At 60.7% G+C, this 112,556-nt stretch carries 111 protein-coding genes, 2 tRNA genes and 2 pseudogenes (1 of these 115 cut by a window edge); 62 read left to right on the forward strand and 53 right to left on the reverse strand.

The window, feature by feature from the left end:
- The 4 genes in view from rdgB to IEX27_RS04755 are tightly spaced (at most 16 nt apart) and all read left to right on the forward strand, a layout consistent with a single transcriptional unit that may run on beyond the window.
- On the forward strand, positions 1-473 hold the 3' portion of the coding sequence (rdgB, locus tag IEX27_RS04740) for an RdgB/HAM1 family non-canonical purine NTP pyrophosphatase (RefSeq protein ID WP_188719788.1). Its footprint begins 163 nt before the window's first position; only the last 473 of its 636 coding nucleotides appear in the window; its start codon lies off the left edge, out of view; it ends in the stop codon at positions 471-473.
- Positions 474-482: 9 nt separating this feature from the next.
- Positions 483-1,637 carry a radical SAM family heme chaperone HemW gene (hemW, locus tag IEX27_RS04745; RefSeq protein WP_188719789.1) on the forward strand — a complete coding sequence of 385 codons (1,155 nt, stop codon included), beginning with the start codon at positions 483-485 and terminating at the stop codon, positions 1,635-1,637.
- 16 nt (positions 1,638-1,653) lie between these two features.
- A complete protein-coding gene (rsmI, locus tag IEX27_RS04750; RefSeq protein WP_188719790.1) occupies positions 1,654-2,568 on the forward strand; it encodes a 16S rRNA (cytidine(1402)-2'-O)-methyltransferase in 915 nt (304 codons plus the stop codon).
- The gene (locus tag IEX27_RS04755) at positions 2,549-2,935 is read left to right on the forward strand and encodes a YraN family protein (protein ID WP_188719791.1); all 387 of its coding nucleotides are present in this window, start codon (positions 2,549-2,551) and stop codon (positions 2,933-2,935) included. The genes rsmI and IEX27_RS04755 overlap by 20 nt, the downstream gene beginning before the upstream one ends.
- On the opposite strand, the gene IEX27_RS04760 is transcribed toward IEX27_RS04755, so the two are convergent.
- Complete coding sequence (locus IEX27_RS04760) at positions 2,932-4,314, reverse strand: cytochrome P450 (protein ID WP_188719792.1); 1,383 nt, start codon at positions 4,312-4,314, stop codon at positions 2,932-2,934. The genes IEX27_RS04755 and IEX27_RS04760 overlap by 4 nt on opposite strands.
- Positions 4,315-4,533: 219 nt before the next feature.
- Here IEX27_RS04760 and IEX27_RS04765 point away from each other — a divergent pair, with 219 nt between their 5' ends.
- Positions 4,534-4,722 (forward strand): hypothetical protein, encoded by a 189-nt coding sequence (locus IEX27_RS04765; RefSeq protein ID WP_188719793.1) that lies wholly within the window; start codon positions 4,534-4,536, stop codon positions 4,720-4,722.
- Positions 4,723-4,892: 170 nt separating this feature from the next.
- Here IEX27_RS04765 and IEX27_RS04770 read toward each other — a convergent pair.
- Positions 4,893-4,968, reverse strand: a tRNA-Ala gene (locus IEX27_RS04770).
- 182 nt (positions 4,969-5,150) lie between these two features.
- Complete coding sequence (locus tag IEX27_RS04775; RefSeq protein WP_188719794.1) at positions 5,151-5,537, reverse strand: TIGR02300 family protein; 387 nt, start codon at positions 5,535-5,537, stop codon at positions 5,151-5,153.
- A 228-nt stretch (positions 5,538-5,765) separates the two neighbouring features.
- Between IEX27_RS04775 and aroA the strand changes: the two genes are divergently transcribed.
- The 4 genes from aroA to coaBC all read left to right on the forward strand — a co-directional run bounded on the left by aroA (position 5,766) and on the right by coaBC (position 11,039).
- Positions 5,766-7,127 carry a 3-phosphoshikimate 1-carboxyvinyltransferase gene (aroA, locus tag IEX27_RS04780; RefSeq protein ID WP_188719795.1) on the forward strand — a complete coding sequence of 454 codons (1,362 nt, stop codon included), beginning with the start codon at positions 5,766-5,768 and terminating at the stop codon, positions 7,125-7,127.
- Positions 7,124-7,765 carry a (d)CMP kinase gene (gene cmk, locus IEX27_RS04785; protein ID WP_188719796.1) on the forward strand — a complete coding sequence of 214 codons (642 nt, stop codon included), beginning with the start codon at positions 7,124-7,126 and terminating at the stop codon, positions 7,763-7,765. Before aroA ends, cmk begins: the two co-directional genes overlap by 4 nt.
- A 186-nt stretch (positions 7,766-7,951) precedes the next feature.
- The gene (gene rpsA, locus IEX27_RS04790) at positions 7,952-9,658 is read left to right on the forward strand and encodes a 30S ribosomal protein S1 (RefSeq protein ID WP_188719797.1); all 1,707 of its coding nucleotides are present in this window, start codon (positions 7,952-7,954) and stop codon (positions 9,656-9,658) included.
- Between the two features lie 163 nt (positions 9,659-9,821).
- Complete coding sequence (gene coaBC / locus IEX27_RS04795) at positions 9,822-11,039, forward strand: bifunctional phosphopantothenoylcysteine decarboxylase/phosphopantothenate--cysteine ligase CoaBC (RefSeq protein WP_188719798.1); 1,218 nt, start codon at positions 9,822-9,824, stop codon at positions 11,037-11,039.
- Between the two features lie 41 nt (positions 11,040-11,080).
- Here coaBC and rpe read toward each other — a convergent pair whose 3' ends face one another.
- Positions 11,081-11,758 (reverse strand): ribulose-phosphate 3-epimerase, encoded by a 678-nt coding sequence (gene rpe / locus IEX27_RS04800; RefSeq protein ID WP_188719799.1) that lies wholly within the window; start codon positions 11,756-11,758, stop codon positions 11,081-11,083.
- Between the two features lie 223 nt (positions 11,759-11,981).
- Here rpe and IEX27_RS04805 point away from each other — a divergent pair, with 223 nt between their 5' ends.
- The 4 genes from IEX27_RS04805 to IEX27_RS04820 all read left to right on the forward strand — a co-directional run bounded on the left by IEX27_RS04805 (position 11,982) and on the right by IEX27_RS04820 (position 14,728).
- A complete protein-coding gene (locus IEX27_RS04805) occupies positions 11,982-12,680 on the forward strand; it encodes a DUF1045 domain-containing protein (protein WP_188719800.1) in 699 nt (232 codons plus the stop codon).
- On the forward strand, positions 12,680-13,819 hold the full coding sequence (locus tag IEX27_RS04810) for an alpha-D-ribose 1-methylphosphonate 5-triphosphate diphosphatase (RefSeq protein ID WP_188719801.1): 1,140 nt from the start codon (positions 12,680-12,682) through the stop codon (positions 13,817-13,819). Before IEX27_RS04805 ends, IEX27_RS04810 begins: the two co-directional genes overlap by 1 nt.
- A gap of 8 nt (positions 13,820-13,827) precedes the next feature.
- A complete protein-coding gene (phnN, locus tag IEX27_RS04815; RefSeq protein ID WP_244630218.1) occupies positions 13,828-14,442 on the forward strand; it encodes a phosphonate metabolism protein/1,5-bisphosphokinase (PRPP-forming) PhnN in 615 nt (204 codons plus the stop codon).
- An 88-nt stretch (positions 14,443-14,530) separates the two neighbouring features.
- Positions 14,531-14,728 carry a CsbD family protein gene (locus tag IEX27_RS04820; protein ID WP_188719803.1) on the forward strand — a complete coding sequence of 66 codons (198 nt, stop codon included), beginning with the start codon at positions 14,531-14,533 and terminating at the stop codon, positions 14,726-14,728.
- A gap of 57 nt (positions 14,729-14,785) precedes the next feature.
- Here the strand turns inward: IEX27_RS04820 and znuA are convergent, their stop codons facing one another.
- Positions 14,786-15,718 carry a zinc ABC transporter substrate-binding protein ZnuA gene (gene znuA / locus IEX27_RS04825; protein WP_188719804.1) on the reverse strand — a complete coding sequence of 311 codons (933 nt, stop codon included), beginning with the start codon at positions 15,716-15,718 and terminating at the stop codon, positions 14,786-14,788.
- A gap of 86 nt (positions 15,719-15,804) precedes the next feature.
- On the opposite strand from znuA, the gene IEX27_RS04830 reads away from it, so the two are divergent.
- From IEX27_RS04830 to IEX27_RS04840, 3 genes are read left to right on the forward strand one after another with little or no spacing between them, the layout of a single operon-like run.
- Positions 15,805-16,662, forward strand: a complete 858-nt coding sequence (locus tag IEX27_RS04830; RefSeq protein ID WP_188719805.1) for an ATP-binding cassette domain-containing protein — start codon at positions 15,805-15,807, stop codon at positions 16,660-16,662.
- Entirely contained in the window at positions 16,662-17,468 is an 807-nt protein-coding gene (locus IEX27_RS04835) for a metal ABC transporter permease (RefSeq protein ID WP_188719806.1), read from the forward strand. The genes IEX27_RS04830 and IEX27_RS04835 overlap by 1 nt, the downstream gene beginning before the upstream one ends.
- 10 nt (positions 17,469-17,478) lie before the next feature.
- Entirely contained in the window at positions 17,479-17,880 is a 402-nt protein-coding gene (locus IEX27_RS04840; protein WP_280516462.1) for a Fur family transcriptional regulator, read from the forward strand.
- Positions 17,881-17,922: 42 nt separating this feature from the next.
- Here IEX27_RS04840 and IEX27_RS04845 read toward each other — a convergent pair whose 3' ends face one another.
- Positions 17,923-18,891 carry a complex I NDUFA9 subunit family protein gene (locus IEX27_RS04845; protein ID WP_188719808.1) on the reverse strand — a complete coding sequence of 323 codons (969 nt, stop codon included), beginning with the start codon at positions 18,889-18,891 and terminating at the stop codon, positions 17,923-17,925.
- A 228-nt stretch (positions 18,892-19,119) separates the two neighbouring features.
- On the opposite strand from IEX27_RS04845, the gene gyrB reads away from it, so the two are divergent.
- Entirely contained in the window at positions 19,120-21,567 is a 2,448-nt protein-coding gene (gene gyrB, locus IEX27_RS04850) for a DNA topoisomerase (ATP-hydrolyzing) subunit B (RefSeq protein WP_188719809.1), read from the forward strand.
- A gap of 65 nt (positions 21,568-21,632) precedes the next feature.
- Here gyrB and IEX27_RS04855 read toward each other — a convergent pair whose 3' ends face one another.
- The 3 genes from IEX27_RS04855 to IEX27_RS04865 form a co-directional block, all read right to left on the reverse strand.
- Positions 21,633-23,090, reverse strand: a complete 1,458-nt coding sequence (locus tag IEX27_RS04855; protein ID WP_188719810.1) for a glutamine synthetase family protein — start codon at positions 23,088-23,090, stop codon at positions 21,633-21,635.
- Between the two features lie 63 nt (positions 23,091-23,153).
- A complete protein-coding gene (locus IEX27_RS04860) occupies positions 23,154-24,380 on the reverse strand; it encodes an NAD(P)/FAD-dependent oxidoreductase (protein WP_188719811.1) in 1,227 nt (408 codons plus the stop codon).
- Positions 24,377-24,706 carry a 2Fe-2S iron-sulfur cluster-binding family protein gene (locus IEX27_RS04865; protein ID WP_188719812.1) on the reverse strand — a complete coding sequence of 110 codons (330 nt, stop codon included), beginning with the start codon at positions 24,704-24,706 and terminating at the stop codon, positions 24,377-24,379. Before IEX27_RS04865 ends, IEX27_RS04860 begins: the two co-directional genes overlap by 4 nt.
- Before the next feature lie 292 nt (positions 24,707-24,998).
- Here IEX27_RS04865 and IEX27_RS04870 point away from each other — a divergent pair, with 292 nt between their 5' ends.
- Together IEX27_RS04870 and IEX27_RS04875 are read left to right on the forward strand one after the other, a co-directional pair.
- Complete coding sequence (locus IEX27_RS04870) at positions 24,999-26,357, forward strand: aromatic ring-hydroxylating dioxygenase subunit alpha (RefSeq protein ID WP_188719813.1); 1,359 nt, start codon at positions 24,999-25,001, stop codon at positions 26,355-26,357.
- Positions 26,358-26,511: 154 nt separating this feature from the next.
- Positions 26,512-27,550 (forward strand): annotated as a pseudogene (locus IEX27_RS04875) (glycerophosphodiester phosphodiesterase family protein).
- Here the strand turns inward: IEX27_RS04875 and IEX27_RS04880 are convergent.
- From IEX27_RS04880 to IEX27_RS04920, 9 genes are all read right to left on the reverse strand, one after another.
- Positions 27,476-28,351, reverse strand: a complete 876-nt coding sequence (locus IEX27_RS04880) for a bifunctional 5,10-methylenetetrahydrofolate dehydrogenase/5,10-methenyltetrahydrofolate cyclohydrolase (RefSeq protein WP_188719814.1) — start codon at positions 28,349-28,351, stop codon at positions 27,476-27,478. The pseudogene IEX27_RS04875 and the gene IEX27_RS04880 sit on opposite strands and share 75 nt — an antisense overlap.
- Positions 28,351-29,511, reverse strand: coding sequence for a hypothetical protein (locus IEX27_RS04885; protein WP_188719815.1), 1,161 nt, complete (start codon positions 29,509-29,511; stop codon positions 28,351-28,353). Before IEX27_RS04885 ends, IEX27_RS04880 begins: the two co-directional genes overlap by 1 nt.
- A gap of 80 nt (positions 29,512-29,591) precedes the next feature.
- Positions 29,592-30,443 (reverse strand): ABC transporter permease, encoded by an 852-nt coding sequence (locus IEX27_RS04890; protein ID WP_188719816.1) that lies wholly within the window; start codon positions 30,441-30,443, stop codon positions 29,592-29,594.
- Between the two features lie 4 nt (positions 30,444-30,447).
- Positions 30,448-31,248, reverse strand: a complete 801-nt coding sequence (locus IEX27_RS04895; RefSeq protein WP_210315499.1) for an ABC transporter ATP-binding protein — start codon at positions 31,246-31,248, stop codon at positions 30,448-30,450.
- Between the two features lie 46 nt (positions 31,249-31,294).
- Positions 31,295-32,542 (reverse strand): NAD(P)/FAD-dependent oxidoreductase, encoded by a 1,248-nt coding sequence (locus IEX27_RS04900; RefSeq protein WP_188719817.1) that lies wholly within the window; start codon positions 32,540-32,542, stop codon positions 31,295-31,297.
- A 21-nt stretch (positions 32,543-32,563) separates the two neighbouring features.
- Entirely contained in the window at positions 32,564-33,145 is a 582-nt protein-coding gene (locus IEX27_RS04905) for an NAD(P)H-dependent oxidoreductase (protein ID WP_188719818.1), read from the reverse strand.
- Positions 33,146-33,150: 5 nt separating this feature from the next.
- On the reverse strand, positions 33,151-34,542 hold the full coding sequence (locus IEX27_RS04910; protein ID WP_188719819.1) for an FAD-binding oxidoreductase: 1,392 nt from the start codon (positions 34,540-34,542) through the stop codon (positions 33,151-33,153).
- Positions 34,539-35,828 (reverse strand): cytosine deaminase, encoded by a 1,290-nt coding sequence (locus tag IEX27_RS04915; protein WP_188719820.1) that lies wholly within the window; start codon positions 35,826-35,828, stop codon positions 34,539-34,541. Before IEX27_RS04915 ends, IEX27_RS04910 begins: the two co-directional genes overlap by 4 nt.
- Complete coding sequence (locus IEX27_RS04920) at positions 35,829-36,620, reverse strand: creatininase family protein (RefSeq protein ID WP_188719821.1); 792 nt, start codon at positions 36,618-36,620, stop codon at positions 35,829-35,831. It abuts the gene before it with no gap.
- 193 nt (positions 36,621-36,813) lie between these two features.
- Between IEX27_RS04920 and IEX27_RS04925 the strand changes: the two genes are divergently transcribed.
- The 7 genes from IEX27_RS04925 (at position 36,814) to IEX27_RS04955 (ending at position 44,893) form a co-directional block, all read left to right on the forward strand.
- Positions 36,814-37,320, forward strand: coding sequence for an ureidoglycolate lyase (locus IEX27_RS04925; RefSeq protein WP_188719822.1), 507 nt, complete (start codon positions 36,814-36,816; stop codon positions 37,318-37,320).
- A complete protein-coding gene (locus IEX27_RS04930; protein ID WP_188719823.1) occupies positions 37,317-40,589 on the forward strand; it encodes a hydantoinase B/oxoprolinase family protein in 3,273 nt (1,090 codons plus the stop codon). Before IEX27_RS04925 ends, IEX27_RS04930 begins: the two co-directional genes overlap by 4 nt.
- A 48-nt stretch (positions 40,590-40,637) precedes the next feature.
- On the forward strand, positions 40,638-41,423 hold the full coding sequence (locus tag IEX27_RS04935) for an IclR family transcriptional regulator (RefSeq protein WP_188719824.1): 786 nt from the start codon (positions 40,638-40,640) through the stop codon (positions 41,421-41,423).
- A 17-nt stretch (positions 41,424-41,440) separates the two neighbouring features.
- Entirely contained in the window at positions 41,441-42,262 is an 822-nt protein-coding gene (locus IEX27_RS04940) for a bifunctional 5,10-methylenetetrahydrofolate dehydrogenase/5,10-methenyltetrahydrofolate cyclohydrolase (RefSeq protein WP_188719825.1), read from the forward strand.
- A gap of 309 nt (positions 42,263-42,571) precedes the next feature.
- Positions 42,572-43,501: a tonB-system energizer ExbB gene (gene exbB / locus IEX27_RS04945; protein WP_188719826.1), complete on the forward strand. Its 930-nt coding sequence runs from the start codon at positions 42,572-42,574 to the stop codon at positions 43,499-43,501.
- 4 nt (positions 43,502-43,505) lie between these two features.
- Positions 43,506-43,958 carry a TonB system transport protein ExbD gene (gene exbD / locus IEX27_RS04950; protein WP_188719827.1) on the forward strand — a complete coding sequence of 151 codons (453 nt, stop codon included), beginning with the start codon at positions 43,506-43,508 and terminating at the stop codon, positions 43,956-43,958.
- The gene (locus IEX27_RS04955; RefSeq protein WP_188719828.1) at positions 43,955-44,893 is read left to right on the forward strand and encodes an energy transducer TonB; all 939 of its coding nucleotides are present in this window, start codon (positions 43,955-43,957) and stop codon (positions 44,891-44,893) included. Before exbD ends, IEX27_RS04955 begins: the two co-directional genes overlap by 4 nt.
- Positions 44,894-44,953: 60 nt before the next feature.
- On the opposite strand, the gene ligM is transcribed toward IEX27_RS04955, so the two are convergent.
- Complete coding sequence (ligM, locus tag IEX27_RS04960) at positions 44,954-46,366, reverse strand: vanillate/3-O-methylgallate O-demethylase (protein WP_188719829.1); 1,413 nt, start codon at positions 46,364-46,366, stop codon at positions 44,954-44,956.
- Positions 46,367-46,915: 549 nt separating this feature from the next.
- Here ligM and IEX27_RS04965 point away from each other — a divergent pair.
- Positions 46,916-48,601, forward strand: a complete 1,686-nt coding sequence (locus tag IEX27_RS04965; RefSeq protein ID WP_188719830.1) for a sulfatase-like hydrolase/transferase — start codon at positions 46,916-46,918, stop codon at positions 48,599-48,601.
- Positions 48,602-48,607: 6 nt separating this feature from the next.
- On the opposite strand, the gene upp is transcribed toward IEX27_RS04965, so the two are convergent.
- Entirely contained in the window at positions 48,608-49,237 is a 630-nt protein-coding gene (gene upp / locus IEX27_RS04970) for a uracil phosphoribosyltransferase (RefSeq protein ID WP_188719831.1), read from the reverse strand.
- Between the two features lie 218 nt (positions 49,238-49,455).
- On the opposite strand from upp, the gene mbfA reads away from it, so the two are divergent.
- The 3 genes from mbfA (at position 49,456) to IEX27_RS04985 (ending at position 51,282) form a co-directional block, all read left to right on the forward strand.
- Positions 49,456-50,439: an iron exporter MbfA gene (gene mbfA, locus IEX27_RS04975; RefSeq protein WP_188719832.1), complete on the forward strand. Its 984-nt coding sequence runs from the start codon at positions 49,456-49,458 to the stop codon at positions 50,437-50,439.
- A gap of 85 nt (positions 50,440-50,524) precedes the next feature.
- Positions 50,525-50,848, forward strand: coding sequence for a hypothetical protein (locus IEX27_RS04980; protein ID WP_188719833.1), 324 nt, complete (start codon positions 50,525-50,527; stop codon positions 50,846-50,848).
- A 5-nt stretch (positions 50,849-50,853) separates the two neighbouring features.
- On the forward strand, positions 50,854-51,282 hold the full coding sequence (locus IEX27_RS04985) for a hypothetical protein (protein WP_188719834.1): 429 nt from the start codon (positions 50,854-50,856) through the stop codon (positions 51,280-51,282).
- A 223-nt stretch (positions 51,283-51,505) separates the two neighbouring features.
- Here the strand turns inward: IEX27_RS04985 and nth are convergent, their stop codons facing one another.
- Positions 51,506-52,300 (reverse strand): endonuclease III, encoded by a 795-nt coding sequence (nth, locus tag IEX27_RS04990; RefSeq protein ID WP_188719835.1) that lies wholly within the window; start codon positions 52,298-52,300, stop codon positions 51,506-51,508.
- A gap of 21 nt (positions 52,301-52,321) precedes the next feature.
- On the opposite strand from nth, the gene IEX27_RS04995 reads away from it, so the two are divergent.
- The 4 genes from IEX27_RS04995 to IEX27_RS05010 all read left to right on the forward strand — a co-directional run bounded on the left by IEX27_RS04995 (position 52,322) and on the right by IEX27_RS05010 (position 54,687).
- Complete coding sequence (locus IEX27_RS04995; RefSeq protein ID WP_188719836.1) at positions 52,322-52,807, forward strand: DUF2244 domain-containing protein; 486 nt, start codon at positions 52,322-52,324, stop codon at positions 52,805-52,807.
- Between the two features lie 72 nt (positions 52,808-52,879).
- On the forward strand, positions 52,880-53,764 hold the full coding sequence (locus IEX27_RS05000) for a methylated-DNA--[protein]-cysteine S-methyltransferase (RefSeq protein ID WP_188719837.1): 885 nt from the start codon (positions 52,880-52,882) through the stop codon (positions 53,762-53,764).
- Between the two features lie 146 nt (positions 53,765-53,910).
- Entirely contained in the window at positions 53,911-54,339 is a 429-nt protein-coding gene (locus tag IEX27_RS05005) for an Hsp20 family protein (protein ID WP_188719838.1), read from the forward strand.
- 90 nt (positions 54,340-54,429) lie between these two features.
- A complete protein-coding gene (locus tag IEX27_RS05010) occupies positions 54,430-54,687 on the forward strand; it encodes a BQ00720 family protein (RefSeq protein ID WP_188719839.1) in 258 nt (85 codons plus the stop codon).
- Between the two features lie 127 nt (positions 54,688-54,814).
- Here IEX27_RS05010 and ptsN read toward each other — a convergent pair whose 3' ends face one another.
- The 6 genes from ptsN to lptC form a co-directional block, all read right to left on the reverse strand.
- Complete coding sequence (ptsN, locus tag IEX27_RS05015; protein ID WP_188719840.1) at positions 54,815-55,279, reverse strand: PTS IIA-like nitrogen regulatory protein PtsN; 465 nt, start codon at positions 55,277-55,279, stop codon at positions 54,815-54,817.
- Positions 55,280-55,329: 50 nt separating this feature from the next.
- Positions 55,330-55,917: a ribosome hibernation-promoting factor, HPF/YfiA family gene (gene hpf / locus IEX27_RS05020; RefSeq protein ID WP_188719841.1), complete on the reverse strand. Its 588-nt coding sequence runs from the start codon at positions 55,915-55,917 to the stop codon at positions 55,330-55,332.
- Between the two features lie 212 nt (positions 55,918-56,129).
- Positions 56,130-57,602: an RNA polymerase factor sigma-54 gene (gene rpoN, locus IEX27_RS05025; protein WP_188719842.1), complete on the reverse strand. Its 1,473-nt coding sequence runs from the start codon at positions 57,600-57,602 to the stop codon at positions 56,130-56,132.
- Positions 57,603-57,721: 119 nt separating this feature from the next.
- Positions 57,722-58,525 carry an LPS export ABC transporter ATP-binding protein gene (gene lptB, locus IEX27_RS05030; protein WP_188719843.1) on the reverse strand — a complete coding sequence of 268 codons (804 nt, stop codon included), beginning with the start codon at positions 58,523-58,525 and terminating at the stop codon, positions 57,722-57,724.
- Positions 58,515-59,063, reverse strand: a complete 549-nt coding sequence (locus IEX27_RS05035) for an LptA/OstA family protein (protein ID WP_244630219.1) — start codon at positions 59,061-59,063, stop codon at positions 58,515-58,517. Before IEX27_RS05035 ends, lptB begins: the two co-directional genes overlap by 11 nt.
- Complete coding sequence (gene lptC, locus IEX27_RS05040; protein WP_188719845.1) at positions 59,056-59,766, reverse strand: LPS export ABC transporter periplasmic protein LptC; 711 nt, start codon at positions 59,764-59,766, stop codon at positions 59,056-59,058. The genes IEX27_RS05035 and lptC overlap by 8 nt, the downstream gene beginning before the upstream one ends.
- Before the next feature lie 270 nt (positions 59,767-60,036).
- Here lptC and sppA point away from each other — a divergent pair, with 270 nt between their 5' ends.
- The 12 genes and pseudogenes from sppA (at position 60,037) to IEX27_RS05095 (ending at position 69,366) form a co-directional block, all read left to right on the forward strand.
- Positions 60,037-60,999, forward strand: coding sequence for a signal peptide peptidase SppA (sppA, locus tag IEX27_RS05045; protein ID WP_188719846.1), 963 nt, complete (start codon positions 60,037-60,039; stop codon positions 60,997-60,999).
- 39 nt (positions 61,000-61,038) lie between these two features.
- Entirely contained in the window at positions 61,039-61,347 is a 309-nt protein-coding gene (locus IEX27_RS05050) for an integration host factor subunit beta (RefSeq protein WP_280516463.1), read from the forward strand.
- Positions 61,348-61,372: 25 nt separating this feature from the next.
- Positions 61,373-61,690 (forward strand): LapA family protein, encoded by a 318-nt coding sequence (locus IEX27_RS05055; protein ID WP_188719848.1) that lies wholly within the window; start codon positions 61,373-61,375, stop codon positions 61,688-61,690.
- 186 nt (positions 61,691-61,876) lie between these two features.
- Positions 61,877-62,878 (forward strand): RsmD family RNA methyltransferase, encoded by a 1,002-nt coding sequence (locus IEX27_RS05060; protein ID WP_188719849.1) that lies wholly within the window; start codon positions 61,877-61,879, stop codon positions 62,876-62,878.
- The gene (locus IEX27_RS05065; protein WP_188719850.1) at positions 62,875-63,729 is read left to right on the forward strand and encodes a TrmH family RNA methyltransferase; all 855 of its coding nucleotides are present in this window, start codon (positions 62,875-62,877) and stop codon (positions 63,727-63,729) included. The genes IEX27_RS05060 and IEX27_RS05065 overlap by 4 nt, the downstream gene beginning before the upstream one ends.
- On the forward strand, positions 63,729-64,223 hold the full coding sequence (lspA, locus tag IEX27_RS05070; protein ID WP_188719851.1) for a signal peptidase II: 495 nt from the start codon (positions 63,729-63,731) through the stop codon (positions 64,221-64,223). Before IEX27_RS05065 ends, lspA begins: the two co-directional genes overlap by 1 nt.
- Positions 64,224-64,392: 169 nt before the next feature.
- Positions 64,393-66,261 carry an ATP-binding protein gene (locus IEX27_RS05075; protein WP_188719852.1) on the forward strand — a complete coding sequence of 623 codons (1,869 nt, stop codon included), beginning with the start codon at positions 64,393-64,395 and terminating at the stop codon, positions 66,259-66,261.
- Between the two features lie 98 nt (positions 66,262-66,359).
- Positions 66,360-67,241: a l-ornithine N(alpha)-acyltransferase gene (gene olsB / locus IEX27_RS05080; protein ID WP_373869861.1), complete on the forward strand. Its 882-nt coding sequence runs from the start codon at positions 66,360-66,362 to the stop codon at positions 67,239-67,241.
- A gap of 255 nt (positions 67,242-67,496) precedes the next feature.
- Positions 67,497-67,634, forward strand: a pseudogene (locus tag IEX27_RS21545) (SH3 domain-containing protein); the annotation flags it as partial.
- Positions 67,635-67,767: 133 nt separating this feature from the next.
- Positions 67,768-68,046 carry a hypothetical protein gene (locus tag IEX27_RS21310; protein WP_244630249.1) on the forward strand — a complete coding sequence of 93 codons (279 nt, stop codon included), beginning with the start codon at positions 67,768-67,770 and terminating at the stop codon, positions 68,044-68,046.
- 414 nt (positions 68,047-68,460) lie between these two features.
- Positions 68,461-68,751: a hypothetical protein gene (locus IEX27_RS05090; protein ID WP_188719855.1), complete on the forward strand. Its 291-nt coding sequence runs from the start codon at positions 68,461-68,463 to the stop codon at positions 68,749-68,751.
- A gap of 279 nt (positions 68,752-69,030) precedes the next feature.
- On the forward strand, positions 69,031-69,366 hold the full coding sequence (locus IEX27_RS05095; RefSeq protein WP_188719856.1) for a hypothetical protein: 336 nt from the start codon (positions 69,031-69,033) through the stop codon (positions 69,364-69,366).
- 87 nt (positions 69,367-69,453) lie between these two features.
- On the opposite strand, the gene IEX27_RS05100 is transcribed toward IEX27_RS05095, so the two are convergent.
- The 4 genes from IEX27_RS05100 to IEX27_RS05115 form a co-directional block, all read right to left on the reverse strand.
- The gene (locus IEX27_RS05100; protein WP_188719857.1) at positions 69,454-69,819 is read right to left on the reverse strand and encodes a nuclear transport factor 2 family protein; all 366 of its coding nucleotides are present in this window, start codon (positions 69,817-69,819) and stop codon (positions 69,454-69,456) included.
- Positions 69,820-69,876: 57 nt separating this feature from the next.
- On the reverse strand, positions 69,877-70,365 hold the full coding sequence (locus IEX27_RS05105) for a carboxymuconolactone decarboxylase family protein (protein ID WP_210315500.1): 489 nt from the start codon (positions 70,363-70,365) through the stop codon (positions 69,877-69,879).
- 116 nt (positions 70,366-70,481) lie between these two features.
- Positions 70,482-72,008, reverse strand: a complete 1,527-nt coding sequence (locus IEX27_RS05110; protein ID WP_188719858.1) for an alpha/beta fold hydrolase — start codon at positions 72,006-72,008, stop codon at positions 70,482-70,484.
- Between the two features lie 192 nt (positions 72,009-72,200).
- Positions 72,201-72,285: transfer RNA gene (locus tag IEX27_RS05115), tRNA-Leu, on the reverse strand.
- A gap of 289 nt (positions 72,286-72,574) precedes the next feature.
- On the opposite strand from IEX27_RS05115, the gene ilvD reads away from it, so the two are divergent.
- A complete protein-coding gene (gene ilvD / locus IEX27_RS05120) occupies positions 72,575-74,416 on the forward strand; it encodes a dihydroxy-acid dehydratase (protein WP_188719859.1) in 1,842 nt (613 codons plus the stop codon).
- A 90-nt stretch (positions 74,417-74,506) separates the two neighbouring features.
- Here ilvD and IEX27_RS05125 read toward each other — a convergent pair whose 3' ends face one another.
- The 4 genes from IEX27_RS05125 to IEX27_RS05140 form a co-directional block, all read right to left on the reverse strand.
- Positions 74,507-74,974, reverse strand: coding sequence for a MarR family winged helix-turn-helix transcriptional regulator (locus IEX27_RS05125; RefSeq protein ID WP_244630220.1), 468 nt, complete (start codon positions 74,972-74,974; stop codon positions 74,507-74,509).
- A gap of 588 nt (positions 74,975-75,562) precedes the next feature.
- On the reverse strand, positions 75,563-78,505 hold the full coding sequence (gene polA / locus IEX27_RS05130; RefSeq protein ID WP_188719860.1) for a DNA polymerase I: 2,943 nt from the start codon (positions 78,503-78,505) through the stop codon (positions 75,563-75,565).
- Positions 78,506-78,820: 315 nt separating this feature from the next.
- Positions 78,821-80,260, reverse strand: coding sequence for an NADP-dependent phosphogluconate dehydrogenase (gene gnd, locus IEX27_RS05135; RefSeq protein ID WP_188719861.1), 1,440 nt, complete (start codon positions 80,258-80,260; stop codon positions 78,821-78,823).
- Positions 80,261-80,316: 56 nt separating this feature from the next.
- Positions 80,317-80,739 carry a Fur family transcriptional regulator gene (locus tag IEX27_RS05140; RefSeq protein WP_188719862.1) on the reverse strand — a complete coding sequence of 141 codons (423 nt, stop codon included), beginning with the start codon at positions 80,737-80,739 and terminating at the stop codon, positions 80,317-80,319.
- 212 nt (positions 80,740-80,951) lie between these two features.
- On the opposite strand from IEX27_RS05140, the gene IEX27_RS05145 reads away from it, so the two are divergent.
- The 3 genes from IEX27_RS05145 (at position 80,952) to IEX27_RS05155 (ending at position 82,437) form a co-directional block, all read left to right on the forward strand.
- On the forward strand, positions 80,952-81,188 hold the full coding sequence (locus IEX27_RS05145; RefSeq protein ID WP_188719863.1) for an Lrp/AsnC ligand binding domain-containing protein: 237 nt from the start codon (positions 80,952-80,954) through the stop codon (positions 81,186-81,188).
- 5 nt (positions 81,189-81,193) lie between these two features.
- On the forward strand, positions 81,194-81,811 hold the full coding sequence (locus IEX27_RS05150) for a nucleoside/nucleotide kinase family protein (RefSeq protein WP_188719864.1): 618 nt from the start codon (positions 81,194-81,196) through the stop codon (positions 81,809-81,811).
- An 83-nt stretch (positions 81,812-81,894) separates the two neighbouring features.
- Positions 81,895-82,437, forward strand: a complete 543-nt coding sequence (locus IEX27_RS05155; protein ID WP_188719865.1) for a hypothetical protein — start codon at positions 81,895-81,897, stop codon at positions 82,435-82,437.
- Here IEX27_RS05155 and IEX27_RS05160 read toward each other — a convergent pair.
- Together IEX27_RS05160 and IEX27_RS05165 are read right to left on the reverse strand one after the other, a co-directional pair.
- The gene (locus IEX27_RS05160) at positions 82,420-83,292 is read right to left on the reverse strand and encodes a C40 family peptidase (RefSeq protein WP_188719866.1); all 873 of its coding nucleotides are present in this window, start codon (positions 83,290-83,292) and stop codon (positions 82,420-82,422) included. The two genes, IEX27_RS05155 and IEX27_RS05160, sit on opposite strands and share 18 nt — an antisense overlap.
- A 6-nt stretch (positions 83,293-83,298) precedes the next feature.
- Positions 83,299-84,669, reverse strand: a complete 1,371-nt coding sequence (locus tag IEX27_RS05165) for a leucyl aminopeptidase family protein (protein ID WP_188719867.1) — start codon at positions 84,667-84,669, stop codon at positions 83,299-83,301.
- Between the two features lie 300 nt (positions 84,670-84,969).
- On the opposite strand from IEX27_RS05165, the gene IEX27_RS05170 reads away from it, so the two are divergent.
- Together IEX27_RS05170 and IEX27_RS05175 are read left to right on the forward strand one after the other, a co-directional pair.
- Positions 84,970-86,055, forward strand: coding sequence for an SGNH/GDSL hydrolase family protein (locus IEX27_RS05170; protein WP_188719868.1), 1,086 nt, complete (start codon positions 84,970-84,972; stop codon positions 86,053-86,055).
- A 97-nt stretch (positions 86,056-86,152) separates the two neighbouring features.
- Positions 86,153-86,992, forward strand: coding sequence for a tetratricopeptide repeat protein (locus IEX27_RS05175; protein WP_188719869.1), 840 nt, complete (start codon positions 86,153-86,155; stop codon positions 86,990-86,992).
- A 75-nt stretch (positions 86,993-87,067) separates the two neighbouring features.
- Here the strand turns inward: IEX27_RS05175 and IEX27_RS05180 are convergent, their stop codons facing one another.
- From IEX27_RS05180 to IEX27_RS05190, 4 genes are all read right to left on the reverse strand, one after another.
- Positions 87,068-87,589: a CAP domain-containing protein gene (locus IEX27_RS05180; protein ID WP_188719870.1), complete on the reverse strand. Its 522-nt coding sequence runs from the start codon at positions 87,587-87,589 to the stop codon at positions 87,068-87,070.
- Positions 87,590-87,711: 122 nt separating this feature from the next.
- The gene (locus IEX27_RS21605) at positions 87,712-87,936 is read right to left on the reverse strand and encodes a glutathione S-transferase family protein (protein ID WP_308642604.1); all 225 of its coding nucleotides are present in this window, start codon (positions 87,934-87,936) and stop codon (positions 87,712-87,714) included.
- Between the two features lie 12 nt (positions 87,937-87,948).
- Entirely contained in the window at positions 87,949-88,371 is a 423-nt protein-coding gene (locus tag IEX27_RS21610; protein ID WP_308642602.1) for a glutathione S-transferase family protein, read from the reverse strand.
- A gap of 51 nt (positions 88,372-88,422) precedes the next feature.
- A complete protein-coding gene (locus IEX27_RS05190; RefSeq protein WP_188719871.1) occupies positions 88,423-89,160 on the reverse strand; it encodes an SDR family oxidoreductase in 738 nt (245 codons plus the stop codon).
- Positions 89,161-89,443: 283 nt separating this feature from the next.
- Between IEX27_RS05190 and IEX27_RS05195 the strand changes: the two genes are divergently transcribed.
- The 3 genes from IEX27_RS05195 (at position 89,444) to IEX27_RS05205 (ending at position 93,140) form a co-directional block, all read left to right on the forward strand.
- Positions 89,444-90,535: a glycosyltransferase family 4 protein gene (locus tag IEX27_RS05195; protein WP_188719872.1), complete on the forward strand. Its 1,092-nt coding sequence runs from the start codon at positions 89,444-89,446 to the stop codon at positions 90,533-90,535.
- Positions 90,536-90,552: 17 nt separating this feature from the next.
- Complete coding sequence (locus IEX27_RS05200; RefSeq protein ID WP_188719873.1) at positions 90,553-92,760, forward strand: amylo-alpha-1,6-glucosidase; 2,208 nt, start codon at positions 90,553-90,555, stop codon at positions 92,758-92,760.
- A gap of 176 nt (positions 92,761-92,936) precedes the next feature.
- The gene (locus tag IEX27_RS05205; protein WP_188719874.1) at positions 92,937-93,140 is read left to right on the forward strand and encodes a SlyX family protein; all 204 of its coding nucleotides are present in this window, start codon (positions 92,937-92,939) and stop codon (positions 93,138-93,140) included.
- A gap of 21 nt (positions 93,141-93,161) precedes the next feature.
- On the opposite strand, the gene ubiB is transcribed toward IEX27_RS05205, so the two are convergent.
- From ubiB to IEX27_RS05225, 4 genes are all read right to left on the reverse strand, one after another.
- Positions 93,162-94,736: a 2-polyprenylphenol 6-hydroxylase gene (gene ubiB, locus IEX27_RS05210; RefSeq protein ID WP_188719875.1), complete on the reverse strand. Its 1,575-nt coding sequence runs from the start codon at positions 94,734-94,736 to the stop codon at positions 93,162-93,164.
- Positions 94,737-94,743: 7 nt separating this feature from the next.
- A complete protein-coding gene (gene ubiE, locus IEX27_RS05215) occupies positions 94,744-95,520 on the reverse strand; it encodes a bifunctional demethylmenaquinone methyltransferase/2-methoxy-6-polyprenyl-1,4-benzoquinol methylase UbiE (protein WP_188719876.1) in 777 nt (258 codons plus the stop codon).
- A gap of 161 nt (positions 95,521-95,681) precedes the next feature.
- Positions 95,682-96,341: a peroxiredoxin gene (locus IEX27_RS05220; protein WP_188719877.1), complete on the reverse strand. Its 660-nt coding sequence runs from the start codon at positions 96,339-96,341 to the stop codon at positions 95,682-95,684.
- A 174-nt stretch (positions 96,342-96,515) separates the two neighbouring features.
- Positions 96,516-98,105: a peptide chain release factor 3 gene (locus IEX27_RS05225; protein WP_188719878.1), complete on the reverse strand. Its 1,590-nt coding sequence runs from the start codon at positions 98,103-98,105 to the stop codon at positions 96,516-96,518.
- A 204-nt stretch (positions 98,106-98,309) separates the two neighbouring features.
- Between IEX27_RS05225 and dut the strand changes: the two genes are divergently transcribed.
- The 4 genes from dut to IEX27_RS05245 all read left to right on the forward strand — a co-directional run bounded on the left by dut (position 98,310) and on the right by IEX27_RS05245 (position 101,300).
- The gene (dut, locus tag IEX27_RS05230) at positions 98,310-98,792 is read left to right on the forward strand and encodes a dUTP diphosphatase (RefSeq protein ID WP_188719879.1); all 483 of its coding nucleotides are present in this window, start codon (positions 98,310-98,312) and stop codon (positions 98,790-98,792) included.
- A gap of 86 nt (positions 98,793-98,878) precedes the next feature.
- A complete protein-coding gene (locus IEX27_RS05235) occupies positions 98,879-99,718 on the forward strand; it encodes an isocitrate lyase/PEP mutase family protein (RefSeq protein ID WP_188719880.1) in 840 nt (279 codons plus the stop codon).
- Between the two features lie 418 nt (positions 99,719-100,136).
- Positions 100,137-100,643: a YciE/YciF ferroxidase family protein gene (locus tag IEX27_RS05240; protein WP_188719881.1), complete on the forward strand. Its 507-nt coding sequence runs from the start codon at positions 100,137-100,139 to the stop codon at positions 100,641-100,643.
- 150 nt (positions 100,644-100,793) lie between these two features.
- The gene (locus IEX27_RS05245; RefSeq protein WP_188719882.1) at positions 100,794-101,300 is read left to right on the forward strand and encodes a hypothetical protein; all 507 of its coding nucleotides are present in this window, start codon (positions 100,794-100,796) and stop codon (positions 101,298-101,300) included.
- Positions 101,301-101,313: 13 nt separating this feature from the next.
- Here the strand turns inward: IEX27_RS05245 and IEX27_RS05250 are convergent, their stop codons facing one another.
- From IEX27_RS05250 to IEX27_RS05280, 7 genes are all read right to left on the reverse strand, one after another.
- Positions 101,314-102,270, reverse strand: coding sequence for a lysylphosphatidylglycerol synthase transmembrane domain-containing protein (locus IEX27_RS05250; RefSeq protein WP_188719883.1), 957 nt, complete (start codon positions 102,268-102,270; stop codon positions 101,314-101,316).
- Positions 102,271-102,599: 329 nt separating this feature from the next.
- Positions 102,600-102,971, reverse strand: coding sequence for a monovalent cation/H(+) antiporter subunit G (gene mnhG / locus IEX27_RS05255; protein ID WP_188719884.1), 372 nt, complete (start codon positions 102,969-102,971; stop codon positions 102,600-102,602).
- Positions 102,968-103,249: a K+/H+ antiporter subunit F gene (locus IEX27_RS05260; protein ID WP_188719885.1), complete on the reverse strand. Its 282-nt coding sequence runs from the start codon at positions 103,247-103,249 to the stop codon at positions 102,968-102,970. Before IEX27_RS05260 ends, mnhG begins: the two co-directional genes overlap by 4 nt.
- Positions 103,246-103,731: a Na+/H+ antiporter subunit E gene (locus IEX27_RS05265; protein WP_188719886.1), complete on the reverse strand. Its 486-nt coding sequence runs from the start codon at positions 103,729-103,731 to the stop codon at positions 103,246-103,248. The genes IEX27_RS05260 and IEX27_RS05265 overlap by 4 nt, the downstream gene beginning before the upstream one ends.
- Entirely contained in the window at positions 103,728-105,362 is a 1,635-nt protein-coding gene (locus IEX27_RS05270) for a monovalent cation/H+ antiporter subunit D (RefSeq protein ID WP_188719887.1), read from the reverse strand. Before IEX27_RS05270 ends, IEX27_RS05265 begins: the two co-directional genes overlap by 4 nt.
- Positions 105,359-105,703: a Na+/H+ antiporter subunit C gene (locus tag IEX27_RS05275; RefSeq protein WP_188719888.1), complete on the reverse strand. Its 345-nt coding sequence runs from the start codon at positions 105,701-105,703 to the stop codon at positions 105,359-105,361. The genes IEX27_RS05270 and IEX27_RS05275 overlap by 4 nt, the downstream gene beginning before the upstream one ends.
- Positions 105,703-108,615 (reverse strand): monovalent cation/H+ antiporter subunit A, encoded by a 2,913-nt coding sequence (locus IEX27_RS05280; protein ID WP_188719889.1) that lies wholly within the window; start codon positions 108,613-108,615, stop codon positions 105,703-105,705. Before IEX27_RS05280 ends, IEX27_RS05275 begins: the two co-directional genes overlap by 1 nt.
- A gap of 769 nt (positions 108,616-109,384) precedes the next feature.
- Between IEX27_RS05280 and IEX27_RS05285 the strand changes: the two genes are divergently transcribed.
- The 3 genes from IEX27_RS05285 (at position 109,385) to IEX27_RS05295 (ending at position 111,886) form a co-directional block, all read left to right on the forward strand.
- A complete protein-coding gene (locus tag IEX27_RS05285) occupies positions 109,385-110,266 on the forward strand; it encodes a LysR family transcriptional regulator (protein ID WP_244630221.1) in 882 nt (293 codons plus the stop codon).
- A 144-nt stretch (positions 110,267-110,410) separates the two neighbouring features.
- Complete coding sequence (locus IEX27_RS05290) at positions 110,411-110,854, forward strand: DoxX family protein (protein ID WP_188719890.1); 444 nt, start codon at positions 110,411-110,413, stop codon at positions 110,852-110,854.
- A gap of 81 nt (positions 110,855-110,935) precedes the next feature.
- Complete coding sequence (locus IEX27_RS05295) at positions 110,936-111,886, forward strand: glutathione S-transferase family protein (protein ID WP_188719891.1); 951 nt, start codon at positions 110,936-110,938, stop codon at positions 111,884-111,886.
- Positions 111,887-112,000: 114 nt separating this feature from the next.
- Here IEX27_RS05295 and IEX27_RS05300 read toward each other — a convergent pair whose 3' ends face one another.
- Complete coding sequence (locus IEX27_RS05300; RefSeq protein WP_188719892.1) at positions 112,001-112,402, reverse strand: MerR family transcriptional regulator; 402 nt, start codon at positions 112,400-112,402, stop codon at positions 112,001-112,003.
- Between the last annotated feature and the right edge of the window lie 154 nt (positions 112,403-112,556).

Raw genomic sequence — 112,556 nt, forward strand, 5'->3', positions numbered from 1 at the left:
CCTACACCAAGGCATTTGCCGCTGCGAAAGCGACCGGGCTGCCTGCGCTTTCGGACGATTCCGGCCTTTGCGTGGAAGCGCTGGGTGGCGAGCCCGGTGTCTACACCGCTGACTGGGCGACCCAACCGGATGGTTCGCGCGATTTCTTGGCCGCGATGAAGAAGGTCGAGGACAAGCTGCAGGAGCGCGGTGCGACCACGCCCGAGCAGCGTCGCGGGTTCTTCGTCGCGGTGCTCTGCCTCTGCTTCCCGGACGGTGAAGCCGAATATTTCCGCGGTGAGGTGCACGGCCATCTGGTCTGGCCGCCACGTGGCGAGCTAGGCTTCGGCTATGATCCCGTGTTCCAGCCGGACGGCCACGAGCGCACCTTCGGTGAAATGACGGCGGACGAGAAGCACGGCTGGAAGCCGGGCGACGAACATGCGCTTTCGCATCGAGCGCGGGCTTTCCAGCTGCTCGCAGAACGCATCTGAGCCAGACCGATGATTGATGACGAGGCAGGCTTTGGAGTCTACGTGCATTGGCCGTTCTGCGCGGCCAAGTGTCCTTACTGCGACTTCAACAGCCATGTCCGTCACAAGCCTGTCGATCAGGCCCGCTTTGCCGCCGCGTTCCAACGCGAGATGGAGCAAATGCGCGAGCGCACCGGCCCGCGCGATGTTTCCAGCATCTTTCTAGGAGGCGGAACGCCTTCGCTCATGGAGCCCGCAACAGTCGGAGCGGTGCTCGACAGTGTCGCGAAGCTCTGGAACCTGTCGCCGGACGCCGAAATCACGCTGGAAGCAAACCCGTCCTCCGTCGAAGCGGATCGGTTCCGCGGCTATCGCGCCGCTGGCGTCAATCGCGTTTCGCTTGGTGTGCAGGCGCTGAACGACAAGGACCTGCGCTTCCTTGGCCGCCTGCACAATGTGGAAGAGGCGCTCTACGCCATCGGTCTCGCGCGCGACATCTTCCCGCGCATGTCGTTCGACCTGATCTATGCGCGTCCGGACCAGTCGCTTGAAAGTTGGGCGGATGAGCTGAAGCAGGCGATTGGCTATGCGGCCGATCACCTGTCGCTCTACCAGCTGACTATTGAGGAAGGGACTGCGTTCTACGGCCTGCACAAGGCGGGCAAGTTCGTGGTTCCCGATCCGGATCATGCGGCTGATCTCTATGACGTGACGCAGGAGGTGACAGCATCCCTCGGCTTGCCTGCCTATGAGGTGTCGAACCATGCGCGTCCGGGGGCGGAGAGCCGCCACAACCTCATCTATTGGCGTTATGGCCAGTACGTTGGGGTGGGGCCCGGGGCTCATGGCCGGTTTGTCGAGGATGGCACGCGCAACGTGACATTCACGGAGAAGGTGCCGGAAACCTGGCTGGAACTGGTCGAGCGCGAGGGAACCGGCATTGTCGGTGGTGAAGTGCTGACACGGGACGAAGAGGCCGACGAGTTTCTGCTCATGGGTCTGAGGCTGGTGGAGGGCATCGACCTTGCCCGTTACGAGCGGCTTGCAGGTCGCGGGCTTGATCAGCAACGTCTTGCCATGTTGCAGGAGGAAGGGCTGATTGAGTCCATCGGAAACTCGCGTCTGCGGGCGACGCCAGCGGGTATGGTCGTTCTGAACGCGCTCATCGCCGAGCTGGCTAGATAAGATTGAGGTTCACAAGGTGACAGCGGAACACGACGGACAGGCCCGGAGCTTTGTCATTGGCGGTACGGTCATTCCGGCCCGGCCGCTGGAGCCTGCGCTTTATCTCGTGGCGACGCCGATAGGAAACCTCGGAGACGTGACGATCCGGGCGCTCGAAACGCTTGCTGCGGCGGATTTCGTCGCCTGCGAGGATACGCGCGTTACGCGTGTTTTACTCGAACGTTACGGTATCAGGCGCCGGATGGTGGCGTATCACGAGCACAACGAAGCTGACGCCGCTGCAGGGCTCATCGCTGCCGTCGCGCAGGGTAAGAGCGTGGCGCTGGCGAGCGACGCCGGAACGCCGCTCGTTTCCGATCCTGGTTATCGGCTCGTGCAGGAGGCGATCAATCAGGGCGTGCGTGTCGTTCCTATTCCCGGGGCGTCGGCGGTGTTGTCGGCGCTGACGGCGTCGGGACTCCCCAACGATGCCTTCATGTTCGCCGGATTCCTGCCCGTGAAGGCCGGGCAAAAGAAAAGCCGCATGGAAGCCCTTGCCAATGTGCCGGCAACGCTGGTCTTCTACGAGTCGCCACGGCGGCTGGCGGACACGCTTGCGGCCATGGCCGAGGTTCTGGGTGACCGGCAGGCGGTTGTCGCGCGCGAGCTTACCAAGACCTTCGAGGAGTTACGGCGGGGTTCGTTGCCTGAGTTGGCTCAGCACTATGCGGAGGCTGGTGCGCCTAAGGGCGAGGTCGTCCTTTGCGTGGCGCCGCCTACAGAGAAGGCCGAAGCGAGCGAGGCGGACACGGACCAGATGCTGTTGGGACTGGCGGCTGAGATGCCAGCCGCGAAGGCTGCGGGGGAGGCGGCACGCATGACGGGACGCAAGAAATCCGAACTATACCAGCGGCTATTGGAGCTCAAAGCCAATGCCGGCGACGAGAGCTGAAGCCAGCCAACGTCGCCAGAAGGCCTATCGCAAGGGCCATTGGGGCGAGTGGCTCGCCGCTCTCGCGCTGACGCTCAAAGGTTATCGCATCGTGGCGCGGCGCCATCGCACGCCGCTCGGCGAGATCGATCTCATTGCCCGCAGGGGCGACATCGTTGCGATCGTCGAAGTAAAGGCCCGGCGTACGCTGGAGCAAGCGATGGATGCGGTCGCCTATGGCTCGCAGCGCCGGATCGATGGCGCTGCCACTCTCTGGCTGTCACGCCAGAAGGATTACGCCCGACTGACGCTACGCTACGATCTTGTCGCCATCCTGCCATGGCGGTGGCCGGTTCACGTCGAGAACCTTTACACCGGACGGGATTAGCGCCGCGTCACACGCATAGGCAGCCCGCCTTCTGGTTGTGTGGTGAGTTTCTGCACCGGCCAGGGCCTTGTCTCAGGCACCAGCTCGAACCGGTAGCGGGACATGAGAACCGCCAGCGCAATCATCGCCTCCTGCATGGCGAAGCTCGCGCCAATGCAGACGCGCGGGCCTGCACCGAAGGGCAGATACTGGAAGCGGCCGATCTCTTCGCGATTCTCGGGATAGAAGCGGGAGGGCCGGAAGGCTTCCGGATCATCCCAGAGCTTGCGGTGGCGGTGAACCGTCCAGGGCATGACCAGCACCTGCGTTCCGCGCTTGATCTTCAGGTCAGCGAAGGAATCATCCTCGATAGCCTCGCGGTTGATCGAAGGCGCCGGCGGATAGAGCCGCAGCGCTTCCTCGAACGAGGCTCGGGTGAGGGGCATCGCGTCCAGCCACTCGACCGGTGGGCGGTTGGAGGTCAGGACGCGGTCTATTTCCTGTTCGACCTTTTCACGCTCGGCAGGCAGGTTGGCGAGGCAGTAAAGTGTCCAGCCGAGTGCGCGGGCGGTGGTCTCGTGACCGGCGCCGATGAAGGTGATGATGTTGTCCTCGATCTCGGCGCGTGAAAGGCCATCCGGCCCCTGCGCACGAAGCAGGAGCGTCAGGAAATCTTCCGGGACCTCCGCTCCACTATCCAGCTTCTGTTGCCGCATCCGCATGGTTTCGGCGACGAGATTGCGGAAGTAGGCGAGCGACTTGCGTCCGAGGATACGTGTGAAGCGCGGCAGCCAGTCGGGTGCGCCGAGCAGATCAAGCGGATCAACGCGGCCCATGGTTTCGAAGAGCCTGTCGACCTGTGCGGAGAAATCTTCCGGGTCGCCCGCAATTTCACCAGAGAAAAGCGTGTCGGCCAGAATGTCGAAGGTGAGCATGGTCATGTCGCGGGAGATGTCCACGACTTCACCAACCTTGTCTTCATAGCGGTCGGCGAACAGTTCCGACTGTTGCAACATGGAGCCGGCAAAACCCGCGATATGGCGCGGGGTAAAGACCGGCGCCATGGCCTTGCGCGATCGCTTCCAGACTTCGCCTTCCGCCGTCAGCAGGCCGTCGTGAAGGATCGGGCGGAGGATCTTCTGGCGGACCCGCGCCATCTTGTAGTTGCGGGCGTTTTCCACCAGCACATAGCGGATCAATCCCGGATCATTGGCGATGATGAGAGGGCCTCCAACGCCACCGGTGATCGAGATCCAGGGCTCGTTGTAGGACGGTTCACCCCACAGTTCGAGCGGATTGCGGTAGACGATCCGGACCATCTGCAATGCCGAAGGAGGCGTCTGCCTCGGGCTCGGAGCGGGTGGACGGAACGAGTGAACAGTCGATGTCGGTATATCCATGAAGGTTACTTATGTGCGGCCAGGGGCACATACAACGCGCAGCACAGAATCCGGTTTCTATAGGTTAGCAAAGAAGCTTCATGAAACGGGTGAGGACAACCGAGAAAAAGTTAAAATGTGATCTATGTCATTTGCAACGGCGAGTAGCTCTGATGATATATCAGTGAAGGAACGAGTGTTTCTATCGAGACGACGCCAAACGGTGCCGGGAGGCATGCAATGAAGAGTGACTTTGCCGCAGCGAAGGTGCTTCTGGAACTGACGCGCGAAGAGCTCTGTGGCGATGATCCAACCAGCGAGAAGATGCGTGATGTGATCGACCTGGTCATTCAGGCGCTGACCAGAGCCCAGAAGCGCGGCAGGGAGGCGCAGGTCATCCCGTTTCCCACTCATACTGCAGCGAGTTGAACCTCAGGGGTGGGCGAAACTCCGGTGTTGCTCTGGCGAATCATGAATTCGTCGCGCGGAGCTGATTCTGAGCTATCATTGAAAGTCTGACTGCAATGCAGAAAGGCTCTTGTCGGTCGGGCTGAATTTCAAGGGAGGTTGGGAAACTTCAGGTCAGATACTGAAGGATTTGGTGGAGCCAAGCGGGATCGAACCGCTGACCTCTTGCATGCCATGCAAGCGCTCTCCCAGCTGAGCTATGGCCCCATCCGTCGGTCAGTCAGTGACGTCGTCGACGTGATGTGGGGGCTTCTAACGTTGGCTGACGGGATAATCAAGCCCCCAAATTCAATTTCCTGCGGGATAGTGAAACTCATTCCACAGGCCCTGCTGTTGTCCAGTCAGGGAGGCTGTTCCCAAAGTGCTATACTCCGGGAACAGCAAGGCAATCAGCGCTCGTCGTCCTCGTTGCTGACGCCGATGATTCCGGTCACGTCGTCCTCGTCTTCCTCATCTTCGAGGAAGGTGTCGTCGTCGTCGCCGAGATCAACGTCTTCGTCGTCGCCGAGATCGGGAAGAACATCGTCGTCTGAGGTGATGACGTCATCGTTCTCCGCATCCTCGAGGGATACGATCTCCGGTGCATCATCATCATCCAGCGGCTTCTGATCGACTTCCTCTTCCTCTTCCACCTGCGATTCCATCACGGTCTCGAAGTAGCTGCGAGGATAGGAATGACCGGTGTAAGGAGAAACGATCGGGTCCTTGTTCAGGTCATAGAATTTGCGGCCCGTTTCCGGGCAAATGCGTTTGGTGCCAAGTTCAGGTTTAGCCACCGTAATGCCTCTTGGGTTCGTTAGGCCACATCAGCCGCCAGTATGGGGCGGAGCGCGCCCAGCTGGATAGTCGCCATCGGTATTTTGCACCCCATACCCACAGATCTTGACGCTGTAAAGCCTTCTTGGCCGTGTAAACGGCAAGGCTCGCAACAGGTTGCAAGAAGGGGTGACCGGACAGCAGTGCCATGATAGACGCAGCAGCATTATGGCGCCCCGGAGAGTTCCATGAGCAGCAGTCAAAATCCTCACCCCGCGATCAGCCGCAGGTCGGAAGGCCTGAAGGGCCAGGTGCGGGTGCCAGGCGACAAGTCCATTTCGCACCGCGCGCTCCTTTTTGCGGGGCTGGCATCGGGCGAAAGCCGGATCACGGGCCTGCTTGAAGGAGAGGATGTGCTGCGCACCGGCGCCGCCATGCGGGCGATGGGCGCAAAGATCCGGCAGGATGGTGTCACCTGGACTGTTCAAGGCGTTGGCAACGGCTGCCTGCTTGAGCCTCGCGAAGACCTGGATTTCGGCAATGCCGGCACCGGGTCGCGACTCACCATGGGTCTGGTCGGGACCTATGACATGAAGACCCGCTTCGTTGGCGATGCTTCGCTCTCGAAGCGCCCAATGGCGCGCGTTCTAGATCCACTCCGCGAAATGGGAGCGCAGGTGCTGGAGGCGCAGCAGGGCGAACGGCTGCCGATCACGCTGCAGGGCCCCCGTCATGGAACGGCGATCACCTATCGTGTGCCGATGCCTTCCGCGCAGGTGAAGTCGGCCGTGCTGCTTGCCGGGCTCAATGTTGCCGGTATCACAACGGTTATCGAACCTGTCATGACCCGCGACCATACGGAAAAGATGCTGGCAGGCTTCGGTGCGGCGATCGAGGTCGAGACAGACGGGAACGGCGTCCGCCACATCCGATTGCAGGGCCAGGGCAGGCTCGTCGGACAGACGATCGACGTGCCCGGCGATCCTTCATCGGCGGCCTTCCCGCTGGTCGCCGCCCTGATCACGGAAGGTTCGGATGTCGTCATCGAGAACGTGCTTCTGAATCCCACCCGCACGGGGCTTATCCTCACGCTGCAGGAGATGGGCGGCGATATCGAGTTCCTGAACATCCGTTCGCAGGGCGGCGAGAAGGTAGCTGACCTGCGGGTGCGCTCGTCGAGCCTCAAGGGTGTCGAAGTGCCGGCTGATCGCGCACCTTCGATGATCGACGAATATCCGGTGCTCGCGATTGCAGCGAGCCTTGCGGAAGGCGAGACGCGGATGCCCGGCATCGGCGAGCTGCGCGTCAAGGAATCGGATCGTCTCTCGGCTGTGGCTGAAGGGCTAAGGGCGAATGGCGTCGAGTGCACTGAGGGGGAGGATTATCTCGTCGTGAAGGGATATCCCGGGGGCAAGGGGCTCGGGGACGGAACTGTCGCCACGCATCTGGATCACCGCATTGCGATGAGCTTCCTCGTGCTGGGTCTCGCAACGGAAAAGCCGGTGACGGTTGATGACGATGGGATGATCGCGACAAGCTTCCCGGAGTTTCATTCACTCATGAAAAGCATTGGCGCCAGGATCCAAGGCAAGGAAGAGGAACAGGTATGAGCGGGCTGGTGATTGCAATAGATGGTCCGGCGGCTTCCGGCAAGGGAACGCTGGCGCGGCGGATCGCGGCCCACTACCGCCTCAACCATCTCGACACGGGCCTCTCCTATCGTGCCGTCGCCAAGGCGCTGCTTGATGCAGGCCTGCCACTCGATGACGTGGAGCATGCCGAGGATGCGGCACACGGGGTGGATCTTGGTAAGATCGACCGAACCGTGCTGTCGGCCAATGAGGTGGGTGAAGCCGCATCGAAGGTTGCCGTCATCTCCTCGGTGCGGCGTATCCTCGTTGAAAAGCAGCGGGCGTTTGCGACAACGCCGCCCGGCGCGGTGCTCGATGGCCGGGACATCGGCACCGTCGTCTGCCCAAGCGCTGATGTGAAGATCTATCTCACCGCCGACCCGAGGGTGCGGGCAGAGCGTCGGTGGCGGGAGATCGAGGCCAAGGGTCTCAAGGCTGATTTCGAGGCGATCCTCGCCGATATCGAGCAGCGAGACGCACGCGACATGAACCGCGCCGACAGTCCTCTGAAGCCGGCAGAGGATGCGCACTTGCTAGACAGCAGTAAAATGGATATAGACTCCGCGTTTCTCGCGGCTTGCGGCATCATCGATAGCGTATTGGCGTCGAGGAAATAAGATAGCATGAACAGTTCCTGCCGATCCTGATGGGCCGGCAGCTATTGTTACAGGAACCCGGTTTGCCTGCATTTTTGCACCGGAACTGCCGCAATAGCGGCTAGACCCCGAGGGGTCGGATGCTGGCAAACCTGACGCAACACTAACCGCCCGGTGCCTGCCCCGAGGGGCGTTTCAGGAGTTTCAATGTCATCATTCAATCCGTCTCGCGACGATTTTGCGAGCCTTCTCGACGAATCCTTCGGCGCAGAAGCCGCTGTTGAAGGTTCCGTCGTAAAGGGCATCATTACGGCCATCGAAAAAGACATGGCCATCATTGATGTCGGTCTGAAAGTAGAAGGCCGCGTTCCGCTCAAGGAATTCGGCGCGAAGGCCAAGGACGGCCAGCTGAACGTCGGCGACGAAGTCGAGGTTTACGTCGAGCGCATCGAAAACGCGCTTGGCGAAGCGATGCTGAGCCGTGAAAAGGCTCGCCGCGAAGAGAGCTGGGTTCGCCTGGAAGAGAAGTTCAACAAGAACGAGCGCGTTGAAGGCGTCATCTTCAACCAGGTCAAGGGTGGCTTCACGGTCGACCTCGACGGCGCTGTTGCGTTCCTGCCGCGCAGCCAGGTGGACATCCGCCCGATCCGCGACGTTGGTCCGCTCATGCACACGCCGCAGCCGTTCGAAATCCTCAAGATGGACAAGCGCCGCGGCAACATCGTTGTTTCGCGCCGTACCGTTCTCGAAGAGAGCCGTGCCGAGCAGCGTTCCGAGATCGTCCAGAACCTCGAAGAGGGTCAGGTCGTTGAGGGCGTTGTCAAGAACATCACCGACTACGGTGCGTTCGTTGACCTCGGTGGCATCGACGGTCTGCTGCATGTCACCGACATGGCCTGGAGGCGCGTCAACCACCCGACCGAGATCCTCAACATCGGTCAGACGGTCAAGGTTCAGATCATCCGCATCAACCAGGAAACGCACCGCATTTCCCTTGGTATGAAGCAGCTTGAGGCTGATCCGTGGGATGGCATTGGCGCCAAGTACCCGCTCGGCAAGAAGGTTTCCGGTCGCGTGACGAACATCACCGACTACGGTGCATTCGTCGAGCTGGAGCCGGGCATCGAAGGCCTGATCCACGTTTCGGAAATGTCCTGGACCAAGAAGAACGTTCACCCCGGCAAGATCCTGTCCACGACGCAGGAAGTCGAGGTTGTTGTTCTCGAGGTGGATCCGGTCAAGCGCCGCATCTCGCTGGGCCTCAAGCAGACGCTCGAGAACCCATGGGAAGCTTTCGCTCGCAACCATCCGGTTGGTTCGGAAGTCGAAGGCGAAGTCAAGAACAAGACCGAGTTCGGCCTGTTCATTGGTCTCGATGGCGACGTGGACGGCATGGTTCACCTCTCCGACCTCGACTGGTCCCGTCCGGGCGAGCAGGTCATCGAAGAGTACAACCGTGGCGACGTGGTCAAGGCTCAGGTTCTCGATGTGGACATCGAGAAGGAGCGCATTTCGCTCGGCATCAAGCAGCTCGGCCGTGACACCATCGGTGAAGCTGCCGCTTCGGGCGAACTCCGCAAGGGCGCAATCGTCACCTGTGAAGTCATCGGTGTTAAGGACGGCGGCCTCGACGTTCGTCTCGTCGACCACGACATCGAGAGCTTCATCAAGCGTGCCGACCTGTCCCGTGACCGCGACGAGCAGCGCCCAGAGCGCTTCTCCGTTGGCCAGAAGGTTGACGCTCGCGTAACCGTCTTCGACAAGAAGACCCGCAAGCTCAGCGTTTCGATCAAGGCTCTGGAAATCGCGGAAGAGAAGGAAGCCGTTGCACAGTACGGATCTTCGGATTCGGGTGCTTCGCTCGGCGACATTCTCGGTGCGGCTCTGCGCAAGCAGCAGGAAGACCAGGACTAAGATCGCTTCCGATCTCTGATATCGAGCCCCGCGTGTCATGCACGCGGGGCTTTTTTGTTGGTGGAGGCTTGTCGAGCTTAAGCGCCATTCATCGCCCGGCTTCTTCCCAATAAGGCAGAAATCCGCCATACGAAGAGAAGGCATCTAAGGGGAACACAATCCCGTGGCAGGAAAACGCGTTCTTTTGATCATTGGCGGCGGCATTGCTGCCTACAAGTGTCTCGACCTCATCCGCCGGCTGCGCGAGCGCGGCTATGCGGTTCGCTGCGTCATGACGGAAGCCGCGCAGCAGTTCATCACGCCGCTCTCCGTTGGCGCGCTTTCAGCCGACCATGTCTTCCTCGACCTGTTTGATCGCGCGGACGAGCATGATGTCGGGCATATCCGGCTCTCACGTGAAGCTGACCTTATCGTCGTGGCGCCTGCAACCGCCGACCTGATGGCGAAGCTCGCCAATGGTCACGCCAACGATCTCGCATCCGCCGTGCTGATGGCTACGGACAAGCCTGTGCTGATGGCTCCTGCCATGAACCCGCGTATGTGGTCGCATCCCGCGACGCGCCGCAATCGCGTGACGCTGGAAGCGGATGGCGTCCGTTTCGTCGGCCCGAACAAGGGCGAGATGGCGGAAAGCGGCGAGGCAGGGGAAGGCCGAATGGCGGAGCCCCTCGAAATCGTGGCGGCGATCGAAGCGCTGCTCAATCCCAAGGATCAGCCCCTTGCCGGTAAGCGGATCGTCATGACGTCCGGTCCGACGCATGAGCCGATCGACCCGGTGCGCTATATCGCAAACCGTTCTTCCGGAAAGCAGGGGCACGCGCTGGCAGCTGCACTCGCGGCGTTAGGCGCTGACGTGCATCTAGTGTCAGGGCCGGTCACCATCCCTGACCCGGCTGGAGTGACGACCTATCACGTCGAGACGGCGCGCGAGATGCTGGCGCAGGTGGAAGGGCTTCTTCCGGCGGATGCGGGGATTTTTGTGGCGGCTGTCGCCGACTGGCGCACCGACAATGAAGCCTCGCAGAAGATGAAGAAGGAAAAGGGAAAGCCAGTGCCGTCACTGTCGCTGGTGGAAAATCCCGACATTCTTGCCACCATCGGACATCACGCGCAGCGTCCGGGACTGGTGGTCGGTTTTGCTGCCGAGACCAATGATGTGATCGACAATGCCAAGGGCAAGCTTGTTCGCAAGGGTGCGGACATGATCGTCGCCAATGACGTGTCACATGGCAGCGGCATCGGGCCGAGCGGGGTCATGGGTGGGGATCGCAACCGCGTCCACCTAGTCTCGGCGGATGGTGTCGAAAGCCTGGACGAGGCCAGCAAGGACGAGATCGCCCGGCAACTCGCTGCAAAGATTGCCGAGGCGCTGACGCGGTAGGCAGAAGGACCGGTGCGAAATCGAACCGGTCCTTTCACTTGTCAGGCTGCTTCCGCTGCTGCTCGGATAGCGGAGATGTTCGCGCGGTAAGTCTCTTCGCTGTTGCCCTTGAAAACGGCAGAACCGGCAACGAGGATGTTTGCGCCGGCGGCGGCAATTACCTGTGCGTTGGCTGGAGTCACGCCGCCATCCACTTCGATGTCGATCGGGCGGTCGCCCACAAGCGCTTTGACCTGGCGGATCTTTTCCAGCATGGCCGGGATGAAGGCCTGGCCACCGAAGCCAGGGTTCACGGTCATGACGAGGATGAGGTCGAGATCGTCCACCACATGCTCGATGGCGGAGACGGGCGTCGCAGGATTGAGCGAAACGCCAGCCTTGATGCCGAGGCCGCGGATCGCCTGCAGCGAACGGTGGAGGTGCGGGCCAGCCTCAGCGTGCACCGTCAGGATATCGCAGCCGGCGTCGGCAAAGGCCCCGAGATAGGGATCGGCGGGCGCGATCATCAGGTGGCAGTCGAATACCTTGTCCGTGCGATTGCGGATCGACTTCACGATGCCGGGGCCAAAGGTGATGTTCGGCACGAAATGGCCGTCCATCACATCGAGATGGATCCAGTCGGCTCCGGCCCGTGCGACGGTCTCCACTTCCTCGCCGAGGCGGGAGAAATCCGCTGAAAGAATGGAGGGCGCGATGGCGATGGGACGGTTGTTGCTCATGGCTGTTCCAGCTTGTTTGGCGTCGTCGTTCTGGATCGACTAGCGGCTCAGGTGCGGCTTGTCGAGGTGCAATCGTTTTGCAGCGGCATTGCGGCGCTCGTCCACAAACATGCGTTGCGGCTCATCAGCCGATCAGGCAAGCTCCGTGCCGCTTGCCATCTGATTTGTCCGCACCTGTTTGTCACAATAACCGTCTATGGAAGAGCGAGCGAGAGAAAACGCAATGCGCTTTGCCATCTACTACACCCCTCCAGCCGATCATCCACTGACCATGACTGCTGAACGATGGCTGCAGCGCAGCGCATTCCCGGGCAGGTCCGTGGAGCCTTTGATCGTGGAGGCGTTTTCTGGGGAAGAAATAACGGAGCTGACGGCAGAGCCGCGGCGCTACGGCTTCCATGCGACGATGAAGGCTCCGTTTCGGCTTGCTGATGGTGTGAGCCAGGCGGAGCTCAGGGCCGAACTGGAAACGCTGGCGCTTGCAAGAAAGCCCTTCGCCCAGAAGATGAAGGTTTCGCGGATCGGGCGGTTCTTTGCGATCGTGCCCGATGGGCCGTCACCCGAACTTAGCGAACTTGCGGATGAGGCGGTGAGGCGTTTCGAGCGGTTCCGCGCACCGCTGACGGACGCGGAATTCCAGCGACGGGAACCGGAGAAGCTTTCGGCATCAGAGCTGCAGAACCTGCGGACGTGGGGCTACCCGCATGTTTTCGCCGATTTCCGCTTCCATATGACACTCACGGGAAAAGTGCCGGAAGACAAAGCCGAGAAAGTGCAGTCAGTGCTCGAGACGATTTTCAATCCGCTGCTGGAGGAGCCGCTCGAAATCGGCGGGTTCGCCCTGTTCGCGCAGCCAGGTGCAGATCAGCCGTTCCATGTCGAAGTCATGAATGCCTTCGCGGCGAGAGAGGAAGTCGCCTGATGGCTGGTGAGCTGGTTCTGAGTAACGCGCGTATCGTTCTGCCTGACGAGGTCGTTCTGGGTAGCGTTGTCGTGCGCGATGGCAGGATTGCCGAAGTCAGCGAAGGTGTGGCGCGAACCGGCGAGGACATGAACGGCGACTTCATCATCCCCGGACTGGTGGAGCTGCACACCGATCACATCGAAACCCACTATGCGCCGCGTCCGGGTGTGCGCTGGAACCCCAAGGCAGCCGTGCAGGCGCATGATGCGCAGATCGCGGCTTCGGGCATCACCACTGTTTTTGACGCGCTCCGCTGCGGTATGGATGATTTTGCGGATCTGACTGGCGATGACATGGGCAAGCTCGCCGACGCGATTGTCCAGTCGAGTGCTGCGGGCACGTTGCGGGCGGAACATTTCATCCACCTGCGATGCGAGGTTTCGGCACCTGATTGCCTCGATACGTTCGAAGCGTTCCGCGAATTGCCTGCGATTCGCATGGCTTCGCTCATGGACCATGCGCCGGGTCAGCGGCAGTTCTCATCGCTGGAGAAATACGCCGAATACTACCAGAAGAAGCTGAACCTGAATGACGTGGAGTTCCGTCGCTTCTGCGCTGAGCGCGTGCGGCAGTCGGAGGAGAATTCCCGCTCCAACCGCCGGGCCATTGCCGCAGCCTCTAGCGGGCGGAATATTGTCCTCGCCAGCCACGACGATGCTACGCTTGCCCATGTCGAGGAAGCAATCGGTGATGGTGTGAGCGTGGCAGAGTTCCCAACGACTATTGAAGCGGCACTGGCCTCCCGCGAAGCCGGCATGGCTGTGCTGATGGGAGCGCCCAATCTTGTGCGCGGTGGGTCACACTCCGGCAATGTCTCTGCGCGGGAGCTGGCGGAGCGCGGCTGTCTCGACATTCTCTCTTCGGACTACATTCCGTTCAGTCTGCTGCAGGCGGGCTTCCTGGTGAGCGAACTCATCGATGGGGTGAGCCTGCCGCAAGGCATTGCCATGGTGACGCGCAATCCTGCCCGGGCGGCCGGGCTGACGGATCGTGGCGCGATCGAAGCGGGCATGCGCGCAGATCTGGTGCGCGTCGAGCTTGGAAATGGTATTCCCGTCGTTAGGTGTGTCTATCGGGAGGGGGTGCGCGTAGCGTGAATTTCATGATGTCTGAGCGAACCGATCCGCCAGAGGATTTGATCGGTGGCGGTGTCGTCGTAGCCGTTGTTGGCCCGTCGGGCGCAGGCAAGGATTCAGTGATGAACCATGCCCGCGAGCGGCTGGGCGACCTTGCGAAGGACGTTTCCTTCGTCCGCCGCGTCATCACGCGGGAAGCCAACCGCAACACGGAAGACCATGACAGCGTCGACGAGGAGAAGTTCCAGCGGATGGTGGCGGAAGGGGCATTCGCCGCGCACTGGTTCGCAAACGGTCTCTCCTACGGGCTTCCCGTTTCCATGGATCGGTTTGTCGAGGGTGGTGGTATCGTTGTGGCGAATGTTTCACGTGCGGCGATCGTTCAGCTGAGGCAGCGCTATGCGTATGTTCTTCCCGTTGTGATCACCGCGCCGGCCGACGTGCTGGCGGAGCGATTGCGCAAGCGGGGCCGCGAGGGGACCGAGGCCATTGCGGAGCGGTTGAAGCGTGCGGAAGCCAGCGAATTGGCCGTTGAAGGCGAGATGACCATCGTCAATGATGGTACTCTGGATGAAGCAAGCGAGAAGTTCATCGCGGCGCTGCGCAAAGCCCGCGCGTGGAGCGATGTCGCCGATTCACTCTGAGATCCTGTTCGAAGAAGATGTTCAAGGCTGGAACCATCGACTGTTAAACACGTTGGAATGACAACGATCACAGCAGAGGAACCAGATCATGAATTGGAACCAGGTCGAAGGTAATTGGGAAGAGTTCAAGGGCAAGGTGCAGAAGCAGTGGGGCAAGCTCACCAACGATGATCTTGATGTTATCAAGGGTAATCGCAAGGAGCTCTCCGGTAAACTGCAGAAGCACTATGGAAAGGCTCAGGAAGACGTAGAACGCGAGATCGACGACTGGTCGAGCCGGCTCTAAACTCTTGGTCTAGCTGATCAATGATGGCCTGCGGCTGAAGAAGCCGCAGGCCATTTTCTATTGCGCCATGCAATCCACGAAGGACGTGGCGAGGCTTTCGATCATGTTGAAATAGAGGTCGGGGCCGTCTTCCAGGTTCGCACCGAGCGGGTCGAGCTGGCCTGCCTTGGCATTCGTACCCTCGGTCACCACGGTGACGATCCTCGGCTCAAACTGCGGTTCGGCGAAGACGCAGGCTGCATTCGCTGACGCAATTTTCTCCTGGATTTCCTTGACGCGCTGGGCGCTTGGCGGCGCCTCCGGATTGACGCTGATGCTTCCGGCCGGCTGGAGCCCGAAACGGTCTTCAAAGTAGTGATAGGCGTCGTGGAAGACGATGAAGCGCTTTTCCTTCACGCTCGCAAGCCTGGCGTTCGTCTCCTCGATCAATGTTGCGAGACGCTGGTCCACCGCTTCTGCATTCTGCTCATACGTCGAAGCATTGGTAGGATCAGCCTCAGAGAGCGTCTTTGCCACTTGCTTCACGATCACCCGCGCATTTTCAGGATCAAGCCAGAGGTGCATGTCCTTGCTGCCGTGATCGTGATCGTGATCTTCATGCGCGTCATGATCATGGTCATGGTGCTCGAATGATCCGCCTTCGCGAACATCAAGCAGGGTCAGGCCTTGCGTTTCCGACAAGGTGACGACAGTAGCGTTCGCCGCGAGCGACTCGAGCGGTTTTGTAAGAAACGTCTCCAGTTCATCACCGACCCAGAAGACCACCTTCGCCCCTTCAAGCATCCGGGCTTCCGAGGGGCGGAGCGAATAGGTGTGTGGAGAACCGGCGCCCTTCACCAGTAGATCCGGCTTTCCGGTATCACCCATGACAGCGGCAACAAGCGAGTGGATCGGCTTGATGGAGGCTACGACGCCGTCCATCGCCATAGTGGAACTGGCAAGAAAGATGCTGGCGAATGCGGTGGCGGCGGTGAGCTTTAGGGTTTTCATCGTGCCTCTGTATGTAATAACATAACGTCCAGTTGTGTTATGCTATAACGTATGGCATAGGGTGCTGCAAGACAGCGGGAACAAAAATGCGCGCAGACCACGGCAAGTCAGAAACCCTGGTGGAACTTTCCAATGCGGGGCTCCATCGCGGCGGGCGCTGGCTCGTGCGCGGTGTGGATCTTGCGGTTCGCCGCGGCGAGATTGTCACGCTCATCGGCCCGAACGGGTCCGGCAAGAGCACCACGATCAAGATGGCGCTGGGCATCTGGAAACCCGATGAGGGCGCCGTGAAGTCCAAGCCGGCCCTGCGCGTCGGCTATGTACCGCAGAAGGTGGCGATCGACTGGACGCTGCCGCTGTCGGTCGAGCGGCTGATGACGCTCACCGGGCCGCTGCCAGAGTCGCGCATCCGGGAAGCCATGCAGGCGGCGGGTATAGAACATCGCGCCAAGGCTGAAGTGCAGACACTTTCTGGAGGTGAGTTTCAGCGCGCGCTGCTGGCGCGTGCGCTCGCCCGTGAGCCGGAGCTTCTCGTGCTGGACGAACCCGTTCAGGGCGTGGACTTTACCGGCGAGATCGCAATCTACCAGCTCATCCGCGAGATCCGCGATAGGATCGGTTGCGGCATTCTTCTGATCTCTCACGACCTCCATGTGGTAATGGCGGAGACGGATACGGTGGTTTGCCTGAATGGCCACGTCTGCTGTCGCGGTGCACCCGCGCAGGTGCTGGAAAGCCCGGAATATGTTCGCCTGTTTGGTGCTCGCGCTGCCGAGACACTGGCGATCTACCGGCATCATCACGACCATACGCATCTTGCCGATGGAACGGTGCGGCTGGCGGACGGAACAATTACCGACAGCTGTGGGCATGACGACCATCATCATCACCACCATCATGACCATGATCACTCGCATGGGCATCAGCACAAGGGAGACGCGTGATGCTGGATGATTTCTTCACGCGCGCGCTCATCGCCGGTGTCGGCATCGCGCTGGCGGCGGGGCCGCTCGGCTGCTTCGTCGTCTGGCGGCGGATGGCCTATTTCGGCGACACCATGGCCCATTCGGCACTGCTCGGCGTCGCGCTGGCGGTCATGTTCCAGATCAATGTCGTTGCAGGCGTTTTCGTGGTCGCGACTGTCGCCTCGCTCGCACTGCTGCTGCTGCAAAAGCAGGAAGCGCTCTCAACGGATGCGTTGCTCGGCATTCTGTCCCACTCCACGCTCGCCATCGGTCTCGTTATGGTTGCCTTCATGAGCACCGTCCGGTTCGACCTGATGGGCCTGCTGTTCGGCGATATTCTCGCCGTCTCGAAGCTTGACCTCGCGCTGATCTGGGGCGGCGGGGCTGCAGTGCTCGCCATCCTGGCGTGGCTCTGGAAGCCGCTGCTTGCCGCGACGGTCAATCCGGAGATCGCCGAAGCCGAGGGGCTTCGCCCGGAACGCGCACGGATCATCTTCATGCTGCTGATGGCGGCCGTGATCGCGATCGCGATGAAGGTCGTCGGCATCATGCTCATCACGTCGCTGCTGATCATTCCGGCGGCAACGGCGCGGCGGCTTTCCGCAACGCCCGAAATGATGGCTATCGTTGCGGCGCTGGCCGGAGCTGTAGCCGTGGTCGTGGGCCTAACCGGCTCCCTGCAGTTCGATACGCCGTCCGGTCCCTCGATCGTGGTGGCGGCGCTTTTGCTTTTCCTCCTCAGCATTGCCCGGCTCCCATGGCGGGGCCGGCGGGAGACCATCTGAAATGACAGCCCTGTCGCATCCTGATCTGACCCGGAACCAGGCCCTTGTGCTGAAGGCGCTAGACAGCGCCGAGGGACCGCTTGGCGCCTACGCCATTCTTGACGCGCTGCGAGACAAGGGTTTTCGGGCGCCGCTGCAGGTCTATCGCGCGCTCGACAAGCTGTTGGAGTTCGGTCTCGTACATCGCCTCGAGAGCATCAATGCGTTCGTCGCCTGCGCGCACCCGGAATGCCATGCGCATTCAACCATCGCCTTCGCGATCTGCGAGAAGTGCGGGAAGGTGTCGGAGTTCGGCGACAAGGAAGTGGAGGGACGGCTCGAAAGCTGGGCCAGGGCGCACAACTTCAAGGCCTCGAAGACGACGATCGAGATCCGCGGCCGCTGTGAAAAATGCGCCGAAGAGGCGGCTTGACCCGCAAATGAAAAGAGCGCCCCGAGAGGCGCCCTTAAAGTTTCAGGCCTGCGGCTGCGTGAACTGGCCGGTCGGACGGTAGGTCCAAAGATAGGTCGGCAGGATCGCGTGCAGCGAGTGGCGCTCGACACCCATGGCCTCCAGCGTGCGGCCTTCACCCTTGGCTGCATCAGAAACGACATTGTCGGTCTGCAGCATGTTCACCTGATCAACCGTCAGAAGCGGCTTCGGCAGCATGCCGAGGATGCTCGCCTGAAGGCGGGCGATCGACCACGGGATGGATACGAGCATCTTCTTGCGGCCGATGATCTCCAGCATGTCTTCCATGCACTCGCGGAACGTCAGGACGTGCGGTCCGCCGAGTTCGTAGGTGCCAGCGGCAAGCTCGCCGTCAGCCGCCTTCGCGTAGGCTTCGGCAACGTCAGCTGCATAGACCGGCTGGAATTTGGTGTGTCCGCCGCCGATCAGCGGAATGAAGGGCGACAAGCGGGCCATGTTGGCGAAGCGGTTGAAGAACTGGTCTTCCGGGCCGAACACGATGGATGGGCGCATGATGACGGCATCCGGCATGGCCTTCAGCACGGCCTGTTCGCCATGGGCCTTGCTGCGGGCGTAACCGGCAGAAGACTGGATGTCGGCACCGATTGCCGAAGTGTGGGTCAGTGTTGCGCCAGCAGCTGCGGCTGCTTCAGCAACGGCGCGGGCGCCTGCCACGTGGAGCGCGCCGTAGTTCTGGCGGCCCGACTCGTAGAGGATGCCGACGAGGTTGATGACGTGGTCCGCACCGGCGACAGCGCGATCCACCGACCAGCGGTAGCGCAAGTTCGCCTGGATCGGCTGCACCTGACCCATGTTGCCGAGGGTCTGGACCCAGATTGCCCTGTGCGGATCGCGACAGGCCACGCGAACACGATATCCCCGGCGCGCAAGCGCCTGTACGACGTAGCGGCCAAGGAAGCCGGTACCGCCGAAAACCGTTACAAGCTTGGGTTTATCGCTGATCATGACCATAGATGCCTCGAGGTGGGCTCAACATAAATCTTCAGGCCGCTTCATAATCCCCTTTGCTGCCAAACGCAAAGGGTAGAAGCACTTCGAAATTCCCCGATACCCCCAATTGATTCGGGGCTGAAACTTGGAAAAATGAGCTGAAAAGCCTATATGTTAGCTGTGCGAAGGCCCTCGATTCGTCGCGCTCCTGCGATGCCTTCAGAAAAGCCTCCATGACGAAAGCTGTTCATGAACGACACGCCAGAAACTAACCGCGGCGCTAACGCCGAATATGGTGCTGAATCAATCAGGGTGCTGAAGGGGCTCGATGCCGTCCGCAAGCGTCCCGGCATGTATATCGGTGACACGGATGACGGATCCGGCCTCCACCACATGGTGTATGAGGTGGTCGACAACGCGATCGACGAGGCCCTCGGGGGCTGGGCGACGCGCGTCACGGTTACTCTCAATCCCGATGGTTCCTGCACCGTTACCGACAACGGACGCGGCATTCCTACCGGCATCCATAAGGGCGAAGGGGTTTCCGCGGCTGAAGTGATCATGACGCAGCTGCACGCGGGCGGCAAGTTCGACCAGAACTCCTACAAGGTCTCTGGTGGTCTGCACGGCGTGGGCGTTTCGGTGGTGAATGCGCTGTCGATCTGGCTCAAGCTCAAGATTCGCCGTGACGGCAAGATCCATGAGATGAGCTTCACGCATGGTGTGGCGGATGCGCCGCTGGCCGTAACCGGCGCGTGCGGCGATGAAACCGGAACCGAAGTGACGTTCCTGCCGTCGCCCGAGACCTTCACCATGGTGGAGTTCAACTTCGAGACGCTGGAGCGGCGTCTGCGCGAGCTCGCGTTCCTGAATTCCGGCGTGCACATCGTGCTGACGGATGCGCGCCATGCGGATCCGAAGGTGCAGGAATTCGTCTACGAGGGCGGTATCGTCGAGTTCGTGAAGTACATCGACCGTGCCAAGAAGCCGCTGATCACCGAGCCGATCTCGATCGGAAACGAGAAGGACGGCATCACGGTAGAAGTGGCCATGTGGTGGAACGATTCCTACCACGAGACGGTGCTCGCCTTCACCAACAACATTCCTCAGCGTGACGGCGGTACGCACCTTGCCGGCTTCAGGGCGGCGCTTACGCGTCAGGTCACGTCCTATGGCGAGAGCTCCGGCCTCACCAAGAAGGAAAAGGTTTCGGTCACGGGTGACGACTGCCGCGAAGGCCTGACGGCCGTGCTGTCGGTCAAGGTTCCGGATCCCAAGTTCTCCTCCCAGACCAAGGACAAGCTGGTTTCGTCGGAAGTCCGTCCGGTCGTCGAAAGCCTCGTCAACGAGGCGCTTGCTACCTGGTTCGAAGAGCATCCGGCTGAGGCGAAGGTGCTGGTCGCAAAAGTGATCGAAGCAGCCGCAGCCCGCGAAGCCGCGCGCAAGGCGCGCGAGCTTACCCGCCGAAAGGGTGCGCTCGATATCGCATCACTGCCCGGCAAGCTCGCGGATTGTCAGGAGCGGGATCCGGCCAAGTCCGAAATCTTCATCGTCGAGGGTGACTCCGCAGGCGGCTCAGCGAAGAGCGGACGTTCGCGCAAGAACCAGGCGATCCTGCCGCTGCGCGGTAAGATCCTGAACGTCGAGCGCGCGCGTTTCGATCGCATGCTGTCGTCCGAGATGATCGGCACGCTGATCACGGCGCTTGGCACCGGCATTGGCAAGGACGAGTTCAACGCGGACAAGCTGCGCTACCACAAGATCATCATCATGAGCGATGCTGACGTGGACGGTGCACATATTCGTACGCTTCTGCTCACCTTCTTCTTCCGGCAGATGCCGGAGATCATCGAGCGCGGCCACCTCTATATCGCGCAGCCGCCGCTCTACAAGGTGACGCGCGGCAAGTCGTTCCAGTACATCAAGAACGAACTGGCCTTCGAAGAATTCCTGATCGATTCCGGTCTGCAGGATGCCAAGCTGGAGCTTGCCAATGGCGAGGTCCGTTTTGCTGGCGATCTGCGTGAGATCGTTGAGGAAGCCCGCAGCCTGCGCACCCTGGTGAACGGTTTGCACACCCGCTACAACCGTTCAATGGTCGAGCAGGCGGCAATTGCCGGTGCACTCAATGCCGACGTTCTGAAGGACCCGGAGAAGGCCGCGGCTGCTGCTGCCTATGTGGCGCGCCGCCTGGATCTGATTTCCGAAGAGACGGAGCGGGGCTGGGAAGGCCGCGTCAATCCTGACTACGAAGGCGTTGGCGGTTACCAGTTCGAGCGTACGGTGCGTGGCGTGCGTGACATCGTCGTGCTCGACGCTGCGCTGATCAATTCAGCCGACGCGCGGGCGATCGACCGTTATACGCCGAGGCTGCAGGATGTGTTCGCGAAGCCTCCGGTTCTGCGTCGCAATGACAAGACCGAGCCGGTGACAGGTCCTGTCTCGCTACTTGAGGCCGTGCTTGCAACGGGCCGCCGTGGCCTCACCGTCCAGCGATACAAGGGACTGGGCGAGATGAACGCGGAGCAGCTTTGGGAGACCACGCTCGATCCGAACGCGCGTTCGCTGCTGCAGGTGAAGGTCAACGATGCGACCGACGCCGATGCGCTCTTCGCACGGCTGATGGGTGACGAAGTCGAACCCCGCCGCGAGTTCATCCAGGACAATGCGCTTTCAGTGGCGAACCTGGATATCTGATCCTTCGCACAAGAAACAAAAAAGGCCGCCCGAGAGAGCGGCCTTTTTCTTGTCCTGCAGGAAAATCAGAACAGCGAGAAGTACTCGCGTTGCTCCCACTCCGAGACCGTCATCAGGTAGCGGCTCCATTCGGCGCGCTTGATGTGCGAGAAGTATGAGACGAAGTCTCCGCTGATAGCCGTCTTGTAGAACCCGTTGGCCTCAAAGGCCTCGATCGCTGCGATCAGGCTGGTGGGCAGAATGCGGGCATCGCTGTCATAGGGCGTTTCGACAGGCTCGGGCGCCTTGGCGTGACGCTCTATGCCATCGAGACCCGAGAGGATCTGCGAGGCGAAGTAGTAGTAAGGGTTGGCGGCCGGTTCAGCGATGCGGTTTTCGATGCGGCTCGCCTTGTCGCCGTGAGCGATGAGTGCGCGGATCATCGTTCCCTTGTTATCACGGCCCCACTGGATGCGGTCCGGCGCCAGCTGGAACGCCTGGTAACGCTTGTAGCCGTTGACGGTAGGCGTGGTCAGTATGCAGCTCTCGGCGGCATGGTCCAGAAGTCCGGCGATCCAGGCGCTGGCCGTCGGCGTCAGCAGTTCGTCGCCTTCGGGCATGAACAGGTTGCGGCGGGACTCCAGATCAACGATCGACTGGTGCAGGTGCCAGCCGCTGGCCATGCCGTTTTCCACCTTGGGGCGGCACATGAAGGTCGCGTGGAGGCCCATACGGGCACAGACCTGCTTCACCGTCGAGCGGAACAGCATCATCGTGTCCGCGTGGTTCATGGGTGAGTCCGGCTCGAAGGTGAACTCGCACTGGCTGGGGCCGAATTCCGCCTCCATGGAGCGGACCGGCATGCCGAGTTTCTGGCAGGCGCGGCGCAGTTCATCCATGACGAACTCGAGCGAGTCGTAACGGGCCTCGGTCAGGTACTGGTAGCCGTGGGAGATCAGGCTTGTCTCCGGCGGGTTGCCCGGCATGCCACCGTCGCCGTGTTCAAGGCGAGGGTCATCAAGGCGGAAGACGTAGAACTCGACCTCGAGGCCGCAAACCATGTCCATACCGCGCTGGTTGAGGCGGCTTACAGCATTGCGCAGGATGTGCCGCGAGCCAAACGGGAAGGGGCGACCGTCCTTGAAGTAGACGTCGCAAAGAAGCCAGCCGCTGTGGGATGACCAGGGAAGGACGCGGAAAGTGGCCGGATCGGGAACAAGCAGCACATCGCCCGCGCCGGTCAGCTCGCTGATGCCATGGCCCGCGTCCTTGCCCCAGACGGAGAAGACGGTGCGGTGCGAGGTGTCTTTTAGGAGGAGGGTGGAAGTGATCGGCACGCCGTTGCGGAAAATGCCCTCGACCTGACTGGCGACGATGGTCTTGCCGCGCACCACGCCGTGCTGGTCGGCGAAGGCAATTCGGATCGTCTCCAATCCCGACGCGCGAATCTGTTGCACGACCTCCTCGGCCTGCGCGAATTGCGCGGGCGACAACAGGCCACGCTCAGCGACAAAACCGTTGGTGAGCTCCACCTTGCTGTTCATAGTTCCCCCTCCGTCCGCCTCCTGCCTCTTTGCGGAGTCGTTTTCCTGCTGGTTGAGCTGCGGTTATGGTTTCGCCACCGCCTTCATCAAAGGCACACTCGCATCGGCAGCCAGGTTCATGTCGAGCGGTGCGCCCTCAGCGATCAGGCGGCGTGCGGCCATGTGGTCGGCCGCGCGGTTAATCGAGAACAGGGCGACCAGCCGCCCGTCCATGGTCTCAAGGACGGAGAAGGCATTGCCCTCGACGTCGCCGCGAATGGTCTGGACGGCGCCCGGCCGTGACAGGCCTGCCATCTGCACCTTCAGGTCGTACTGGTCGGTCCAGAACCACGGCACGACCGGCGCCGGAGCATCCTGGCCGAGCATGTGAGCAGCAACCGCCTTGGCCTGGTCTACTGCGTTCTGCACGGATTCGAGCCGCATTGGCTCGTTCACCAGCATGTTGGCGGAGGCAGCAACGTCGCCCAACGCGTAGACGTCCTCGATGGAGGTGCGGCCAAACTCGTCCACCTCGATGCCGCCGGCGATCATGTTGAGCCCAAGTGGCGCGAGAAGCGCGAGGTCTGCCTCGCCGCCGATTCCGACAAGGGCCATGTCAGCCTTGATGCGCGTGCCATCCGCCAGGCGGATGGCATGCAGCTTGCCGTCGGCGCCCTCAAACTCGGCGAAGTTGGCATTGAAGTGGAACTGGACATTGTGGCCCGCATGGTAGTCACGCAGGAAGTCGCCAACCGAAGCGGGAAGTGCACGCATGAGCAGCCTCTCGCGTGCTTCGATAACCGTCACGTTCTTGCCGAGCTTTGCGGCCGTCGAGGCGAATTCGAGGCCGATGAAGCCGCCGCCGATGATGACGATATCCCGCGCGTCCAGCATGGCCTGCTTCAGCCGCAGCACGTCGCCCAGCGAGCGCAGGGTGAAGATGTTCTGAAGATCCGAACCCGGGGCCTTCAGCTCACGCGCCTTGGAGCCGGTGGCAAGGATCAGTCTGCTGAAATTCTGAACGCCGGAACGAGCTGCAAGCCGCCTGGTGGTGAGATCGATCGAAGTTACGGGGTCGGAGAGCCTGAGGTCGATCCCGTGGTCCTCATAGAAGGCAGGGCCGCGCAGCAGGATCTGGTCCAGATCCTTTTCGCCGGACAGGAAGGCTTTCGAGAGCGGCGGGCGGTGATAGGGAAGAACATCCTCGGCGGAGTAGAGAATGATCTTGTCTTCGCACCCCAATTGCCGAAGCGATGCGGCAAGCTGTACGCCTCCGTGGGAGGCTCCGATGATTACGATGGGTGCGCTCAAAACTGGCTCTCCGGAATGATGAAGACCGTGTTCTCCAGCTCAGCCGTCACGCGGAGCTGGCAGGATAGCCTGCTTGTAGACCGCCGTTCGGCTGTGGCCATGTCCAGCATGTCATCCTCTTCTGATGACATAGGCTGTAGCAATTCTTGGGGCACTTTGTCAGTGTAAACATGGCAGGTTGCACAGATGCACGCGCCGCCACACTCAGCCTCGATGCCGCTGACGTTGTTCATGACGGCGGTTTCCATGACGCTGGCACCGATCTTCGCGCCGACCTCGCGGAGGCCCTGGGGCGTCTCAAAGAAAATCGTCACCGTGCCGCTCATGCACCCCTCATCGTCTTTGTGATCGATAATCGAACAACGTACGCTTTATCGAGCAGTATTTGTATTCAGGATTGTTTCTGCCTGTCAATCGCCGAAAGCCATGCATCGGCGCTTGCATTTTCGAAGCGATTTCACTTCAATGGTTCTGACAGATCGAAGCATATTCGGACAATAGTTCGATAATCGATCAAACAGGTGCCGCGGCGGTTGGATGACTTGACGTTTGGTCAGCGCGCACTTTGTCTTGAAAGAGATGCACTTCGGTGCGGAGGTTTGGGAAGGAGCAGCAGCCATGATGAGCCAAGAGCAGAACGACCTGATCACCCGGATCGGGCCAAATACTCCAGCGGGCAAGCTGATGCGCAAGTACTGGCAGCCGGCTGCCCTCGTCGACGAGCTGGAAGGGCCACGTCCGATCAGGCCTGTGCGGCTGCTGGGTGAAAACTTCGTGCTCTTCCGTGACGAGCAGGGCCGCTACGGTCTCATCGATCGCGATTGCCCGCACCGCGGCGCAGACCTTGCCTTCGGGCGGCTGGAGAATGGCGGCCTGCGCTGCTCGTTCCACGGCTGGCTGTTCGACGTGGACGGCAATTGCCTGGAAACCCCTGCGGAACCGGCCAATTCCAACCTCTGCAAGAACATCAAGCAGCGCGCCTATCCCGTGGTGGAGAAGAGCGGCATCCTCTGGGCCTATCTTGGCGAGGGTGAGCCGCCGGCGTTCCCGGAGATTGACTGCTTTGTCGCTCCGGACGCCTATACCTTCGCCTTCAAGGGCAAGATGGAGTGCAACTGGCTGCAGGCGCTGGAGGTTGGCATCGACCCTGCGCATGCATCGTTCCTGCATCGCTTCTTCCACGACGAGGATCCAAACGACGCCTACGGCAAGCAGTTCCGCGCGGCTTCTGCGGACAGCGACCTCCCGATGACCAAGATCCTGCGCGAGTATGATCGCCCGATCATCAATGTCGAGCGCACGGAATACGGTCTGCGCATCATCGCGCTGCGCCAGATCGATGAGGAGCGTACGCACGTGCGCGTGACGAACCAGCTGTTCCCGCATGGCTTTGTCATTCCGATGAGCGCGGACATGACCATCACCCAATGGCACGTGCCGATCGATGACGAGAACTGCTACTGGTACGCGATCTTCACGAGCTACGGCCAGCCGGTCGACAAGAAGAAGATGCGCGACCAGCGGCTGGAGCTCTACGAGCTGCCTGACTACGTATCGCGCAAGAACAAGTCCAACGACTACGGCTTCGATCCGCACGAGCAGGAGACCGAGACCTATACGGGCATGGGCGCGGACATCAACGTCCACGATCAGTGGGCGGTGGAGTCCATGGGCAAGATCCAGGACCGCACGCGCGAGCATCTTGGCACGTCTGACAAGGCGATCATCCAGTACCGCCGCATGCTGCGTCAGGAGATCGACAAGGCCGCCAATGGCGGGGAGCCGATGCTGTTCCTGGACGAGGGCTCCGCACGCAGCGTGCAGGGTCCTGCCACGATGGACGGCATCGGTCCGACACGCGGCTGGGAAATCTACTGGATGGAAGTGGACGTGAAGCGCCGCCGTGGTGCGCCGTGGGCGGCTCCTGTCCCTGAAGAGATTGCCGAGAAGGTTCCGCATATCTCGGCAGCGGAGTAAAACTTACGCTGAACTTACAGATGACCCGCAAGCAGCCTCGCTTGCGGGTTTCTTGTTGGCGAGCTCATTACGGTGGAAGCCGGTATAGTCAGCGGCGGCGCACGAATTTCGGCCTCATTTGCAACTACTCCTGAACCGCAAGATCAAGGAGGAGATGATCGTGCTCCGCAAGATACTGGCCGGAACGGGGGCATTCATCGTTGTCGTATGGCTGCTGAACACCTCATTGCTGGCGACGGCGCCGGAAGGGGCGAAGCCCAGGCTGATCGCCCACCGCGGTGTTCACCAGATCTTTAGCAGCGAGGATCTCGATAACGACACCTGCACGGCCGAGCGCATCTTTCCGCCGACCCATGAGTTCCTCGAAAATACGCTTCCCTCGATGCAGGCGGCCTTTGAAAAGGGCGCCGGGGTGGTGGAACTGGATATCCAGCTGACGCCTGACGGGGAATTTGCCGTGTTTCATGACTGGACACTCGACTGCCGCACCAACGGCAGCGGCGTGACCCATGAGACCGCGATGGCGAGGCTCAAGGAACTCGATATTGGCTATGGCTATACGGCGGATGGGGGCAAGACCTTTCCGTTCCGAGGCAAGGACACCGGCATGATGCCGACCCTCGAAGAGGTGTTTGGCGCGTTTCCGGATGGCAAGTTTCTGCTCAATTTCAAGAGCCAGAGGGTGGAGGAAGCCGCAGCCCTGGCCAGGATGCTCGAGCAAAGTCCCGTTTGGCAGGAGACGGTGATTGGCGTCTATGGCGGAAGCATCCCGACACGCGAAAGCATTCGCCTGATCCCAAACCTGCGAGGCTATGACAAGCAATCCGCTGTGTCCTGTCTTGCTCAGTATCTCGCCTTTGGGTGGACGGGTATCGTGCCGGGGGCCCTGCCGAAATGCGCTGGTGATCATACCGGCGAACTATGCCTGGCTGCTCTGGGGCTGGCCGCACCGCTTCACCGAGCGCATGCGCGAGGCGGGGAGCGAGGTCATCCTGCTCGGGCCGTATGGCGGGGGCGGATTTACATCGGGGATAGACGATCCTGAGCAGATCGGCCTGATCCCCGATGATTTTGACGGCTATGTCTGGACCAACCGCATTGAGACGATCGGGCCGATATTACGCCCCGAGGGGGGTGACGGACGCTTCAGCCAGCTGGAGGAGGTTGGCGAGGAGGAAGGCGCGGGTGAGTGACCCAACCGAGCCGTGGCGTGGCGTCTTCCATCCGGCAACGGATGCGACGTCGTCTGCGATGTCGGAGACCATCCGGCCCTCGCTGTCATAGGTGATGCCGACGCCAACAACCGCAGCGCCAGGGTTCACCATGTCCTTTGTCACCAGATCAGGCACACCAGCAGCGGAGATGATCACATCGGACTGAAGGGCGAGCTCGCCGATTTCCGGCGTTCTGCTGTGAGCGAGTGTAACGGTGGCGTCGATACCCTTCATCGAGAGCAGCATCGCAAGCGGACGACCAACAAGTGTGCCACGGCCGATGATCAGTACGCGCTTGCCTGCGATCGGTACGTCATAGGCGGTCAGCAGCTCCAGAACGCCAGCAGGCGTGCACGGCAGGACTGTGGGATTGCCGGTCAAAAGCCGTCCGAGGTTGAACGGGTGGAGACCGTCGATGTCTTTGGTCGGCAGGATGGATGAGGCCGCAATACCTTCATCCAGCCCTTCCGGTAGCGGAAACTGCACCAGGAAGCCGTGGACGGACGGATCCTTGTTGAGATGCCGGACCTCGGCCAGCAGGTCACGTTGGGAAGTCATCACAGGCAGAACGATTTCGCGGGACAGGATACCGACTTCACGGCAGTCCGCATGCTTACGCTCGACATAGGAACGGCTGGCGGAGTTGTCACCGACAAGAACGGTGGCGAGTGCTGGTTCTACGCCGGCACGCTTGAGGCGCTCGACCTGAGCAGCCAGCTCGCCGCGTTTGCGGCGAGCCAGTTCGTCACCATCGAGAACGATGGCTTGATGACGGGTCATCAGTTCTTGAACCCGATCGATGGGTCGATGAAGCGGTTGGTCACGACGTCCTCCGGCTTCACGTCCGGGTTCGCGCGCTCGTCCAGCCAGCCCTTGACGATCTCGTGCATCTTCGCAACGCGATCCATGTCGAACGCACCGACCGCACCATTGGTGCTGTTGGCGACAACGCCGGCTTCCTTCATTGTCTTGGAGCCGTATTCCATCATGCCCATCGGCGTCTTCCACCAGCTGGTGGCATTGCCGGCTTCATTGAACTCGAAGATCAGCTTGTTCACTTCAGCCGGATCGTTCACGTAGTCGATGGTGGCCTGCTGGATGATCGGAACCAGCTTCTCAAGGCACGGTGCCAGCTCTTCCAGGCGGTGCGAGGCAACGGCCAGCATGCCGGTGTAGTTGTCGTAGCCTAGCTCGCCAACCGTCACGGCGTCGATCGGCTTGTTCCAGTTCATGCCAGTCGAGAACTTGTAAGGCTCGCTGGTGATGAAGCCCTGGTTCAGCCAGGTGCCGTTGTTGGTGACGAAGTTTTCGCCGTCGCCACGGTAACCTTCCACGAAGACATCCTTGGAAACACCGGATTCAACCAGCCACAGACCGAAGGTGCGCTGGATCGTCGAGACGTAGATCATGCCCTTGCCGGATTCAGCGAAGGCCTTGAGGTCGTCGATGCTGTGGAAGCCTTCCGGATAGGTGCCGCGATCCCACCAGAGGCCCTGCGGAGCCTTCTCAAGCGGGGTGACGACGCCCACAACCGGGAAGCGCTTGGAGAAGATGAACGCGCCGTCCAGCTCCTGGAAGCCCATGTGCGGAACAACGCCAGCCTTGGAGTTGCCGTTATGAAGCGCTGAGTAGGCGGTCTCACCGTCACCGAGGCCAATGCCGCCGCCACCTTCCAGGATGGTGAGGTTGATGCCGGTGCTGCCCAGCGGGCCGGTGTACTGGCCGCTCGACATTTCGCCGCCGGTGCCGATCATCTGGTAAAGGCCGCCATGCTCAGCCTGAGCCAGCCAGTCCTTCTGGATGATGAACGGGTTCGGGCAGACGTCCGCGAGCGGCGTGGTGTAGTGTTCCTTGGCGAATGCGCCGGGCTCGGCCTGCTGTGCAAGAGCCGAGGACGCGATTGCCGCTGCGCCCAGCAATGCGAGAGTGAACTGCTTCATCGTGACCCCCTTGAGGTTATTATTGGTCCTAGTTCCAGCTTATTTTCTTGTTGGTTGCAGAGCGAGCCCCTTTGGAGGTGCTAGCCCTGTTTGCCTCCCGATTCATGCCACTCGGAGAAGAGGTAATTTCCGAGCCAGCTGAAGAAGAGATAGACGGAGACCGAGAGCACCGTCGAGGCGATCAGCGCCGCATACATCTGCTCGTACTTGAAGTCGATCTTCGAGTTGATGATCATCTGGCCGAGACCGCCCTTGCCGGCAAGGAAGAAGAGCTCCGACACGATGGCGCCTACCACGGCCATGCTTGCGGAGATGCGCAGCCCGGCAAAGAGCGACGGTGCAGCCGATGGCAGGGCGCACTTCCAGAGCGTGGTGAGCCAGCCTGCGTTCTGCAGCTTGAAGAGGTCGAGCGCACCGCGATCCACGCTCTTGAGGCCAAGGAGAAGCGTCGTCGGGATGGCAAAGAAGGTCATCTTCGCAACGATCAGCATCTTCGGCATGAAGCCGAAGCCCAATGCCGTCTGGATCAGCGGAATGATTGCCAGCATCGGGATCGCCTGAAGCGCCACGATGTTCGGCAGCAGACCACGCTCCAGGATGAAGTAGCGGTACATGATCAGGCCAAAGATCATGCCGAGGGGGATAGAGATGGCGAGGCCTGCGAGGGCGATGGAAATCGTCACCAGCGAGCGGCTGCCGAGGTCGGCCCAGACTTCCGGCTTGGAGAAGGCATTCTCCCAGAGCTCGTAGGCGCTCGGCATCAGGAACATGCGGTGCGGCTCAAGATTGGAGCGGATCCAGGCATAGAGAAGCAGCAGGAGGGCGGCGACGACCAGCGGCGGCAACACCTTAATGATGCCACGCACGAGGGCTCCCTGGGGCTTGGGAAGCGGAACCGGCTGGTAGAGCTGTGCGGAGGTGAGTTCTGACATGATACTAGCCCTCGATGGCCTGGCGCAGCGAAATGGAGATCTCTCCGCAAAGGGCGGAGAAATCGGCGTCATAGCGAAGTTCAGGAGCACGCGGATAGGCGAACGGTACGTCGAATACCTGCAGGATGCGACCCGGCCTGCGCGACATGACGATCACCTTGGATGACATGTAGACGGCCTCAGGGATCGAGTGCGTAATGAAGAGGCCGGTAAAGCCCTTTCGCATGTAAAGGTCGATCAACTCGTCGTTGAGGCGTTCACGCGTGATTTCGTCCAGCGCGCCGAACGGCTCGTCGAACATGAAGACGCTTGGGTTCAGCGCCAGCGAGCGAGCAAGGGACGCGCGCATCTTCATGCCGCCGGAGAGGCGCTTCGGATAGTGGTTCTCGAAGCCCGAAAGACCGACGAGATTGATCTGCTCCTGAGCAATGCGGCGGCGCTCCTCTGGGGAGTAGCCGCGCAGCTCCATCAACAGCTCGACATTGCCCAACACCTTGCGCCACGGCAGCAGCGTTGCGTCCTGGAAGGTGTAGCCGAGGTTGTTGCGGTCAACCGTGACAGTACCGGAGGTCTGGGGGATGAGGCCTGACGCGATCTTGAGCAGGGTGGACTTGCCGCAGCCGGACGGTCCCACAACCGATACAAACTCGCCCTGCTTGATATGCAGGGTCACGTCTTCGAGGGCCAGTGTTCCGTCAGGAAACTGCATTCCAACCCGGTCGAAAGCGAGCGCGTTTGCCTGACTGGCAGCGCCATCGACTTTCCGGTTTTCCTGCGCAGACAGCGTAGCCGGATGGTGTTCCATCTAAGCCTGTTCCCCTTTCTTATCGTTCGTTTCGGGCAACGCCATTTCAGAACCTCCCGATCGAAAATGGCGAAAGATCTATTGTAGCCGGTTTTCCTGCGACAAGCCGCGCAATCTGGCGGCCTGTTGGCGCGCCCGAGCAGATGCCTACGTGCTGGTGGCCAAAGGCAAGGAAGGTGTTCTTGTACCGGGGCGACCGGTCGATGACCGGAAGGCTGTCCGGCAGACAGGGCCGATGACCCATCCACTTCGACGGGGAAGCGGTGTTCAGATCCGGGAACATCTGCGTGGCGATCTCCATCAGGCGATCAGCGCGGGCATAGTTCGGTGCTGCATTGAGGCCGGCAAGCTCCACGGTTCCGGCAATGCGCAGCCCCGGCTGCATCGGATTGACGAAGACGCTGCGCTTGTTCCACATCACGGTGCGACGAACGTCGATCTGCGGATCGGCAAAGGTCACGTGATAGCCGCGCTGGGTCTCAAGGGGGGCAGAAGCACCGAGCTTCTTTGCGAGCTTGCCCGACCAAGCGCCTGCGGCCAGCACAAGCTTGTCGACCGTGCGGCGTCCGGCGCTGGTGATCAGCGCGGTCGGACCATCCGGCCCGATCTCGACGTCCTGCACTTCGGCCTCGATGATCTGGCCGCCGTTTTCGCGGACACGGTTCGCGATGGTGCGGACGAGCTGGTAGGGATCGATCGTGCGGCCGTTCTCCGGTGCAAATATGCCGAGTTTGAAGTGCCGGGAAAGGGCGGGCTCCAGCTGATAGATCTCGCTTTCGCTGATCTCGGCCATCTCCGCGCCAAGCTTGCGGCGAAGTTCGAGCGACCAGCCAGCGGCGTCCAGCTCCTGTCTGGATTCGTAGACGTAGAGGCAGCCGTCGCGGCGGATCAGGTTGTTGAACTCGCCGTGGTCGAGGATCGCCCCGTAGTCGTCAAAGACCGTCACCATCAGGTTGCGCATGGCCTTGGCGACGCGCTCCACTTCGCTGCGCGTTCCGTGCCTCAGGAAACGGAGGAGCCAGGGTGTGACGATCGGCAGATAGGACCAGCGGATGGTCAGTGGCCCGAGCGGGTCCATCAGCCAGGACGGCACCTTGGACATCATGCCGGGCATGGCTACGGGCAGGATGGCGCTCGGCGAGACCGATCCGGCATTGCCGAAGGAGGTGCCGCGGCCGGGCTCCTGTCGGTCGATGACGGTGACGGAAAAGCCTTCCTGCTGGAGAAAGGCAGCCGAGCAGATACCGACAATGCCAGCACCGATTACCGTCACATGCCCCTTGTTCTGCGTCATCTGCCTTGCCAATCAACCTGATCAGAAATTCGCCATCGCCTTGCGGACGCGGTCAAGGTAGTCCTCGACCATCTGCGGCGTGACGTTATTGATGTTGTAGAGAGCGTGATAGCTCACCTTCACTGTCGGATGACAGACCGCACGCAGGAAACGCGTTCCGTTCTTGCGCGGAGGATCACCGAGGACGAAGGCGCGCCAGCGCGGCGAGCCATAGGTGGTGACCGTCGCGAGCTTGCGGATGTTGGTGAGGCCCGGTGTCAGCACGCCATTGGTGAGCTTGAAGGAAACGTCCGGCAGGAATACCCGGTCAAAGTAGCCCTTGAGGATTGCCGGCCAGCCGAAGTTCCAGACCGGATGGCAAAGCACGACGCCTTCTGCCTTCTGCAGGCGCTGCACGTAAGAGCCGATACGCTTCTGGTTGATGGAGGTATCGTGATACTCCAGCCGATCCTCGGCCGAGAGGACCGGGTCAAAGCCTTCCGCATAGAGGTCGAGGTCATCGACCGTATGGCCCGCCTTCAAAAGCTCCTCGACGACGATGTCGTGAAGCTGGGAGGCAAGGCTGTCCTTCAATGGGTGGGCGTAAATCACATGGACGTGCATGGAGGCTATTCCGCAAACAGGTAGGTTTTGCCAGGGACGGGAACCCAATCCGGATTAACCCAAGCGATCATCTTGCCCGGGTTCATGAGACCCTTGGGATCGGTCTCCTTCTTGAAGGCAAGCTGGTCAGGGTTGGTCCGCTTCATGCCGCCTTCCTCCAGGGTGACACGATGGGGGTTGAATACGGGGAGGCCGAGCTCAGCCTCGAAAATCTGGATGATTTCCTCAAGCCGCTCGTTGGTCGTGTGGCGGATGAGGGGGATGCCGACGGGCGACACCACACCATCGAAGCGGGTGAACTCGAAGTGCAGGAGGACTTCGTCGCCGAAGGTCTTCTTCACTTCCGGGATCTTTTCGAGCATCACCGGGCGCGGCATCATCATCTGCACATAGGTGATGGTCGGATCGACGCGCAGGGCGCGCAGCGTGGTGTGATTCCAGGCGAGCTCGAAGGCTGCCGGAAGGCGCGCGCCCTCACCAAGTTCATCGTAGCGCAGGCGGATCTCAGCGCCTTCAAAGCCGGCGACGCGCGTTGCCAGAGCATCGAGCGTGTCGCGCGAGACCATGACTGCCAGAACAGCCTCGCCTTCCTTGAGGTATGGCCTGTGGCGCAGGAAGTAGGTGGTCGGGATCGGATCTTCGAAGGTGGAGATCATCCGCTTGAGGATCGCCTGATCCTCGCCCACCTCGATCGCGAGCTTGCAGGCGTTGGCGAAGGTGTCGACGCCGATCAGCACATCCACCCAGTCGACGGCGGGATCGGCGGGCATTTCCACCTCAACCAGCACGCCGTTCACGCCGTAGGCATGGGCAGCCTTGCTGATGTCGGGGCCCGTCAGGTCGATTACACGGGGGTTTTCCTCAAGGGTGATCAGGCGCAGACGGCGAAGGTTGGCAGGGTTGCGCAGACCGCCCCAGCGGATCGCGCCGACGCCGCTCGAACCGCCAGCGATGAAGCCGCCGATCGTGGCTGTAGCGACGGTCGAAGGGAACAGGCGGATCTCCTTGCCCTTTGCATGCAGCTCGTGATCGATCTGCTCGAGGATCGCACCCGCCTCGGCAACGAAGTAGTCGTCGCCGATCTCGAGAACGCGGTTCATGTGCTTCATGTGCAGGATGACGCCGCCGAACAGCGGCATCGCCTGTCCGTAATTGCCTGTGCCTGCGCCGCGCACCGTTACCGGGACATCGTATTTCCAGCAGGTCGCGAGGATCTCGATGATCTCTTCCTGATTGCGCGGGGCAACCACGAAGTCGCCGACCACGTTCTGCAGCTGCTCCTTCAGGATCGGGCTGTACCAGTAGAAGTCGCGGCTCTTCTGCTGAACCGTCTTGGGGTTGTCATCCAGATCAAGATGGGAAAGTGCCTCTTTGCACGCGGCCAGGTTTGGGGTCATGCGAAATCCAGTCCGAACAGATCCCGCAAATCCGAGCTGCGGGAAGACAAGTTTATCCCATTCCGGAAGACCATCCGGTTCGCATGCGACTGACCGAATAGGTCGTACCAGTCGGTCGCATCGAAGGCGATAAAATCAGCTTTGGCGCCGGCCGCGATCCGTCCAGCATCGGGAAGGTTCAGAGCGGCGGCAGCGTTGCGGTAAAGCTCGGGAACCCATGCGCCCACCGCTGTGTCCAGATGAGCGAAGCGGATGGAAGAACGCATCACCTCAAGCATGTCGAACTCCCCATAGGGGTAGAACGGATCCTGGACGTTGTCGGAGGCGAAGTGAACCGACACGCCTGCGGCGCGCAGTTCGTGTGCCAGCGTCAGGCCGCGCATGCGCGGGGTGCGTCCGGGTTGCCGGTCCTGAAGGTAGAGGTTCGAGTGCGGCAGCGAAATGACATAAATGCCGGCTTCCGCGACCTTGTCGATGAGCGCGGCGACCTCGGCTTCCGGGCGGACGGAGAGCGAGCAGCAGTGGCCTGCAACGACGCGGCCCTTGAAGCCGGTGCGCAGCACGCTTTCGGCGATCAGCTCCAGGCCGATCGCATTTGGATCAAGGGATTCATCGACGTGAAAGTCGACGTCGAGTCCGTAGTGTGCGGCGATTTCAAACAGCTTGTCGAGGCGGTGGGAGGTTGCCGAGCCCGTGGGAACGAAGGCGCCCACGACACCGCCGATTTCTGCGATCTGGCGGCAACGCTCGGGGAACTCGTCGGTGTCGACCCGCTCCAGCGCCATCAGAGCAACAGCCTGCAGCGTGATGCGGTCGCGCCATGTCTCGCGGAGCTCGGTGAAAACCTTCCAGGAGGCGCTTTCGACAGGCTGTTCCGGGGTGTCCAGATGGGTGCGCATGACCGACGTGCCGCGCGAGTAGGCAAAGGACAAGCCCTTTTCCATGCGCTCGGCGAGATCGTCGCGCGTGCGGTTGGGAATGTCCGCCGTTGCAAGGTGGATCGCGTCGAGCAGTCCGCCCTGCGGCACACCCGTGCGGCGGATGATGAACGCCTTGTCCAAGTGCACGTGGGAGTCGATGAAGCAGGGCAGCACCATGCGACCGCCCATGTCGACTGACGGAGCGTTGGCGGCCAGGGAGATCCGACCGTTTCCGTCTATAGCGAAATCAGTAACTGCCAGACCCGTTACAGGGTCGTGGTCGCGCAACTCCAGACCGCTTGCGAGGGCGGCTGGTACTTTGACATTTACCAGCGAAACCGGCCGATATGGAGTTTCGCCCGACATCTACGCCCCGGGACCGAACGGGATCTTGTGCACAGCCACTTCGCCCAGAAGGCGAGCGTAGCGCTCGGCGGCGTATTCCACGATCGCCTTGCCTGCCTCGACGGTGGCGAGATGGGCCTGGCCAGCCGCACCTTCCGGGTGCATGTCGTGCATCATCCAGCCAACGGAAACGGGGCCGGTCATGCGCAGGATCGCATTGTTTTCCGCAACTTCGCGCACAGCGGGGACGAAATCCTTGGCCTTGCTCATATCCACCAGGTCTTCGCGGAAGTAGAGCATCGCGGAGGTTTCGACGAAGCCGGCGTGAATGCCGTCGCGCGCTTCATTCTCGGGGAGCAGACCTTCGGGGGTGCCCATGGTCAGCCAGCCGGCGCAGACGACAAACATGTCGGCTTCGATGCGCAGCTGGCGGGCTGCAAGCTGCAACACCGGAACATTGCCCCCATGGGCGTTCATGAGAACGAGGCGACGCACGCCCGCGCGGGCAACGCTCTTGCCGATGTTGACGATGGTTCCCAGCAGCGTCTGCGCATCCAGCGTCACCACTCCGGGGTACTTCAGGTGCTCGTCGGACTTGCCGTAAGAGACGGTCGGAAGGACCAGGACATTCGCGTCGGTTACACGCTTTGCCGCTTCCAGCGCCATACCCGTTGCCAAAGTGGTATCAACCGACACGGGAAGGTGGGGCCCATGCTGCTCGATCGCGCCAACCGGCAGCAATGCGACCGTGGCATCGTCTACAAAGGAAGCGAACTCTGCTGATCTCAGATCAGCCCACATGCGAAAGGTCATGACATATACCGATTATCGAGCAGCCGTTCGCTTAGCGTCGCAATATTGCAAAATTCCGTCAAGCGATAATTCGCGCGTATACGCGCCCGGCGCGGCTTCCGAGCAAGAGGGTGATGGTCGTAATTGACAGCTTTATCCGCATAGGTGTTATGATATTTGAGCAAATGATCGATAAACGAACAGGATTTTTGCTGTGAAGCCGTTGTTGCGCCTGACCTCCGAGAACTTCAGCCCCTATGGATATGTCGGTCAGGTCGGTGAGGGTCTCGTCAAGACGATCCGCAACGGTGGCGCTATCCTCACGAAGTCGCCAGTGAGCTTCGAGCACGACGAGGCGGCGCCTGATCACGCACTTGAATTTTATCAGGTGAAGCCTGAAGGCGCCAGCCTGACGGCCGTGCAGGCCGAGCGTCACCCGCATTCCTCGCAGATGTTCATCCCGATGTCGGTCGAGAAGTATCTGGTTGTCGTGTGGCCGGATCATCCGGAGACGGGTTGCACTCCGGAAGCCTTCGTGGCCGGACCCCAAGACGTGGTGATCTACAGGCCGGGCGTCTGGCATCACGGCATTGTTGCCCTTGGCCGGGAAGGCACGTTCGCATCGACCATGTGGAAGACGCGCGGCGGCACGGATGCCGAGTTCCTGCAGCTGCCGTCACCCCAGATCATAGACCTTACTGGCTACGGGGATGTTGCATGAGCGCCATCGGGATCGATATCGGTTCCAGCTTTGTCGATCTGGCATGGACAGGCGAGGGGGCGGTCAAGACGGCCAAGGTTCCCTGTGGCGATCGCGCGGCGGCTGAGGCCATTCTTCATGCGCTGGATCAGGCGAGTGCCGAATGGGCGGTTGAGCTTTCCAAGGTCAATGAGATCCGCATTGGCTCGACGGGTGCTGTAAACATGCTGCTCACGCGGAGCGGCGCGCGCGTTGGGCTGATCACCACACGCGGGTTTCACGACACACTGGCGCTGGCACGGCAGAACCGCGCCGATCTCTACGACCCGGTGGCGCGTTCGCTCTCGCCGCGCTTTCTGGTTGCACCCGGTTGTATCGAAGAAGTTGGCGGCAGGCTTGATGCGAAGGGTAACGAGCTTGAGCCACTCTCCATCGATGACGTCAGGACGGCTGCGGCAAAGCTTGTGGCCGAAGGCGTTGAGGCAATAGCGATCTGCCTGCTCTTTTCCTACGTGAACGCCGCGCATGAGCGGGCGTGTGCCGAGATCATCAAAGAGGCTCATCCGGACCTGCATGTGGTGCTTTCGAGCGAGGTAGACGGCGCAGCGCGGGAATATGAGCGCACCGTGTCGGCCTGTCTTGAGGCGTGGCTGCGGCCATGGCACGTGCAGACGCTGAGCCAGATCGAAGCGGGTCTGAGGAGGCGCAAGTTCGGCGGCCGGCTCTCGTTCGGCGATTCGCGCGGGTTGCTTCTGAACCCTGCTGATGCAGCGGCGAAGGTCATCAATCAGGTTGCGAGCGGTCCGGCTGCGGCCGCAAATGCTGCGGCGCGCATTTGTCGCGAGCATGAAGCAAAGCTTGCGATCATGATGGACGTCGGCTCGGTGAGCACCGACATCGTGCTGATCGAGAATTTCGCACCTGCATCGACTGCTGGCGGGACCTTTGCGGGCGTTCCGATCCGTCAGCCGATGACAGACGTGGCGAGCATCGCGCTCGGCGGAAGGAGTAGCGTTACGGTAACAAATACCGTTATCGGGCTCATTTCCGGCGGGGCTGGCCCGAACCTCACCGATGCCCTCGCGGTGCTTGGCGCAATTCCGGAAGTTCTCGCCCCCGAAGCGAAGGAGCGGCTGAAATCGGTGGCGGAGCAGCTTGGGCTGGACTTGCCTACCGCTGCAGAGCACGTCCGGGATGCAGCTGCCGATGCGATCGCCGAGGCTATTCTGGGCTATGCGGTGGGCCGCGCTGTCGATCCGGCATCCGTGACGGTGGTGGCTTCCGGCGGGCTAGGCGGCGTTCTGGCGCCGGCGGTGGCCAATCGTCTGGGCGCGGAAAACATCATTGCGGGGCAAGCGGCGTCGGTCGCCGGAGCGCTGGGCCTGCTCAATGCGCGGCACGTGCAGGAGCAGGTGCTGCCGATAAACAAGTCTTTCGGTGCGCTTGGGCCAGAGGATCTTCCGCAGGAAGATGGAGAGGCCAGCTTCACGATGGAGGTGGCACCCGATCCATTCATGCATCCGGTGCGGCTGGTGATTGATGGAGCGCCGACAATCGACGCGCTGAAGTCGACCTATCGCGCTTACTATCTGAGGCGATTTGGGGCAGAGCCGCAGGCCGCAGGCCATCTGTTCTCGCTGGTGCGTCAGGTTTTCGAAGACGATGCGCAGGTACCGCTGTCGCTGACCGGCAGCAGTGTCATCAATCGTGGCAAGGGATCGGGCGAAGTTCGCCCACGCACCCTGCAGATGCGGCTCGACGCCATCGCGCAGGGCATGCAGGAGACGTTGTTCCGCACGGCTGTTTCTCCCGTGGTTCGCGAGGGTAATGATGCGGCGGCAGCGCTGCTAACGCCGGATGGCGAAATCATCGCGCTTTCGAACGCCATTCCCCTGCTGCTCGGCGCGCTGGGTGGATCGCTTGAAGCCATTCTGGACGTGTTTCCGGCCGATGAAATGCGGGAAGGCGACCTGTTCTTCATGAACGATCCGTTCCGCGGCGGAACGCATCTACCGGACATTACCGTGGCAATGCCAGTGTTTGCCCAGGGAAGGCTGGTCTGTTTCGCTGCGACCATGCTGCATCATCAGGACGTGGGCGGCATGCGCGCGGGGTCGGTTCCGCCTGACGCGGTGGACATTTTCCAGGAAGGCCTGCGACTGCCGCCAACAAGGCTTGGCAGTGGCCGCCGGATCGACGCCCGCGCGGAAGATCTGATCCGCTGCAATTCCCGTATGCCGGATACGGTGTTGGGCGATCTTGGCTCACAGATTGCAGCTGCGGTGCAGGCGGAAGATGCGTTGCACCGGCTGGTCGGAGAGATGAGCGCGGACGCTTTCGTGCAGGGTGTGGCGACGTGCCTTGACCTCGGAGAAGAGCAGGCGCGGCGTGTGATCTCGTCCATGCCATCCGGCCCTTTCTTCGCGCAGGAGATGCTGGACCCGACGCCGGGACTTCCCGACGTGGTGGTGAAGCTCAAAGTCGAATGCGATGGCTCAACCTTCCGCGCTGACTTTACGGGGTCGGTCGCACAGGTGACCGCACCCATCAACTGCGTACGGTCGGGGCCGTTCGCTGCGTCGTTCTACAGTTTGCTCAGCGCCCTGGGCGCAACGCCGTTTCGCAACGGTGGGGTGGTGCGCTGCCTCGACCTCGTGCTGCCTGAGGCGAGCGCCGTGAACGCTTCCATGCCGGCTGCGGTGAACGCGCGTACCGGCATCGTCCGGGCGATCACGTCAGCGCTGCTGCAGGCGATGGCGCAAGCGGCGCCGGAGCGTATGCCGGCCGCCAATTCCGGCATGTCTTACGTTCTCGCCTTCTCCGGGAAGCGCGATGACGGCAGGCCGTTCGTCTCAACGGAAATCATCGCTGGCGGCGCTGGTGGCGGTCCGAACGCCGACGGCGAGTCCGGCATTTCCACGGACGTCGGCAATGCCATGAACATGCCTGCGGAAGCGCTCGAGTCGCTCATTCCCGTCCGGCTGGTAAGTGCCGGGTTCAAGAATTCCGGGGGTGCTGGCCGCTACCGTGGAGGTGATGGCATCCGCCGCGTCTACGAGGCGCTGCAGGATGGAATCCAGGTTTCATTGCGTGGTGAGCGGTTCCATACGGTGCCTCCGGGTTTGCTCGGAGGTCAATCGCCCAAACCAGCTTTTGCAGCAGTCGAACGCGTTGACGGCACGACAGAAATATTGCCAACCCGGTCGACGCCGAAGCTCAACAAGGGTGACAGGCTGATTGTCGAAAGCTGCGGTGGCGCGGGTTACGGGCATGCGGGGGAGAAACGATGAAGAATTTGGCGAACGCGCCGGTGGCTGGCAAAGATGCGGGAGGTGAGCTTGCATAATCCTCCGCATGAGCTGCTCGACAAGGAAGACAAGGAACTCTCGCTGACCTTCGCCAAGGGGCTGTCGGTGCTGCTGGCGTTCCAGGGTAAGACCCGGGAGCTGACGATCACCGAGATTGCTGCGAAGACGGGGCTCAACCGCGCTGTGACGCGGCGGTTGATCCGTACGCTGGAGCAGCTTGGTTATGTCGCCAATGATCGTGGGCGCTATCGGCTGATGCCCCGCGTGCTGCGGCTGACAACGGGCTTCATGGAAGCTCGCAGCATTCCGCAGGTGGTGCAGCCGGTGCTGCGCGCGGCATCGCAGGAGATCGGCGAATCCGTCTCGCTCTCGATGCTCGACGGCGACGAGGCAATCTATGTGGCGCACGCCTTCGTCCCAAGCCGCTTTACGCTGAACATGGTGACGATCGGCAGCCGCGTTCCGCTGGCGCCCACCGCGATCGGGCGGGCCATGCTTGCCTTCCTCGACAAGCCGAAAAGGGATGCGCTGCTGGAGCAGCTGGGCCTCACCGCCTATACGCCGAGCACGGTCACCGACCGGAAGAATTTCATCGATCTTCTGAATCTCATCCGCATCAGCGGATTCTCGGTCACTTCATCGGAATATGTGGAGGGCGTGAGTTCGCTCGCCGTGCCGGTGCTGGCCAGCAATTCGGAAGTCGTGGGCGCGGTATCGATCATTTTCCCGCAGGGTCAGTACACGGAAGATGAGATCCAGGGCCGTCTCAAGGACCAGCTCACCCGCTGCGCGAACGATATTTCGAGCGTGTTCTGATATATCTGTGATCGATCATGACTGAGACAACCATATTCACCGGCTTCGATCTGGCCGAGCGCTTAAAGCAAAACATCAAGATGCGCATCGACGCTTTGGGGCGTCAGCCGCGCTGCAATCTGTTCCTTGACAGCCGCAATGCCGGGGCATCCGCCTATGCGCAGAGGCTCGCGGGTTCGGCCGCTTCCGTCGGCATCGACATGGTCATGCGTGAATATGCAGGAAGTGCCGGGGAGCTGCGCCGCCAGCTGCAGGAAGAAGCGGACGCGGTCATGACGCTTTTCCCCATGCCGGACTTCATCGACCGGAACGAAGTGGCGGCGCTCATCGGCGCTGAACGGGACGTCGACGGCCAGCATCCGCTCAATGCCGGAAAGCTGGCGCTCGGCATCGTAGGTTACCGGGCTGCGGCGACGGCCAGAGCCTGCGTCCTCGTGATGAGCGAGATCATGGGCTCCCTGAAAGGCCTTCGTGTCGTCGTGGTCGGTGCTTCACCGGTGGTGGGAAGGCCGCTTGCGCTGATGCTCCTGGAAAAAGAAGCGACTGTCACGGTCTGCCATGTGGCGACGGTCGATCTGGCCTCGCATACGCGGGAAGCGGACGTCATCATCTCGGCGACGGGCGTCGCGGGGCTGATCAGGGCCGATCATATCCGCGAAGGTGCGGTTCTCCTGGACGTCGGGATCGTCAGGACCGAGAAGGGGCTGGTAGGCGACATCGACCTCGACAGCGTGCAGGGGAAGGCCGCTGTTGTGACGCATGTGCCCGATGGGGTTGGGCCGGTTACGACTGCCTGCCTGCTTGAGAATATCGTCGCGGCTGCTGAGGCTCGCAGCTAAACCATTCCAGTTATTGGAAAAATGGATCGGAACGGCGCTGCAACAGGCAGCCGGCCGGGGCTTTTCTTTGTTTGGATAAGCACCAAATTTCGGCTTCCAATTTATTCATGATTAGAATAATCAAGTTTTAGAACGTTGCTTATGGGCAGCGGCCACCTACCGGTTGCCGATGAAATATTGGCCGATCCCGGCATTCCATGTCAGATTGGCGCTGGTCTGTGGCATCGAGAAATATCGCGGGCGTTCGCCACCTGAAGACCAAGACCGGAACCGAAGACAGCTTCGGTGCTGAGCAGACAGAGTAAGTTCATGACCATGACAGCTGCGCGATCCAAGCGTGTCCTTGACGTAGTTTCCCTCGTGCTCGCCGCGCTGATTGCAACGGCTGCTCCGGTTCTTGCTCAAACGCAGCCGCCGGTAACTCCCGCGCAGGAACAGACGCTGACGCCCGTGCCCGCTCAGCCTGCAGCGGAGCAGGTCACCGAGGTCACGGCACCTGCCGATGCCGAGGAGCGGGACGCGACGCTGCCGCATAATCTCTCGCCCTGGGGCATGTTCATGGCTGCCGACTGGGTGGTGAAGGGGGTCATGATCGGCCTCGCCTTCGCCTCGCTGGTCACCTGGACGGTCTGGGTGGCAAAGTCGCTTGAACTGGCAGGCGCCAATGCTCGGGCAAAGCGTGCTCTCAACGGCATCATCGAGGCCCGTTCGCTTCGTGAGGCAAGCGAGAAGCTCAGCGGTCGCAAGGGCCCCGCCGCGCTCATGGTTCAGGCTGCGGCACATGAGGTTTCGGCGTCCGACGGAACGCTCGATTTCGGTGGAGGCGATGGCCTGAAGGAGCGCGTTTCCTCACATCTCGGGCGCATCCAGGCTCAGGCAGCCCGTCGCATGACGCGGGGCACGGGCGTGCTCGCGACGATCGGCTCCACGGCACCTTTCGTCGGATTGTTCGGCACGGTCTGGGGCATCATGAACTCCTTCATCGGCATCTCGGAATCCCAGACGACCAACCTCGCAGTTGTGGCCCCGGGTATCGCCGAAGCTCTGCTAGCAACGGCAATCGGTCTCGTCGCCGCTATCCCGGCGGTGGTCATCTACAACGTCTTTGCGCGTTCCATCACCGGTTACCGCCTCGTGCTTGCGGATGCTTCAGCTGCCGTCGAACGTCTTGTCAGTCGCGACCTCGACTACCGGCTTACCGCACCAGCGCGCCGCAAGATCGCGGCTGCTGCGGAGTAAGACCATGGCTGGTGGGATCAACTCCAACACGGAAGATGACGATCTCGTTGAAAACCACGAGATCAACGTCACGCCTTTCATCGACGTAATGCTGGTGCTGCTCATCATCTTCATGGTGGCTGCGCCGCTCGCGACGGTCGATATCAACGTGGATCTGCCGAGGTCTGCAGCAACACCGCAGCCGCGTCCCGATGAGCCGCTCTATGTTACCGTGGACAAGGATCTCGGCGTCGCGGTTGGCAACGACAGGGTCGCTCAGGCGGAGCTTGGCAGCGTTCTCGACCGCGTCACGAAGGGCGACAAGGAAACGCGGGTCTTCCTCAGGGCGGACCAGGCGGTTTCCTACGGCGACCTCATGAATGTCATGAACCAGCTGCGTGTGGCCGGATATCTCAAGATCGCACTTGTCGGGCTTGAAGGTCCTTTGCCTGCTGCTTCGGGTGCTGCAGCTCCATGAGCGGAAGGCCTGACATAGCCTGGTCAAAGCATGTGGCCAAGGTTTCGCTCGGCCAGCTTCTCCTCTGGTCGAGCGCGGCTGCGCTGGCCGTGGCTGCCCACGCGAGTGCCGCCTGGTGGATCATGCAGCAGCCGCCTGCTCCTGCCGTCGATCTCGGTGCACCCGTTGCGATCATGATCGACCTCGCTCCCGTGCCGATGGCGCCAGCGTCCGATGAGGAAGAGGTTTCCGCCGATACGGTTGATTCCGCTGCTGCCGAGGAGACGCCGGTCCCGGAAGAGGCAGAGCCGGTCGAGACAGCAGAACCGGTCGAGACAGTTGAGCCGGAGGTGGCGGAAATCGAGGAGCCGGTCGAACCCGAAGAGGTCGTGCCGGAACCCGCCCCGGAAGTGGAAACGGCCGAACCGGTTGAGCCGGACGTGGAGCTTCCCGATGTCGCGGAGGTGCCGCTTCCGACCCCACGACCAACACCGAAGCCCAAGGTTGCCGAAAAGCCACGTGAGCCAGAGAAGCCCAAGCAGGTTGTGAAGCAGGTGAAGCAGGTGAAGCAGCAGGCTCCCGCTCCCTCGCGTGAAGCCAGGGCCGCAAAAATACAGGCGCAGCAGGAAGCGCCGCGCGCAGCCGCTCCGCAGTCTAATCGAGGGGCTTCGAGCATGTCGCCGCAAAGGTGGCAATCGCGGCTGCTGGCTCATCTTGAACGGCGCAAGCGTTATCCAGCCTCAGCAAAACGCAAGCGGCTTGAAGGTACCGCGCAGGTTCGGTTCACCATCGATGACAGCGGCAATGTTCAGTCTGTCGCGCTCGCCGGGTCCTCGGGGGTTCCCGAGTTCGATGAAGAAGTGGTGGCAATGGTGCGGCGTGCTTCGCCTGTTCCACCCCCACCGCCGGGGGTCGATCGAACCATCGTGGTGCCAGTCCGGTTCGATATCCGCTGATCATCACCAAAGAAAAATGGCGGGAAGAACCCCGCCATTTTCAATCTGTAATCGGTCGGGTTAGACCGACTGCTTCGTGCGCCAGCTGTCGGCGTAGTTTTCCCGGGCGTCGCGAGAGTAAGGCACCGGCGAGACCTTGACGCGGATCTCGAGCTGCTTGTGACGCTCGACCGTCGTCTTCTCCGAGCCGCCGTTCGGCTCCGGCTCACCCCACACGAGCGTCAGAACGTCGCCGATCTGGATGTCCGGGTCGACTGTCGCAAGCGATAGCATCGAGCGTTCGTTGAAGCTGTAGCCCGAGAACATCGACAGGCCGACAACCTTGCCGTCCTTCACGACAGCGTCGTAGTTTGCCGACGCGTAGTTCGACAGCGGCAGGTCGATGTACTTGTAGTTCTCGATGCCCGGTTCAAGCATGGAGCGGAACACCTTGGCCACGTCGTCCGCGTTCCAGGCGAGCGTCACCTTGCGGCGATGCGGCTTGTCCGCGATCTTCTCAAGCGCCTCGCGGCCGATGAAGTCGTGGTCGAACTTCACGAAGGTGCCGTAGCCGATTTCATATGGCGTGACGTAGTAGTCTTCGATCTTGTCGGAGACGAAGCTGCCGCCGATGGAGCCGGTTGCCTCGTAGCTGTCAGCGCCAAGCCATTCGCGATAGGCCTTCATCTCCGGGTCGGTGTAGACGGCCGGAAGCGGGGAGGGGATCCAGCCGGATTCCAGCGTGTTCGTCGCGTAGGCGCGGGAGCCCACCGGAACGATGCCGAATTCTTCGCCAGCCTCAAGGATCGCGCTGCGGATCTCTTCGCCTTCCTCGTAGGGTCCCCAGATTTCAAGGCCCGGTGCGCCGGACATGCCGTGACGCAGCGAGCGGACGGTGCGTCCGGCGATCTTGATCTCGCCCATGTTGAAGAACTTGATCTCCGGCAGCGGGCCGCCGTTCAGCTTCTCCAGGATAGCCCATGCGTTCGGACCCTGGATCTGGTAGCGATAGCGGCGGCGCACAACCGGCTTGCCCATCGGGCGCGAGGGCGAGCGGTCATCACGATCGATGCGCAGGTTCTGGTAACCGCCGGTTTCGGCGTGGAACTGCAGCCAGTTCACGGTCGGCGCGCGGCCAACGAAGAGGTACTGCTCTTCTTCCAGGCGGAACAGGATGCCGTCGCCGATGACATGGCCGCTATAGCTGACGGGGACGAACTGCTTGGCGCGGTTGACCGGGAAGTTCTCGACGGTGTTGATGCCGGTGCGCGCGAGAAGCTTGATGGCATCCGGGCCTTCCAGCATGATCTCCGCCATGTGATGCGACTGATCAAAGAGCACGGCAGAATTGCGCCAGGCTGCCTGTTCGTCACGCCAGTTGGTGAACTCCGACGGCACCACCGGATAGACATAGGCGCCAATTTTGGAGTTGCGGAGCATTTTGACGGTGTTGCCCGCCTCCTGCATTTTCTGTTCGAGGTTTTTTCCAGCCATAGTTTCCTCCTTAATGTCCTGGCTGCAGTTCACGGCATGACTGCATTACCGTCTGCGCCGTCTGCCAATCTGGCGACGGTTGCATGAACTGCTCTTATCTTGTGACGGGCTCTTCCCCTGAAGCTTTGGAACGCCTCCTTCGCGATCCGGCTGACGCTTCCCTCCAGAGAGCCTCACCTCATCCAAGTATACATTCACACTGATGGAACGGCTCTGTCAATGAGCAATCTTGCCCGGTCGGAACAAGCGGAAAGTGCAGGACTGGTCGCCCGCAGAACGCCAAAAGCAAGGAGAATCAGCCAGTTATTTTCTTATTGCGCCGGATCGCGTCCATTGTTGGTGTGCGGCTACCGAATTTTGGCGAAGTATACTTGATCGCGGATTAGCGGTGCAGGGAGCAGCTGGAATCGTGACGCGTCCGTTTTCCGATCCCTCCGGCTATCCTACGTTCAGGGAACTGGGGGTAACATTGGGTGTTTAGGCCCTGTTGCAGAACCACATAGTCATAGATCCCCAAGGGAGCTGCGATTGAACAGGTGAGTTGAGCCCATGTCGGTGGAACGGTCGTCATCGGACGAAGGTGCGCAAGGACGCATCACACGCAACAGGCGAACCCAGAAGGATCTTTGGGACGGCTCATGGCCGTTGCATCCCTTCTTCTTTGCTGCCGCTGCCGTTTTCACCCTGATGGGTAACAACCTGAACTACTCCGGCATGCGGGACGTGCTGCCGTCTCTGCTGGTGGCGCTGGCGATCGCGCTGACACTCTATCTGCTGGCGGTGCTGTTCCGGCGCAGGTTCGATTCCATTGCAGCGGTGCTTGCGACCATCTGGGTGGTTGGGGTTCTCTACTACTCCAATCTTTTTGGCGACCTTAACCGCTGGATCGACGGCGGTTTTTCCATGGTGCGGACGCTGCCGATCGCGGTGTTGATCCTCGCCGCCATCACTGTTCTCGCCTACAGGCTGAGGCGCTTTGCGCCCAAGGCGAATGGTGCGCTCAACATCATCGCCGTGGTGTTCCTGGTGGTGCCGCTGGGTAAGGTTGCCGAGTTTCAGTGGAACAACTGGGGTGCGCTCGACAGCTATGATGCGAAAGCTGCGCTGGCCGAACTTGAGCCCTACCTGAGCCAGGCGGCGAGCCCGGATCAGCCGCCGGACATCTATCACTTCATCTTCGACCGCTATGCTTCGGAAGAGGTGCTGAGTCAGTACTTTGATCTGGACAACAGTGAGATCGGGTATTTCCTGGAGCAGCAGGGCTTCTATCTGGCGCGTGGGAGCAACTCCAATTACCAGAAGACGGGACATTCGGTCTCTTCCACCTTCAATATGGACTATCTCCACACGCTGGAGAACGACCCTCGCGTGAAGGGCCGCAACTGGCGGCCCATCTTCAAGATCCTGGGCGATCACCGCGCGGGCCGCTTCCTGAAATCACGCGGCTATCGTTACGTGCAGTTCGGATCGTGGTGGGCCGGTACGTTCCGCAGCTCGCTTGCTGATGAAAACCGGCCGCACGGGTTCAGCGAATTCGCCATGCTTTACTGGCGGAACACGATGCTGAAGCCGATCTTCCATGTGTTGCCGGATACGCAGCTGACGATGCGGCTCGACTGGGACAACGGACAGTGCCAGCGCATTCGGCCGCAGCTGGAAGAGATCAAGAAGATCGGCGAGGAGACGGCGGAACCGCTCTATGTCTTCTCACATATCCTCATTCCGCATGGACCCGAAAATTTCACCACGACCGGCGAGTGCCTCAGTCTGCAGCAGGCCTCAAAGCGCGGTCAGGCGAAGGGTTATCTGGACCAGATCCAGTACGCGAACCAGATCATCCGCGACGTGGTGACCGAGCTGAAGAAGCCGGGGCGCAGGCCTGCCGTCATCATCATCCAGGCGGACGAAGGTCCGTCCCCGAAGCGGGACGGCAAGATTCCGTGGCAGAACGCGTCAGCAGACGAGCTTCGTATCAAGACGGGGATCCTGAACGCCTACTATTTCCCGGGAAAGGATTATAGCGGCCTTTGGCAGGACATTACGCCGGTGAACACCTACCGGGTGCTGTTCAACACCTATTTCGGAACGCGGCTGCCGCGTCTGGAAGACCGGATCTATGCCTTCCCCTTCGACAACAACCTCTATGAATTCCATGACGTGACGGCCAAGGTTCGCGGACCGGGCCCGATAGCGGGCACGGTGCATCAGGGCTCCGCGCCTGCTGCTCCCAACTGAAGCCGCTTACTTGGTGCCGTACATCCGGTCGCCGGCGTCGCCGAGACCAGGGATGATGTAGCCCTTCTCGTTCAGCCTCTCGTCAATCGATGCGGTGAAGACCGGCACGTCGGGATGTTCGCTGGTGAAATGCTGGATGCCTTCCGGGGCTGCCAGCAGGCAGACAAAGCGCAGGTTGGTCGCGCCACGATCCTTGAGCTTCTGGACTGCCGCAACTGCAGAGTTGGCCGTGGCGAGCATCGGATCAACGACAATCACCAGACGGTTTTCCAGGTCGCTCGGGGCCTTGAAGAAATATTCGACCGCTTCGAGCGTTTCGTGGTCGCGGTAGAGACCGACGTGGGCGACGCGGGCGGCTGGGACCAGGTCCAGCATGCCATCCAGCAGGCCGTTGCCGGCGCGTAGGACGGAGGCAAAAACCAGCTTCTTGCCTTCCAGAACCGGCGCTTCCATCTCCACCATCGGTGTCTCGATGGTGCGCGTCGTCATCTCGAGGTCTCGGGTGACTTCGTAGCAGAGCAAGAGCGAAATTTCGCGCAGCAGGCGGCGGAAGCTTGCCGTGGAGGTGTGCTTGTCGCGCATAATGCTGAGCTTGTGCTGGACAAGCGGATGGTCGACGACGGTCACGCCCTGCATTGGAAGTCTCCGTAAGAATAACGCGTTCGCTAGACATTAGCGATGGAACGACGCGACTCATACCCGCCAAGCACGATTGAGCAACAAAAATGTCGAGCTATGATGTCTCCGAGGGCGTTATTCCAACGCTCAATGGATGCTGAGGGCCCGCTGACGCGCTTGACCTGGGCCATCATAATCCTTAATTTAGAATAATTCTAAACAAGTGGATATTCATCATGTTTGGCCGTTTCGCCGGGGGTAACAGACGATCCTTCTCTTCCCTGTCCGAGCAGGAGATCCTCGGGTTGGCGATCTCCTCCGAAGAGGATGACGCGCGCATCTACCGTGCCTATGCGGAAGCGCTGGCGCCGGACTTTCCGCATTCTGCGGCAGTGTTCGAGGAAATGGCCGTCGAGGAGGATGGTCACAGGGCGGCGCTGATCGAGTTGCATCGCAAGCGATTTGGCGAGCGCATCCCGCTTATCCGGCGCGAGCATGTGCGCGGCTACTACAGCCGAAAGCCGGACTGGCTGGTGCGTCCGCTGGGCGTCGAGCACGTCCGCGCGCAGGTCAAGTCCATGGAAGAGGAGTCCTTCCGCTTCTATACGGAAGCCGCAAAGCGGACCGAGGACGCTGCGACGCGCAAGCTTCTGGGCGATCTCGCAGCCGCTGAGCAGGGGCATGAGAAGCTTGCGGGAGAGCTCGAGCAAAAGCATCTTTCTGCGGAGGCCAAAGAGGAAGAAACGGGCACCGAGCGACGGCAGTTCATCCTGACCTATGTGCAGCCGGGGCTCGCCGGCCTCATGGACGGTTCGGTTTCGACGCTGGCGCCGATCTTCGCCGCTGCGTTTGCAACGGGCGACACCTGGCAGACGTTCCTGGTGGGGCTTGCAGCATCTCTGGGTGCAGGCATTTCAATGGGCTTCACCGAAGTCGCCTCGGACGATGGCGTGATCTCCGGCCGTGGCTCACCCATCAAGCGTGGTCTCACGACCGGCATCATGACGGCGCTGGGCGGCCTTGGGCACGCGTTACCATACCTCATCCCGCATTTCTGGACGGCGACGATCACTGCCTTCGTGGTGGTGTTCATCGAGCTTTGGGCGATCGCCTTCATCCAGAACCGCTACATGGAAACACCCTGGAGCCGCGCGACCTTCCAGGTGGTGCTCGGCGGCGCACTGGTGTTTGCGACGGGCATGCTGATCGGAAGCGCTTGAGGCGGCAGGCGCGCCATTGCAATTTTAAAGACATATATTGCACCAGATTTCCCTTCAGGGTAGCATATATCTGAGGGGATGCTGAATGAGCAAGCAAGGAGAGAAAAGCCCGGAAGACCGCCTTGTTGAGCTGGAGGTCGAACGCCGCAAGAGGGAGATGGCAATCCAGCAAAAACAAGAGAGGGCCAAAGTCTGGGCGAACTACTGGACGGCCATCGCCGGAGCCATATTTGCGGGCGCTGTTCTTGGTCCGGTGCTGGGGATATTTCTCAGCGCCAGGAAGGAAGACATCGTTGCCCCGATCCTCATTGCTCTGGGTGGCGGAATTGTCGTCTTCTGCCTATATTTCCTTGTGGAGTACGGGGTGAGCGCGGCCCACGAGCATAGGGATGGCCAATCGGAAGGGTGATTGAGATGGAAGTTTCAGCATCAGGGGCGCTTGTAGCAGTCGAGATAGCGCTCATGCTTAGCGCAGTAGCTGCTGTCTATTTCACACGCCGACGCCTGTCGCCCGTCACAGAGGCGGATTTCGCTGCTCTGGACGATATCGAAAGGCAGCGGGTGAGCCTCCTCGCCGAGATCGAGGAACGTAAGCAGAAGAATTTGCTGAAGGTCTTCGAATCCATCAAGCCGGCGCCGGTCAAAAAGGCCCAACGCGCAACTCAGCACACACCACCACCTCGTCGGACAATGTCGATGGACCAACCGGTGTCGCACTTCGTAGAGGTTCACCACATTGAGGGCATCGCGACTGTAAGCCTTGAGCCTGATCCGAAGTCTGGTGGGTTCCATACCATCGAAGAGGCATTCGCGGCATTCACCGAGCAGGACAAAGAGCGGTAACGGCTGATCGGCAGATTGGTGGTGTTGCGGGCAAGTGCGGCCATGGAGCCGCTGCCGACGCTCCTTACCGGTGCAGGATCAATGAGCGTCTCTCATGTTGCGCCTCTCGAAGCATCAGGGTCCAGATGACACCGAGGCTCACCTGGTTCCTGATCACCCTTCGTCAAGCTTAGCGAGCTCACCGTGATGCTGGGAGGCGACCAGCGCCTCTCATGAATCGCAGCTACTTCGCAGGGAGCAAACCGGTCTCCTCCCAGCGGACGAGCGGGGCGGGGATGTCGTTGGTCTTCTCGGGAGCCTTGCAGATGTCGGCGATGACGCAGCGTTCGCACTCGGGCTTGCGCGCCTTGCATACGTAGCGACCATGCAGGATCAGCCAGTGGTGGGCGTGGAGCAGGTATTGCTCCGGCACCACCTTCAGCAGCGCTTCCTCGACTTCATCCACGTTCTTGCCGGGGGCAAGAAGGATGCGGTTGGCGATGCGGAAGATGTGTGTGTCCACCGCCATGGTCGGCTGACGGAAGAACATGTTCAGCACCACGTTTGCGGTCTTGCGGCCAACGCCCGGAAGCTTCGTCAACGCATCGCGGTCACCCGGGACCTCGCCGCCGTGATCCCGGATCAGGGCTTCCGAGAGCAGGATCACGTTCTTGGCCTTGTTGCGCCAGAGCCCGATCGTGCGGATGTATTCGCCGACCTTTTCCTCGCCGAGCGCCAGCATCTTCTGCGGCGTGTCGGCAATCTGGAACAGAGCGCGGGTTGCCTTGTTCACGCCCGCGTCGGTCGCCTGCGCGGAGAGCACCACCGCCACCAGCAGTGTGAAGACGTTGACGTGCTCCAGCTCGCCGGTAGGCTCCGGACGCTGCACCTCGAAGCGGCGGAACATCTCCATCCGCTCATCCAGGCTGTAAGCCGTCAATGCACGCTTGCGGCTGCGCGCAGCGGTCGCGCTTGACGTCCGGGGGGTGGTGGGAGCACTGTTGGACTTGGATCGGGATCTGGGTTTGGGCTTTTCCATAAACGCTCTATAATTCGAACCATGCTGCAAGAGAATGCCGCCGATACGCCTTTCTTCAAGGCGCTTCTTGTCCCATACCGTTCCCTCGGACGCACGGGATTTTACGTCCTGATGGGCTCGATGGTGGCTGCATGGGTGTTTGTGGTCATGGTCTTCTACAGCATGGGCGCCTGGCCGATCATCGGTTTCTTCGGGCTCGATGTGGCCGCACTCTATCTGGCCTTTCGTATCAACTACCGCGCCGCCAATGTTCGCGAGGAGATCGCGCTGTCGCGAACGAGCCTCAACATCCGCAAGGTGCCACCCTCTGGCCGAGTGGAAGAGCACAGCGTCAATCCGTTCTGGACGCGCTTCACGGTCCGGCGCGGACCGGAGAACATGATCACCGACATGAGCATTGAAGCGCGGGGAATGCGCATCTCAATCGGCTCGTTTCTCAATCCTGACGACCGGGAGAGCTTTGCCTCAGCCTTCGGGCAGGCACTCGCCACCGCCAAGCGCGCCTAATTTACTGCGTGCAAGAAACGGGTGGTGACGGCTGCTCGTGTCGCGCATAGTCGGGGCCAAGGAGAATTTGCCATGCGAACTGACAATGCTGTCCTCGAACGGGATGTAACGCCTTCCGGCGGTGACTACGAGCTGGTTCGCCTGATCATTGAAAAGATCAGCCTCGACTATCGTCAGCAGCCGACGTTGGAGCAGCTCGCAGACGAGCTGGGAGAGACGCCGACGGGCCTGCAGAAGCTGTTCACCCGCTGGGCGGGGCTGTCGCCGAAGGCATTCCTGCAGGCGGTCACGCTCGATCACGCGCGGCGGCTGCTGGATGACGGGATGCCGCTGCTGGAGGCTTCGCTTGAGCTCGGACTTTCAGGGCCGGGGCGGCTGCACGACCTGTTCATCACTCATGAAGCCATTTCGCCCGGCGAATACAAGCTGCGGGGCAAGGGGCTCACCATCCGCTACGGGTTCCATTCGTCCCCGTTCGGGAGCGCGCTGATCATGGCGACGGATCGCGGGCTGGCCGGCCTCGCGTTTGCCGATGCGGGCGAGGAACGGCAGGCATTCCAGGACATGTCCTCGCGCTGGCCGAATGCGACCTATGTGGAGGATATGCAGGCGACCGAAACCTATGCCCAGCGCATCTTCAATCCGGCGCGGTGGAACGATCCCGAGCCGATGCGCGTGGTGCTGATAGGCACGGATTTCCAGGTTAAGGTCTGGGAAGTGCTGCTGAAGATCCCCATGGGAAAGGCGCGGACCTATTCCGACATCGCGGCCGAAGTTTGCACGCCGAAGGCTTCGCGAGCGGTTGGCGCGGCGGTCGGCGCAAACCCGATCGCCTTTGTGGTTCCCTGTCATCGCGCACTGGGCAAGTCGGGGGCGCTCACAGGCTACCATTGGGGGCTGACGCGCAAGCGCGCCATCCTAGGCTGGGAAGCCGCACAGCTTGGCAAGCCTGAGTGACTGGCCCGCCTCAAGCGGTCACTGGAAGCTGATGCCGGCATAGCTCATCGCTCATCTTGAACTTCGTTTCGCGATAAACCATATCAGGAGGGCAAATTCGCCTGATGGGTCTTTGCTTCTACGTCGCTCAATGAGGACAAGAACAGATGACGCGTATGACGCCCTTTTCGAACCCGCTGCTACTCGGGTTCGAGACCATGGAGAAAACCCTGGAAAGGGTTGCCAAGTCCGGGGATAGCTACCCGCCGTATAACATCGAACGCGTTCGCAGCAACGGTGATAACCGGGGCGCACTCCTTCGGATCACGCTGGCAGTGGCAGGCTTTTCGGAGTCTGATCTCGATGTCTCGACCGAGGAGAACCAGCTGATCGTCCGCGGACGCCAGAGCGACGACACGGAACGCGAGTTCCTGCATCGCGGCATCGCTTCGCGACAGTTCCAGCGCGTGTTCATGCTGGCAGACGGCATGCGGGTGCTTGGGGCAGAACTACGCAACGGTCTGCTCTCCATCGATCTGGACCGGCCAGAGCCGGAGCGCCTTGTACAGAAGATCAATATTTCGGTGCGAGACTGACAGGGTTTGGCGAACCTGCATGTTCCAGAACGGAACGAATAGCTCTAGTGTGGGTTGGTCCAAATGGACGCCCGCCTTCAGGAGGCTGATATGGTAGACAACGGACACAGGATTACGGTTACTCAGCAGCAGCTGGCAGCACTTGGTGAAGGTGCGATCGCGTATGTGCGCGAGATGGATGTCGCTGATCTGCGGGGCAAATTCCCCGGAATGCCGGAACTCGAGGCAGGCACCAAGCTGTGGGCGCTGTTCGGCGCGAATGGTCAGCCGATCCTGCTTGCAGACGGACCGGAGGCGGCCTTGGCAGGCGCGTTTCAGAACGATCTGAAACCGGTAAGCCTTCACTAGCTCATCGGAGTGCTATCCGAGCGCAAAGCCGGTTGGCAAATTTCATCGGGATTCAGCAGAACGGAGCGGTCAGTGGCCGCTCCGTTTGATTTTTCAGCAGTCTTGATCGGGCCATAGCCCAAAGGTCTCAGCCGACGTTTGCAGCAGGGGCTTCCGCCAGAAAGGCGTGGATGGCTGTGGCATCGCGCGTTCCGCGGATCTTCGCCGTCGTCTCGTTGTCGCGCAGCACGCGGGCAATGCGGGACAGCGCCTTCAAGTGGTCCGCACCCGCGCCTTCCGGCGCGAGCAGCAGGAACACCAGATCCACCGGCTGATCATCAAGTGAGTCGAAATCAACAGGGGACTCGAGGCGGGCGAAGACACCAGTGATCTGCTTGATCCCCGGCAGCTTGCCGTGCGGGATGGCAATGCCATTGCCCACACCAGTCGAGCCGAGCCGTTCGCGCTGGAGAATCGTGTCGAAGACCTCACGCTCCGGAAGGCCGGTTATCGCCGCAGCCCTTTCAGCCAGGAGCTGCAGGAGCTGCTTCTTTGAGTTAGCCTTCAAGGCCGGCATGATTGCCGAAACCTCGATCAGATCACTCAGGTCCATATTTCGTATCCTCTGCTCAGCGGAATGGCTTTGCTGTTCATGGCTACTGCCTATTGAGTGGAGCTCGAAGATGGATCAATCCAACCGATATTTCCATCCGCGCGGCGATAGACAACATTAATTTCGTTATTGCTCGCGTTGCGGAAGACGAGGACAGGATCGTCCTTCAGGTCCAGCACCATCACCGCTGTAGCAACCGCCATAGTTTTGAGGGGGATGCGCAGCTCGGCAACAACTGCCGGTGCATGTCCTTCATCCTCGTTCTCTTCATCCTCATCCAGGCCTGTCATGACACGATACGACATGTCCATGCCATCGACCAAGCCATTCCCGGAAGTTGGATAGCTGCGCGACTTCAATCTGCGATTATAGCGGCGCAGCCGCTTCTCAAGCCTTTCGGAAGCGATGTCAAATGCAAGCTGGGGCTCCTGAGCCTGGCCGGTGGCCTGAAGTTCAGTGCCGCTGTCGAGGCGAACCATGCAATCGGCACTGAAGCCGCCGGCTCCCTTGATCATGTTAACATGACCATTATAGCCGCCATCGAAATACTTGGTTACTGCGTCGCCAATCTTGCTCTCGATGCGCGTGCGGAAGGCATCGCCGACATCCATGTGCTTACCAGAAATGCGGAGAGTCATAGTTATGGACCTTTTGGCCGGTTAGCGATCTAGGAGAGTTTATACTTGTAGGCGGCGCTTACAAGGTTAGGCAGCCACCAAATGTCAAACTGCCTGGAACGTGCTTGTCCTGTTTCGTTTCGCGGATCAAAAAATCCCGTCCAGCCTTCTGGTCTTGAGCGCGGGCTTCTAGTCGGTTCCCCCCGTAATGTCAATCCGATGGCGGAAATGGCCTATTTCTGGGCGATTCGGGCGCGTTTTTCGCGGCGCCGCTGCACCGAAGAAGGGATCGACATGGCTTCGCGATATTTAGCCACCGTACGGCGGGCGATATCGACGCCTTCCTCCTTGAGGATATCGACCAGAGCATCGTCCGAGAGGACATTTTCCGCCGTTTCCTGGTCGATCAGCTGCCGGATGCGGTTTCTCACCGCTTCAGCGGAATGGGCGTCGCCACCATCGGCGGCAGCGATTGCAGCGGTGAAGAAATAGCGCATCTCGAACACGCCGCGCGGGGTCATCATGAACTTGTTGGCCGTGATGCGGCTAACGGTGGATTCATGCATGCCGACGAGATCGGCGATGGTCTTCAGCTTCAGCGGCCGAAGGTGGTTCACGCCATGGACGAGGAATGCATCCTGCTGACGCACAATTTCGCTTGCCACCTTCAGTATGGACTTGGACCGCTGGTCCAGCGCCCGGACGAGCCAGTTGGCGTTCTGCAGGCATTCGGAAATGAAGGTCTGGTCCTGCTTGCCCGACTTAGCCGAAACCTTGGCGCAGTAGGACTGATCGACCAGCACCCGCGGAACCGCCTCTTCATTAAGCTCCACGCGCCAGGTGCCATCGGGCGCTGCCGAAACAATTACATCGGGTGTGATCGGTTCGGAGCCCTCTGAAAGAAACGCGGTGCCGGGCTTAGGATCCAGCATGCGGATTTCCGACAGCATGTCGACGAGATCACTTTCGTCGACGCCGCAGATCTTGCGGAGTGAGGCAAAGTCGCGGCGGGCGAGCAGGTCAAGGTTCTGCAGCAGCGCCTGCATGGCCGGATCGAGCCGCCCCTTGGCGCGAAGCTGGATCGCCAGGCATTCGGAGAGGTTGCGGGCAAACAAGCCTGCCGGCTCGATGTTCTGCTGCAGCTTAAAAAGCACCTTTTCCAGCTCGGCCCTGGAAGCGCCTGTACGCGCGGGGAGCTCATCAAAGTCGGTCAGATAGCCTGAATCCTCAAGCGAATCGGCCAGGTGCAGGGCGAGGAAGCGTTCGGCTGGCTCCTTGAAGATGAGCAGGATCTGTTCCTGCAGCACATCCCGAAGGGTCTGCGGCGTCGCCACGAAGGCTTCCGGATTCCAGTCACCGTCGCTGGACGTGGACGGACCGGCACCGCTGGCGGAACGCCACTGCGCGGAAAGGTCGGGACTGATCGGATCACGCCGACCGGGATCATCGGGAAAGAGATTCTCCAGCGACGTGTCGAGGCGTTCAGACATTGCCTCGGCATCGTTGCGGGGGCGGAGCTCGATCACGTTGCTCTCAGGCGCCGGCCCGTCGTCGCGGGTCAGCAGCGGATTGCGTTCGATCTCCGAGGAAATGTACTGGTCGAGCTCAACGTTGTTGAACTGCAGCAGCTTGATCGACTGCAACAGCTGCGGAGTCATGACGAGTGACTGGGTCTGCTGCAACCCGAATGCCGGCTTTAGCGCCATCTCTCGCCTTTCATCCTCGACGCAGCCAAATGTGACTGCGGCTGGATAAAACTGGCCTAGGACTTGCTTGTCAAGAAATTGGGCAGGAGGAGCCTAAATTTTTTGCAGTCGGTAACGTGTTACAAGGCGAAAGCTTCGCCGAGGTAGAGCCGGCGTACATCCGGATTACCGACGATGTCCTCCGGCTTGCCGTGCGTCAGAACCTGGCCCGCATGAATGATATAGGCCCGGTCAATGAGACCCAGGGTTTCACGAACGTTGTGATCGGTGATGAGGACGCCGATTCCGCGGGACGTCAGATGCTTCACAAGCTGCTGGATGTCGGTCACTGCGATGGGGTCGATCCCCGCGAAGGGCTCATCCAGGAGCATGAAGTTGGGTTTGCTCGCTAGGGCGCGGGCGATTTCGAGGCGGCGACGCTCACCACCCGAAAGCGAGATGGCTGGCGCCTTTCGCAGGTGGCTGATGTGGAATTCCTCAAGCAACGAGTCGAGCATCTTCTCGCGCTCCTTGCGGCTCTTCTCGACCACTTCGAGGATCGCGCGGATGTTGTTCTCCACGGAAAGACCGCGAAAAATCGACGATTCCTGCGGCAGGTATCCGATGCCGAGACGCGCACGGCGATACATGGGCATGGAGGTCACATCGTAGCCGTCGATGTGGATGTTGCCCTGATCCACGGGTACGAGGCCGGTGACCATGTAGAAGCACGTGGTCTTGCCGGCGCCGTTGGGCCCCAGCAAGCCCACAGCCTCGCCGGCCCGCACACCAAGCGAAACGCCATTGACCACCTGCCGTCCCTTGTACGCCTTGGTAAGGCCACGCGCGATCAGCGTGCCCTTGTAGCGCTCAAGTTCATCAAGGTTCGGTCCGGCGGAGTTTTCCTTTTGAAGCTTGCGCTTCCTGGCGGGTTTATTGAGCATTTCGGTCCGGAGGTGTGATGAGCATCTTCACGCGGCCGCCCGTCGCGTTGTTCTTGCAGCTTTCCAGTGTGGCCTGGCCATTGCGTCCGCGGATAACCAGCTTGCAGCCGACAATCACGTTCTCGCCCTCGGTCAGGACGACCTCCTTGCCGGAGAGCTCCAGAACCTCGGTGTTCATGTTGTAGGTACCGCGGTCACCGGTCGCGACCTGCTTCTCGGACTTCACATAGACGCCGCCTTCAACCTCGATCCGCTCGATGTTGTTGCCGGTGGTGGATTCCCGAGGATTGCTTCCGCTGGCGAAATAAACGGTCATCTTGGCCGAGCGGAGCAGGTTGGGACCCTGGACCACCGACACATTGCCTGTCAGCACGTTGACACGGCCCTCTTCCAAGACTTCAAGGCGATCGCCCTGGATCTCCAGAGGCTTGTCGCTCTGAAAGTTCAGGCTTTCCCGCGCCCTTTGCTGCGCCGTGGCCGCCAAGGGTACCGCAGCTATCAGCATGGCAGAACAAGTTATCTGCAACAGCCTACTCATCCGCTGCTTTCTGAACATCGGGTGCCCCTCTCTTGACCTCTGATGGTTGGACCTGAATGTGAACTCCACCGTCAAATATCAGCTTTTCTCCGCCATCGGCAGTCTCAAATTTCTGAGCCTCGATGCGCATCCCGCTCAGTTCGATCGTCACCGGTTTCTTGGACTCGACGGTCTTGGTCGAGAGATCAACTTCTGCTGATTCCAGCTTCGCCTTTATGCCGTTCGAGGTCTCAATCTCGATTTTCTGATCGAGGACAAGCCGGTTGCTCTGGCGGTCGAGATTCCCGCCGCCCGCAACTATTTTCGCATTGTCCTTGTCGCCAAATGGAATGGTGGCAGAGATCTCTTCCAGGGAGAATGCGCCGAGGGGTTCGCCCACGGGCTGGCGGGCCTTTCGCGCGGTAACCGAATAGGGCTGGTTGGTGCCGGTGAACCCTTCCAGCGTGGGATTGGACATCACCAGTTCGCCGCTTTCGACTGCGGTATCTATAACAGTTACATTACCGTCCGCACCACGCAGCGCTGGCAGATAGCTATACCCGAAGAACGCAACGAGCATGAGGACAGCCGCCAGCGGCAGCACGATCTTGAACAGGCGAACGTTGCGGGAGTGACGCGCAGCGCGAGCAAACGCCTCGGCGCCCCTTTCGTTGCGCCGAAAAGTGGTGCTCTCCTGGAAGTCGGACATCACTGCTTCACCCATGGTCATCCCGTCGTAGACTTTGATCCGAACCGCTGAAACAGCCTATCGAGCGGGCAGGGTCTTATGCCACACCACCAGAATAGCCAGCCTGATCTGAAATCGCTTTGCACTGAATATCCCATTACAATACGATTTGGCTATTTTTTGGTGAATCTAGCATGAACTATCATAATAGGTCCGGAACCGAACCCGATCTTACGGTTTGTCGCTAGCTCATATGCATTCGATCGTCTAAAAAACAACCCTTTATAGTTCCTGCAGAGGTGCTTCATGCCGTCCAGAGTTGACGAAATGATCGATCGCCGTCGTCTCCGGCGCAAGTTAACCTTCTGGCGGGTGGTTGCTTTAGTTATTGCGGCTGTGGCTATCATCGGCATCGCCCGGTTCTCGACGACGATCGGGGTTGGGTCGGATCACATTGCAAGGATCAAGATCGAAGGGACCATCACGGAAGATGAAGATCTCCTCGACACGATTGAAGAGGTCAGCAAGGCGGAGCGCGTCAAGGGCGTCATTCTAACCGTCGATTCCCCCGGGGGGACAACCGTTGGTGGCGAGGCGCTGTTCAACGCCGTCCGCAAGCTTGCCGAGGCAAAGCCGGTCGTTGCGCAGGTGGGAACACTGGCGGCTTCCGCAGGCTATATGGTCGCAAGTGCAGCCGATTTCATCGTCGCCCGGCATTCGTCAATCGTTGGTTCCATCGGCGTGATCGTGCAGGTGCCGAATGTCAGCGGACTGATGGAGAAGATCGGCGTGCAGGTGGACGAGATCAAGTCTGCCCCACTCAAGGCCGAGCCATCGCCCTTCAACCCCACGACCGACGCGGAGCGGCAGATGATCCAGTCAATGGTCTCTGACAGCTACGAGTGGTTCATCGACCTCGTGGAGGAGCGCCGTCCGCTGTCGCGCGACGAGATCCGCACGCTTGCCGATGGCGCGATTTTCACCGGACGTCAGGCGCTGCAGCGCAAGCTCATCGACGGGCTGGGCGGGGTGGATGAGGCCAAGGCGCAGCTGGTGGAAAAGGGCGTTTCTGCTGATCTCGAGATTGTTGAATGGAAGCCGCGCGGCGCCGACGACTCTTTCATTTTCGCGAAAGCCGCCTTGCCGTGGATGAAGGGCTTCTCGGGTGTCGAGATCGAAGCATTCCTGAAGCGCGTTGGCGGCGACCGCATGTTCCTTGACGGCCTCCTGTCGCTCTGGCAACCTGAAAGCAACTTGCGGGGTTATTGAAAAAGCCTGTAATTTCCGGCTAATAGCACTTTCAAACACATTCACAATCAGCGGAACCGAACCATGATCAAATCCGAACTCGTGCAGATCATCGCGAACCGCAACCCGCATTTGTTCCTGCGGGACGTCGAGAACATCGTTAACGCGATCTTCGACGAGATCGCCGATGCACTGGCGGAAGGGAACCGCGTCGAGCTCAGAGGTTTCGGGGCATTCTCGGTGAAGAACCGCCCGGCGCGCGTCGGCCGTAATCCCCGCACCGGTGAGTCCGTCGAGGTGGAAGAGAAGTGGGTCCCGTTCTTCAAGACCGGAAAGGAACTGCGCGAGCGGCTGAACATTGAAGCGTAATGTTTGAGCCAAAGCAGATATTTCCATGTTGAACCGCCTCATACTCGTCCTCATCCTGGTGCCGCTGGCCATCATCCTGATCGCGCTGGCGGTGGCGAACCGTGGCGCGGTTCTGTTCACGCTGGATCCGTTCAACCCGGGTAATCCCGCGCTCAGCGTGCAGCTGCCGCTGTTCGTCTACCTGCTGGTCTGCGTCATGATCGGCGTAATCATCGGAAGCACCATCACATGGTTCCGCCAGTCCCGGTACCGCCGTCTGGCCAAGCAATCGCAGGCAGCCGAACGGGCGCGTTCCGACAGCGAAGCGCGGGCGCAGACAACAGGTGCGCTCGTCCGCTCCTAGCCGAGAGCCTCTCTTGGCTGACTTGTCATTGCGCGATGGGGGCCGCTGTGGCAGAAGGCCGAAACAGTTGAGAGCAAGCGCCCTTGCGATCTCCCAGGCACAACAGGCGCACTCACTCTGCCGAAAGATCACCGTTTGCTGCGCCTCAGTTGATGAGGCTGCGCCTGCAATAGCTCGGAGCCCCCGTTGAAGCATCCGCGAGAAAGAACCCGTCAAAACAATCAAAATCGCGAGGATCGAGCTCCCAATGCGGCGCCTGCGCGGGAGCCAATCCCGAGGCGGACGGGCGCTTTGCCTGCAGAGCGGCTGCCAGTGGTGCTGGAAGTGCTGCCTTCGGACAATTACACGCTGATCGATTCCGGCGACGGACAGAAGCTCGAGCAATACGGGCCGTATCGCATCGTGCGGCCGGAAGGTCAGGCAATCTGGCGTCCGGCACTGGGCGAGGCGGAATGGCGCAAGGCGGATGCGATCTTCACCGGCGATACGGATGAGGAAGGCATGGGCCGCTGGCGGTTCCCGAAGACGCCGCTCGGAGAGACCTGGCCGATGCGCCACAAGGACGTGGACTATTACGGCCGGTTCACTTCGTTCCGCCACGTCGGGGTGTTTCCGGAGCAGGCGACGCATTGGTCTTTCATGCGTTCGCTCATTGAAAAGGAAAAGCGACCGGTAAAGGTGCTTAACCTATTCGGCTACACTGGGCTGGCATCGCTCGTTGCGGCGAAAGCCGGTGCGCAGGTTACCCATGTGGACGCCTCCAAGAAGGCAATCGGCTGGGCGCGCGAGAACCAGGAGATCGCGCGGCTGACGGACAAGCCGATCCGCTGGATCTGCGAAGATGCGATGAAGTTCGCCGAGCGTGAGCTTCGCCGCGGCAGCACCTACGACATCATCCTGCTCGATCCCCCGGCCTACGGACGCGGACCAAAGGGTGAGGTCTGGCAGCTCTTCGAACACCTGCCGGCGATGGTGGATGTGTGCCGGTCGATCCTTTCCGACAAGCCGCTCGCCGTGGTGCTGACCGCCTATTCGATCCGCGCATCCTTCTTTGCCATCCATACGCTGGTGCGCGACAGCTTTGCGGGCATGGGCGGCGCCGTCGAATCGGGCGAGCTGGTGATCCGCGAGCAGGCAGCGGGCAGGGCGCTTTCAACGTCACTCTTTTCGCGGTGGGTAGCTGAATGACCGAGATACACAACAAGCTGGCGCCGGGACGGGTGAAGGAAGTCACCAGTCTTTCCAATCCGCTGGTGAAGGACATCAAGGCGCTGGCGCTGAAGAAGTTTCGCGAGCGCGAGAATGCCTTTCTGGCCGAGGGGCTAAAGCTGGTGCTGGACGCGCTGGAAGCCGGCTGGACCATTAAGTTTTTCATCTTTGCGAAGTCCGGGCGCGGCAATGCGGTCGTCGAGAAGGCTGCAGCGCGAACAGTAGCCGCCGGCGGTACGGTGCTCGAGGTGAGCGAAAAGGTGCTCTCGGCGATTACCCGCAAGGACAACCCGCAGATGGTCGCCGGCGTCTTCGAACAGCGTTATCGGCCGCTGAAGGAGATCCGGCCTGCTGCCGGTGACGTTTATGTTGCACTCGATCGCGTTCGCGATCCGGGCAATCTCGGCACCATCATCCGGACTATCGATGCGGTTGGCGCCAAGGGCGTCATCCTGATTGGCGATTGCACCGATCCGTTCTCGCTCGAAACGGTACGCGCGACGATGGGTTCGCTCTTCGCCGTGCCGCTCTACCGCGCCGATGAGGAGGCTTTCCTCAGCTGGCGCAAGAACTTCGGCGGCCTTGTGGTGGGCACGCATCTGAAGGGCTCGGTCGACTATCGCACCGTCGACTATTCCACGGGCCCTGTCCTGCTGATGATGGGCAACGAGCAGAAGGGTTTGCCGGACAGTCTCGCCGAAGCCTGCGACAAGCTCGTGCGCATCCCGCAGGCGGGGCAGGCCGATTCGCTCAATCTGGCGGTGGCCACCGGCGTGATGCTCTATGAAATCCGCCGCAGCGCCTTCCCGATCACTGGAGAGATCGGCTGATGAAACGGAACGGCATTGCGCTTCTGGCCCTGATTGTCGCCGCCTCGATCATCCTCGACCAGCTCATCAAGATCTGGGTCGAAGCGAGCATGCCGCTCTACAGCAAGATCGACATCCTGCCGTTCCTTGCGCTTCTCCATGCGCAGAACACCGGCATTGCCTTCTCTTTCCTGTCCGGAATGGACGGAATGTGGCTAGGCGTCATTGCAATCGTCATTGTGATCTTCATCTCCATCCTGGCGGTGCGGACGGAGCCTTCGCAGCTTTATGCAAGAATTGGCTTCGCGCTTATCATCGGTGGCGCCGTCGGCAATCTCATTGACCGCTTCGTTCGCGGCTACGTGGTTGATTACGTTTACTTCCATACGCCGGTCTGGTCGTTTGCGATCTTCAATCTCGCGGACGCCTTCATCACCGTTGGCGCAGGGCTCGTGGTTCTGGAAGAGTTCTTGAGCTGGCGGAGAGCGAAGAAGGCGGGCCAGATGTCGGAGTAAGATCTGCAGCTATGCGCTGACCTCCGGTCGGTACAGCCAAGGATTGCAAGGGCATTGATTCCCCTTCGGGCTTAAATGCTCTATTGTTCCCACCATGAACCATGGGTGGGAAGCGCAACTCAATCAGCAAACCGCGGCAATCAAACCGCGCGGTACCGGCGTTCGGGCGATGCTGGAGACGCTTGCCGACGTCGTCATAGAGTATGACGACGAGGGCCGCATCCTTTGGTGCAATCAGCAGCTATGTACCCTGATGGAGTGCGAGGCTTCCGAGCTGATCGGCAAAGTCCTGCCGGAACTCGGGATCGATATTCCGCCTCCCTCCACTCTTCACCGCAATGGAAACCGCACGGAAAGCGTTGTTCACACCGCGCAGGGCCTGCGCTGGTTCATCTGGTCCGATGTCAATCATACCGGTGACGACGGGTTGATCCGCCATTTCGCCGTGGCGCGCGATATTACCGCCGTAAGGGAGCGCGAGGCCGCACTGATACAGGCACGGGAGCGGGCCGAACAGGCGAGCCTCGAAAAGTCGCGGCTGCTCGCCACCGTCAGCCACGAGATCCGCACGCCGATGAGCGGTGTGATCGGCATGGCGGGGCTGCTCTCGTTCACGCCGCTGACGCCCGAGCAGCAGACCTATATCCAGGCGATCAACACGTCGGCCGAGTCGCTGATCAAGCTGGTGAACGAGCTTCTGGATTTTTCGCGGATCGAGGCCGGACGGCTGCTCCTGGAGCCGCAACGCGTCAACATCCGCGAACTGATCGAAGGTGTGGTGGAGCTGCTGGCGGTCAACGCATTCGAAAAAGACCTCGGCATCGGGGCGCATATCTCGCCCGAAGTGCCCGACACCTTCATGGTGGATCCAGGGCGGCTTCGACAGATCCTGCTCAACCTGGTCGGCAATGCGATCAAGATGACCGACGAGGGCGGGGTACTGGTCACCGCAGGGTGCCACAAGGCGGACGAGATCGTCTTCACAGTGGAAGATACTGGTCCGGGGATGGACCAGAGCACCGTGTCGCGCCTGTTCCGCGAATTCGAGCAGTCGGAAGACCGCAGCAAGCGGCCGGAAGACGGAACGGGCCTCGGCCTTGCCATTACCCGTCGGCTCGTCGTCGCCATGGGCGGACAGGTGAGCGTCGCCACAGCGCCGGGGCAGGGTGCGATCTTTACTGTGCAGCTGCCGATTTCGGATGCCGAGCCCTCCAATGAAATACCGGGCACCTTCGACGGGCTCAGGGTTGCGATCCTGTCGCCCCGGAACATCGAGGCGCGGGCGCTTGCCATGTTCGTTGAGGCTCGTGGTGGAGCCGCGCGGATACTCGAAAGCGAGGCCGCTGCCGAGGCCATGCTGCAGGAGGGGCGCCGTGAATTCGATGTGCTCGTCGCGGACGCCTCGCTCGAGGCCCAGGGTGAGCAGATGCTGAGGCGGCTCAGTTCCAGTGGCCTGAAGGTGAGACGCGCGCTTACGCTGATTTCGCCAACGGATCGGGCCAGGCTGCCGAGGCTGCGCGCAAACGGTTATGACGCCTTTATCGCCAGGCCGCCGCGGGGGCGGACCGTTATCCGCCTGCTGAGCGGCGATCTGCCGACGAGCCCGATGCAGCCGACGGTCGACAGGACAGCGCTCCGCACGCTCGCCACCGGCCATCAGCTGAACGTGCTCCTTGCAGAGGACAACAAGATCAACGCACTGTTGACGGAGAAGGCGCTGCGCAATGCGGGCTGTTCAGTGACAACAGTCACAAACGGTACAGGCGCGCTCGAAGCCTTTGGTATGTTCACGTCCGTGCATGATCTGATGATCGTTGACCTGAACCTGCCCGATATGAGCGGCTTGGAAGTGATAGAGCGCATCCGGGCGCAGGAGCAGGCGCAATCCGGCCGACGGGTGCCGATCCTTGTCCTTTCAGCCGATGGACAGGAAAGCACCAGGGAGCAGGCGTTGCGCTGCGGAGCCACCGAATTCCTGCAGAAACCCCTCGATCCAGCTCTCCTATTGTCTCTCATTGCAAAATTTAGTGAATTCTAGTCGCTCTATGCTAATTTGAGCATCTCAGGTCCATGGTCCTGTCATGTTCCTGTCGTAGCGGACCCGTAATGGGGCATAGTGGCCGGGAGACTTTGACTGTGAGTAGCGTTCAACTGGACGGCAATACGCGGGGGCGGGATGCAGCTGTGGCGGCGGAATACCCCGTGGCCAGCGTTCCCACTGGAGCCGACGGGGTTCTGCTCGGACGGATCGGCAGCCTTGAAGTTCGCCTCGCCCAAAGCGCTGCAGATGTCGCTGCCGCCCAAGCCATTCGCTTCGATGTCTTCGTGCGCGAATTGGGAGCCTGCACCTCCCGCAGCTTCACAGAAGACCGGGACGCGGACGATTTCGATGAGATCTGCGATCATCTGCTCGTCGTGGACACCGCCGCGGGTGAGGGCGGTGCGATCGTCGGGACCTATCGTCTGCTGCCTCAGGAGAGGGCAACGCGCGGGTTCTATTCCGACAGCGAATTCGAACTTACCGAGCTGGTGGCGCGCCATCCCGGACGACGTTTCCTGGAGCTCGGCCGCTCGTGCGTTCTGCCCGACTACCGCTCAAAGCGTACGATCGAGCTTCTGTGGCAGGGCATCTGGTCCTATTGCCGCCGCAACAGCATCGACGTCATGGTGGGCTGCGCTTCCTTCCACGGGATCGAACCCGTCGAGCATGCGCAGGCGCTCTCGCTTCTCGCGCACAACTTCCAGACGGAGAATGAGTGGCATGTGCGCGCGCGATGCGATCGCTTTTCCGAGATGAAGCTCCTGCGGCAGGACGAGCTCGAACCGAAGGCGGCGCTCACAGCCATGCCGCCTCTGATCAAGGGCTACCTGCGGCTCGGTGCGAAGTTCGGTGAAGGTTGCGTTGTTGACACGGAGTTCGAAACCACAGACGTGCTCGTCGTCCTGCCGGTAGAGAACATCCCCTCGCGCTACATCGAATACTACACATCCGGTCCGGAGGCGGGCGAGATCCTTTGAGGCCTGCATTCTGGCGCCGCCATTGCGGTATTGATGAATTTAGCCGGAAAACTATTCTGTAGCGAATTCGTTCGCTGATGGTCTTATAAGCGCCGTAGTTGGAACCATTGATTTCCGACGCACGTTTATCCGAACGCAGTTCTCTACAGGAGATCGGACATGAATTTTCGCACGCTGCTCGCAGCGGCAGCATTTATGGGGTTGGCGACCGGCGCTGCGCTGGCTCAAAATGCCTACACCACAGCGAATGTGAACATGCGGGCCGGGCCCAGCACGCAGTACCCCGCCGTGACGACGCTCCCAGATGGAGCTGCTGTCGATGTGCATGGATGCACAACGGGCTGGAGCTGGTGCGACACCACCTGGCGCGGGATCAGAGGTTGGGTAAGCGGCCGTTACCTGCAGATGCTGTACAATGACCGGCGCGTCTATCTGCCCGATTATGCTCCACGCATCGGCATCCCGATCATCACCTTCCAATTTGGCAACTACTGGGACCGTTGGTATCGCGACCGCCCATGGTACCGTGAGCGGGACCGTTGGCGTCCAGTTCGCCCGGATTACGGGCCTCCACGTCCGCCGCGTCCAGGTGCTGGCGCTCCGCCTCCACCACCGCCGGGCTGGGATCGTCCGCGTCCGCCGCGTCCAGGCGCTGGCGCTCCGCCTCCACCACCGCCAGGCTGGGATCGTCCGCGTCCGCCGCGCCCAGGTGCGGGTGCCCCTCCGCCACCGCCGCAAGGCTGGGATCGTCCGCGTCCGCCACGTCCAGGCGCGGGTGCCCCTCCTCCTCCGCCGCCGGGTGTAGATCGTCCGCGTCCGCCGCGTCCGGGTGCTGGAGCTCCTCCGCCTCCGCCGCCAGGTGTAGATCGGCCGCGTCCACCCCGCCCGCAAGCTGAGGATGACAATCGCAGACGTACAGGGACAATCAGCCAGGGTGGTAATCGCACCCGGCAGCGGGGATGCCCGAACGGCGCCGGCCCCGACGGCTGCCTCTGACACGACGATCACTCACCTGTGATACAGGATCATTTCATCCCCGGCGAAAGCCGGGGATTTGTTTTTGTTCATATATTTTTCGTCTTCAAACGCCCGATCTTCTGACGCTTGGAGTTAGCGCGCGGATTGTTTCACCTATAGTCGAAGCGTGTCTGGAAACGAGCAAGGTTGAGGAGCAAGACGCTGACCTGCGGGAGGGCGATTGTACTCATGGAGTAGGACCATGAAACGCTTCGCAGCTTCCTTGCTGGCCTTCGGGTTAGCCATTCCGGTGTTGCCGCTTCAGGCACAAGAGACGACAACTCCGCCGCTGGTTGTGCCCGCTGACGCCTGCGCAGACGGCCGCATGAACGCCATTGGGCAGTGCGAGCAGCAGTCTGATGATAGTGGTGGCGGCACTTCTGATTTGGCGAGCGACCCGAATAAACCAAACTCCGAAGACAGTGTAATCGGAGACGATGATCCGGGCAGTGTGACAGAGGTTGGAGATGTGAATGCGGGGGGATCTGACTAGTCGGGTGCTGACGACCAGGCTTGCCGGTAAATCACCGCAACGCATCCGCAGCGTGGCAGGTACTCGGCCACGCCGCAGTTCAGAGCGGCGTGTTTCACAGGTTCGATATGGTGGGGCAGTGTGCTGTCACGATTGGGTAAACGCATATTCAGAGGAGGATGAATATACATCCTGGCCGTAAACGTAGGTGATGGCCGAATTTCTCTGGAACATATGGCGGCTCTGGAAGTCATGGAGGGTGTGAAAAGGGGGGCAGAACATCGAAACCGGAGAATTGCGATGAAACGAACCTATACGGCATCCATACTGGCCCTTGGCCTGATCCTCCCGGCGATCCCTGCCCAGGCACAGGACACCACCACTCCGCCACCACCGGTAGCAGCGCCTGGTCAGGGCGACTGTGAAAGCGGCGTATACAATACGCAGGGGCAATGCGAGGAACAGTCTGACACAGACGGATCAAACGTACGCCCTGGGGAAAATGATCCCAACAACCCCAGTACCCCTTCCAATCCCAACGATCCGAACAATCCGGGCGACGGTGATAATCAGGACGCGCCTGGTGATGGCGCCGGCGCCGACGACGGAGCAGGCGGAGCCGGGACTCCCAACTAAGCTCCTTGCAACGTTGATCTGATACATACAATCCACTTCCACAGATGAACGTGGCCGGTCACCGGTCACGTTCATCTGCTTCATGCTCTACTCATCCCAAGCCTGAACCACCGTCTGATTGGCGATCTTGCCGTTTTCCAGGTCAAGCACAGCGAGGCAGAAGACGCGAGCACCATCCGGATAGGTGCAGGCCTGGCTGAAAGCGAGCCGGTCGCCTTCTGCAATGCTGGTTTCAACCTTGTGAGTCATGGCACGGCTGCAGATGTCGTCCCAGAAGGTGGCGATGGCTGCTTTTCCATGCACTTCACGGGGTCGGCTAGGCGGGTTGTTGCGGTCGATCACCTTCAGGTGGGCATCGTCCGCATAGAAGCTTGCAAGCCGGCGTCCATCACGATTTTCGATTGCCTGCTTGATGGCGGCGCCGTTTACGCGTTCAACGGTTGTCGTGGGCATTTTCTTTTCTCCTCCTGGAGAGGCAGGTGCGGTGAGCTTAAAGTCTCCGCAAGCTGCTCACTTGGTTGTACTCATCGGTTCCTTTTCGGCGGCCCGGGCGAAGATCGCATCCATTTCCTGCTTGAAGGCTGCCTGATCGATCTGCATCCCGTTCAGTACCGTGGACCAGTGGCGGACGATCGCCGCCATCGCCACGGCCTCACGCACCTCTTCTTCTGTCGCGCCATTGGCAATGGCGGCCTTGGTGTGGAAATAGATGCAGTATTGGCAGGGGATTTGCGCGGCGACGGCAAGACCCATCAGCTCCTTGGTCTTGCCATCCAGAGCGCTCTGCGGGTTCAGCTGGATGGACTTGAACTCCGTCCATGCACCGGCAATGCCTGATTCCGGAAAGGCCTTGAAGAAGCTCGGGACTGATCCGAGCGTAGCCTCGATATCCTTGTAGGTGGCGTCAGCATCGGCATCGTCGGCGCTCACTGCTGGAACATGCGCCAGGGTGGCCGCAATAGCTACGGCTGCGGCAGTCGCGTATTGAGTCGTCATCATTTTTTCCTCCATGTGCTGCACGCCCTCTCAGGTGTACTGCAGCTGCGACTTTCCCACGTGCCGATGTGTGCCGCTTCCACCCAGCGCGCCATTCTGCATCTGGCCCTTTCGGGCCATCAGGCTTGTTGCTGTTTGGCGGCCAGTGCCGCTGCCGCAGCCCTGCTCGGGAGGTCGAGCTTGAGCAGGATGTTCGCCACGTGCCGCTTGACGGTGTGGTTGCTCAAGTGGAGCTCGGTGGCAATGGCCGGGTTGCTGAGGCCCTCGCTCACCAGCGTCAGCACCTGACGCTCGCGCGTCGTCAGAACCTCGATGGCGGGGTTTTCAAGTTTCAGCTGCGGTTCCAGATGCTCGGGCACCACTGCAAAGAGGCGGAGCGGCGGCTCGGATCGCTCACCCAGTCTTTCGCGCTCAACGAAGTGGAGGCCCGCGCCAGGGGAAAGGTCAGTGACGATGCTGCTCGCCAGGATCTCACCGGGTTTTGCCTTTGCGGCTATTTCACGGGCAACGCGTAGGGCATCTCCGGCAAAGCTCGTTCGGTGCACCTCTACTTCACCGATGTGGAGTCCGCAGCTGCATTTTATGCCGAGTTCGCAGGCTTCCCGGACCAGTTCAACTGCACATCGAACGGCCCGTGAAGGTCCATCGAAGTGCGCGAGGATCTCCGGCTCCACGCCTTCGGAGACATGGCCGCCATAGCGGCCGGCGATCCGTTCGGTAATGTTGTGGATGAGCTGCAGCAAATCACCGTTACCGCCGATCGCCTTTTGCGTGGCATGCTGGACAATGCGGGCGACCAGGAGTGTGGCAAGCAACTGGTGGTGATGGCGAACAGGGCGGGCTCCCGTCAGAAATTCCTCGACCGCATCGGCAACCTCGTCTGTGTCGCCGGTCCAAACCTGATGGTCACGGCCCGGAAGCGCCAGGAACCTTGCGCCAGGGATCCGTTGCGCGAGGTCGTGTCCCGCCTCCTGGGGAACGCTGACGTCGTTCGTGCGATGCAGGATGAGTGTCGATGCAACGACATGAGGCAGGGCGCTGCTGACATCGATTGCTGTACTCATCAGGGCGAGCGCCATGGCAGCGCGCGGGCTGGCGCTCAGCCGTTCGAACCGGCCCCACCACTCGCGAAAGCGCGGGTCGTTGAAACGCCCCGGCGAGAAATATTGAAGCGAGAAGCCATTGCCCCAGGACTTCTCGATGGTGGCCATGAATTCCGTCTGCGCAAGATACTCCATGGAGTTGGCGAAGCCGCCATAGAGTACAAGCGCCCGCACACGATCAGGGTAGTTGGCGGCGAACAGGAGGGATATCGCAGCCCCTTCGGCGCAACCGAAAAGCACCGCCTTGCCGCTGCCGGTTGCGTCCAGCACGGCACACAGGTCATCCATATGAGTCTGGAGCCCGGGGAGTTCTGTTGGGTCGCCGCGATCGCTCAGGCCTGTGCCGCGCTTGTCAAACAGGATGAGCCGCGAGAAGGCGGACAACCGATTGGCGAGATGGTTGAAGCCCGGATCTTCCCACTGCACTTCGAGATTGGAAATGAACCCGTCAACGAACACGAGGTCGAAGGAGCCTTGTCCCACGACCTGATAGGCGATGCGCCAATCGCCACTTCTCGCATATCGTACTTCAGGCGGTCTCACTCCTCATCCAGAGCCTCCGCTTGAGAACGCTTGATTATAGCACTCCAGCAGGCGAATGCCTTGCCTGAAATGAGTGGGTCGGTGGAGCGAGAGCAGTGAGATCCGCAATGAAAGCGATTTGCTTCCAGCCGTGCCGGAACTGGTACCGACACGCCGCAAGTCGCCGATGCGACTTCATAATCTTAATGCGGATGGTGCCCAGGAGAGGACTCGAACCTCCACGCCTCGCGGCACACGGACCTGAACCGTGCGCGTCTACCAATTCCGCCACCTGGGCTTGTTTTGATGAGCTGCCATCTAAGGGGTGGATCATGTCCTGTCAACGAGCTTTCGCAGACTTTTTCATTTTCCCGCAGCACGAATTAAAAAAAGACCGGAAAGCCTTGGGTTTCAATTTTACACCGCCGGCAAAATGGATGGGGAAAAGCGATCGCAGTCGCGAATCGCGACCGAATCGGAAGGCTCAACCCGAATCGAACCACCTCTCCGAGATTGGCGAATGCAGGGTGGTATTTCAGGCCATAGAGATATATAGGAGACACGACCTATTTATGTGGATCTTCAGTATGGCACCCTTACGCTCTCGCACTACCACTCACGGCAGAAACATGGCCGGCGCTCGTGGCCTTTGGCGCGCCACCGGCATGAAGGACAGCGACTTCGGCAAGCCCATTATTGCTGTGGTGAACTCCTTCACCCAGTTTGTGCCAGGGCACGTGCATCTGAAGGATCTCGGCCAGCTCGTTGCACGCGAGATCGAAGCGTGCGGCGGCGTGGCCAAGGAATTCAACACGATCGCCGTCGACGACGGTATCGCGATGGGCCACGATGGCATGCTCTACTCGCTGCCTTCGCGCGAACTCATCGCCGACTCCGTCGAGTACATGGTCAATGCCCATTGCGCCGACGCGATGGTCTGCATCTCGAACTGTGACAAGATCACGCCCGGCATGCTGATGGCCGCAATGCGGCTCAACATTCCGGTGATCTTCGTTTCCGGTGGCCCCATGGAGGCCGGCAAGGTCGTTCTGAACGGCAAGGAAACTGCGCTCGACCTGGTCGATGCGATGGTTGCCGCTGCCGACGAGCGTATCTCCGATGCCGACGTGCAGGCGATCGAGCGTTCTGCATGCCCGACCTGCGGCTCCTGCTCCGGCATGTTCACGGCAAACTCGATGAACTGTCTGACGGAGGCACTCGGCCTTTCGCTGCCCGGTAACGGTTCTGTCCTTGCAACGCATGCGGATCGCGAGCAGCTCTTCCTCGAAGCTGGCCGCAAAATCGTCGAGCTCTGCGAGCGTTACTACGGTCAGGACGACCAGAATGTCCTGCCACGCGCCATCGCGAACAAGCAGGCTTTCGAAAACGCAATGGCGCTGGACATTGCGATGGGCGGCTCGACCAATACCGTGTTGCACATCCTGGCAATCGCGCAGGAAGGTGAAGTCGACTTCACCATGGACGACATCGACCGCCTGTCGCGTCAGGTTCCGGTGCTCTGCAAGGTCGCTCCGGCCGTGGCGAATGTGCACATGGAAGACGTGCACCGCGCCGGCGGCATCATGGCGATCCTGGGTGAGCTCGACCGTGGCGGGCTGCTCAACCGCGAGTCGCCGACGGTTCACACCGCGTCGCTGGGCGAAGCGATCGCGAAGTGGGATATTCGCGTCTCCAATAGCGAGCAGGTTCATCAGCTGTTCCGCGCTGCCCCCGGTGGCGTGCCGACGCAGGTGGCGTTCAGCCAGAACCGCCGCTGGGCCGAAGTCGATCTCGATCGTGAAAAGGGCGTCATCCGCCGCGTCGAGAATGCCTTCTCCAAGGATGGTGGTCTGGCCGTTCTCAAGGGCAATATCGCGCTCGACGGCTGTATCGTTAAGACAGCCGGCGTGGATGAGTCGATCCTGAAGTTCTCCGGCCCTGCACGCGTTTACGAAAGCCAGGACGACGCGGTTCGCGGTATCCTGAGCAACGAAGTGAAGGCTGGCGAAGTGGTTGTCATCCGCTACGAGGGTCCGCGTGGTGGTCCCGGCATGCAGGAAATGCTCTACCCGACCAGCTACCTCAAGTCGAAGGGTCTGGGTGCGGCTTGCGCGCTCGTCACCGACGGCCGTTTCTCCGGTGGTACGTCCGGTCTGTCGATCGGCCACGTTTCGCCAGAGGCTGCCGAGGGTGGCGCGATCGGTCTCGTCCGCGATGGCGACATCGTCGAGATCGACATTCCGAACCGCACCATCAACCTCGCGATCGACGATGCAGAGATGGCGCGCCGCAGGGTCGAGCAGGATGCGCTCGGCTGGAAGCCAGCCAAGCCGCGCAAGCGCAAGATCACCGCTGCGCTGCGTGCCTATGCGCTGATGACCACCAGTGCTGCACTGGGTGCGGTCCGCAAGGTGCCTGATCTGGGCTAAACTACTGAGCATTGGCTCGGTATTTCCGGCTCAAGAATCATCCCCGTGATGCGATGCGCATCATGGGGATTTTCTTTTCCTGCAGCTCTTTTATTCGTCGGCGATGCGCCACAGAAGGGGCAGCAGCTGCTCGCGCCCATTCGGCCCAAGCTTCTCGATCAGGCGGGCTTCATGCTCAGTATGGAGATCACGGGCGCGGTTGAACACGGCGATTCCCTTGGGCGTCAGGTGCAGCGCGTGAGAGCGACGGTCGCGCTTGGCGGGCTGACGCACGATCAGGCCCTGCTTCTCAAGATTGTCGACCATCGTGACAAAATTGGTCCGCTGGATTCCGAGTGCAGTGCTGATCTCCGACTGGTTGAGCCCCGGATTCTCACTGATCACGTAGAGTACCGAGAAGTAGGCGGGGCGGAGATCGACTTCCTCCAAGGCGTGAATCAGATCCTCGAACGCGGAAAGCTGGGCTCGACGCAGAGCGTAGCCTATGGCTCCGCGGAGGGCATCCATGTTGGGGCGTTCGAGCTGGGTAAGGTCTGCGCAATGCTTATTTTCTATCATCAAGGGCACCCTGAAACTAATAAAAATACAACAAAGGTAAAGTTGCCAATGTAAAAGCATTGGCAAAGTATGGTCAAAAACAGATTTTTACAACCCTAAGTGTGAAGGGGTTGTATAAATGCAAAAGATTGTATCATGTGAAAACTGTTATGAGCGCTCCACTCTCCCATGTGGAGGTACCTGGTTTGGGCTACCAAGGAATAGTAGATTTATTCTGCGGTCGATGGGAAGTAGAGATTCAAAGTACTAACAGCTTAACAATTGTTAGTATCTTCTTCTGAGAACCTGAAGCGGGCTAGAAAATGTGGCCTGACCTGATGCAAGCCGTCTGGGGCTGAGCCAGGGCCAAATGATTTCCCCAGGCGTAGCTTAACACCTCGGTTTGTCGCGAGTTCGGGAAGCTTATGCATGATGAGGAGAGAGGAGGCTGAAGCGTCGTCCTGTGCAGGCGCGGAAGAATCGCCGCGCCTGCAGGGAGCGATTCGGCCTAGACCAGATCAGATTTTCACAGAAATTCTAAACTGCTCTATCTCTTTGCCTTCTCGCGGTTCCGGACGGAAAACCGTTTCCAATTTTCCTGGAACCGCTTTAGTGCGCCTCGTCCCAGTTGTCGGCAGCCCGCGCATCCACCTTGAGCGGCACGGAAAGGGCGCGAACGGGGCCGGCAGCCTGTTCCATGACATGGCGGATCAGCGGAATGGCCGTTTCTACCAGTTCTTCCGGAGCCTCGAAGAGAAGTTCGTCGTGGACCTGCAGAAGCATCTGGATCTCGGACAGGCCGGCGTCTGCCAGTGCTCCCTCGATCTGCACCATGGCGCGGCGGATGATATCGGCCGCGGACCCCTGGATCGGCGCATTGATCGCCGCGCGTTCGTTGAAGGCGCGAATCGATGGATTGGAAGCGCGGATGTCGGGGTAGTGCGCGCGACGGCCGAAGATCGTTTCGACATAGCCATGTTCGCGGCAGAAAGCCTTGGTGCTCTCCATGTAGTCGCGAATGCCTGGGAAGCGCTCGAAGTAGCGCTTGATGTAGGAGCCAGCCTCTTCACGCGGGATGCCAAGCTGGTTGGCGAGGCCGAAGGCGGAGATGCCGTAGATGATGCCGAAGTTGATGGCCTTGGCGCGGCGGCGAATCTCGGCCGGCATTCCCTCCACCGGCACCCCGAACATCTCGGAAGCCGTGAGGGCGTGAATGTCCAAACCATCGGCGAAGGCCTGTGTCAGCTGCGGGATTTCCGCCACGTGGGCCAGCACGCGCAATTCGATCTGGCTGTAGTCGGCCGAAATCAGCTTGCGTCCCTGGGGCGCGATGAAGGCGGTGCGGATCTTGCGGCCTTCCGCAGTACGAACAGGGATGTTCTGAAGGTTCGGCTCGGACGAGGAGAGGCGGCCTGTCGTGGTGGATGCCAGCGAATAGGACGTGTGCACTCTTTTCGTCGTCGGGTGGATGAAGCCCGGCAGCGCGTCCGTGTAGGTGGATTTCAGCTTCGTTACCTGGCGCCAGTCGACGATCTTGCGCGGCAGCGGAAGGCCTTCGGCTGCGAGCTCCTCCAGCACCTGAGCGGAGGTGGACCACTGGCCGGTCTTCGTCTTGGAGCCGCCCGGCAGCATCATTTTGCCGAAGAGGATGTCGCCAAGCTGCTTGGGTGAGCCGATGTTGAAGCGCTCGCCGGCAAGCTCGTAGATCTCGTCTTCCATCGCCGCTGCCTGCTGGGCGAAATCGCCCGACATGCGCGAGAGGATGTTGCGGTCGACGCAGATGCCCCGATGCTCCATGCGGGCAATCACGGGGATGAGCGGTCGTTCCAGGCGCTCGTAAACCGAAACGATGCGATCGGCGACGAGCTGTGGCTTCAGGATCTCCCAGAGGCGCAGCACGATGTCGGCATGTTCGGCCGCAAAGGAGGTGGAGTGCTCCAGATCGACCATGTCGAAGGTGATCTTCGCCTTGCCGCTGCCCACCAAGTCCTTGAACGACATGGGCGCATGGCTCAGCCACTTGTCTGCCAGCGACTCAAGATCGTGAGCATTTACCCCTGCTGCAAGTACGTAGGAGATGAGCATGATGTCATCGAAGGGGGCGACTTCGATGCCGCGGCGGTAAAGCGCCAGCCAGTCCTGCTTCAGATTGTGCGCTACCTTGATAACCGAGCGGTCCTCGAGAAGCGGGCGCAGCACCTCCAGTGCTTCCTTTTCGGCGATCTGGCCGTCCAGCCTTCCGCCGCCCCAGAGATCCTCCGCACGCTCCTTGTGGGCGAGCGGGATATAGGCCGCGCGGCCCGGAGCGATCGCGATCGAGATGCCGCAAAGCTCGGCCTGCATCGGATCGTTGGAGTTGAGCAGGGCGTTCAATGCAAGTGTGCCGGTTTCGCGCGCAAGGGCAACCCATTGCTGAAGCGTCGCGATATCGCGGATGCAGGTGTAGGCGGTGTGGTCGATCGGCAGCGACGAGATTTCGGCTGCGCGGCTTTTCGCCAGGTTTTCGGGCGTGTCGATCTCTTCACCGCGGACCGGTGTCACATCGCCGCCCGAGCTTGATTCGCCGGGAGCCGTGGCCGTAACCGTCACATCCATGTCGGGACCGTGAGCCTCTTCGGCTTTCTGCACCTCGACGTATGCGGCTTCCACAGCAGAGGCGTCCGTATCGGTCGCCTCGGCAACGCGGCGGGTGAGCGAGGCGAATTCCATCGCCTTGAGGAAGCCGATCAGCTTCGGCCCGTTGGTGGGCGTGAGAACCAGATCCTCCAGTCCTTCCTTAATCGGTACGTCCTTCTTCAGCGTCACCAGCTCGCGCGAGAGGCGGGCACTTTCAGCATGCGCGATCAGGTTTTCGCGACGCTTCTGCTGCTTGATCTCGTGGGCGCGTGAAAGCAGCGTGTCGAGGTCGCCGTATTCAGCCAGAAGCTGGGCGGCAGTCTTGGGGCCGATGCCGGGAACGCCAGGGACGTTGTCGATGGAGTCGCCGGTGAGCGCCTGCAGATCGATCATCTTTTCCGGCGGAACGCCCCATTTCTCGATAACTTCGGGGATGCGCGTTTCCTTGTCCTTCATCGGGTCGTAGAGGGACACGGTGTCATTGACGAGCTGCATCAGGTCCTTGTCGGAGGACACAATGGTGGTGTCGCCGCCAGCTTCGGTGGCAAGGCGCGCATAGGTGGCGATCAGGTCGTCCGCCTCGAAGCCTTCCATCTCGATGCAGGGCAGGCCGAAGGCCTGCGTCGCCTTACGGATGAGGCTAAACTGGGGGACCAAATCTTCCGGCGGGGCCGTACGGTTAGCCTTGTATTCCCCGTAGAGCTCGTTGCGGAAGGTCTTGGACGAATAATCGAAAATCACCGCAAAGTGAGTTGGCGTTACGCCGACATCGGTGTTGCGCGCATCCCGCAGGAGCTTCCACAACATGTTGCAGAATCCTGCGACCGCACCGATGGGGAGCCCATCGGACTTGCGGGTCAGCGGCGGCAGCGCATGATAAGCCCGGAAGATGTACCCAGAGCCATCGACGAGGAAAAGATGATCACCCTTTTTCATGGCTTCACGGGTAGCGGGATGGGTGGTTGTTGTCCATCACAAACAAGTGATCCTTGCAATTTCCAGTGGGCAAAAGAAGAACGGCAAACTTGTCCAGTATAAAATTATTACCGAATTGTAACTACGCTGCCCTTGAATTGCCTATTTGTCGCGCAACATATAGCGGTATCGGCAATATTCCGCCGAATGCCAGCCAAGGCCCGTCCCCCGCCTTTCTGGCAACTGCGCGACAGCCTATTCCCCTCTCCGGGTTGCGCGCGACTATGAAAAGACCGCCGTGGCTCCCCTCCGCCACGGCGGCACTTTTTTATAAGCCTATGATTCCGCTTCAGATCCGGCCAATGGCAGCCAGTTTCCGTGGTGCGTTCCGTCGCCATCAATCCGTTCAAAACCATGCGCGCCGAAGAAATCACGCTGCGCCTGGATGAGATTCGCGGTACCTGTGCCGCGCCGCAGCTGATCAAAATGTGCCAGTGCTGCGCCGAGCGACGGGACCGGCAGTCCGGCGAGCGCGCTTTCCGCCACCAGACGGCGCAAATGGGGATGAGACGTCTCGATATAGCCTGAGAACAGCTCGGTCAGCAGCAGGTTCTGGGTATCGGTGGCCACATCCAGCGCCTTGGCAATCTCTCCCAAAAATTGTGAGCGGATAATGCATCCGGCGCGCCAGATTCGGGCCACTGTGCCGAGCGGCGTGTTCCATCCGAACTCACGAGACGCCGCTGCCATGACGGCGAAGCCCTGCGTATAAGCGATGATCTTGCCGGCGAAGAGCGCCTGCTCCAGCATTTCCAGCTTTTCCGGCGAGAGCGGCGCCAATGTACCGCGCGCGGATGCGCCGAAGCGCTCTTCCGTCAGCTGCCGTTCCGTCTTCATGGCCGAAAGGCTTCTGGCTGCAACTGCCGACTCGATTGTCGTGGCGGGGACGCTCAGATGCTGGCTCTCGATGGCCGACCAGCGGCCGGTGCCCTTCTGGCCTGCGCGGTCGAGGATCATGTCCACCAGAGGCTCGCCCGAGACGCTGTCGGTGGCCGAAAGCACATGGGCGGTGATCTCGATCAGATAAGAGTTGAGACGGCCCCTGTTCCACTCGGCAAAGATTGGCGCGATCTCGCCCGCCGAAAGGCCGTAGCCATCGCGCAGGACGCCATAGATCTCGGCGATCATCTGCATGTCAGCATATTCAATGCCGTTGTGAATCGTCTTGACGAAATGGCCGGCGCCGTCCGGACCAACCCATGCCTGACAGGCCTCGCCCTTATAGCGGGCGGCAATGGCATCCAGAACCGGCTCAATGCGGCGGTAGGAGGCTTCCGGGCCGCCAACCATGATCGACGGACCGTGGCGGGCACCTTCCTCGCCGCCTGAAACGCCCATGCCGATGAACTGCAGGCCGGTTCCCGCAAGCTCATTCATGTGACGCCGCGTGTCGTGGAAGTTCGCGTTGCCCGCGTCGATGATAATGTCGTCCTGCTGGAGCAGGGGCTTCAGGCCTTCGATCTGCTGGTCGACCGCGGCACCGGCTGCCACCATCAGGATGATTGGCCGGGGCGGCTTGATTGCGTCGCGGAGCTCCTCAAGCGTCTCACAGGGGACGATCCTGTCTGCCAGGCTTCCTGCTGCCTCGACAAATTCGCGGGTGCGGGCCGTGGTGCGATTGTAAACGGCAATCCGAAAGCCCTTTTCGGCGATGTTCAGGGCCAGATTTGCGCCCATCACGCCAAGGCCGATCAGTCCGATATCCGCAGTGCTCATATTTTTCTGTCCCGTGTTCTTCGTGGTTTCCGGGGTTGTTCAATCTCGCCGATCGCCTAGCGGCACTTGCGGGCGTAGAGTTCCATACGGTGATGGACGATCTCGTAGCCAAGCTGACGGGCGATCTCCTCCTGCAGGGCTTCCAGCTTGCGCGAGTGGAACTCGATGACATCGCCGGTATCGACGTCGATCAGATGGTCGTGGTGGCCGGCGGCCTGTTCGAACCGAGCGCGTCCGCCCTCAAATGCGTGGCGCTGGATCGCGCCCTTTTCCTCCAGCAGCTTCATCGTGCGGTAGACCGTCGAGAGCGAAATGCTCGGATCGATGGCGGAAGCGCGCTGCAGAATCTCGAAGGCGTCGGGATGGTCTTCAGTTTCAGACAGGATTCTGAGAATCACCTGCCGCTGGCGGGTGATACGCACGCCCGCGGCCCGTAACTGATTTTCGTAATCGCGTCTGTTCTGAATCGTCTCAATCATGATCTGAATATGCGATATCTCGTCGGCGGTTGCAAAGCCTGCGCGGTATTACGCACGTCTTAGCACGGACAACTGAAAGCGACGGTGCTGTGGTCTGCACCACTGATCCCAGCAACTATCGCCGATAGGCACTTGTAAGGTATGATTGACAGAGGCAAAGGAAAGGCAAACCTTAAACCAATCCCTCTACGTGATTTCAACGGAAGGAAGCCATGAGACCCGTATTTGTTCAGCTGCGCTGCCAGCCCGGCAAGACCTACGAAGTGGCGAATGCGATCTATGAACGCGAGGTGGCTTCCGAGCTCTATTCCACGAGCGGCGATTTCGATCTGCTGCTGAAGGTCTACATCCCGGACGATCAGGACGTCGGCAAGTTCATCAACGAGAATATCGCCAATGTGCCTGGGATCGTGCGCTCTCTGACGACGCTCACCTTCAAGGCGTTCTGAGCTCGTTGACCCCTTCTCCTGAAGACACCGACAAGCTCGGCTCGGCCATCCTTGAGCGCGCGCAAGGTTCCAATCGCTTCATCGTCGCGATAGCCGGGCCACCTGCTGCGGGCAAGTCGACCCTTGCGCAGACGCTATACGAGAGGCTGTCGGAGCAGGGCGAGCGGGTTGCCGTGGTGGGCATGGACGGCTTCCACTTCGACAACGCGGTGCTACAGGAAAAAGGCCTTCTGGCGCGAAAGGGCGCTCCGGAAACGTTCGACTTCGACGGTTTCAGGGTGGCGCTGGAGCGGATTCGGGCGGCTGACCGGGATGTGGCGATCCCCGTATTTGACCGGTCGATGGAGCTTGCCCGCGCCGGTGCGGCTATTGTCAGAAAAGATACACGCGTTATCCTTGTCGAAGGTAATTATCTGCTCCTAGATGAGGATCCCTGGGCTACGCTCGATGGGCTTTTCGACTTCTCCATCTATCTGGATGTTCCGGATGACCAGATAAGAGAGCGGCTGCTCTCACGATGGGAGCATATCCCGCAAGGCGTGGAGAAGGTGGAGCACAACGATTTGCCGAACGCGGCGCGTGTCCGAGCGCGCCGGAGACCTGCGGACCTGGTGCTGAGGTAAGGCCGGATTCCGCTTCCTGATGGAACCAGTGGCCCCGCCAGGGATTGCCAAGGTTCCCCGTCCCAAACAGGGAGATATGCCTGATGAATTTTTCGATCGTGCATCCGCTTTCCGCCATCGGAAGGCAGATCGTTCCGGTCATTGCGGTTGCGCTCATCGCGATGAGCCTTGGCCGCTTCCCCGTGGTCGCTCAAGGATTGGAAAGCGAAGGAGCGATCGACGCCATCATTGGCTCCGACGTGAAGACGGATGAGGTGAGCAAGGAAGGCGACATCGATCGCGTGGCCAAAGCCATCGCGAATTCCCGCAAGAGTGCCGAATTTGCCCGCAAGGCCTACAATATAGACTCGCTGGAAATCGTGTTCGTACCTGAGGTCGACGAAAACCTGGCCAAGGTGCTGGAAGAGAATGAGGCGGATATCACGCTGCTGCGCGAGTCAATTGAAGGCAGCGCGATCTTCTATCACGCAATCGATTCGCGCTCCATCATGCTCACAAACATCATCGCAGCCGAGTTTGACGAGGGAAATGAAGTGGTCATCTTCGTCAAGGGAACGAGCGATACCGCCGACCGCAACATCGAGACTCCGGCGGTTGAGCCGGAAGGTTCAGGGCCGGCAGAATAGCGTGGGGCGTCCGTAGAGAGGCTCGATGCGGTTGATGGCCTCGTCCAAGGGCTCTCGGGAGACCTGCATGGTGTAACCATTCGCATGGATGATCTCATCGGCCGAAGTGCAGATCGCCACGTGGCCCTTCCAGAAGACGAGATCACCGCGCTGCAATGGAGTGCTTTCCGGATCGATCTGTGCGCCGATGCTTGAGACCTGCATATCCGTGTCGCGCAGAACCGGTCTCCCAGCCATCCGCATTGAAAGCTGGACAAGGCCGGAGCAGTCGATTCCCATGCCGCTTGCGCCACCCCAAAGATAAGGGGTGTGGATCAACTGCTCGGCTATGCTGACGTAGTCTGCGGACACTTCATTCAACGGCCGCAAGTGACGCAGGATCATCGCGCGATTGTCATCCAGAATGGCGTAGCGGGTACCACGCACCTCAAGCTCATCCACGACGTTCACCAGCGCACCCATGCTATGAGCGTGCAGCACAGGTCGCTTCAAGTCGGGCTCCGGGTAGACGAAGGTGCGCGGAACGCAGACGATGTGGGTGGCAGAAAAGCTCCCTTCCACGATGCTGCTTTCCGGCACATAGCCGACATAGGAATCGCGCTGGGCCTGCACCCAGGCCCAGCCGTTCCTGCGTTCGAAAACCTTCAGTTCCTCACCGTGGAGGAACTGCGTGTCCATGCCCGAAGCGGCGTCGGGCGCCATATGCACCCGGGCAACCGGAACGCCGACGGAAAAGGTTTCACCGTCGACGTATCGGTCGGCCTGCACCTGACCAGCCAGGCGGGCATCGGCAAGGTCGGGGCGGAAGGCGTTCAGTCGGCGATCTAGCTGTTTCTCGACCTTGCTCTCGGACATTGGTTCTTACTTTCCGAACCGGTTGCTCAGCGCATTATGCAATGCGCGGATCGCCTGCGCTTCACCGCCAATCGGGCAGGTGGGCTTCTCGACCGGCGTCCACGAGAAGATGTCGAAATGCGCCCAGGTGCCGGCCTTTTCAACGAAGCGCTGCAGGAAGAGCGCTGCTGTGACGGAGCCTGCAAAGCCGTCCGTCGTGACATTGTTGATGTCGGCGATGCGCGACTTCAGCTTGTCGGCATAGGGCTTCCAGAGCGGCATGCGCCAGAGCGGATCGGCCGTCTCGCCGGCAGCCTGCGCAACTGCGGAGGCGAAAGTTTCATCGTCCGTGTAGAAAGGCGGCAGGTCAGGGCCGAGCGCCACACGTGCAGCGCCAGTCAGCGTCGCCATGTCGAGCAGGATTTCGGGCGATTCCTCGTCCGCCAGCGACAGCGCGTCGGCAAGAACGAGGCGACCTTCTGCGTCGGTGTTGCCGATTTCGACCGTGATGCCCTTGCGGCTCGTCAGCACGTCGCCGGGGCGGAATGCGTTGGCGGAAATGGAGTTCTCGACAGCCGGGATGAGAACGCGCAGGCGGACCGGAAGCTTTGCCGCCATGATCATGTGGGCGAGGCCCAGAACATTGGCTGCACCGCCCATGTCCTTCTTCATCAGGAGCATGGAGCTCGGCGGCTTGATGTCGAGGCCGCCGGTATCGAAGCAGACGCCCTTGCCGACCAGCGTCACCTTCGGAGCATCAGCCTTGCCCCAGGTGAAATCGATCAGGCGCGGGGCAACGGCGGAAGCGCGGCCGACGGCGTGGATTAGCGGGAAGTTCTTCGCCAGCAGATCGTCACCGACAATGGAGGAAAACTCCGCCCCATGGCGTTCCGCCAGCTTACGAGCCGCCGCTTCGAGGTCGTCCGGGCCGAGGTCGTTCGTCGGGGTGTTGGCGAGGTCGCGGGCGAGGTATGCGCCTTCTGCGATGTAGTCGGCGGCCGCGCCATCAGCACCCCCAGGGATTGTGAAGGTGATCTCCGGCGTCGCTTTCGCACCGTAGCGGGTGAAGGCGTAGGCCCCAAGCTTCAATGCGAGTGCTGCGAGCGTCGGGTTGTCGGGCTGGGTCGCGAAGTGCCAGCTTCCCTGCGGAAGGGCACGCGCGAGTTTTCCGACAGCAAGCGGGTCCGAACCATTCTTTCCGAGGCCGAAGAAGGCGCCAGCCAGTTTGCCATTGACGCCAGGAATGGGCAGGAGCGCTCCGGCCGAGCCGTTGAAGCCGTTTGCCTCTCCCCAAGCGCACGCCGTTTCATCCGCGCCAGACTCCTGAAGGTTGCTGCCTCGCACCAGGTAGACGGGAAGCGAGTCGGCAGGTTTCTGGGCAACAAGTTCAAGCGGCATGGCTGATTCCTCACTGAATGATGCAGGCATGAAGTAGCACAACGGGCAGCCGGTAGGCTATCGCCGATGGCCAAGGAAGGCAGGACTGTGCCGCGCTCAATCGGGCAGAAATGTGAGCGAAACCAGCGTCGCAGCCGCCAATTTTATGCGCGGGGTATGATTGTTCACCAAGCCTGTGGTATGCGCCGTCACTCATTGTTCGGTGCGCTGATCTGTCTACCATGCGGACTTGCCTCGCTGGCCATGACGGGGCATTGGGGCGCAACGAAACTCGTCTCCATGCGATTCTGAGGCGGCACGATGGCGTATAAGGCCGGGTTGCCCCAGGGAAAGACCAAAGTCAGCACAATGCGCGCAATCTGGAAATGGGCCCTGATCTTCGTAGTGTTTGGGCTTTTGCTTTACATCGCTCTCCTGGCCTATGCCGATACGAAGATCCGAGAGACGGAAAAGGGCGAGCACAATCCCTTCTTCCAGATTGCAATGAATGCAGAACAGGGCAGTGACGTCGTCATCCTGGGCGCTTCGCATGCGATGCCGCTCGGCTTCGACGGCATCAAACCGCTGATCGAACAGACGTCAGGACGCAACCTCATGGTCATGGCGATCGAAGGTGGCGGCGTGGTGCCGAATGCGGTGATCCTTGACGCGCTTCTCAAGAAGTCGAAGCCCCGAACAGTGATCTATGTGCTCGACACCTTCGCATTTCTCTCGCCGCGGTGGAACGAAGAGCGCCTGAACGACAGCGAGTTTTACGCGCACACGCCATTCGACCGGGCAATCCTGGATACATTCCTTGCGGAAGGGATCGCCTGGCGCAATGTGGCGTCCTATCTGGCGGGCTTCGACAGGATCAATCGGCCCTCAAGCTCCGGAGTGGACCGGTCGGAAGCACTGGTTGCAAACTTCGACCAGACGTACAGCCCGGACGACAACATCGATGACCAGCGCGTTGCCGATCTCTTCTCCAACGGATCAGCAGCGCTGATGCAGGGTTATGTCGACCGCCTTGCCGCCATGGCGGCTGCCGCCAAGCAGGCCGGTAGCGAGTTCATCCTGCTGCAGATGCCCGTGCCGCCGCGCTACACGTCCCGCCTGCCGGAGACGCATCAGGCAGTGCTCGACCGTGTTCAGGCGGTGGCGGAGGCCCAGGGGGTATGCGTGATCGACCACACAGAAGCGCTTCCCGGTGACGAGAACTATTCCGACACCGATCACCTCAATCGTATGGGCGCTGAACGCTATGCGGTGGGCCTTCTGGCAGAAGCTCTGCTGCTGCCGGCCGGCGAGGCAACGGAGAGCCCGAGCCCCTGGTGCGTGGATGCGGCAGGCGACGAGGACGAGGATACGACCGAGGAAGATACCCCTTCGGAAGAGGTTGAGTAGGCCTTCGGCTACGCCGAAGGCGGTATGCGTTAACTCATAGTTAGGGTTAACCAAATATGACTCTGCGGAACGTACAAGCAGTTCGCAGGGGCGGTGTATGCGTAAGACGACGACAACGAAGGCGGCGCAGGGGCGGTTCGCTCAAGTTCTGGTGGCGCTTGCCCTGACTGCAGTGGTGGCGGGCTGTTCAACCGGACGGCGCGATCATATCACCACCGGCTCTGTCTCGCAGGCGCGTGCCGCGAACCCTTCAGGCAATAGTTTTTCAAGCATGTCGGGGCCGCAGCTCGATGCCGCTGCCGACAGCATCGGAAAAGCCTATGTCCGCGATCCGAAGAACAAGGGCACGGCGCTGCAATACGCAAACGTGCTGCAGATCAGCGGGCGCACCGACCAGTCGCTTGCGGTGATGCGCAAGCTTGCCATCGACTATCCGAAGGATCGTGAAGTGCTTGCTGCTTACGGCAAGGCGCTGGCGGCATCAGGCGAGCTGGAGCCGGCCCTCGATGCAGTCCGCCGCGCACAGACGCCGGAATATCCGGACTGGCGGCTACTGTCCGCCGAGGGTGCGATCCTTGACCAGCTGGGGCAGCCTGATCAGGCGCGGGCACTCTACCGTCGTGCGCTGGATATCCAGCCGAACGAAGCTTCGGTGCTTTCTAACCTCGGCATTTCCTACCTGTTGCAGCGTGATCTGCAGTCTGCCGAAGTCTATTTGAAGCAGGCAGCGGAAGCGCCGGGCGCCGACAGCCGCGTCCGCCAGAACTATGCGCTGGTGGTCGGTCTTCAGGGACGTTTCGGCGAGGCCGAGCAGATCGCAGCACGCGAACTTACCCGTGAACAGGCGCAGGCCAATGTCGCCTATCTTCGCAGCATGCTGGCCCAGAACAACAGCTGGAGCCAGATCGCGCAGGAAGACAAGAAGAAGCGCGGTTGATCTCGAACTGAACTGACCCGTATTCAACAACAAGGCCATCGGATGCACATCCGGTGGCCTTCTGTTATTGGAGCGTTACCACCGTCCGGGTTGGCGCTGCCGCACGAAGTTCTGCACTGCGTAGGTTCTGCCATTGGCTGTTGCCATGCCGAAGCCGAATTCCTCGAAATCGGAGCGCATGATGTTGCGACGGTGGCCGGGGCTCTGCAGCCATTTCTGATGGAATTCACGCGCCTGTTGCGAGGGGGCGGCGCAGCGGTTGCAGTAGAGGATGTTTTCGCCGATGGCCTCCCACCGTCCGCCGCCCTTTGACGCCCATCGATCGGCTACATCGCGTCCTTCAGGCGAGCGATGGTTGTAGAAGCCACGGCGCGCCATGTCTTCCGCGTGCGCCTGGGCAGCCGCATTGAGCGTCGTGTTATAACGCAGCGGCGGGGCGCCATTCTCCCGGCGGGACTGGTTCACCAGCTGCAGCATCTGCCCGCGCACTGCCGGGAGATTATTCACTTCCTGGACGGGATTGTTGGAAAGTTGCGGAGCGCATCCGGCGACGAACATGGCTAACACGGCGGCAGCGAACACACACAACTTTCGCATAGAACTATCCTGATTATGTTACGTATCGCGGCCCAACTGGACAATGAAGCGGGCAGAAACATGGCCGCCGCCGTACCAACTCTGGCTACAGCGTGGTGTTCCGTGATGGACTGCTAAGGGTGTCAGTCTCGGTCAGGCGCACCGAGCGGGAACAATGTCCGATAGGGACGCGCGTCCTCCACCGCTCGCGCGAAGGAAGGGCGAGCCAGCAACCGGGTGCGATAGGCGCGAACCTTCGGGTAGTTGTCCGAGATGGCGTGGGTCCAGTCCGCGTAGAACAGGGAGGGACCAGCCGCGCAATCGGCCAGTGTGAAGTCCTCACCGTTCGCCCAGCGTTTGCCGGGCAGATGCGTTTCAAGCTACGCGTAGGCGAGTTCCAGTTTCTCGACGGCGATTGCCAGCCCATCAGCGCGCTTGACCGGGTCTCCCGTGAGGGCGCCGCTGACGGCATGTTGTACGACGTTCATGATGTGGAGATCGAAGAAGCGATCGAGGAAATGGACATCGAGAGCCGCCATCGGATCCTCCGGAACGAGGCGGACGGGGCCCGGCCGGGTCAGCTGGAGATATTCGATGATGACGCTCGTCTCGATCACGTGCCGGTCGCCGTCGACCAGCACGGGGAACCTCCGCAACGGCCAGAGCTGCAGCCAGTCTGCCACATTCTGCGGATAGTCCGGGCTGATGCAGCGGAACTCGAAGGGTATATCGTTCTCGAAGAGCGCGATCAGAACCTTCTGCGTATACGAGGAAAATGGGTGCCCATAGAGTGCAAGCGACATGTCAGCTCCGTGTTCGGGTGTGAGATGCCGCAGTACGCCGGGACTGAGCGGCTACATGGTCAGTCCGCCATCAATAACATAGGTTTGCCCTGTCGCGTAGGTGGCGCCAGCAACATAGACAACCAGAGATGCTACTTCTTCTGGTGTACCAATCCGGCCCATGGGCAGAGAGGCGATGACGCTTTCGCGCGCGGCCTCATAGTCACCGGTCGAGCGCAGACGGTCTTCCAGCGAAGGGGTATCGACGACGCCCGGACAGATCGCATTGCAGCGGATGCCCTGTCCGACATATTCGGCCGCGACGGACTTCGTCAGGCCGATCACCGCTGCCTTGGTGGTGCCGAAGGTGAACTGGTTCGGAACGCCCCTCGTGCAGGCGGAGACCGAGGCCATGTTGATGATCGAGCCTTCGCCGCGCGCCAACATACCGGGCAGGACGAAGCGGATCATGCGGACCATCGACTTCACATTGAGGTCGAAGGCGAAGTCGAAATTTTCCATATCGACATTGAGGATCGTGTCGTTCAGCACGATACCAGCGCAGTTGAAGAGGATGTCGATTGCGCCGATCTTCTTCACGAGTGTCTGGATGGCGGTGTCGTCGAGAACGTCAAGCTTGTGGGTCTTGATGCCTTCATGCTCAGCCTCAAGCGTGCGCACGCGCACCTCGTTGATGTCGATGGCATGGACCGTCGCGCCCTGACGTGCAAATTCAAGCGCGCTTGCGCGGCCAATGCCCTGTGCCGCCGCGCTGACCAGTACCGTTTTCCCCCGCAAATCGACTGCCATTATGAGTATAAGTCCTTCCGATGTTCACAAATCAAATATAGCCCCGCGGATGAGCCGGGGGAGGCTATAGTCCACTGTGGAACGGTTGATAATAAGGCGTAGGCGCAATTTCACGCCTTCATGGCAACTCGGTTGAGGCGAGTTGGTTCAGAGTAGATCGCCGCGTTCCGACGGGAACCAAAATCAACATTGATCGTTAGAGCGGATTGGCGGCCAATCTCCGCCCTGTCGGCAGATTTGTCGCAACAAACGTTTCCATTCAAAGACTTACAAGGGGGTTGTCGTGAAGATTGCCCAAATCGCACCATTGGCCGAAAGTGTGCCGCCAAGGCTCTATGGCGGGACGGAGCGCATCGTTTCGTATCTGACGGAAGAACTGGTCCGGCTTGGACATGAGGTTACTCTCTTCGCGTCAGGGGATTCGCTTACCACAGCCGAGCTTGTCCCCGCATCCGCAAAAGCGCTGCGACTCAATCCGGATGTGCGCGATCCGATCCCGCACGAGCTCATCCTGCTCGAGCATGTGCGGCAACGGGCGCATGAGTTCGACATCCTGCATTTCCATGTCGACCTCATCCATTTCCCATTGATCCGGCAATTCGCGGGGAAGACCGTCACAACTCTGCATGGAAGGCTCGATCTGCCTGATCTGAAGCCATTCTATTCCATGTTCTCGGAGATCCCTGTGGTCTCGATCTCGAACAACCAGCGCAAGCCGTTACCGATGGCGAATTTCGTCGGAACGGTTCTGCACGGGCTGCCGCGTGATCTTTTGCCGTTCTCTCCGAAGGGAGACGGTTATCTCGCGTTCCTCGGGCGCATCTCGCCTGAAAAGCGGCCCGATCGAGCAATCGAAATCGCGGTGAAGGCGGGCATGCCGCTAAAGATCGCCGCCAAGATCGACAAGGTCGACGAGGCCTACTGGGACAGCGAGATCAGGCCGCTGGTCGAGCGCTACGACAATGTCGAGTACATCGGCGAGGTCAACGAGGCCGGAAAGGCAAGCTTCCTTGGCAATGCCGCCGGGCTGCTCTTCCCCATCGACTGGCCGGAGCCCTTCGGCCTTGTGATGATCGAAGCCATGGCCTGCGGAACGCCAGTCATCGCCTTCCCGTGCGGGTCCGTCCCCGAGGTGATCGACCATGGCGTGAGCGGCTTCATCGTGGATTCCGTCGATGACGCAGTCCGGATGGTGGCGAAGCTGCCGGATCTTGATCGCGCGACTGTCCGCGCCACCTTCGATGCCAGGTTCACGTCGAGCCGCATGGCGGCGGACTATCTGGAGGTTTATCGACGGCAGCTGGACGACAACACAATCTCCGTGCCGCTCGAAGTCGTTTCGAGCACGATGGGCATGACACCACGATCGCAATAAACCGGAAGGAGCGTGTTATGGGTGCACAAGTAGACCCTCTAACACCAATGCCGGACGAGATCGGGACAGCGAGGACGCCGCAGTTCTTCATTGCAGGCAATGCGCCGTTGCAGGAACGGCGCCCTCGTACCCTGAAGCATGGCGATACGTTCTCCATCTTCGATCACAACGGAGATGCTCTGTCCGGCCCAGGCAGTCTCGACGGGATTTTCCATCGGGACACGCGTTATCTCTCACACTTCTCGCTGACGATACGGGGGGAGCGTCCGCTCCTCCTGAGTTCCGCGCTCCGGGACGACAATGCCCTATCCATCTTCGACCTTGCCAACCCGGATCTGGAAGATGCCGAGGGTAACATCATCCTGCAGCACGACAGGATTCATGTAAGGCGTACGCGCTTCCTGTGGCGTGACACGTGTTTCGAGCGGCTGAGCCTGCGGAACTTCGATGACGTGGCGCACACGGTGCCGATGGAAATAGAGTTCGGGTCGGATTTCCTCGACCTCTTCGAGGTGCGTGGCGCTCGCCGCAAGCGGCGGGGCAAGATCCACCCGCCAAGCGTGTCCGACAGCGAGGTAATCCTGTCATACACCGGTCTCGATGGGATCAAACGTCAGACCACCATCCGGTTTGATGCCGCGCCGAAGGAGCTGACGCAGAGCCGGGCCACTTATGCGGTGGAACTCGCCGCTGGGCAGACGAAGCAGATCTTCATCGAGATCAGCTGTGGCAGACCCCCATTGGCGATGTCAGCACGGCGACAGTATTTCTCCAGCCTGCGGGAAGCGCGGCGGGAGACAAAGCTGCTCGTCAGGAATGCGGCCTCGATCGAGAGCAGCAACGACATCTTCAACGAGGTTATCCGCCGGTCGGTGGCGGACCTATACATGCTGGTGACGCGCACCAAAGAGGGACCTTATCCCTATGCAGGCATTCCCTGGTTCAGCACGGTGTTCGGTCGGGATGCGCTGATCACGGCTGCTCAGGTGCTGTGGATGGACCCAAGCATTGCCAAGGGTGTGCTGAAGCATCTCGCGGCCAACCAGGCGACGGAGGAGGATCCGGAAGCTGACGCGGAGCCCGGCAAGATCCTGCACGAGGTTCGCTACGGCGAGATGGCGGAGCTGAAGGAGGTGCCGTTCCGCCGGTACTACGGCAGCGTGGACTCCACGCCGCTCTTCCTGATGCTGGCGGGCGCCTATTTCGAACGGACCAATGACATCCAGACGATCCATGAGCTTTTGCCCAACATTCGGGCAGCACTCGACTGGATCCAGAACTACGGCGACCGGGATGGCGACGGATTCGTGGAATATGGACGTCGGACGACTTCGGGCCTTGCCAACCAGGGCTGGAAAGACAGTTGGGACGCGGTGTTCCACGCCAATGGAGAGCTTGCGCGAGGGCCGATAGCACTTTGCGAGTTGCAGGCCTACGTCTATGCGGCCTGGAGAGCGGCGGCGCTGATAGCAGACGCGATGGGAATGGGCGACGAGGCACTTCGCTACGGCGCTCGCGCTGACGAACTGCGCAAGAACTTCGACGAAGCATTCTATGACCATGAGCTTGGCACTTATGTGCTGGCGCTGGATGGGGACAAGAGGCCGTGCCGGGTGCGGGCTTCCAATGCGGGGCACACGCTGCTTACCGGCATTGCCTATCCAGACCGCGCCGCGCATGTGGTGAAGACGTTGATGGAACGCTCTTCCTTCTCCGGCTGGGGGATTCGCACGGTGGCAACCACGGAAGCGCGATACAACCCGATGAGCTATCACAACGGCTCGATCTGGCCGCACGATAATGCGCTCATCGCAGCAGGCTTCGCCCGCTACGGCTATCGCGCGGAGGCGGCGCGAATCTTCGACGGGATCTTTGCCGCGGCCACCTATATCGACCTGCGGCGGTTGCCTGAGCTGTTCTGTGGCTTCCCGCGGCAGCGAAGCAGAGGACCGACATTCTATCCGGTTGCCTGTTCGCCTCAGGCGTGGGCAGCCGTGGCGCCGCTCTATCTCATGAAATCCTGCCTCGGCATCAGCTTCGATCCGATCGGGAATGCCGTTTCCTTCCATCAGCCGCACCTGCCGGAGTTTCTCGATAGCGTGGTGATACGCGGCATGAGCATGCCCGCAGGGAAACTGGACGTGCTTCTGAGAAGGCTTGGCACGGAGGTTGTGGTGCAGGTGCTGGACCGGGACGGCGACATCAGGGTCACCACAACCTACTAGATCATTTCAGAGTTCCAAAGAAACGCTAAAATGATCTAAGTCATTGTTTTAACGCAATTCCGGACGGAAAACTGGTCCCCACTTTTCCTGGAATTGCTCTAGGCATCCTCATCGCTACACACTATGTGGGGGATATGCGGCCGATGCCGCCCGTTCATGTCGTGGGAGTAATCGAGATGAGTAGCGAGCGTATTGAAAAGCTTGAGATCCTCGTGACCGAGCACGAAAGAACCATTGAGGAACTCTCCAGCCAGATCACCGAACACTGGGCGACCATCACCCGGCTGGAGAAGACGCTGGCGGCGCTGGCCGAGCGTTTCCTCACATTGGAAGAGCAGATGGCGCCGGAGATCCCCGTGACCAAGCCGCCCCATTGGTAAGCGGCTTAGATAGCAAATAGGCTAGCTAACCTGCCAACCGATCCACACCAGTGCTGCGGCGATAACCCAGAGCGCGACGCGGCCTGAACGTGTGTGGCGCGCTTCCGCCTTGCCGATCGCCTCGGCAGTCTCGGGGCTGAACCTCAGGCCGTTCTGCGCCATGTCGTCCATCTCGCGGGACAGGCGCTCGGTGCGGGCGACGAGCTCGGGCGTTTCGCGCGCAAGCGTCACCAGCGCCTTCAGGCCGTCGCGTGCGTCGATGAGAAGGGCATTGGGGCCGAGGTTCTTCCTGATCCAGTCGGAAACCACCGGCTCCGCCGAACGCCACATGTTGAAGGCGGGGTCGAGCTGGCGCGCCACGCCTTCCACCACCACCATCGTCTTCTGAAGCATCAGAAGCTCGGTGCGCGTCTCCATGTCGAAGAGTTCGGTCACCTCGAACAGAAGCGTCAGCAGGCGCGCCATGGAGATCGTCTCGGCAGGCTGGCCATGGATCGGCTCGCCGATGGCACGGATCGCCTGCGCGAAGGCCGCCGGATCGTGATAGGCGGGCACGTAGCCAGCTTCGAAATGCACGTCCGCAACGCGACGGAAGTCGCGTGTGATGAAGCCGTAGAGGATTTCGGCGAGGAAGCGACGTTCCTTCTTGCCGATACGTCCGACGATGCCGAAGTCGACCGCGACGATGGTGCCATCGGCTTCCACGAAGAGGTTGCCGGGATGCATGTCGGCATGGAAAAAGCCGTCACGCAGCGTGTGCCGCAGGAACGACTGGATGAGGTTCACCGCAAGCTGTTCGAGATTGTGTCCCGCAGCGCGCAGCGCCTCGATGTCGGACATCTTGATGCCGTCGATCCACTCGATGGTCAGGACATCGCGGCCAGTTCGCTGCCAGTCTACCCAGGGGACGCGAAAGCCAGGATCTTCCCTGGTGTTTTCCTGGATCTCGCAGATGGCGGCTGCTTCAAGGCGAAGGTCCATCTCCAGTCGCGTGGTCTGCGCCAGCGTCTGGGCAACTTCGACGGGACGCAGGCGGCGCGAAGCGGGAACGTGGCGCTCCTGAAGCTTTGCAGCCAGGAAGAAGCTCTCAAGGTCGTTGTTGAAGCGGCGACGGACGCCCGGCCGGATCACCTTGACGGCAACCTTCACCTCCTCGCCATCACGAAGGATCTTCGCGGGATGAACCTGGGCGATGGAGGCCGCGGCAACGGGCTCGTCAATCTCGACGTAAAGCCTGTCGGCCGGGATGCCGAGCGAACCTTCGATGAGGGCCAGCGACTGTTCCGTCGGAAAGGTCGACATGCGGTCCTGCAGCGAGGAGAGGTCACGCGCAAGGGCAGCACCTACAACGTCGGGACGGGTCGCCAGGAACTGGCCGAGCTTCACATAGGAGGGGCCAAGCCGGTCGATGGCGCGAGACAGGCGCTCAGCACGGTTGATGTTGCTCGCCGTGCGACGGGACAGGAGCCGCGCCACCCGCCAGCCAAAGCGGGGCAGGCCTTCCAACTGGTCGCCCGGTGCGGCAGCGATGACGCCTTCGCGAAGCATGACCCAACCCGCCCTTGCGAGACGGAGATATGAAATCAGCGTGCTCATCCAGGACTCAGATCTTCCAGCCGGAATGGCAAGCGGCGATACCGCCGGAGTAATCGCGCCAGCTGACGCGTGAGAAGCCGGCGCCGCGGATCATATCGGCGAAGTTCTGCTGGTTCGGGAACTTGCGAATGGATTCGACCAGGTACTGGTAGGAGTCTGCATCACCCGCCACCGCCTTGCCGATGCGTGGTATCGCGTTGAACGACCAGGCGTCATAGATCTTGTCGAGCATCGGCATGGTGACGTCTGAGAATTCGAGGCACATGAAGCGGCCGCCCGGCTTCAGCACGCGGAATGCTTCGCTCATCGCCACATGGATGCGTGGTACGTTACGGATGCCGAAGGCGATCGTATAGGCGTCGAAGCTATTGTCTTCGAAGGGGAGCTCTTCGGCATTGGCCTCGACGAACGTCAGGTGCTGATCGATGCCGCGCTTGATTGCACGGTCGCGACCGACGCCGAGCATCGAGCCGTTGATATCCAGAACCGTGACGTGGGCGTTGCGGGTGGAGGCTTCGACAATCCGGAAGGCGATGTCGCCGGTGCCGCCTGCCACGTCGAGCGACCTGAAGCCAGGGCGCTTCGAAGGCGCAAGCCAGTCCACCATCGCTGCCTTCCAGGCGCGGTGCAGCCCGGCCGACATCAGGTCGTTCATGAGGTCGTAGCGGTCCGCTACCCGATGGAAAACGTCATTGACGAGGTGCTGCTTTTCGCCCTGGTTCACCTGGCGGAAGCCAAAAGCTGTCTCCATGCCCCCGGCGGCTGTAGTACGCTGATCCGACATTGCTCTCTCTCAGAAATCGGCGCGACCATAACCGATCACCCCGCATCACGCCATTGCGAATAAGCCGCAACCGCGCCCTCAGGGAAGGGGTATATAGTGCTGCACTTAACAAAATGGGGCCCCGAAGGCCCCATTCCGCAAGAAATTTCGGGTGAGAACGATCAGGCCGACGGCTGCTTCGTCTTGCGCAGGTAGGGCAGGATCGTCTCGAAGCTGCCGAAGCGCTTGATGGCATCCTCGTTGGAAACGGCGGCCGTGATGATCACGTCGTCGCCCTGCTGCCAGTTGGCCGGCGTTGCAACCTGATGCTTTGCCGTCAGCTGGATCGAGTCGATGGCGCGCAGGATTTCCGCGAAGTTGCGGCCCGTCGTCATCGGGTAGGTGAGGACCAGCTTGATCTTCTTGTCCGGGCCGATCACGTAGACCGAACGCACGGTCGCGTTGTCAGCGGGCGTACGGCCAGCGGCGCTGTCACCGGCTTCAGCCGGAAGCATGTCGTAGAGCTTGGCAACCTTCAGGTCGCGGTCACCAATCAGCGGGTAGTCGACGCGGTGGCCGGTCGCCTTCTGGATGTCATCCTTCCAGCGGGCGTGATCCTCAACCGGGTCAACGGAGATGCCGATGATCTTCACGTTGCGCTTGGTGAACTCGTCCTGAATGCCAGCCATGGCACCCAGCTCGGTGGTGCAAACCGGCGTGAAGTTCTTGGGATGGCTGAACATCACACCCCAGCCGTCGCCGAGCCACTCATGGAAGTTGATCGTGCCATGCGTCGTTTCGGCGGTGAAATCAGGTGCGGTGTCGTTAATCCGAAGGCCCATGACAGTCTCCCTAAAGCAGGTTCAATTTTCTCTAAAATAGGTCTTTTCTGGAAAAAAATTGAGCACCAGACGATCATGCCCGGTGCCCAAATTAGAATGACGTACCAATATTTGCTTGTACAGAAGAAAGTGATTCCCGACTGTAGCCGGCTAGGTCTTTCCCTGTTTTAGGGCTCAGGCTAGCTCTCTCACCTGGTAGTCCTTGACGGCGGTGAAACGGATATCCTTCCAGCGCTCTGCCTCGTAGTTCAGCCCGAATTGATGCTGTGCCAGGTACACCGGATCATCATCCAGATCGCGGGCGATGTCGCCGCGATGGGCCGCGATGAACTTGTCCACCTCGCCCTTGGTGTCGGAAGAAATCCAGCGGCAGATCGAGAAGCGCGAGATTTCGAAATCGACCGGAAGGGTATATTCCATCTTCAACCGCTCCTTCAGAACGTCCAGCTGGAGGGCGCCGACGACGCCGACGATCGCCGGCGAGCCGTCCTCGGGGCTGAAGAGCTGCACGACGCCTTCTTCTGCCATCTGTTGCAGGGCTTCTCTCAGCTTCTTCGCCTTCATGGCGTCAGAGAGGCGGACGCGGCGCAGGATTTCCGGCGCGAAGTTCGGAACGCCGCGGAAGAGAATGTCCTCGCCCTCGGTCAGCGTGTCGCCGATGCGCAGCGTGCCGTGGTTCGGGATGCCGACGACGTCACCGGCCACGGCTTCGTCGGCGGTGATGCGGTTACGCGCGAAGAAGAACTGCGGGGCCGTGAGGCTGATCTGCTTTCCCGTGCGGACGAGCTTGGCTTTCATTCCCCTCTGCAGACGGCCGGAGCAAACGCGTACGAAGGCGATACGGTCGCGGTGGTTGGGGTCCATGTTCGCCTGGATCTTGAAGACGAACGAGGTCATCTTTTCCTCGGTCGCCTCGACCTTGCGGCTGTCGCCTTCCTGGGCGCGCGGAACGGGCGCCCAGTCGCCGATGGCCTCGATCAGATCCCGGACACCGAAGTTGCGGAGCGCCGAGCCGAAATAGACGGGCGTCAGGTGACCTTCACGGAACGACTCCATGTCGAACGGACGGCAGGCCTCACGCGCCAAATTCACCTCCTCGATGAAGGCCTCGCGCTGATACTCGGGGAGGAGGCCAGCAACGTTGTCCGCTTCCGGGCCGTTCACCGCGATCGGCTCAACGTCAGCATCGGAACGGCGGACGGTATTGTGCTTGAGGTGGTAGGTGCCGGAGAAGTTCTTGCCGAGGCCGATCGGCCAGGTGATCGGCGCGGTGTCCAGCGCCAGCTTCTCCTCGATCTCGTCGAGGATCTCGAAGGGATTGCGGCTTTCGCGGTCGAGCTTGTTGACGAAGGTGATGATCGGAATGTCGCGTAGGCGGCAGACTTCAAACAGCTTGAGGGTACGCGGCTCGATACCGCGTGCGGCGTCGAGCACCATCACGGCGGCGTCGACGGCCGTCAGCGTGCGGTAGGTATCGTCCGCGAAGTCTTCGTGACCGGGGGTGTCGAGCAGGTTGAAGACGTGGTCGCCGTATTCGAAGGTCATCACGGAGGTGACAACCGAGATGCCGCGCTCGCGCTCGATCTTCATCCAGTCGGAACGCGTCTGGATACGGTCTTTCTTGGCCTTCACCTCACCGGCGAGCTGGATCGCTCCGCCGAACAGCAGCAGCTTTTCTGTCAGCGTGGTCTTACCGGCGTCCGGATGCGCAATGATCGCGAAGGTGCGGCGGCGGGCCACCGCATCAGATAAAGTCTCAGCCATTGATGGATCCTTTTGTCGCCGCGCTCATACCAGCCGAGGCCGCGCGTGTCGATTGCAAATGCCTGTGAACGGGAATTGGGACATTCCTGAGGCTGTGCTATGAACGCCCACGCAGACACAACCCGGATCGTTAACACGCAAAAAATCCCGGGGACTTGGCCAGATACGATTGACGGTCCTGACTGGGGAGGTCAGATAGGGTTCATGGTTACAACGTCAAATCCTTCATCCGCCGCCCCGACGGTTGGGCTCGTTCGTCTTGCGCATGCCGAGGGCCTGCCGCTTCCTGCCTATGAAACGGCGGGCGCTGCCGGACTCGATCTTAGGGCCGCGCTGCCGGAAGACCGGCAGATCATCCTGCTGCCGGGCAAGCGCGTGCTGGTGCCGACCGGCTTCATCTTCGAGATCCCGCAAGGCTTCGAGGGACAGGTGCGTCCCCGCTCCGGGCTCGCCCTGAAGCATGGCATTACCTGTCTCAATACGCCCGGTACGATCGACAGCGATTATCGCGGCGAGGTTCAGGTTCTGCTGATCAATCACAGCGATATTGATTTCCCGATCACGCGCGGCATGCGGATCGCCCAGCTCATCATCGCTCCGGTGGTCCAGGCGGTGATTGAGGAGCGCGAGCAGGCTGCCGAGACCAGCCGAGGCGCTGGCGGTTTCGGGTCGACCGGAACCGCCTGATAAAGCCGGCTACGCATATCGGCGGTTGATCTTGACACCTGCCGAGCCTCCAGCCGATCATGCAGCCTTCTTATCGGGAGGAGAACATGACGGACGTGGGCTCGGCATTTCGTGCTCTGCATGAGGCCGATGGTATCTTCATCATCCCGAACCCGTGGGACATTGGCACTGCCAGGCTGATGGCCGCGATGGGCTTCAAGGCGCTGGCGACGACCAGTGCTGGTTTCGCTTTCACGCGCGGGCGTCCGGACGGCGATATTCCCTTCGATCAGATGGTGCAGCATTGCCGCGAAATCGTCAGCGCAACGCCGTTGCCGGTGTCGGGCGATCTTGGATGCGGCAAGGGGCAGAGCCCCGAGAGCGCGGCAGAGACCATCTTTGCAGCCGATGCAGCAGGGCTAGCAGGATGCTCCATAGAGGATGCAACCGGCGATCCAAACCATCCGATCTTCGATTTCTCACTGGCGGTGGAGCGGGTGGCTGCGGCGGCGGAGGCCGCAAAGGCCCTCAAGCGTGATTTCGTTTTCACCGCCCGAGCCGAGAACCTGCTCTTTGGCCGGGATCTCGACGATGCAATCAGGCGGCTGCAGGCCTTCGAGGAGGCGGGGGCCGATGTGCTCTACGCGCCAGGGCTGCGCAGGATCGAGGACATCAGGATGGTCTGCCAGTCGGTTCGTCGTCCGGTCAATGTGCTGGCGCTGGATGAGAACTTCTCGGTCGAAGCTTTAGCCGAGGCGGGGGTCAAGCGGATTTCGCTTGGGTCCCGGCTGGCGGTGCTGACCTACGGAGCACTTGAGAAAGCGATGCAGGAGATGCTCTTGCAGGGCAGCTTCGGGTTCAATCGCTACGCTATGCCTTCGGAGCGAATTGTGGAGTCATTCGCCGCGGGCTCGCGGTCGTCGTCTCACGAGACGTCTCAGACTTGAGGCGAGCTTCCATCTGCTGCTTGCGGCGGCAGGCGGGACCGGGGCCGCGCATGTAGTGCCGCTCCGGATGGTAGCGCAGGTCCAGTGCGTTGCGGACCTTGTTGAAACCCTTACTCAATACGCGAACTATGGTCATGTGACTTACAAACCGGTCTTTTTCCAGCTTCTGCTTGATTGTTTGGATCATAACCAAAGTCCGTGAATGCTCGATGAACACATTGTTCGTGCATCGACTAGAGACCAAGTAATAACGGCTGAAAACAGTAGAGTTCACGGCAAATTTCAGGCTGAATCATCTAATCCCGTTGTGTGGTAAGTTTGCAACAGCTGGAATGGCGTGCGGACATGGAACACAGTCGGTCGTTGGCTGTTTGAATCCTCAGTAGCTCAATTGCCAACGAAAAAGAGGATTTACGCCATGGGCCTGTTCACCAGCGACATCAAGACCATGAACGACTTGTTCGTTCACACGCTGCAGGACATCTACTACGCGGAGAACCAGATCACCAAAGCGCTGCCGAAGATGGCGGATCAGGCAACCAACCCGATGCTGCGGCAGGGCTTTGAAAAGCACCTGCAGGAGACCGAAACTCATATCCGGAACCTGGAAGAGGTCTTCCAGCTGCTCGGCATGGAGCCAAAGGGCGTGAATTGCCCCGCGATCGACGGCATCATCAAGGAAAGCAATGAGATCGTCAGCGAAGTGGACGACAAGAACGTGCTGGACGCGGCGCTTATCGCAGCCGCTCAGGCTGTCGAGCACTATGAGATAACGCGCTACGGCACGCTGATCACCTGGGCGCAGGAGCTTGGCCATGCGGACTGCGTTGCCGCGCTGAAGCGCAATCTCGCCGACGAGAAGGCTACCGATCACAAGCTGACGGAACTTGCCGAGAGCCGCATCAACTCGGCTGCAATTCATTAGCGTGAGACATGGAACTTTCGGCTGGTTGCGCCGTTAATTAGACACTGATCTCCTCCTTCCCCGCGTCCCGCCTGCTCCCCTGCTGGCGGGACGTTTCTTTAATTCATGACCGCTTTCGGCTATAAAGGCGTTGTCGGGCAGGAGGCTCGCATGCGCTGGAAGTGGTCGGAACGGTCGGTGATTGCCTCAGCACTGGTGCTGTGTGCAGGGCTATTCGCCATCGGGTGGTTGACGCGCAATGACAATCGCGAAGAGCCCTATCTGCAGATTTCTGGCGGAGGCTTCATCTTCAACTATCGAAATGCCGAGGCCTACTACGGTTTCACCGCAGATGTGGTGAGGCCGGTGGAGAACGGCGCTGTTCTTGAAGCCGAGTTCGAAGATCCTGCGAGCGGCAAGCCGATCGTCATCTCTGAACGCCTCAGTTCCATGACCAACCGTTATGCCCTGCGCACTCCGCCGCTGCATGGCATCGAGGCGGCTAAGCCCTACAAGGTTGGGATCAGGCTCTATGACCGGGAGCGGAAGCAGGTGATCTGGGAGACCGAGCGCAGCTATGCCAGCCAGCTCAGTGATGACATCGTGCCGGATCACGCGCTAACCGTCGGGCCAGGGTATCACAGGCCCGAAGGATTACCGGGTGCCGCAGAGCCCTGAGACAGGGCCCCAGTTATGCTGACGGTGTCGTCGTTGACGAGGTGCTGTAGAGCTGGCTGCGCTCGAAGCCGAGCACGACGAAGAGCGCGATGATTAGCGGAATGATCAGGTAGAAGAGCCGGAAGACCAGGAGTGCTGCGAGCACGTCGGCCTGGTTCATTTCGCTCAGGCCCGTGATGAAGGCGAGTTCCAGTACGCCCAGTCCGCCGGGTGCGTGCGACAGAAGGGCAAGCGAGAACGAGATCACGAAGATGCCCAGCACCACCAGGAAGCCCGGATTTCCCACTTCAGGAAGCGCGAAATAGATGATGGCCGCAGCGCCCACGATCTCCAACGGTCCGATCAGCATCTGCTGGATGGCGATGGACGGACGGGGATAGGAGATCTCGACCTTGCCGATGTGAACGGACCGCAGCCTCAGCAGGCTGCCAGCGAGATAAACGGCCACGATCAGGAGCAGAAGCCCGCCGGTGAAGGCGGAAGCTTCTTCCATCGGAAGCATGTCCACAAACCGTTCCACCACGAGTGGCTCGATCAGGAAAGTGAGCCCGCCGAGGATCATTATTCCCAGGACGAAGGTGAAGGAACAGAAGGCAACGAGAACGCCGACTTCCGACGCTGAAACGCCCTTGGCGGTGTAGGCGCGGTAGCGCACAACCGAACCGGAGAAGACCGAAGCACCGATGTTGTGGGAGAGCGCGTAGGTGGTGAACGAGGTGATGGTTAGGTAAAGCCAGCCGATGTTGTCGCGGCGAAGGTGTTTGAGGGCGAGACGATCATAACCAGCAAGAGCTGCGTAGGCCGCGAGCGTGGCCGCGACACAGAGCAGCCAGTGCATGGGCGAAATCGCTGAAAGGCTGTCCCAGAGCTCATCGAGCGAGAGGCCACGCAGTTCGTGATAGAGCAGCCATGCCGAAAAAAGCACCGCGAGCAGTCCTACAACGGGCCAGAGATATTTCTTCAGCTGCACGGCACCAACTCCAAGTCGTCTCTTCTTTTTCTTATCGTCAATGGCATTCGGATCTTCTGCCCCATGGCACGGGCATCTTCCTCCTCATAGATGCCCGGGTACCCTGGTGTTTAGTCGATATGTTGGCCAATCGTACTGCTCTAGATCTGTATTTCTGCCCTATGCCAGCCAGCGGCCTGGTCCCCCATTCTCGAATAGCCCCGAATGATCTTAAGCATCCCCTTATGGCAACAGTCTGACAGCGGAAGCCCCCGGTGAAAAGAAGAAAAAGCGGCCCGCCTTCGAACAGCGTAAACTTTCACAGGTGATGTTTCGGGGAAGTCCGAAACTCATTCTTTCGGAGGCTTCTGCTGCGATTTTAACAGTGGGCTTTTTTCATCGCCCTCTGCCCAGTCACGGTAGAGCACCGCCCGCGCCAGAAGCATGAGCGTAACCGGCGTCGTGATCGTCACGAAGACACCAATCAGGATTTCGTGGAACACAGGCCGGCTTTCCAGCCAGGTGAACAGGATCATCGAGGCTACGACGATCGAACCCGTCCCCCAACTGGTGCCGAGGGTCGGCGCATGGATACGTTCGTAGAAGGAACGCAGGCGGACCAGACCGATCATGCCGACGAGCGTGAGGAACCCGCCCAACAGGATGAAGGCCGAGATGATGATCGCCAGCCAGAGCGGCATGTTCTCCAGAGAGTTAGTCATTCGATCACCTCGCCGCGCATGAGGAATTTGCCCAGCGCCACCGTGGAGACGAAGCCCAGAATGCCGATGATCAGCGCAGTTTCGAAATAGATCACGGTGCCGGTGCGCATGCCGAACAGAACCAGCTGCAGCATGCCACAGACGTATAGCGCATCGAGTGCGAGCACCCGGTCCTGGGCGCGCGGGCCGCGTAGCATCCGTGTGGTGGCCAGCACCATCGCGAGTGCGATGGCGGCCTGGGAGATCAGGATCGACCAGCTGATTAGGATAGCGCTCATTCGAATATCTCCATCAGCAGATGCTCATACTGATTCTTGATGAGGTCGATCCAGTCCTGCTCATCGACGAGGTCGAACACATGGATCATGAGGACGCCACGGCTGTCGCTGTAGTCGAGCCAGGCCGTGCCCGGGGTGCTGGTGACGATCACGGACAGGATGGCCAGCGCCGTCGGGTCCTTGAGTTCCAGCGGGATCGAGACGAAGCCGGAATTTCGCTTGTTATGCCCCTCGGTCAGGATCAGACGGACGACGGCGATGTTCGACCTGATGATGTCCAGCAAGACCAGCCCGATCAGCTTCGGGATGAGGTCCCAGCGCCGCAGACGCGGGGTGGAGGGCTGCAGCGAATGTAGCCCTTGCGCGGCCAGAAGCGATACGATGATGCCCAGGATGAGCTGGCCAGGCGTGAAGTCGGTCAGCAGCAGCCACATGCCAATGAGGCTGACGATCAGCAGGGGATAGGGGAAGATGCGGCTCATCTGATACCTCCCCGGGGTCCGGGTGCGGCCTGTACGGCGTTCAGGACCGCATCGATATAGGCGTTCGGCTTGTGCAGATCGCCAGCTGTCGCGTCCATGAAGCGCATGGCCGGACCGGCCGCTACAGTAAGTCCGACGGTGACGAGCAACAGGGCTGCGACGGGTGCAATTTCCACCAGCAGCACGCGCGGCACCACGCCTTCCAGAGGCGCCCAGAAGGACCGGATGCCGGCGCGGCTCATCGCGATGAGTGACGCAAATCCCGAGAAGATCAGGAAGGAGGCGAGCCACCAGGCGGAGGAACGGATTCCGGAAGCCTCAGGGTCAAACATGGCCGAGAGCATGGCGAACTTCGCCAGGAAGGCGGACAGCGGCGGAAGACCGGCGAGCAAGAGGGTGCAGATGCCGAAACTTATGCCCAGAACCACAAGCGTTTCCGGAATGGCGAGGCCCACTTCGTTCTCGTTGATTTCCTCGATCTCGCTGTCTTCACCGAAGGCTTCGAGCGTCACGGCGAGAACGTTTGCCGCGGGGTCCTGTCCGCGCTCGATCAGCTCGATTAGCATGAAGAGCGCGCTGATGGAGATCGTGGAGGTGACGAGATAGAAGAGCGCACCGGCGGTGACGCCATCCTCGGCAAAACCCACTGCTGCGAGCAGCGTGCCGGAGGAGATTAGCACCGAGTAACCCGCGAGCCGTCCCAGCGCCTGGGAAGCCAGCACGCCGATGGCGCCGAAGAGGATCGTCAGGAGGCCGGCCAGGAAGAGGAGCTCTGCGCCAAAACCGTTCGATCCGCCCGCCTTGATGCCGAAGAAGAGCAGCGTCAGTCTCAGCAGCACATAGATGCCGACCTTGGTCATGATGGCGAAGATCGCCGCAACGGGCGCCACTGCGGCCGCGTAGGCGTTCGGCAACCAGAAGTTCAGCGGCCAGATGCCGGCCTTGATCATGAAGGCCACGCCAAGGATCGCTGCGCCTGCTTCGGCGATCGGGCGGCTCTGGGTATCGAGCTGGCCCATCAGCACGGCGAGCTGCGCCATGTTCAGCGTACCGGTCTCGCTGTAGATCATCGCCACGCCGATCAGGAACAGGAGCGATGCCGCCAGATTGATGACGATGTAGTGCATGCCCCACTTCACGCGGGCGGCACCCGAGCCATGCAGCACCAGACCGTAAGAGGCTGCCAGCAAGACCTCGAAGAACACGAAGAGGTTAAACAGGTCGCCCGTGAGGAACGCGCCGTTCAGGCCCATTAGCATGAAGAGGAACAGGCTGTGGAAGTGCGTACCGGCCTTTTCCCAGCGTGCCGTCGCGAAGATGAACGAGGGAAGCGCCAGCACCGCCGTTAGCACCAGCATCATGGAGGACAGGCGGTCCAGCACAAGGTTGATCGCGATTGGCGAAGGCCAGTTGCCAAGCAGATAGACGTAGACGCTGCCATCGCCACCGGGGCCGCCGGTGTGGGCGCGTCCGAGCAGGAGGATCGAGACAGCCAGCATGGCCGCGCAGGCCACGGTGGTGATCGTGTCCTTCAGGCGGCGTTCGCGCTCATCGAACATCAGCAGCAGGGCGCCCGCCGCGAGCGGTATCAGAATAGGCGCAATCAGGAGGTGAGTTGGACTGGGTATCATCTTTCAGGCTCACGTCCGTCTACGTGGTCGGTACCGGTTATGCCACGCGAGGCGAGCAGAACTACGAGGAACAGGGCTGTTGTCGCGAAGCTGATGACGATCGCGGTGAGGACCAGCGCCTGCGGGACCGGATCGGCATAGTTCGCGGGGTTGATTTCGATGCCCTTCTCCACCACGGGGGGGCCGCCGATGTAGAGGCGGCCGGTGGCGAAGATGAAGAGGTTCACCGCATAGGAGAGCAGCGACAGACCCATGATCACCTGATAGGTGCGCGGCCGCAGGAGCAGCCACACACCGGAGGCGACGAGAATGCCGATGGCAAGGGACAGGAGAAGCTCCATCAGACGCGCTCCTCTGCTTCGGTCTTGATCGCGCGGGCACGATGGCTGCGGATCGATTGGTGGGCGATGGCGATCAATATCAGGACCGTCGCGCCGACAACCAGGAGCAGGACGCCGAGATCGAAGAGCAGGGCGCTCGCCAGCGGCATGTCGCCGATGTACGGGATGTTGATGTAGCGGAAGAATGTGGTCAGGAACGGATATCCGAACAGCCACGAACCAACGCCCGTCATCATCGCAGTCAGGATGCCGAAGGCAATCCACCGGACAGGCAGGATGCGCAGGCGATCCTCAACCCAGCGCGTTCCGCCAGCCAGATATTGCAGCAGGAAGCCGATCGCCATGGTTACGCCCGCCGCAAAACCGCCGCCCGGAAGATCGTGGCCGCGCATGAACAGGAAGGCCGCCAGAACGATGATGATCGGGAACATCCAGTTCATGATCACTGACGGTACGCGCATGAAGTCGTGCGCCGTCTCACCCAGTTCCCGATCCTGCTGCGCATCGTCATAGGCATTCTGGATGCGCTGCTGTTCCGGCAGGCCGACAGAGTCAGCGGCAGGACGGAAGCGGCGTAGCAGGGCGAAGACCGTCAGCGCCACGATGCCCAGAACCGTGATTTCGCCCAACGTATCGAAGCCGCGGAAGTCAACCAGGATCACATTCACGACGTTGGTGCCGCCGCCACCGGAATAGGCGTTCTGCAGGAAGTATTCTCCCACCGAATCCGCCGGTGCGCTCGTCATGATCGCGAAGGACACGATGCCCATGGCGACGCCGCTGATGATCGCAAGGAAGAAGTCGCGGTTACGGCGCAGGCGTGCTGCAATGCGGCTGGAGGAGTCCACCTCCTCAAGGCGCTTCGGCAGCCAGCGGAGACCGAGGAGGATCAGAACCGTCGTTACGATCTCCACCACCAGCTGTGTGACGGCAAGGTCCGGAGCGGAGAACCAGACGAAGGTGATGCAGGTGACAAGACCCGCGCCGCCGATCAGCACCAGTGCGGCAAAGCGATGGTATTTCGCCTGCCAGGCCGCGCCGACGGCACAGGAGATGCCGACGGCCCAGAGCACCGCGAGAATTGGATCGACCTTCTGAAGGCGCACGGATTCGCTCAGGAACCCGCTGTCGAACAACGGCCATGCGCCGACAACAAGCGCTGTCCCCACGAGGATACGCAGCTGCGGCTGGAGGCGTCTCGTGCCGAAGTTCGCTTCGATCCATCTAGCCCAACGCCAGGACACAGTCACCAGGACGCGGTCAAAGATGCGCTGACCCTTGAGCCAGCGCAGGCCAGGCGGATCTTCAGGCGAGGTGGCGAGGTAATAGCGCAGCGCCAAGTAGAGCAGGATTCCGGCGACGAAGGCCAGAGCGCTCATGATCAGCGGCAGGTTGAAGCCATGCCATACAGCCAGGCTGTACTCCGGCGTGCGCGCACCCAGGACCGAAACCACCGCCGTGTGGAGGTATGGCCCGATCGTGAAGCCCGGAATGACGCCGACGAGCAGGCAAGCCAGCACCAGAAGCTCGATGGGGAGGCGCATCCAGTGCGGCGGCTCGTGCGGCTCGCGCGGCAGGTCCTCGGCCTTGGGGCCGAAGAAGACGGCGTGGATGAAACGGATCGAGTAGGTGACGGCAAAGGCGCTCGCCAGCGTTGCGATATAGGGCGTTGCCGTGTCAAACCAGGAATCGCGGTGCTCGACGATCGTTTCCGCGAAGAACATTTCCTTCGACAGAAAGCCGTTCAGCAACGGCACGCCAGCCATTGCGGCGGACGCGACCATGGCGAGCGTCGCGGTGATCGGCAGGGCGCTGAACAGGCCGCTCAGCTTTCGCATGTCGCGCGTGCCGGATTCATGGTCGATGATGCCGGCCGCCATGAAGAGCGACGCCTTGAAGGTCGCGTGGTTCATCATGTGGAAGATCGCGGCGACCGCAGCAAGCGGGCTGCTGAGACTGAGCAGCGTCACGATCAGGCCCAGGTGACTGATGGTCGAGTAGGCGAGAAGCCCCTTGATGTCCTGCTGGAAGATCGCGAAGTAGGCGCCCACCGCCAGCGAGGCCATGCCAGCGAAGCCGACGATGTAGAACCACTGGTCTGTTCCCGCCAGCACCGGCCAGAAACGCGCCAGCAGGAAGACGCCAGCTTTTACCATGGTGGCCGAGTGCAGGTAGGCCGAAACGGGCGTGGGTGCTGCCATGGCGTTCGGCAGCCAGAAGTGGAACGGGAACTGCGCGCTTTTTGTCAGCGCACCGGCGAGCACGAACAGCAATGCCGGGACGTACATGTTGCTCGAGCGGATCGTATTGCCGGAGGCAAGCACGACGTCGAGATCGTAGCTGCCGACGATGTAGCCGATCAGGACCATGCCGAAGAGCAGCAGGAGGCCGCCCGCACCGGTGATGATCAGAGCCATGCGCGCGCCTTCGCGTGCGGCGGCGTTGTGATGCCAGTAGCCGATCAGCAGGAAGGAGAAGATGCTGGTCAGTTCCCAGAAGACCGAGATCAGGATGAGGTTGCCGGAAATCACCACACCCTGCATCGCGCCCATGAAGCACAGAAGGAAGGCGTAGAAGCGAGGAACCGGATCCTGCGGCGACATGTAATAGCGCGCATAGATGACGACGAGCAGCCCGATGCCGGAGATCAGCATCGTGAACATCCAGGCGAACCCATCCATGCGCAGCGAGAAGTTCATGCCGAGCTCCGGCATCCACTCGATCTCACGCCGGATAACCCCACCGTCTTCGACGTAGGGATAAAGCATGATTGCGATGACGAATGCGGATAACGTGATGCCGGCAGAAAGCCACGCCTCAGTGTTCCGGGCGTTCTCGTGCTGCATGGCAGCCAGAATCGCCCCCAAAAAGGGCAAGATGATCAGGAAAAGAAGCGCGTTCTCATGAAACATTGAATCGGCACAATAATTTAACGGCTACAGAAGATCGATAGAACGTTAACAAATCTTGCAGCCAACAGACCGTCGTTCGCTTTCAGATCCGCAGCAGGACTGCATCAACCCTGAAACGCATCTGTTCGGCATCAAAGATGCCGCACTTAGAACCAGACCGCAGGGGGGGCTCGTGGTGCTCCGGCTTCGTACGGTCGCGACGTCAGGAATGTAGACTTTTCCGACCACTGGCAAGCGGATTCCCGCCCGAAGAAGAGGTCCGGTTCAGCCTTCAGGCAGAGTGCATAAGGCGCAGGCCCGCAGATGAGGTCCAGCGGGGGAGGGGATCCCGCACCGGAATCGCAGGTCTGACGGCGCGCTGCCCAGGGCGACACCGCTTTCGTAAGCTCCGCGCGGCGTTCGAGCCCCTGCCATTTTCCAGCGGGTGCAGGAGCGGCCACAGCCTGAAAAACGGAGAGCATGCAAACAAGCACGAACGTCAGCACAGCTGACGCAACAATAAGGCTATGGCGGTGCTTGTCCGCGTAAGGCAAGAGCCCTCTCCGATTTCGGCTAGATAACTGTTATGTGAGGCTCTGTCGTGCGACAGTCAACCTTTCACTTACCTAATACGCAAATATGAGTGAGAGGTTATGACAATGTCGTTGCGACGCGCTTTTTTCCCGATTTGTCGCGGCGTGTTTCTGCCCGTTCGCCCGAGTCGGCAACAGCAGAATTTTCGGGACAGAACTGCGCAGGGTGCATGATGGACAGGCTTGAGTGTGACCGAATGTTTGCCGCAGTGATGGACGCCGGCAGCTTCACCAAGGCGGCAGCCAAACTAGGCACAACCTCGGGCCAGGCTTCCAAGCTCGTGTCGCGTCTCGAAGCCGAGCTTGGCGTTCACCTGCTGAACCGCACGACGCGCGCCGTTGCGCCTACGGAAGCAGGCCGCGCCTATTATGAGCGGCTGCGCCAGTTGCTCGATGAATACGATGATCTGGACCTTTCCGTGCGCAACATCTCGCAGACACCGCGCGGACGGTTGCGGATCACGGCGCCGCTCACTTTCGGTACGCTGGAGCTGGCCGGCGCGCTCTCCGAGTTCGCAGCGCTCTATCCGGCAATATCGCTCAACGTCAGCTTCGAGGATCGGCTCGTCAATGTCGTGGAAGAAGGATACGACGTCGCGGTGCGCGTCGGCAAACCGGTCGATTCAACGCTCATCGCCCGGCGTCTCTGCGACGTGCGTGTCGTGGCAGTGGCTTCTGGATCCTATCTCGAGCAGCACGGCACGCCCAGTTCTCCGGAAGATCTTGCTGCACATCAGTGCATCCTCGATACCAACTTCCGCGATCTCAACCGCTGGCCGTTCCAGGGCGCCGATGGCAAAACGATCACCGTTGCGGTGAACGGGCGGCTCTGCTTCTCCAATGCCGAGGCATGCCTGCGCGCCGCCGAAGCTGGGCTCGGTATCGCATATCTACCCGGGTTTGTGGCGAGCGATGCACTCCGCAACGGAACGCTCCGCCCGGTGCTGACAGAGTACGGCGCCGGGTACGGCATCTTCGCGCTCTATCCGCACAGCCGGCACCTCGCGGCAAACGTCCGCGCGCTCGTTGACTTCCTGGCTGAGCGTTATCGTGGGGCGGTGGACTGGGTTGCCGAATGATTGTGATTGCTTCCTGAATGGAAGCAATCATCTTCCAGGAGCGTGGATTATCAACGTAACGGGAGGGTGCCATTTTCCCTTTGAGTTTGACGGCGGGCCTTGTTGAGGACGCCACGATCACAACGATCACAAGGGAAACCGAAAATGGCAAACATCACCAACACCGCTCGGACGCAATCGTCCATCATCAGCAATGTCTCGGATGCCGACCTCGCAGCCTTCATTCTGCGCGCTACGATGGGTATTCTTTTCATCATCCATGGCGGGCTGAAGCTTTTCGTCTTCACACCGGCTGGTACGGCACAGTTCTTCGAAAGCATCGGCTTCGCCGGATTCCTAGCCTATCCGGTCATCGCGATTGAGATTCTTGGCGGCATCGCCCTTCTCCTCGGCGTCGGCACCCGTTGGGTTTCGCTGGCACTGGTGCCTGTCATGCTCGGCACGATCTACGCACCGCACGGCGCAGCAGGCTTCTTCTTCTCCAATGCCGGCGGCGGCTGGGAATACCCGGCATTCTGGTCGGTCGCACTGATCGTTCAGGCCCTGCTCGGCAGCGGCGCCTACGCTCTGACCGGCAAGCGCGCCTAAGGATCGACACGCACACGCACACCATCTTTGCCGGCGGGATGCCGGCAAAGGCACTGCAATGAACTAAAAGGAAAAGCCACCATGCTCGTAAACGGAAAATGGACCGCCGACTGGCAGCCGGTGCAGGCCAAGGACGAGAAGGGTGGCTTTGTCCGCCAAACCTCAAGTTTCCGCAACTGGATCACACCCGACGGCAGCGCTGGCCCCACCGGTGAAGCTGGCTTCCAGGCCGAAGCCGGGCGCTACCACCTCTATGTTGCGCTGATCTGCCCCTGGGCGTCGCGCACGCTGATCGGCCGCAAGCTCAAGAAGCTTGAGGACGTGATTTCCGTCTCCGTGGTGCAACCGGTGCTTTCCGATCAGGGGTGGCGTTTCGGTGACTATCCCGGCGCTACACTCGATGACGTGAACGGCGCGACCTACATGCACGAGCTCTACACCCGCGCTGATCCGCAGGTCTCCGGCCGCGCGACCGTTCCGGTGCTCTGGGACAAGAAGCTTGGCACGATCGTCAACAATGAGTCCGCTGACATCCTGCGGATGATGAATTCCGGCTTCGGTGATCTGGCTGATCAGTCGGTGGATCTTTACCCGGAAGCGTTGCGGGCCGACATAGATGCGTTGAACGAACGCATCTATCCAAAGCTCAACAATGGCGTTTACCGCGCAGGCTTTGCCACGACGCAGGTCGCCTATGAGGAGGCGTTCCGAGACGTGTTCGACATGCTGGATGAGCTTGAGGAGCGCATGTCGGACGGTCGCCAGTTCCTCTTTGGCGATGCCCTCACGGAGGCTGACATCCGGCTGTTCGTCACGCTGGTCCGATTTGATGCGGCGTATTACGGCCTGTTCAAGTGCAACCAGCGCAGGCTCGTCGACTACCCGCACCTCAATGATTACCTGCTGCGGACGCTGGACATTCCCGGCGTGCGCGAGACGGTCAACATCGACCACATCAAGGCCGGGTACTATTCCATCAAGGCTCTGAACCCGACGGGCATCGTGCCGGTCGGCCCGGAACTGCCGTTCTAACTGAGACCCTTATCTGAGCCCGTCCAAGGAAGAGTTCCAGTTTGCTTGGCCATACTAGCTCGTGGTTCGACAAGCTCACCATGAGGTAGTATGGCGGCCTGGACCGCAGACAATTCAGTTCGACAGCGCTTCAATAATGCGGCAGTCGGCGATGGCGCCGTGGCTGCTGTGGCTGATCATTCGATCGAGTTCCTTCTTCAGCGCGGTGAGGTCGGCGATCTTGCGAACGACCTCGTCGCGGTGGATGCGAGCTATCTCGTCCACCGCCTCGCAGGAACGCGTGCTGTCATCCGACAGCGTCAGCATGGCCCGGACTTCGTCGAGAGAGAAGCCCAGATCCCGCGCGCGGCGGATGAAGTGCAGGCGCTTCAGGTGCGCTTCTTCATAAGCGCGATAATTGCCAGCCGTGCGCGCTGGCTCCGGCAGCAGGCCTGACTTCTCATAGAACCGGATCGTCTCCACCTTCGTGCCGGTTTCCCGGGCGAGATAGCCGATGGTCAGGCTGCGCGCTTCCATCATAGTTCTCCTGCTTTCCACACTGCACATGTAAGCTTTCGAATTGTCACCGTCGAGGGGTTGACCCTGTAGTGACTACAGGGATTATATCGGGTGCCATACGAAGAATAGTGCCCCCTGCAGGCGTTCATCGCAGGGTGCCCAAGGTGATGGT

It is taken from the genome of Nitratireductor aestuarii (genome assembly GCF_014641695.1).
Lineage (GTDB): Bacteria > Pseudomonadota > Alphaproteobacteria > Rhizobiales > Rhizobiaceae > Chelativorans > Chelativorans aestuarii.

Bases quoted from the DNA above. Each gene is read 5' to 3' on its own strand.
- hemW (WP_188719789.1), top strand. From the start codon at position 483: ATGATTGATGACGAGGCAGGCTTTGGAGTCTACGTGCATTGGCCGTTC.
- IEX27_RS04755 (WP_188719791.1), top strand. From the start codon at position 2,549: ATGCCGGCGACGAGAGCTGAAGCCAGCCAACGTCGCCAGAAGGCCTAT.
- IEX27_RS04760 (WP_188719792.1), bottom strand. From the start codon at position 4,314: ATGGATATACCGACATCGACTGTTCACTCGTTCCGTCCACCCGCTCCG.
- IEX27_RS04765 (WP_188719793.1), top strand. From the start codon at position 4,534: ATGAAGAGTGACTTTGCCGCAGCGAAGGTGCTTCTGGAACTGACGCGC.
- aroA (WP_188719795.1), top strand. From the start codon at position 5,766: ATGAGCAGCAGTCAAAATCCTCACCCCGCGATCAGCCGCAGGTCGGAA.
- cmk (WP_188719796.1), top strand. From the start codon at position 7,124: ATGAGCGGGCTGGTGATTGCAATAGATGGTCCGGCGGCTTCCGGCAAG.
- rpsA (WP_188719797.1), top strand. From the start codon at position 7,952: ATGTCATCATTCAATCCGTCTCGCGACGATTTTGCGAGCCTTCTCGAC.
- rpe (WP_188719799.1), bottom strand. From the start codon at position 11,758: ATGAGCAACAACCGTCCCATCGCCATCGCGCCCTCCATTCTTTCAGCG.
- IEX27_RS04805 (WP_188719800.1), top strand. From the start codon at position 11,982: ATGCGCTTTGCCATCTACTACACCCCTCCAGCCGATCATCCACTGACC.
- IEX27_RS04810 (WP_188719801.1), top strand. From the start codon at position 12,680: ATGGCTGGTGAGCTGGTTCTGAGTAACGCGCGTATCGTTCTGCCTGAC.
- phnN (WP_244630218.1), top strand. From the start codon at position 13,828: ATGTCTGAGCGAACCGATCCGCCAGAGGATTTGATCGGTGGCGGTGTC.
- IEX27_RS04820 (WP_188719803.1), top strand. From the start codon at position 14,531: ATGAATTGGAACCAGGTCGAAGGTAATTGGGAAGAGTTCAAGGGCAAG.
- znuA (WP_188719804.1), bottom strand. From the start codon at position 15,718: ATGAAAACCCTAAAGCTCACCGCCGCCACCGCATTCGCCAGCATCTTT.
- IEX27_RS04830 (WP_188719805.1), top strand. From the start codon at position 15,805: ATGCGCGCAGACCACGGCAAGTCAGAAACCCTGGTGGAACTTTCCAAT.
- IEX27_RS04835 (WP_188719806.1), top strand. From the start codon at position 16,662: ATGCTGGATGATTTCTTCACGCGCGCGCTCATCGCCGGTGTCGGCATC.
- IEX27_RS04845 (WP_188719808.1), bottom strand. From the start codon at position 18,891: ATGGTCATGATCAGCGATAAACCCAAGCTTGTAACGGTTTTCGGCGGT.
- gyrB (WP_188719809.1), top strand. From the start codon at position 19,120: ATGAACGACACGCCAGAAACTAACCGCGGCGCTAACGCCGAATATGGT.
- IEX27_RS04855 (WP_188719810.1), bottom strand. From the start codon at position 23,090: ATGAACAGCAAGGTGGAGCTCACCAACGGTTTTGTCGCTGAGCGTGGC.
- IEX27_RS04865 (WP_188719812.1), bottom strand. From the start codon at position 24,706: ATGAGCGGCACGGTGACGATTTTCTTTGAGACGCCCCAGGGCCTCCGC.
- IEX27_RS04870 (WP_188719813.1), top strand. From the start codon at position 24,999: ATGATGAGCCAAGAGCAGAACGACCTGATCACCCGGATCGGGCCAAAT.
- IEX27_RS04880 (WP_188719814.1), bottom strand. From the start codon at position 28,351: ATGACCCGTCATCAAGCCATCGTTCTCGATGGTGACGAACTGGCTCGC.
- IEX27_RS04885 (WP_188719815.1), bottom strand. From the start codon at position 29,511: ATGAAGCAGTTCACTCTCGCATTGCTGGGCGCAGCGGCAATCGCGTCC.
- IEX27_RS04890 (WP_188719816.1), bottom strand. From the start codon at position 30,443: ATGTCAGAACTCACCTCCGCACAGCTCTACCAGCCGGTTCCGCTTCCC.
- IEX27_RS04895 (WP_210315499.1), bottom strand. From the start codon at position 31,248: ATGGAACACCATCCGGCTACGCTGTCTGCGCAGGAAAACCGGAAAGTC.
- IEX27_RS04900 (WP_188719817.1), bottom strand. From the start codon at position 32,542: ATGACGCAGAACAAGGGGCATGTGACGGTAATCGGTGCTGGCATTGTC.
- IEX27_RS04905 (WP_188719818.1), bottom strand. From the start codon at position 33,145: ATGCACGTCCATGTGATTTACGCCCACCCATTGAAGGACAGCCTTGCC.
- IEX27_RS04910 (WP_188719819.1), bottom strand. From the start codon at position 34,542: ATGACCCCAAACCTGGCCGCGTGCAAAGAGGCACTTTCCCATCTTGAT.
- IEX27_RS04915 (WP_188719820.1), bottom strand. From the start codon at position 35,828: ATGTCGGGCGAAACTCCATATCGGCCGGTTTCGCTGGTAAATGTCAAA.
- IEX27_RS04920 (WP_188719821.1), bottom strand. From the start codon at position 36,620: ATGACCTTTCGCATGTGGGCTGATCTGAGATCAGCAGAGTTCGCTTCC.
- IEX27_RS04930 (WP_188719823.1), top strand. From the start codon at position 37,317: ATGAGCGCCATCGGGATCGATATCGGTTCCAGCTTTGTCGATCTGGCA.
- IEX27_RS04940 (WP_188719825.1), top strand. From the start codon at position 41,441: ATGACTGAGACAACCATATTCACCGGCTTCGATCTGGCCGAGCGCTTA.
- exbB (WP_188719826.1), top strand. From the start codon at position 42,572: ATGACCATGACAGCTGCGCGATCCAAGCGTGTCCTTGACGTAGTTTCC.
- exbD (WP_188719827.1), top strand. From the start codon at position 43,506: ATGGCTGGTGGGATCAACTCCAACACGGAAGATGACGATCTCGTTGAA.
- IEX27_RS04955 (WP_188719828.1), top strand. From the start codon at position 43,955: ATGAGCGGAAGGCCTGACATAGCCTGGTCAAAGCATGTGGCCAAGGTT.
- ligM (WP_188719829.1), bottom strand. From the start codon at position 46,366: ATGGCTGGAAAAAACCTCGAACAGAAAATGCAGGAGGCGGGCAACACC.
- IEX27_RS04965 (WP_188719830.1), top strand. From the start codon at position 46,916: ATGTCGGTGGAACGGTCGTCATCGGACGAAGGTGCGCAAGGACGCATC.
- upp (WP_188719831.1), bottom strand. From the start codon at position 49,237: ATGCAGGGCGTGACCGTCGTCGACCATCCGCTTGTCCAGCACAAGCTC.
- mbfA (WP_188719832.1), top strand. From the start codon at position 49,456: ATGTTTGGCCGTTTCGCCGGGGGTAACAGACGATCCTTCTCTTCCCTG.
- IEX27_RS04980 (WP_188719833.1), top strand. From the start codon at position 50,525: ATGAGCAAGCAAGGAGAGAAAAGCCCGGAAGACCGCCTTGTTGAGCTG.
- IEX27_RS04985 (WP_188719834.1), top strand. From the start codon at position 50,854: ATGGAAGTTTCAGCATCAGGGGCGCTTGTAGCAGTCGAGATAGCGCTC.
- nth (WP_188719835.1), bottom strand. From the start codon at position 52,300: ATGGAAAAGCCCAAACCCAGATCCCGATCCAAGTCCAACAGTGCTCCC.
- IEX27_RS04995 (WP_188719836.1), top strand. From the start codon at position 52,322: ATGCTGCAAGAGAATGCCGCCGATACGCCTTTCTTCAAGGCGCTTCTT.
- IEX27_RS05000 (WP_188719837.1), top strand. From the start codon at position 52,880: ATGCGAACTGACAATGCTGTCCTCGAACGGGATGTAACGCCTTCCGGC.
- IEX27_RS05005 (WP_188719838.1), top strand. From the start codon at position 53,911: ATGACGCGTATGACGCCCTTTTCGAACCCGCTGCTACTCGGGTTCGAG.
- IEX27_RS05010 (WP_188719839.1), top strand. From the start codon at position 54,430: ATGGTAGACAACGGACACAGGATTACGGTTACTCAGCAGCAGCTGGCA.
- ptsN (WP_188719840.1), bottom strand. From the start codon at position 55,279: ATGGACCTGAGTGATCTGATCGAGGTTTCGGCAATCATGCCGGCCTTG.
- hpf (WP_188719841.1), bottom strand. From the start codon at position 55,917: ATGACTCTCCGCATTTCTGGTAAGCACATGGATGTCGGCGATGCCTTC.
- rpoN (WP_188719842.1), bottom strand. From the start codon at position 57,602: ATGGCGCTAAAGCCGGCATTCGGGTTGCAGCAGACCCAGTCACTCGTC.
- lptB (WP_188719843.1), bottom strand. From the start codon at position 58,525: ATGCTCAATAAACCCGCCAGGAAGCGCAAGCTTCAAAAGGAAAACTCC.
- IEX27_RS05035 (WP_244630219.1), bottom strand. From the start codon at position 59,063: ATGAGTAGGCTGTTGCAGATAACTTGTTCTGCCATGCTGATAGCTGCG.
- lptC (WP_188719845.1), bottom strand. From the start codon at position 59,766: ATGGGTGAAGCAGTGATGTCCGACTTCCAGGAGAGCACCACTTTTCGG.
- sppA (WP_188719846.1), top strand. From the start codon at position 60,037: ATGCCGTCCAGAGTTGACGAAATGATCGATCGCCGTCGTCTCCGGCGC.
- IEX27_RS05055 (WP_188719848.1), top strand. From the start codon at position 61,373: ATGTTGAACCGCCTCATACTCGTCCTCATCCTGGTGCCGCTGGCCATC.
- IEX27_RS05065 (WP_188719850.1), top strand. From the start codon at position 62,875: ATGACCGAGATACACAACAAGCTGGCGCCGGGACGGGTGAAGGAAGTC.
- lspA (WP_188719851.1), top strand. From the start codon at position 63,729: ATGAAACGGAACGGCATTGCGCTTCTGGCCCTGATTGTCGCCGCCTCG.
- IEX27_RS05075 (WP_188719852.1), top strand. From the start codon at position 64,393: ATGCTGGAGACGCTTGCCGACGTCGTCATAGAGTATGACGACGAGGGC.
- IEX27_RS05090 (WP_188719855.1), top strand. From the start codon at position 68,461: ATGAAACGCTTCGCAGCTTCCTTGCTGGCCTTCGGGTTAGCCATTCCG.
- IEX27_RS05095 (WP_188719856.1), top strand. From the start codon at position 69,031: ATGAAACGAACCTATACGGCATCCATACTGGCCCTTGGCCTGATCCTC.
- IEX27_RS05100 (WP_188719857.1), bottom strand. From the start codon at position 69,819: ATGCCCACGACAACCGTTGAACGCGTAAACGGCGCCGCCATCAAGCAG.
- IEX27_RS05105 (WP_210315500.1), bottom strand. From the start codon at position 70,365: ATGATGACGACTCAATACGCGACTGCCGCAGCCGTAGCTATTGCGGCC.
- ilvD (WP_188719859.1), top strand. From the start codon at position 72,575: ATGGCACCCTTACGCTCTCGCACTACCACTCACGGCAGAAACATGGCC.
- IEX27_RS05125 (WP_244630220.1), bottom strand. From the start codon at position 74,974: ATGATAGAAAATAAGCATTGCGCAGACCTTACCCAGCTCGAACGCCCC.
- polA (WP_188719860.1), bottom strand. From the start codon at position 78,505: ATGAAAAAGGGTGATCATCTTTTCCTCGTCGATGGCTCTGGGTACATC.
- gnd (WP_188719861.1), bottom strand. From the start codon at position 80,260: ATGAGCACTGCGGATATCGGACTGATCGGCCTTGGCGTGATGGGCGCA.
- IEX27_RS05140 (WP_188719862.1), bottom strand. From the start codon at position 80,739: ATGATTGAGACGATTCAGAACAGACGCGATTACGAAAATCAGTTACGG.
- IEX27_RS05145 (WP_188719863.1), top strand. From the start codon at position 80,952: ATGAGACCCGTATTTGTTCAGCTGCGCTGCCAGCCCGGCAAGACCTAC.
- IEX27_RS05155 (WP_188719865.1), top strand. From the start codon at position 81,895: ATGAATTTTTCGATCGTGCATCCGCTTTCCGCCATCGGAAGGCAGATC.
- IEX27_RS05160 (WP_188719866.1), bottom strand. From the start codon at position 83,292: ATGTCCGAGAGCAAGGTCGAGAAACAGCTAGATCGCCGACTGAACGCC.
- IEX27_RS05165 (WP_188719867.1), bottom strand. From the start codon at position 84,669: ATGCCGCTTGAACTTGTTGCCCAGAAACCTGCCGACTCGCTTCCCGTC.
- IEX27_RS05170 (WP_188719868.1), top strand. From the start codon at position 84,970: ATGGCGTATAAGGCCGGGTTGCCCCAGGGAAAGACCAAAGTCAGCACA.
- IEX27_RS05175 (WP_188719869.1), top strand. From the start codon at position 86,153: ATGCGTAAGACGACGACAACGAAGGCGGCGCAGGGGCGGTTCGCTCAA.
- IEX27_RS05180 (WP_188719870.1), bottom strand. From the start codon at position 87,589: ATGCGAAAGTTGTGTGTGTTCGCTGCCGCCGTGTTAGCCATGTTCGTC.
- IEX27_RS21610 (WP_308642602.1), bottom strand. From the start codon at position 88,371: ATGTCGCTTGCACTCTATGGGCACCCATTTTCCTCGTATACGCAGAAG.
- IEX27_RS05190 (WP_188719871.1), bottom strand. From the start codon at position 89,160: ATGGCAGTCGATTTGCGGGGGAAAACGGTACTGGTCAGCGCGGCGGCA.
- IEX27_RS05200 (WP_188719873.1), top strand. From the start codon at position 90,553: ATGGGTGCACAAGTAGACCCTCTAACACCAATGCCGGACGAGATCGGG.
- IEX27_RS05205 (WP_188719874.1), top strand. From the start codon at position 92,937: ATGAGTAGCGAGCGTATTGAAAAGCTTGAGATCCTCGTGACCGAGCAC.
- ubiB (WP_188719875.1), bottom strand. From the start codon at position 94,736: ATGAGCACGCTGATTTCATATCTCCGTCTCGCAAGGGCGGGTTGGGTC.
- ubiE (WP_188719876.1), bottom strand. From the start codon at position 95,520: ATGTCGGATCAGCGTACTACAGCCGCCGGGGGCATGGAGACAGCTTTT.
- IEX27_RS05220 (WP_188719877.1), bottom strand. From the start codon at position 96,341: ATGGGCCTTCGGATTAACGACACCGCACCTGATTTCACCGCCGAAACG.
- IEX27_RS05225 (WP_188719878.1), bottom strand. From the start codon at position 98,105: ATGGCTGAGACTTTATCTGATGCGGTGGCCCGCCGCCGCACCTTCGCG.
- dut (WP_188719879.1), top strand. From the start codon at position 98,310: ATGGTTACAACGTCAAATCCTTCATCCGCCGCCCCGACGGTTGGGCTC.
- IEX27_RS05235 (WP_188719880.1), top strand. From the start codon at position 98,879: ATGACGGACGTGGGCTCGGCATTTCGTGCTCTGCATGAGGCCGATGGT.
- IEX27_RS05240 (WP_188719881.1), top strand. From the start codon at position 100,137: ATGGGCCTGTTCACCAGCGACATCAAGACCATGAACGACTTGTTCGTT.
- IEX27_RS05245 (WP_188719882.1), top strand. From the start codon at position 100,794: ATGCGCTGGAAGTGGTCGGAACGGTCGGTGATTGCCTCAGCACTGGTG.
- mnhG (WP_188719884.1), bottom strand. From the start codon at position 102,971: ATGACTAACTCTCTGGAGAACATGCCGCTCTGGCTGGCGATCATCATC.
- IEX27_RS05260 (WP_188719885.1), bottom strand. From the start codon at position 103,249: ATGAGCGCTATCCTAATCAGCTGGTCGATCCTGATCTCCCAGGCCGCC.
- IEX27_RS05265 (WP_188719886.1), bottom strand. From the start codon at position 103,731: ATGAGCCGCATCTTCCCCTATCCCCTGCTGATCGTCAGCCTCATTGGC.
- IEX27_RS05270 (WP_188719887.1), bottom strand. From the start codon at position 105,362: ATGATACCCAGTCCAACTCACCTCCTGATTGCGCCTATTCTGATACCG.
- IEX27_RS05275 (WP_188719888.1), bottom strand. From the start codon at position 105,703: ATGGAGCTTCTCCTGTCCCTTGCCATCGGCATTCTCGTCGCCTCCGGT.
- IEX27_RS05280 (WP_188719889.1), bottom strand. From the start codon at position 108,615: ATGTTTCATGAGAACGCGCTTCTTTTCCTGATCATCTTGCCCTTTTTG.
- IEX27_RS05285 (WP_244630221.1), top strand. From the start codon at position 109,385: ATGTTTGCCGCAGTGATGGACGCCGGCAGCTTCACCAAGGCGGCAGCC.
- IEX27_RS05290 (WP_188719890.1), top strand. From the start codon at position 110,411: ATGGCAAACATCACCAACACCGCTCGGACGCAATCGTCCATCATCAGC.
- IEX27_RS05295 (WP_188719891.1), top strand. From the start codon at position 110,936: ATGCTCGTAAACGGAAAATGGACCGCCGACTGGCAGCCGGTGCAGGCC.
- IEX27_RS05300 (WP_188719892.1), bottom strand. From the start codon at position 112,402: ATGGAAGCGCGCAGCCTGACCATCGGCTATCTCGCCCGGGAAACCGGC.